The 115,343-nt window shown below is 48.0% G+C and carries 101 protein-coding genes, 1 pseudogene and 1 riboswitch (1 of these 103 only partly in view); of the genes and pseudogenes, 28 read left to right on the plus strand and 74 right to left on the minus strand.

Annotated elements, in window-relative coordinates; all coding sequences use genetic code 11:
* From SY83_RS05085 to SY83_RS05100, 4 genes are all read right to left on the minus strand, one after another.
* On the minus strand, positions 1–1,303 hold the 5' portion of the coding sequence (locus tag SY83_RS05085; protein ID WP_407944614.1) for an extracellular solute-binding protein. It extends 344 nt beyond the left edge of the window; 1,303 of the gene's 1,647 nt are visible here — the first part of the coding sequence; its start codon is at positions 1,301–1,303; its stop codon lies off the left edge, out of view.
* A gap of 87 nt (positions 1,304–1,390) precedes the next feature.
* Positions 1,391–2,287: a carbohydrate ABC transporter permease gene (locus SY83_RS05090; RefSeq protein WP_068604853.1), complete on the minus strand. Its 897-nt coding sequence runs from the start codon at positions 2,285–2,287 to the stop codon at positions 1,391–1,393.
* Between the two features lie 34 nt (positions 2,288–2,321).
* Positions 2,322–3,278: an ABC transporter permease gene (locus SY83_RS05095; RefSeq protein ID WP_068604854.1), complete on the minus strand. Its 957-nt coding sequence runs from the start codon at positions 3,276–3,278 to the stop codon at positions 2,322–2,324.
* A gap of 460 nt (positions 3,279–3,738) precedes the next feature.
* Positions 3,739–5,841: a right-handed parallel beta-helix repeat-containing protein gene (locus SY83_RS05100; RefSeq protein WP_068604856.1), complete on the minus strand. Its 2,103-nt coding sequence runs from the start codon at positions 5,839–5,841 to the stop codon at positions 3,739–3,741.
* A 288-nt stretch (positions 5,842–6,129) separates the two neighbouring features.
* Between SY83_RS05100 and SY83_RS05105 the strand changes: the two genes are divergently transcribed.
* The 3 genes from SY83_RS05105 (at position 6,130) to SY83_RS05115 (ending at position 9,705) form a co-directional block, all read left to right on the plus strand.
* The gene (locus tag SY83_RS05105) at positions 6,130–7,128 is read left to right on the plus strand and encodes an ABC transporter permease subunit (protein WP_068604858.1); all 999 of its coding nucleotides are present in this window, start codon (positions 6,130–6,132) and stop codon (positions 7,126–7,128) included.
* Between the two features lie 18 nt (positions 7,129–7,146).
* Positions 7,147–8,037 (plus strand): carbohydrate ABC transporter permease, encoded by an 891-nt coding sequence (locus SY83_RS05110; protein WP_068604861.1) that lies wholly within the window; start codon positions 7,147–7,149, stop codon positions 8,035–8,037.
* Positions 8,038–8,133: 96 nt separating this feature from the next.
* Positions 8,134–9,705 carry an ABC transporter substrate-binding protein gene (locus tag SY83_RS05115; protein ID WP_068604864.1) on the plus strand — a complete coding sequence of 524 codons (1,572 nt, stop codon included), beginning with the start codon at positions 8,134–8,136 and terminating at the stop codon, positions 9,703–9,705.
* 74 nt (positions 9,706–9,779) lie between these two features.
* Here SY83_RS05115 and SY83_RS05120 read toward each other — a convergent pair whose 3' ends face one another.
* The 9 genes from SY83_RS05120 to SY83_RS05160 all read right to left on the minus strand — a co-directional run bounded on the left by SY83_RS05120 (position 9,780) and on the right by SY83_RS05160 (position 21,559).
* Positions 9,780–12,131 carry a helix-turn-helix domain-containing protein gene (locus tag SY83_RS05120; protein WP_068604867.1) on the minus strand — a complete coding sequence of 784 codons (2,352 nt, stop codon included), beginning with the start codon at positions 12,129–12,131 and terminating at the stop codon, positions 9,780–9,782.
* 172 nt (positions 12,132–12,303) lie between these two features.
* Positions 12,304–13,104: a transglutaminase-like domain-containing protein gene (locus tag SY83_RS05125; protein ID WP_157279790.1), complete on the minus strand. Its 801-nt coding sequence runs from the start codon at positions 13,102–13,104 to the stop codon at positions 12,304–12,306.
* A 14-nt stretch (positions 13,105–13,118) separates the two neighbouring features.
* Positions 13,119–13,211: riboswitch (cyclic di-GMP riboswitch) on the minus strand.
* A gap of 57 nt (positions 13,212–13,268) precedes the next feature.
* Positions 13,269–13,955 carry a class D sortase gene (locus SY83_RS05130; RefSeq protein ID WP_157279791.1) on the minus strand — a complete coding sequence of 229 codons (687 nt, stop codon included), beginning with the start codon at positions 13,953–13,955 and terminating at the stop codon, positions 13,269–13,271.
* 66 nt (positions 13,956–14,021) lie between these two features.
* The gene (locus tag SY83_RS05135; RefSeq protein WP_068604869.1) at positions 14,022–15,761 is read right to left on the minus strand and encodes a collagen binding domain-containing protein; all 1,740 of its coding nucleotides are present in this window, start codon (positions 15,759–15,761) and stop codon (positions 14,022–14,024) included.
* A gap of 195 nt (positions 15,762–15,956) precedes the next feature.
* Complete coding sequence (gene nagZ, locus SY83_RS05140; RefSeq protein WP_068604871.1) at positions 15,957–17,249, minus strand: beta-N-acetylhexosaminidase; 1,293 nt, start codon at positions 17,247–17,249, stop codon at positions 15,957–15,959.
* A gap of 23 nt (positions 17,250–17,272) precedes the next feature.
* Entirely contained in the window at positions 17,273–18,364 is a 1,092-nt protein-coding gene (locus SY83_RS05145) for a GerAB/ArcD/ProY family transporter (RefSeq protein ID WP_082882338.1), read from the minus strand.
* A gap of 10 nt (positions 18,365–18,374) precedes the next feature.
* Positions 18,375–19,547, minus strand: coding sequence for a Ger(x)C family spore germination protein (locus SY83_RS05150; RefSeq protein ID WP_082882339.1), 1,173 nt, complete (start codon positions 19,545–19,547; stop codon positions 18,375–18,377).
* Positions 19,548–19,580: 33 nt separating this feature from the next.
* The gene (locus SY83_RS05155) at positions 19,581–21,086 is read right to left on the minus strand and encodes a spore germination protein (protein ID WP_082882340.1); all 1,506 of its coding nucleotides are present in this window, start codon (positions 21,084–21,086) and stop codon (positions 19,581–19,583) included.
* Positions 21,087–21,181: 95 nt separating this feature from the next.
* Positions 21,182–21,559, minus strand: coding sequence for a winged helix-turn-helix transcriptional regulator (locus tag SY83_RS05160; RefSeq protein ID WP_068604874.1), 378 nt, complete (start codon positions 21,557–21,559; stop codon positions 21,182–21,184).
* Between the two features lie 172 nt (positions 21,560–21,731).
* Here SY83_RS05160 and SY83_RS05165 point away from each other — a divergent pair, with 172 nt between their 5' ends.
* Both SY83_RS05165 and SY83_RS05170 read left to right on the plus strand, forming a co-directional pair.
* Positions 21,732–22,115, plus strand: coding sequence for a DoxX family protein (locus tag SY83_RS05165; RefSeq protein WP_068604875.1), 384 nt, complete (start codon positions 21,732–21,734; stop codon positions 22,113–22,115).
* A gap of 340 nt (positions 22,116–22,455) precedes the next feature.
* Complete coding sequence (locus SY83_RS05170) at positions 22,456–23,358, plus strand: manganese catalase family protein (RefSeq protein ID WP_068604876.1); 903 nt, start codon at positions 22,456–22,458, stop codon at positions 23,356–23,358.
* A 72-nt stretch (positions 23,359–23,430) separates the two neighbouring features.
* Here the strand turns inward: SY83_RS05170 and SY83_RS05175 are convergent, their stop codons facing one another.
* A complete protein-coding gene (locus tag SY83_RS05175) occupies positions 23,431–23,862 on the minus strand; it encodes a hypothetical protein (RefSeq protein ID WP_068604882.1) in 432 nt (143 codons plus the stop codon).
* Between the two features lie 109 nt (positions 23,863–23,971).
* Here SY83_RS05175 and SY83_RS05180 point away from each other — a divergent pair, with 109 nt between their 5' ends.
* Positions 23,972–26,578 carry a GH116 family glycosyl-hydrolase gene (locus tag SY83_RS05180; protein ID WP_068604883.1) on the plus strand — a complete coding sequence of 869 codons (2,607 nt, stop codon included), beginning with the start codon at positions 23,972–23,974 and terminating at the stop codon, positions 26,576–26,578.
* A gap of 239 nt (positions 26,579–26,817) precedes the next feature.
* On the opposite strand, the gene SY83_RS05185 is transcribed toward SY83_RS05180, so the two are convergent.
* The 7 genes from SY83_RS05185 to SY83_RS05215 all read right to left on the minus strand — a co-directional run bounded on the left by SY83_RS05185 (position 26,818) and on the right by SY83_RS05215 (position 32,890).
* Positions 26,818–28,731, minus strand: coding sequence for an endonuclease MutS2 (locus SY83_RS05185; protein ID WP_068604885.1), 1,914 nt, complete (start codon positions 28,729–28,731; stop codon positions 26,818–26,820).
* 398 nt (positions 28,732–29,129) lie between these two features.
* A complete protein-coding gene (locus tag SY83_RS05190) occupies positions 29,130–29,471 on the minus strand; it encodes a DUF1801 domain-containing protein (protein ID WP_068604887.1) in 342 nt (113 codons plus the stop codon).
* Between the two features lie 24 nt (positions 29,472–29,495).
* Positions 29,496–29,918, minus strand: coding sequence for a VOC family protein (locus SY83_RS05195; protein WP_068604893.1), 423 nt, complete (start codon positions 29,916–29,918; stop codon positions 29,496–29,498).
* A gap of 121 nt (positions 29,919–30,039) precedes the next feature.
* On the minus strand, positions 30,040–31,308 hold the full coding sequence (locus SY83_RS05200) for an RNA polymerase sigma factor (protein ID WP_197479980.1): 1,269 nt from the start codon (positions 31,306–31,308) through the stop codon (positions 30,040–30,042).
* Entirely contained in the window at positions 31,305–31,739 is a 435-nt protein-coding gene (locus SY83_RS05205) for a YciI family protein (RefSeq protein ID WP_068604895.1), read from the minus strand. Before SY83_RS05205 ends, SY83_RS05200 begins: the two co-directional genes overlap by 4 nt.
* A 12-nt stretch (positions 31,740–31,751) precedes the next feature.
* Positions 31,752–32,615 carry an alpha/beta fold hydrolase gene (locus SY83_RS05210; RefSeq protein WP_231891383.1) on the minus strand — a complete coding sequence of 288 codons (864 nt, stop codon included), beginning with the start codon at positions 32,613–32,615 and terminating at the stop codon, positions 31,752–31,754.
* An 89-nt stretch (positions 32,616–32,704) separates the two neighbouring features.
* Positions 32,705–32,890, minus strand: a complete 186-nt coding sequence (locus SY83_RS05215) for a hypothetical protein (protein ID WP_068604897.1) — start codon at positions 32,888–32,890, stop codon at positions 32,705–32,707.
* Positions 32,891–33,197: 307 nt separating this feature from the next.
* Between SY83_RS05215 and SY83_RS05220 the strand changes: the two genes are divergently transcribed.
* On the plus strand, positions 33,198–34,109 hold the full coding sequence (locus SY83_RS05220; RefSeq protein WP_197479981.1) for a transposase: 912 nt from the start codon (positions 33,198–33,200) through the stop codon (positions 34,107–34,109).
* A 341-nt stretch (positions 34,110–34,450) separates the two neighbouring features.
* Here the strand turns inward: SY83_RS05220 and SY83_RS05225 are convergent, their stop codons facing one another.
* On the minus strand, positions 34,451–36,136 hold the full coding sequence (locus tag SY83_RS05225; protein WP_068604901.1) for a methyl-accepting chemotaxis protein: 1,686 nt from the start codon (positions 36,134–36,136) through the stop codon (positions 34,451–34,453).
* A 189-nt stretch (positions 36,137–36,325) separates the two neighbouring features.
* Here SY83_RS05225 and SY83_RS05230 point away from each other — a divergent pair, with 189 nt between their 5' ends.
* The 5 genes from SY83_RS05230 to SY83_RS05250 all read left to right on the plus strand — a co-directional run bounded on the left by SY83_RS05230 (position 36,326) and on the right by SY83_RS05250 (position 44,441).
* Positions 36,326–38,602 carry an AraC family transcriptional regulator gene (locus SY83_RS05230; protein WP_068604902.1) on the plus strand — a complete coding sequence of 759 codons (2,277 nt, stop codon included), beginning with the start codon at positions 36,326–36,328 and terminating at the stop codon, positions 38,600–38,602.
* A 220-nt stretch (positions 38,603–38,822) separates the two neighbouring features.
* Positions 38,823–39,737, plus strand: coding sequence for an ABC transporter permease (locus SY83_RS05235; protein ID WP_068604903.1), 915 nt, complete (start codon positions 38,823–38,825; stop codon positions 39,735–39,737).
* Between the two features lie 9 nt (positions 39,738–39,746).
* Entirely contained in the window at positions 39,747–40,637 is an 891-nt protein-coding gene (locus tag SY83_RS05240) for a carbohydrate ABC transporter permease (RefSeq protein ID WP_068604904.1), read from the plus strand.
* A 76-nt stretch (positions 40,638–40,713) separates the two neighbouring features.
* Complete coding sequence (locus tag SY83_RS05245; RefSeq protein WP_068604905.1) at positions 40,714–42,297, plus strand: extracellular solute-binding protein; 1,584 nt, start codon at positions 40,714–40,716, stop codon at positions 42,295–42,297.
* A 248-nt stretch (positions 42,298–42,545) separates the two neighbouring features.
* Positions 42,546–44,441: a glycoside hydrolase family 30 beta sandwich domain-containing protein gene (locus tag SY83_RS05250; protein WP_068604906.1), complete on the plus strand. Its 1,896-nt coding sequence runs from the start codon at positions 42,546–42,548 to the stop codon at positions 44,439–44,441.
* Positions 44,442–44,540: 99 nt separating this feature from the next.
* Here the strand turns inward: SY83_RS05250 and SY83_RS05255 are convergent, their stop codons facing one another.
* Positions 44,541–44,918 carry a VOC family protein gene (locus SY83_RS05255; RefSeq protein ID WP_068604909.1) on the minus strand — a complete coding sequence of 126 codons (378 nt, stop codon included), beginning with the start codon at positions 44,916–44,918 and terminating at the stop codon, positions 44,541–44,543.
* Between the two features lie 354 nt (positions 44,919–45,272).
* On the minus strand, positions 45,273–45,905 hold the full coding sequence (locus SY83_RS05260) for a hypothetical protein (protein ID WP_068604911.1): 633 nt from the start codon (positions 45,903–45,905) through the stop codon (positions 45,273–45,275).
* A 97-nt stretch (positions 45,906–46,002) separates the two neighbouring features.
* Between SY83_RS05260 and SY83_RS05265 the strand changes: the two genes are divergently transcribed.
* A complete protein-coding gene (locus SY83_RS05265) occupies positions 46,003–46,497 on the plus strand; it encodes a cysteine hydrolase family protein (protein ID WP_068604922.1) in 495 nt (164 codons plus the stop codon).
* A gap of 73 nt (positions 46,498–46,570) precedes the next feature.
* On the opposite strand, the gene SY83_RS05270 is transcribed toward SY83_RS05265, so the two are convergent.
* The 12 genes from SY83_RS05270 to SY83_RS05325 all read right to left on the minus strand — a co-directional run bounded on the left by SY83_RS05270 (position 46,571) and on the right by SY83_RS05325 (position 61,302).
* Positions 46,571–48,559, minus strand: a complete 1,989-nt coding sequence (locus tag SY83_RS05270; RefSeq protein WP_082882343.1) for a DUF4082 domain-containing protein — start codon at positions 48,557–48,559, stop codon at positions 46,571–46,573.
* Positions 48,560–48,564: 5 nt separating this feature from the next.
* Positions 48,565–49,956, minus strand: a complete 1,392-nt coding sequence (locus tag SY83_RS05275) for a GH39 family glycosyl hydrolase (RefSeq protein WP_197479982.1) — start codon at positions 49,954–49,956, stop codon at positions 48,565–48,567.
* A gap of 21 nt (positions 49,957–49,977) precedes the next feature.
* A complete protein-coding gene (locus tag SY83_RS05280; RefSeq protein ID WP_068604925.1) occupies positions 49,978–50,814 on the minus strand; it encodes a carbohydrate ABC transporter permease in 837 nt (278 codons plus the stop codon).
* A complete protein-coding gene (locus tag SY83_RS05285) occupies positions 50,799–51,692 on the minus strand; it encodes a carbohydrate ABC transporter permease (RefSeq protein WP_068604926.1) in 894 nt (297 codons plus the stop codon). Before SY83_RS05285 ends, SY83_RS05280 begins: the two co-directional genes overlap by 16 nt.
* Positions 51,693–51,750: 58 nt before the next feature.
* Positions 51,751–53,145 carry an ABC transporter substrate-binding protein gene (locus tag SY83_RS05290; protein ID WP_068604927.1) on the minus strand — a complete coding sequence of 465 codons (1,395 nt, stop codon included), beginning with the start codon at positions 53,143–53,145 and terminating at the stop codon, positions 51,751–51,753.
* 177 nt (positions 53,146–53,322) lie between these two features.
* Positions 53,323–54,915 (minus strand): response regulator, encoded by a 1,593-nt coding sequence (locus tag SY83_RS05295; protein ID WP_068604928.1) that lies wholly within the window; start codon positions 54,913–54,915, stop codon positions 53,323–53,325.
* A 5-nt stretch (positions 54,916–54,920) separates the two neighbouring features.
* Positions 54,921–56,723: a cache domain-containing sensor histidine kinase gene (locus SY83_RS05300; RefSeq protein ID WP_068604929.1), complete on the minus strand. Its 1,803-nt coding sequence runs from the start codon at positions 56,721–56,723 to the stop codon at positions 54,921–54,923.
* A gap of 22 nt (positions 56,724–56,745) precedes the next feature.
* Positions 56,746–57,447, minus strand: a complete 702-nt coding sequence (locus SY83_RS05305) for a PIG-L deacetylase family protein (RefSeq protein WP_068604930.1) — start codon at positions 57,445–57,447, stop codon at positions 56,746–56,748.
* Positions 57,448–57,501: 54 nt separating this feature from the next.
* Positions 57,502–58,341: an amidohydrolase family protein gene (locus SY83_RS05310; RefSeq protein WP_068604935.1), complete on the minus strand. Its 840-nt coding sequence runs from the start codon at positions 58,339–58,341 to the stop codon at positions 57,502–57,504.
* A gap of 14 nt (positions 58,342–58,355) precedes the next feature.
* Complete coding sequence (locus SY83_RS05315; protein WP_068604937.1) at positions 58,356–59,513, minus strand: mandelate racemase/muconate lactonizing enzyme family protein; 1,158 nt, start codon at positions 59,511–59,513, stop codon at positions 58,356–58,358.
* Between the two features lie 67 nt (positions 59,514–59,580).
* Positions 59,581–60,606, minus strand: coding sequence for a zinc-dependent alcohol dehydrogenase (locus SY83_RS05320; protein ID WP_068604939.1), 1,026 nt, complete (start codon positions 60,604–60,606; stop codon positions 59,581–59,583).
* Between the two features lie 24 nt (positions 60,607–60,630).
* The gene (locus SY83_RS05325) at positions 60,631–61,302 is read right to left on the minus strand and encodes an RraA family protein (protein ID WP_082882346.1); all 672 of its coding nucleotides are present in this window, start codon (positions 61,300–61,302) and stop codon (positions 60,631–60,633) included.
* Between the two features lie 134 nt (positions 61,303–61,436).
* Here SY83_RS05325 and SY83_RS05330 point away from each other — a divergent pair, with 134 nt between their 5' ends.
* The gene (locus tag SY83_RS05330; protein WP_068604943.1) at positions 61,437–62,252 is read left to right on the plus strand and encodes an IclR family transcriptional regulator; all 816 of its coding nucleotides are present in this window, start codon (positions 61,437–61,439) and stop codon (positions 62,250–62,252) included.
* A gap of 13 nt (positions 62,253–62,265) precedes the next feature.
* Positions 62,266–63,147, plus strand: a complete 882-nt coding sequence (locus SY83_RS05335; RefSeq protein ID WP_068604945.1) for an SMP-30/gluconolactonase/LRE family protein — start codon at positions 62,266–62,268, stop codon at positions 63,145–63,147.
* Positions 63,148–63,202: 55 nt separating this feature from the next.
* Here the strand turns inward: SY83_RS05335 and SY83_RS05340 are convergent, their stop codons facing one another.
* The 3 genes from SY83_RS05340 to SY83_RS05350 form a co-directional block, all read right to left on the minus strand.
* Complete coding sequence (locus SY83_RS05340; protein WP_068604947.1) at positions 63,203–63,796, minus strand: YdeI/OmpD-associated family protein; 594 nt, start codon at positions 63,794–63,796, stop codon at positions 63,203–63,205.
* Positions 63,797–63,888: 92 nt separating this feature from the next.
* A complete protein-coding gene (locus tag SY83_RS05345; protein WP_068604949.1) occupies positions 63,889–64,323 on the minus strand; it encodes a VOC family protein in 435 nt (144 codons plus the stop codon).
* Between the two features lie 113 nt (positions 64,324–64,436).
* Entirely contained in the window at positions 64,437–65,465 is a 1,029-nt protein-coding gene (locus SY83_RS05350; RefSeq protein WP_068604951.1) for a LacI family DNA-binding transcriptional regulator, read from the minus strand.
* 119 nt (positions 65,466–65,584) lie between these two features.
* Here SY83_RS05350 and SY83_RS05355 point away from each other — a divergent pair, with 119 nt between their 5' ends.
* Positions 65,585–66,931, plus strand: coding sequence for an FAD-dependent oxidoreductase (locus SY83_RS05355; protein WP_068604953.1), 1,347 nt, complete (start codon positions 65,585–65,587; stop codon positions 66,929–66,931).
* Positions 66,932–66,996: 65 nt separating this feature from the next.
* Here the strand turns inward: SY83_RS05355 and SY83_RS05360 are convergent, their stop codons facing one another.
* The 10 genes from SY83_RS05360 to SY83_RS05405 form a co-directional block, all read right to left on the minus strand.
* Positions 66,997–69,318, minus strand: a complete 2,322-nt coding sequence (locus SY83_RS05360; RefSeq protein WP_157279794.1) for a laminin G domain-containing metallophosphoesterase family protein — start codon at positions 69,316–69,318, stop codon at positions 66,997–66,999.
* A 46-nt stretch (positions 69,319–69,364) separates the two neighbouring features.
* On the minus strand, positions 69,365–70,189 hold the full coding sequence (locus SY83_RS05365; protein WP_068604957.1) for a PhnE/PtxC family ABC transporter permease: 825 nt from the start codon (positions 70,187–70,189) through the stop codon (positions 69,365–69,367).
* Between the two features lies 1 nt (position 70,190).
* Positions 70,191–70,976, minus strand: a complete 786-nt coding sequence (locus SY83_RS05370; protein ID WP_068604959.1) for a PhnE/PtxC family ABC transporter permease — start codon at positions 70,974–70,976, stop codon at positions 70,191–70,193.
* Positions 70,969–71,775 carry a phosphonate ABC transporter ATP-binding protein gene (gene phnC, locus SY83_RS05375; protein WP_068604960.1) on the minus strand — a complete coding sequence of 269 codons (807 nt, stop codon included), beginning with the start codon at positions 71,773–71,775 and terminating at the stop codon, positions 70,969–70,971. Before phnC ends, SY83_RS05370 begins: the two co-directional genes overlap by 8 nt.
* Before the next feature lie 33 nt (positions 71,776–71,808).
* A complete protein-coding gene (locus SY83_RS05380; protein WP_068604961.1) occupies positions 71,809–72,864 on the minus strand; it encodes a phosphate/phosphite/phosphonate ABC transporter substrate-binding protein in 1,056 nt (351 codons plus the stop codon).
* A 31-nt stretch (positions 72,865–72,895) separates the two neighbouring features.
* Positions 72,896–74,035 carry a phosphonoacetaldehyde reductase gene (locus SY83_RS05385; protein WP_068604963.1) on the minus strand — a complete coding sequence of 380 codons (1,140 nt, stop codon included), beginning with the start codon at positions 74,033–74,035 and terminating at the stop codon, positions 72,896–72,898.
* Positions 74,032–74,844: a phosphonoacetaldehyde hydrolase gene (gene phnX, locus SY83_RS05390; protein ID WP_157279795.1), complete on the minus strand. Its 813-nt coding sequence runs from the start codon at positions 74,842–74,844 to the stop codon at positions 74,032–74,034. Before phnX ends, SY83_RS05385 begins: the two co-directional genes overlap by 4 nt.
* Positions 74,845–74,998: 154 nt before the next feature.
* Positions 74,999–75,775: a DeoR/GlpR family DNA-binding transcription regulator gene (locus SY83_RS05395; protein WP_068604965.1), complete on the minus strand. Its 777-nt coding sequence runs from the start codon at positions 75,773–75,775 to the stop codon at positions 74,999–75,001.
* A 104-nt stretch (positions 75,776–75,879) separates the two neighbouring features.
* A complete protein-coding gene (locus SY83_RS05400) occupies positions 75,880–76,326 on the minus strand; it encodes an SRPBCC family protein (protein ID WP_231891384.1) in 447 nt (148 codons plus the stop codon).
* Positions 76,327–76,347: 21 nt separating this feature from the next.
* On the minus strand, positions 76,348–76,905 hold the full coding sequence (locus SY83_RS05405) for a dihydrofolate reductase family protein (protein ID WP_068604969.1): 558 nt from the start codon (positions 76,903–76,905) through the stop codon (positions 76,348–76,350).
* 176 nt (positions 76,906–77,081) lie between these two features.
* On the opposite strand from SY83_RS05405, the gene SY83_RS05410 reads away from it, so the two are divergent.
* Positions 77,082–77,852 (plus strand): isocitrate lyase/PEP mutase family protein, encoded by a 771-nt coding sequence (locus SY83_RS05410; RefSeq protein ID WP_068604970.1) that lies wholly within the window; start codon positions 77,082–77,084, stop codon positions 77,850–77,852.
* 14 nt (positions 77,853–77,866) lie between these two features.
* Here the strand turns inward: SY83_RS05410 and SY83_RS23015 are convergent, their stop codons facing one another.
* Both SY83_RS23015 and SY83_RS23250 read right to left on the minus strand, forming a co-directional pair.
* Entirely contained in the window at positions 77,867–78,187 is a 321-nt protein-coding gene (locus SY83_RS23015; RefSeq protein ID WP_157279796.1) for a hypothetical protein, read from the minus strand.
* The gene (locus SY83_RS23250; RefSeq protein ID WP_197479983.1) at positions 78,151–78,540 is read right to left on the minus strand and encodes a hypothetical protein; all 390 of its coding nucleotides are present in this window, start codon (positions 78,538–78,540) and stop codon (positions 78,151–78,153) included. Before SY83_RS23250 ends, SY83_RS23015 begins: the two co-directional genes overlap by 37 nt.
* A gap of 284 nt (positions 78,541–78,824) precedes the next feature.
* Here SY83_RS23250 and SY83_RS05420 point away from each other — a divergent pair, with 284 nt between their 5' ends.
* Positions 78,825–79,418 carry a Uma2 family endonuclease gene (locus SY83_RS05420; protein ID WP_068604977.1) on the plus strand — a complete coding sequence of 198 codons (594 nt, stop codon included), beginning with the start codon at positions 78,825–78,827 and terminating at the stop codon, positions 79,416–79,418.
* 111 nt (positions 79,419–79,529) lie between these two features.
* On the opposite strand, the gene SY83_RS05425 is transcribed toward SY83_RS05420, so the two are convergent.
* Together SY83_RS05425 and SY83_RS05430 are read right to left on the minus strand one after the other, a co-directional pair.
* The gene (locus SY83_RS05425; RefSeq protein WP_068604979.1) at positions 79,530–80,381 is read right to left on the minus strand and encodes a phosphotransferase family protein; all 852 of its coding nucleotides are present in this window, start codon (positions 80,379–80,381) and stop codon (positions 79,530–79,532) included.
* Between the two features lie 12 nt (positions 80,382–80,393).
* A complete protein-coding gene (locus tag SY83_RS05430; protein WP_068604981.1) occupies positions 80,394–81,290 on the minus strand; it encodes a type II CAAX endopeptidase family protein in 897 nt (298 codons plus the stop codon).
* Between the two features lie 158 nt (positions 81,291–81,448).
* On the opposite strand from SY83_RS05430, the gene SY83_RS05435 reads away from it, so the two are divergent.
* Both SY83_RS05435 and SY83_RS05440 read left to right on the plus strand, forming a co-directional pair.
* A complete protein-coding gene (locus SY83_RS05435; protein ID WP_157279797.1) occupies positions 81,449–82,462 on the plus strand; it encodes an aminoglycoside phosphotransferase family protein in 1,014 nt (337 codons plus the stop codon).
* Positions 82,463–82,474: 12 nt separating this feature from the next.
* A complete protein-coding gene (locus SY83_RS05440; protein WP_068604984.1) occupies positions 82,475–83,392 on the plus strand; it encodes a phosphotransferase in 918 nt (305 codons plus the stop codon).
* Between the two features lie 15 nt (positions 83,393–83,407).
* Here SY83_RS05440 and SY83_RS05445 read toward each other — a convergent pair whose 3' ends face one another.
* Positions 83,408–84,283 (minus strand): LysR family transcriptional regulator, encoded by an 876-nt coding sequence (locus tag SY83_RS05445; RefSeq protein WP_068604993.1) that lies wholly within the window; start codon positions 84,281–84,283, stop codon positions 83,408–83,410.
* 158 nt (positions 84,284–84,441) lie between these two features.
* Here SY83_RS05445 and SY83_RS05450 point away from each other — a divergent pair, with 158 nt between their 5' ends.
* From SY83_RS05450 to SY83_RS05465, 4 genes are all read left to right on the plus strand, one after another.
* Entirely contained in the window at positions 84,442–85,020 is a 579-nt protein-coding gene (locus tag SY83_RS05450; RefSeq protein ID WP_068604995.1) for an NADPH-dependent FMN reductase, read from the plus strand.
* 294 nt (positions 85,021–85,314) lie between these two features.
* The gene (locus SY83_RS05455) at positions 85,315–85,761 is read left to right on the plus strand and encodes a hypothetical protein (RefSeq protein ID WP_068604998.1); all 447 of its coding nucleotides are present in this window, start codon (positions 85,315–85,317) and stop codon (positions 85,759–85,761) included.
* Between the two features lies 1 nt (position 85,762).
* Entirely contained in the window at positions 85,763–85,981 is a 219-nt protein-coding gene (locus tag SY83_RS05460; protein ID WP_068604999.1) for a helix-turn-helix transcriptional regulator, read from the plus strand.
* A 57-nt stretch (positions 85,982–86,038) separates the two neighbouring features.
* Complete coding sequence (locus SY83_RS05465; RefSeq protein WP_068605001.1) at positions 86,039–86,779, plus strand: DUF4386 domain-containing protein; 741 nt, start codon at positions 86,039–86,041, stop codon at positions 86,777–86,779.
* A gap of 123 nt (positions 86,780–86,902) precedes the next feature.
* Here the strand turns inward: SY83_RS05465 and SY83_RS05470 are convergent, their stop codons facing one another.
* Both SY83_RS05470 and SY83_RS05475 read right to left on the minus strand, forming a co-directional pair.
* Positions 86,903–87,571, minus strand: coding sequence for a DNA alkylation repair protein (locus SY83_RS05470; RefSeq protein ID WP_068605003.1), 669 nt, complete (start codon positions 87,569–87,571; stop codon positions 86,903–86,905).
* Positions 87,572–87,589: 18 nt separating this feature from the next.
* A complete protein-coding gene (locus tag SY83_RS05475) occupies positions 87,590–88,033 on the minus strand; it encodes a hypothetical protein (protein WP_068605005.1) in 444 nt (147 codons plus the stop codon).
* Between the two features lie 77 nt (positions 88,034–88,110).
* On the opposite strand from SY83_RS05475, the gene SY83_RS05480 reads away from it, so the two are divergent.
* Complete coding sequence (locus SY83_RS05480; protein ID WP_068605007.1) at positions 88,111–88,527, plus strand: VOC family protein; 417 nt, start codon at positions 88,111–88,113, stop codon at positions 88,525–88,527.
* On the opposite strand, the gene SY83_RS05485 is transcribed toward SY83_RS05480, so the two are convergent.
* From SY83_RS05485 to SY83_RS05495, 3 genes are all read right to left on the minus strand, one after another.
* Positions 88,524–88,757, minus strand: a complete 234-nt coding sequence (locus SY83_RS05485) for a hypothetical protein (RefSeq protein ID WP_068605009.1) — start codon at positions 88,755–88,757, stop codon at positions 88,524–88,526. The genes SY83_RS05480 and SY83_RS05485 overlap by 4 nt on opposite strands.
* 199 nt (positions 88,758–88,956) lie before the next feature.
* The gene (locus SY83_RS05490; protein WP_068605010.1) at positions 88,957–89,841 is read right to left on the minus strand and encodes a hypothetical protein; all 885 of its coding nucleotides are present in this window, start codon (positions 89,839–89,841) and stop codon (positions 88,957–88,959) included.
* A gap of 17 nt (positions 89,842–89,858) precedes the next feature.
* Positions 89,859–90,716 carry a hypothetical protein gene (locus SY83_RS05495; RefSeq protein WP_068605011.1) on the minus strand — a complete coding sequence of 286 codons (858 nt, stop codon included), beginning with the start codon at positions 90,714–90,716 and terminating at the stop codon, positions 89,859–89,861.
* Between the two features lie 217 nt (positions 90,717–90,933).
* Here SY83_RS05495 and SY83_RS05500 point away from each other — a divergent pair, with 217 nt between their 5' ends.
* Entirely contained in the window at positions 90,934–94,575 is a 3,642-nt protein-coding gene (locus SY83_RS05500; protein WP_068605013.1) for a beta-galactosidase, read from the plus strand.
* Positions 94,576–94,666: 91 nt separating this feature from the next.
* Here the strand turns inward: SY83_RS05500 and SY83_RS05505 are convergent, their stop codons facing one another.
* Positions 94,667–95,092: a hypothetical protein gene (locus SY83_RS05505; protein ID WP_082882348.1), complete on the minus strand. Its 426-nt coding sequence runs from the start codon at positions 95,090–95,092 to the stop codon at positions 94,667–94,669.
* On the minus strand, positions 95,082–95,555 hold the full coding sequence (locus SY83_RS05510) for a MerR family transcriptional regulator (protein ID WP_068605015.1): 474 nt from the start codon (positions 95,553–95,555) through the stop codon (positions 95,082–95,084). The genes SY83_RS05505 and SY83_RS05510 overlap by 11 nt, the downstream gene beginning before the upstream one ends.
* A gap of 173 nt (positions 95,556–95,728) precedes the next feature.
* Between SY83_RS05510 and SY83_RS05515 the strand changes: the two genes are divergently transcribed.
* Together SY83_RS05515 and SY83_RS05520 are read left to right on the plus strand one after the other, a co-directional pair.
* Positions 95,729–97,303 (plus strand): stalk domain-containing protein, encoded by a 1,575-nt coding sequence (locus SY83_RS05515; protein ID WP_068605016.1) that lies wholly within the window; start codon positions 95,729–95,731, stop codon positions 97,301–97,303.
* 28 nt (positions 97,304–97,331) lie between these two features.
* A complete protein-coding gene (locus SY83_RS05520) occupies positions 97,332–101,099 on the plus strand; it encodes a hypothetical protein (RefSeq protein ID WP_068605018.1) in 3,768 nt (1,255 codons plus the stop codon).
* A gap of 749 nt (positions 101,100–101,848) precedes the next feature.
* Here the strand turns inward: SY83_RS05520 and SY83_RS05525 are convergent.
* The 13 genes and pseudogenes from SY83_RS05525 to SY83_RS05570 all read right to left on the minus strand — a co-directional run bounded on the left by SY83_RS05525 (position 101,849) and on the right by SY83_RS05570 (position 115,280).
* Positions 101,849–103,696 carry a hypothetical protein gene (locus SY83_RS05525; protein WP_068605020.1) on the minus strand — a complete coding sequence of 616 codons (1,848 nt, stop codon included), beginning with the start codon at positions 103,694–103,696 and terminating at the stop codon, positions 101,849–101,851.
* Positions 103,696–104,181, minus strand: coding sequence for an ABC-three component system middle component 2 (locus SY83_RS05530; RefSeq protein ID WP_068605022.1), 486 nt, complete (start codon positions 104,179–104,181; stop codon positions 103,696–103,698). Before SY83_RS05530 ends, SY83_RS05525 begins: the two co-directional genes overlap by 1 nt.
* A 3-nt stretch (positions 104,182–104,184) precedes the next feature.
* The gene (locus tag SY83_RS05535) at positions 104,185–105,267 is read right to left on the minus strand and encodes an ABC-three component system protein (protein WP_068605024.1); all 1,083 of its coding nucleotides are present in this window, start codon (positions 105,265–105,267) and stop codon (positions 104,185–104,187) included.
* Positions 105,268–105,356: 89 nt separating this feature from the next.
* Positions 105,357–105,524 (minus strand): hypothetical protein, encoded by a 168-nt coding sequence (locus SY83_RS23020; protein ID WP_157279799.1) that lies wholly within the window; start codon positions 105,522–105,524, stop codon positions 105,357–105,359.
* Positions 105,525–105,699: 175 nt separating this feature from the next.
* A complete protein-coding gene (locus tag SY83_RS05540; RefSeq protein ID WP_068605030.1) occupies positions 105,700–107,349 on the minus strand; it encodes a TnsD family Tn7-like transposition protein in 1,650 nt (549 codons plus the stop codon).
* Positions 107,350–107,425: 76 nt separating this feature from the next.
* Positions 107,426–107,842, minus strand: coding sequence for a TnsD family Tn7-like transposition protein (locus SY83_RS23480; protein WP_231891385.1), 417 nt, complete (start codon positions 107,840–107,842; stop codon positions 107,426–107,428).
* 78 nt (positions 107,843–107,920) lie between these two features.
* Positions 107,921–108,811 (minus strand): annotated as a pseudogene (locus SY83_RS23760) (TnsD family Tn7-like transposition protein); the annotation flags it as partial.
* Between the two features lie 5 nt (positions 108,812–108,816).
* Complete coding sequence (locus SY83_RS05550; RefSeq protein ID WP_068605034.1) at positions 108,817–110,478, minus strand: ATP-binding protein; 1,662 nt, start codon at positions 110,476–110,478, stop codon at positions 108,817–108,819.
* Complete coding sequence (locus SY83_RS05555; RefSeq protein WP_068605036.1) at positions 110,475–112,679, minus strand: DDE-type integrase/transposase/recombinase; 2,205 nt, start codon at positions 112,677–112,679, stop codon at positions 110,475–110,477. The genes SY83_RS05550 and SY83_RS05555 overlap by 4 nt, the downstream gene beginning before the upstream one ends.
* Positions 112,669–113,502, minus strand: coding sequence for a heteromeric transposase endonuclease subunit TnsA (locus SY83_RS05560; RefSeq protein ID WP_068605039.1), 834 nt, complete (start codon positions 113,500–113,502; stop codon positions 112,669–112,671). Before SY83_RS05560 ends, SY83_RS05555 begins: the two co-directional genes overlap by 11 nt.
* Before the next feature lie 185 nt (positions 113,503–113,687).
* Positions 113,688–114,125 (minus strand): hypothetical protein, encoded by a 438-nt coding sequence (locus tag SY83_RS05565; RefSeq protein WP_068605045.1) that lies wholly within the window; start codon positions 114,123–114,125, stop codon positions 113,688–113,690.
* A 180-nt stretch (positions 114,126–114,305) separates the two neighbouring features.
* The gene (locus tag SY83_RS23765) at positions 114,306–114,419 is read right to left on the minus strand and encodes a sigma-70 RNA polymerase sigma factor region 4 domain-containing protein (RefSeq protein WP_082882350.1); all 114 of its coding nucleotides are present in this window, start codon (positions 114,417–114,419) and stop codon (positions 114,306–114,308) included.
* A 285-nt stretch (positions 114,420–114,704) separates the two neighbouring features.
* A complete protein-coding gene (locus SY83_RS05570) occupies positions 114,705–115,280 on the minus strand; it encodes an SMI1/KNR4 family protein (protein ID WP_082882727.1) in 576 nt (191 codons plus the stop codon).
* Positions 115,281–115,343 lie beyond the last annotated feature (63 nt).

Raw genomic sequence — 115,343 nt, forward strand, 5'->3', positions numbered from 1 at the left:
CGAAGACGGTATTGCCCAGCCAGTTCCAGTTGACTGTGGTCGATTGCAGCTTGGCGAGCTCCGAGGCTTCGCTCACATATTTATCCGTGAATTTAGGCGTGTAACCGTCCGCTTCCACTCCGTCCCAATACAATCCCGGAGGTCCCCACATGTTGACGCTCTGGCCTTCCGGACCGCTGAACCAATCCATGAACGCGAAGATGGCTTCAGGATTCTTGGCGGCTTGGGTTATGGTCATCACATTCCAGCCCAATTGCGTGTACGTACCCGGGAAGATCTTGTTCTTATCCAAGCCTTCCTTATGGATCGGCCAAATCATCATATAACCGGCCTTCGGATCTTTAGCCGACAGCTCCGTATGCGCCTGCATTGCGATGTCTATGGGGCTTGCAGCGCCATAAACCGCTACGCGTCCTGTCATTACTTTCTCTTTCACCTGGTCGAGCGTTTGGGTCATCGCATCCTGCGTAATGAGCTTCTCACGGAATAATTTCGCCGTATATTGCATCGATTCACGGAAGACCGGATCTGTAAAGATGGACGACAATTTATCGCCATCCGGCACCGCCCGAATCCCCGGAAACTTCTTGTCATTCTCACGGAAAGCGGAATATAACACATCCAGCCCTTGGCCGTCTTTAGCCAAGTGCGGCTCGTATGGGGTTACGTCCGGGTACTTGCTTTTGACCAATTTCAGATAGTTGTAGAGATCGTCCGTCGTTTCCAGCTTCGGGGAACCTAGTTCTTCGTATATTTTCTTATTCACCGCATAACCGGCATTTCCGTTAGGCTGGCTCGTGTACCAATTCGGAATCTGATAGAGCTTGCCGTCCTCGGAACGCAACATATTGATAGCGGCTTCGCCCATCCACTTCTTCAGATTAGGGTATTTGTCCAAATATTCATCCAGGGGCACCAACATGCCGGCTTGACGGAGCTTCTCCATATCGGATCCGCGGTCCAGCCAGATCGTATCCGGCAATTCGTTCGTGGCGATCATCGTATTCAGCTTCTGGGCAGCGGCGCCGCCGGAATGGATCGCCGTAACGTTTACTTTCTTGTTATCTTTGATCCACTTCGATGAAGCGTCATCGCCCCATGGCGGCATCGTGTACCAATCGTAATGACCATAGAAGCTGAATTCCAGCGTCTCTTTGCCTAACTCATACACGGAAGCGGCTTTAGGCTCATTGCCTCCTTGATTGCTGTTGCCGGCGTTGGCCGGCGTTTCCGCATTGTCGCCTCCGGTGCAGCCTGCCAGGAACGTAACCGCCGTGACTACAGATACCATTGCCGTTAACATTGATTTTCGGAACGTCATGTCTCTGATTACCCCTTTCGATTCGTGATCATTTATGTTCAAGCTTACGCTTAAAACCGAATCCGGCAACTATTCTTTCAGGGAACCCACCAATACTCCCTTTACAAAATACTTCTGCAAAAATGGATAGACCGCGATAATCGGCACGGTCGCCACAATCATAGTCGCCATGGACAACGACTTCGTGGTGACGGATCTCATCTGGGACATGCGACCCTGCGCGGCCGAATCCATCTGTGACACTTGCTCTGACATAATATTCGAATTGAGAATCTGATTGAGCATCGTCTGAATCGGGAGCAGCTTCTCATTGGAAATATAGATGCTGGGCAGAAACCAATCGTTCCAGTGATAGACCGCGGTGAACAAGGCAAGTGTCGCGATGACAGGTCCGGATAACGGAATGACGATCCGGAACAGTGTGCCCCAGTGACCGCAGCCGTCGATCTTTGCCGATTCCTCAAGCCCCGCGGGCAGCCCTTGAAAGAACGTTCGAAAGATAATCATATTCCACACCGATATTAACGACGGAATGATGAATACCCAGAACGAGTTCATCAGGTTTAACTCACGCATCAGCAGGAACGTGGGAATTAATCCGCCGCTAAAGTACATGGTAATGATGCATACGACCATATAAAATTTACGGCCCATCAATTCTCTCTTCGATAACCCGTAAGCGAACACCGCGGTAAACAGAATCGACGTCAATGTGCCGACAACCGTCCGGATGACGGAAATCAGGAATCCGTTCAGCAACCTGGCGTCATTCAATACCACGCTGTAGTTCTCCAAGGTAAACGCTCTGGGCCAAAATGTAATTCCGCCTTTCGCGGTGTCCACGCCTTCATTAAGCGAGATGACGAGCGCGTTCCAGAACGGATAAAAGGTCGTGAAGGTTAGGAGCGCAAGCATGAAATAGATTGTAACGGTCATGATGCGGTCTCCATTAGTCAGACGAATCATAGGCAGGCCGCCTCCCCGAAAGGTATTGTGAATTCTACCATAAGCTGTTACCGGATCTGCGCGCGATGTAATTGGCCATGGTGAGAAGCCCCACGCTGATGACTGCTTTGAATAACCCCACGGCTGTAGCGTAAGAATAGCGGCTGTTCTTGATCCCTACCCGGTAGACATAGGTGTCAATTACGTCCGATACATCTCTTAATACCGGGTTAACGCCCAACAGGAGAATATCGTCAAAACCTGCGTTCAACAGATTACCTATGGCCAAAATCATGAAGATTATAACGACAGGCATGATCGAGGGCAGTGTAATCAGGAACATTTGCTTAAACCGACTGGCTCCGTCCATCTGAGCCGCTTCATACAGATGAGGATCGATGCCTGCAATCGCTGCCAAATACACAATCGATCCGAAACCGATTTCTTTCCAAACCCCTGTGGTCACGATAATGGTCCAGAAATACTCCGGCAGGGACAGAAAGTTAATAGGTTCTTCGATAAGATTCAGCTTCTGGAACGCCATATTGACACTGCCGTTATCCGTGGACAGCAAGGACATGACGAATCCGGCAACAATGACCCAAGACAGAAAGTGGGGAAGATAACTGACGGTTTGGACTACCCGCTTGAATGCCATATTCCTGACTTCATTCAGCATCAAGGCAAGCAGGATCGGCGCCGGAAATCCTATTCCGAATTTCAGCAGGGAGATCACAATCGTATTACGCATCACTTCACTAAACTCCGGGGATTGAAAAAACATCTCGAAGTGTTTAAATCCCACCCACGGGCTGTTCAGGAAGCCTTTAAAGATGCTGTAATCCTGAAATGCCATCAGTACCCCGTACATGGGAATATAACTGAAGACCAGGATAAGCAGCATGGCGGGCAGCACCATGAGTTGCAGGTCCAACTGTTTCATAAAGCGCAGGACCACACTCTGGCGTATAACTTTAGGCGGCGTTTTCTTCACTGTCGATAGTTGTGCCATAGCCTTCTCCTTTGCTTACGGGATCGTTTTTATTGATTGTAAGCGATTTCTTAATGGACTGCTATCTGACAAAACAACGATAAATGATACATTTCAATTCAATTGTGCAAAGTGAAAGGTCAAGCCCGCTAACGAACTGACACATACCCTATCCCGCTATGGTATCCGGCACAGAAGGCTGGTGGAGCACAATTAGGTAACCAATTTCCTTCGTGTGCAGTCTCCGCAACACACGAGAGTAAATGGTTACTTTATAGCTGAGATTACTTTGACGGCAACCGAATCTAGCGTAATTGGGGGGCACCTCAACGAAAACTGTTACCATCACGCGCTATACTTTTCGATAAAATTTCATAGCGCGCAAAAAATGTCAGATGGGCGACCAACTGGATTATGCCGAGTACAATTCTGCAACAAAAAACGGACCGTACCCGACAAAAGTCAGCTACGGTCCGCTGCATTATACAGAAGATTCAATGGGAATCTGAGGTCCGAATAAGGTAAAATCAATATCTTCCCAGCCCAGCTTGTAGGCGGGGGAAGAAGCCTCCAGGCGGTAATCGCCGTCTTGGGAATTCACAAAGCCCGGCGCACCAAGCAAAGATCGGGCATCATATTTCCCCCCGAGAAGCTCGCGCCACGCTTGCCAGGTGTATTCGTTGCCCCAGACCGGGTTGATGCCCGCCGGTTCCGCCGGCAACTCGCCGGCAATCCGGCAGGGCTCTCCGTTGCGCCAGAATACGTTGCGATCCGCCAGCAAGAACCGGTATGCGCTCCAGTTCACGAAGCAGTACAGATGACCGGAGTCGGACACGATGTTCTTCTCTACGACGATATCCCGGGTATCCTCCCCCGCCATCTCTTGAGATCCTATGGCACACACGGCATCCGGATTGTCCACCATGAGATTATTCACGATGCGGTTTCCGATTCCCTTGGAGAAAATAGTCATCCAAAGCTTGCCGGTATTCGTGCTGTACAGATGGTCCAGCACATTGCCGCTCACTTCCACATCATCCGAGGCATCGTCCAGGTAAATGCCGAAGCCGAACGAGAAGTGAATTCCGCTATGGTGCAGACGGTTGCCTGTGATCCGGTTGCCGAGGCCGATTCCCCAGGATTCAATCATGCCCCCGTCTTGGCTGTCCGTCATCACATCCGAGATGTCGTTACAGCGCACATGGTTGTTTCGCGTGAACAGGAAATCCCAGTGATTCTCCCATGTGACCCCTTCGCCCCAGAGCGATGTTGGCATCATCCTGTACCTCAGGCCCTTCAGTGAAATGCCGTAACGGGGCATATGCGCGATGCGGTTATGGGCGATGTCGCACTCCCCGCACTGATAGAGCACGATCCCGCTGCCGTGACCGACAAGCTCGCCTCCGTGTTCTATCACGTTATGGGCGATGCTATGACCTTTGTTGACATACGGCGTCTCGGCTCCCGCGAAGTCCCCTTCGCCCGGCGCGAATCCCGATGCGTACACCGCCGTGTGCCCGACATGCCCGATATAGTTTCGGGTAATCGTGATTCGTTCCGCGCATCGATCGAGAAAGATGCCGCAGGATCCGGATGCGCGAATGATGCAGGAGTCGATTTCGACCGAAGCCGCGTTGCGGATGTAGATTAATCCGTTACGATTCTCCTCTGGCTCGGCATTATCCATCCCAGGCTCACTCCGCATCATCCGGTGATCCGCAATGAAATCGGTGCAAGCCAGGGTCAGCCCGCGGAAGGATAGCCCCGATACGAGTCGATTCTCATCCTCCCCCTGGATTTCAACCAGACGTGTCAGCAGGGGCGCAACCACGGTCTGCTCATTCGGTGAACCGCGTTCAGGCCGGTAATATACCATGCTTTCCGCTTCACTGAAATGGAATTGGCCGGGTTCACGCAGAAAGTCCAGAGAGCCTTGCAGGTAATATCTCGATCCCTCCCCGATGCCCCAAGTGGCGGGCCGTGCGAGTTCAAGGAAGCGAGCGGTGTAATCTATGCTTCGTACGGGGATGGTTTCAGAAAACCAGTTCCATTCCCCCTCCCCCGGCCATACAAACACCTGAAGACCGGAAGAATCAACGGGTGTCGGCAGATCCCCTTCCCGATAAGCTATGCCTTCGCGCTCCCTGCCCGGGGAGGCACTCGTGGTATAGTATCCGACCGCCGGCAGCCTGGCTTTCGTAATCCGCTCCCCGTTGGCGTACAGCGTCTGAATTCGCGCGGAAGAAGGCACCGGCGTACGCCAGATGCCATCCTGCCATAGCTCCCATTCCGTCAGCACCTTACCTCCAAGTAATACCGGCGCTTCGCCGGCCTCATTCCTATACTCAACCCGGCATGCTCCCCCGCCGGTGTCCTCCCGTCCGAACCGCAACGGTTCCGTAAGCTCGTAAGTTCCGCCGCGCAAGCAGACGGTAATCTGGCCGGTGTGCCCGCTGCGAATGTATCCCCGCACCGCTTCCTGTGCCGCCTGAATCGTACGGAAAGGATGCAGCCGGCTTCCCGTCCCGGCATCGTCGCCCTCTTCAACGCTTACATAAATTTTCTTATCCATCGATTCAGTCATTCAAATCAAACCCCCTTTAAGCTTATATTCCCATCGTGTCTCAGGAAAGGGGACAGCGCTACTATTCGATATAAAACTAAGTCATGTTGCTACTGTGGATTAAGCGATTTACTGTGCTGACTCCCAATATAAGCGCCCCAGTCCAGGTCATTTGATGTCAAAACATGAAACCGCATAATTCACAACGCCGTAGACAGTAATCCATGATTCCTGCTGTTTGCACCGGAGAAAGGATATGCCAAGATGATTTTATGAGCAGCAAGCAAGGCAAGAGACGGAGGAGATTGCATGAGTAAATCAGACCCCGCGTTATCGCGGAAGATCGGAGACGGACTGGAAAGGGCGCACAAACCCGCCCCCAGGCCCGCCTCCTGGTTCGGTAAAGAATTAAGACATCTTCGAAAGAACCGGGAGTTGTTACTGCTGGCGCTGCCCGGCATCCTATTCAAATTCGTGATCGCCTACATTCCGATGGTCGGGCTGATCCTCGCCTTTAAGTTCTATAGGTATGATCAAGGCATCTTCGGAAGCAAGTGGGTGGGGTTCAGCAATTTCGAGTTTCTGTTCAAGTCGCAGGATGCCGTTCGGGTCATCCGCAATACCCTGGCTTACAACTTCGTTTACATCATTCTCGGAACGGCGGTTGCCCTGTTGTTCGCCTTATTATTGAACGAGCTGAGCGGAAGGATGGTTAAGCTCTATCAGACGACAATGTTCTTGCCCTTCTTTATCTCATTCGTGCTGGTCGGTTATATCGCGAACTCCTTCCTGGACCATGAGAACGGGTTTCTCAACAGCTTACTGCACACGTTTGGAATGGAACCCCGCAATTGGTATTTCGAAACCGGACCGTGGCTGTTCATCCTGCCGCTGGTCTCCGTGTGGAAAGGCGTAGGGTTCTCGACTCTTGTCTATTATGCCGGCATCACAGGCATTAACAGCGATTATTACGAGGCCGCCAAGCTCGACGGCGCCACCCGGATTCAGATGATGCTCCGGATCACACTCCCGCTGCTCAAGCCGCTGGTCATTATTTTGTTTATTCTTGGACTCGGCAACATCTTCCGCGGTGATTTCGGCCTCCACTATTTTGTTCCGAATAATGTGGGTATGAACTACGGGACTACGGATATTATCGATACGTACATCTACCGCGCTTTAACGAAGATGGGCGATATTAATTCCGGAGCGGCGGTCGGCTTCCTTCAGTCCGTGCTGGGCTTGATTACCGTGGTTTCGGCCAACTATATCGTGCGAAGAATAGATAAAGACAACGCCTTATTCTAAACAAAGGAGATGCTTCGCATGTCGAATACCCGCTCTAACAGGCTTGCCGGCTTGTTGATCAACGGCTTCTTCACCGTAGCCTGCCTGTTCATAGCGCTGCCGTTTATCCTTCTGATTATCGTATCCGTTACGTCCGAGAACAGCCTTGTTCAGAACGGCTACCAGTTCATTCCCAGCGAATTCAGCCTGGAGGCTTACCAGATTGTATTGAGCAAACCGGAAAGTTTGCTGAGAGGCTATGGTGTTACTATTTTGATAACCGTTGTGGGTACCCTGATCTCCCTGCTCCTTACCGCCATGACCGCTTATCCGATTTCCCGCAGCGACTTCCGCTACAACCGGCCCATTACGTTCTATATCTTCTTCACCATCCTGTTTAACGGGGGCATGATTCCGTTCTATATTCTGATGACCCAGTACCTGCACCTGAAGAACACCCTTGCCGCGCTCATCATTCCGACCGTTCTCAGCCCGTTTAATATTCTGATCATGAAGGGCTTCCTGGACAAAATCTCGAAAGAGATTATAGAATCCGCGAAAGTGGACGGCTCCGGCGAATTCCGAATTTTCTTCCGCATCATTATGCCGCTGTCGACACCCGCGCTCGCAACGCTTGGGCTCTTCATCTCCTTCGGCTACTGGAACGAGTGGTTTTACGCGCTGCTGTTCGTCGATAACGATAAATATGTTCCTCTGCAGCTATTGCTTGTACGCATTCTCTCCCAGATTGAATTTCTCGCGAACTCACCGATGGCGGAGGCGGCGAGCCGCATGCAATACGCCAATTTCCCAACCCTCTCGGTACGGATGGCGATGGCCATTCTGGCCGGCGGACCTATGCTGGTTATATTTCCTTTTTTTCAAAAGTATTTTGTCAAAGGGATTACGGTGGGTTCATTGAAAGGCTAAAGTGATGTTAGATCGGCAAGTTCACTTTATGGAGGAGGTGGGGCCTTTTTTTGCAAGCGAATACATGTATGGAATACGATAACGGAGGGTTGTTCTATGAAAATGAGACAAACAAATGTAATGAAACTGTGTGTTTTCCTTCTATGCCTGGCCCTGATCGCCGCTTGCTCCAACAACGCAGGCAACAACAAGAACACGAACGGAGCCCAAACCGGGGAGAATACGAAAAGTACGACAACAAATGAACCGGTTAAAGAGGAAGAACCGACCGGAACGCCTGAGCTTCCTGAAGCGAAGCTTACGTTCTATTATCCAAGCAATCCGGCAGGAGCCGATCAGAAGACGGTGCAGGATGAGATCAATAAGTATCTCAAAGAAAAGATCAATGCCACCGTTGATTTGAAACCGCTCTCATTTGATGAATACGATACGAAGCTAAACGCGATGATGGCCGCCGGCGAAGCATTCGATCTCGCCTGGTCTTCCCGGTACTGGCTGCTTCCTTATCAGGGCAACGTCGACAAAGGGGCCTTCCTGGAGCTGACGGATGACATGATTAACCAGTATGCGCCGGAAGCGCGCAAGAACATTCCGGATAAATTCTGGCCGGATATGAAAGCCGTGGACGGCAAAGTGTACGGGTTCCCGATCTACCAGGTGGCCGCCAAGACGAAGAGCTTGATCATTCAGAAGCAGTACATTGATAAATATAAGCTGGATGTTTCCACCATTCAATCGTATAAGGATCTGGAACCTTTCCTTAAGCAGTTGAAGGACAACGAGAAAGGCGTTATTCCTTTCGGCATGGCTCAGAACTCATGGGGCATTTATGTTGACAGAAATCGTGTCGGCGCGGACGGCCTGGCCGTTACTTATCAGAAGGACGATGCGACCTTCAAGAATCTCACGGAAATCCAGATGATCGAAGATAAGAAGGAATACTATGACACGATGCACGCTTGGTACAAAGCCGGTTACATTAACAAGGACGCGCCGGTACTGAAGAACATCAATGACCTGAAAGCGAAAGGCAACGTAGCCGTCGGCATTGAGTTCACATCCAAACCGGGCGGGGAAGTTGATGAGAAGAACGTGAACGGCGGCAACGAAGTCGTGTACGTACCGATTTCAGACAGTTATTTCACAGGTATCTCCAGTGCGATGCATGTCATCAGTAAAACTTCCAAGAACCCGGAGCGCACGCTCATGTTAATTAACCTTCTCAATACGGATAAGTATCTCTACAACCTGATCTGCAACGGAATTGAAGGCAAGCATTACACGAAGAAAGACGATCTGTATATGGAGCCGATTAAAGATTCGGGCTACGCTCCCAATGTGGATTGGGTATTCGGCAACCAGTTCAACGCGTTCCTGAAACCGGGCCAATCCCAGGACGTGTGGGAACGGACAGTCCAATTGAATGACAGCGCGCTTGTGGCAGAGTCTTACGGATTCTCTGTGAATCAAGAAAGCATCAAGTCCGAGATTGCCAACGTTCAGGCGACCAAAGAGGAGTTCCAGCTCGCTTTGGAAACCGGCGCCGTAGATCCGAAGGATTTATTGCCTAAATTTATTGATAAACTCAAAGCATCCGGACAGGACAAAATCGATAAAGAAGCCACCGCGCAATGGGAAGCGTTCCTGAAAGAGAAAGGTGTTAAATAGTCACGCATAACACAGAAGAAGGCTTCGCCGAGTCACGCGGCGAAGCCTTTCTTCTTGTTCGTTGCCCCCTCCGCCTACTCCAGACTTTTCTTAAGTCTGTATTCCCGCGGCGTGACACCGAACTTCTTTTTGAACAGTTTAAAAAATGTGCTTTCGTTAAAAAATCCCACCAGCTCCATAATTTCTTTAATGCTGAAGCTCTTGGTTTCCAGATACTTCTGCGCATGCCTCAGACGCACTTCATTGAGATATTCGCCCACCGACATCAATTCGCTCTGCTTGAATTTTAAGCCCACATAAGCCGGCGTCATATGCAGAATTGATGCAATGCCCTGAAGACTTAAATTGCGGTCCTTATAATTAACCTCCATGATTTCCTTGATCGCATCGGTAAGCGCCGAGTTCTTCTCATGGTCCGACTCAAGCAGTTTGTCATGAATCTCGGTACAGGCTTGCCCTAACAATTCTCTGATCTCTTCCATCGTTTCCTTCTCGAGCACCTGCCGGCTTAATGAGCTCAGGTCGACATACAGCGACACCACCCTGTTTTTGTTCAGATCCCGGACGGTCCCTTTCAGAATATCCACCACGTGCAGCATGCCATGAATGATATGATCGTAATGGTAGCGCGACAATTGCTCCAGAATGTGATGTATCGCCTCCAGCATCCCGTTCAGATCGTTGGTCCGGATACTCTCAATCATCTTCTTCTCCAGATCCTCGGGGAAGGTGTATTCGTACTGCTCCATGTTGGATCTGACCCGCTCCGGTGTGAGAATGGCGTTGCTGCCGAACAGCATTTTGTACATTGAATATTGGATTGCCCGGCCGTACCCCTCCGAAATGTCCTCGTACTCCCCGATCAGATCGCTAACCGTCATGGACAAAGACAGCTTGTAGTATCCGTTAATCACCTCTTGAATACGTTGGAGAACAGGGATCAGCGGCGCGGTCTCTTGCCCGTTCAGGCTTTCCCCGCTTATCAGCATGACCACATGATCACTGCGCATATCCGCGATTTCGCACCGGAACGGACTCGTTCGCATCATATCTTCGGCAATATTGTTAATGGCAAAATAGTACAGCAACCGCTGATTATAACTCACATTCCGCATAAAGCTGTGATAGCCGTCGATCTTCATAATAACGAGCCGGTAAGGTCCCTTTGGTTCTATATTCAACTGGTTATGCGCGATACTTTCGGCGAATTGCCCCGGGGTGAAGGCCGGACTGCTGGCGATCAGGGTACGAAGATGATAATTCTTCACAATCGTCTTCTGCTTATCTTGTTCATTCGATACGTGATACAGCTTCTGAACCATCTGGCTGTACCTGTTGGCCGCATGCGACAGCTCATCCCGGCTGCCCGCTCTCTCTTCCCGCTCCTCGGCGGGGTCGATCCCCATCTGCGCAATCATCCTCTCGATGGGTTTATAGAGCTTATGCGCCATGAGAATGGAGACGATCACCGATAACAGGAGAAAGGCCGCGCTTAACAAGTGTGAGGTCGTTTTCATCTGTTGAATCGGTCCCAGCACATCTTCATAGGGTTGAACCGTGACCACTTTCCAAGAGGACACCTCGGTGTTCATGAACGTGATGAGGAAATCGTCTTCGCCGCCCAAGGGGTTGGTGAAATAACCGAATTGCTCGGGAACTATCGAATTGCGCTTATGCAGCACCTGCTTCAATGCATCCAGATTGGAGAGCAGATGATCTCCCTGGCCGGATAAGATAACGTTGCCTGCTTCATCGACGATAAAAATACCTGACCTTTCGGGATGGGCAAAATCGTTGATCGACCGCATATTCTCAATCAGCCACTCGGGCTTGATATTGAGGACCAGCGCGCTCTCGCGGGTGGCATTGTCAGGATAGTAGGTTTCGTATATGACGAGCGAGAAGAAGTCCACGGAACGTTCCCTACCGCTGAAATTCATAGGAAGCAGCTCCATTCTCGGCAGCTTTTCCTTCCGCTTCAGCAAGCGAACAAGCTCTTCGGACATCGCATGATCCGGCTTGGACAGTCCAAGGTCGCCGACCGCGTAGGTCTCGTTCGCGTAACCGTTGTACACCATAATGGAGTGAAGAAAGGAGGAGAGGGTGTAGCTCTGATGGAGATCATTTACCGCTTGGATGACGGTCATGGGGTCAGGCTGCCGCATCGTCATCAAGGCTACAATTCGTTTCTCGGCATAGAGGTTGACCGCGAAGTTACTAATGATTTCTTTCATATAGGAAATGTTATTGTTGACTTGAGTCATGACCTTCCGGTTGGCTTCCTGCTGCATGGTGATGGCGCTTCGCTCGGCATTGTATTGTTGTGCCAGAGAAGAGGTGAGCAGCACCGCGAACATCAGCAGCGTCAGAGACAACAGCATTCGCAGAAGATACTTCTTGGACTTATAGGCCTGCAGCATACGCATGTGATTACCTCCATTAAAGCGTTTACATAGTTCCCTGGATTTAGTATCTCACAGAAATTGGATGGTCTCCACTATGAATTTTACGTAATCCTTTGCCATATGGGTAAAAAAAAGACCATCCGTTGTCGTCGCAGCTAACAACAACAGGATGGTCCTACACATGGCGTCCGCTTTAATAAAATTTAACCGTCTTATATTGGGAAGCCGCCTTGAACAGCGTTGGTGTCTTGCCGTGTTGTACATAGGCCGCATCGTAAGTGGTGTCCACCGTCTGCCACTTGTTATCAATATATACTTCGTTCCAAGCATGGTACGTGGCAGGGGCATCGGCATGGTACCCTTTCACGACCTTGGTGGGAAGCCCCGCGCTTCGGGCCATAGCCGCGAACAAGGTCGCGAAATCGTAGCAGATCCCCTTGGAGGATTTATAAATCTCATCTACCTCCGGCGTGTATTTCGAGGAAACGGTTTTCGCTTCAAGTGTGTCATACTTTATATTTTTGGTGATATATGTGTATATGGCTTTTAGTTTAGCTTGATCGGTTTCGGCGCGTAAGGTCAATTCACGTGCTTTAATCACAGCTGACGTGCTATTCGACCAGTTGATCAAGGAGATGGATTGCAGGAATACGTCGTTACCGACCCCCTGCTTCAGTGTGAGCTCTTCTTGGGTAATAACTTTATATTTAGTATCGCTTACCGATTGCGCGATCAGCACCTTATATACCCCGTCCCCTAACTGCAGCGGATATTGGGCTCCCGGGCTCATTCTGTAGTCGTAGCTGACTTTCCCCTTCGTAACACGGATGATCGTTTCCCGATCCGGAGATTGTTCATAGTTTACCCTTAACACACCTTTAGTCAAAGCTTCGCTGTCGAATAGTGTCATGGACGACGCGGCCGCCACGGAACCGAAGGGAGCCAAAAGACCCAAAACTATAACAAACATCGATCTCCATACCCATTTAGACACAAAAAAACTCCCCCTTCGGTAACTGGCTGTCTTTTTAGTAGAATTCTACTAAGGAAGACCCTTTAGTTTTGCGTCTTTAGCTTTCGCTAAATTTGCCTTTATCGGTGAAAGCACCTTATTTATTAATCTAAATGTACTATAGGATCGACAGCTTGTATATAGACTTACGACCTATGATTTGGAATTATTTGTCCTTTCAGAATGAGTCTATGGGTCGGATTTTTCATAGGATGGCACGTAACCAGCGTAATTTCGCGTAAATTCTCCTTTCCTTTCAGCACCCCAACCTCTTCGGGAAGCACAATCTCCTTGCTTGTCAGTTTATATCGAAATTTCTCTTTTCCCGTGTCGACTTCAACTACATCACCGATCTTCATCTCGCCTAACCGGTTAAAATTCTTTCCGTATGTACGGTTACGATGACCTGCAATGGCGTAATTGCCGATTTGGCCGGCTTTACCGGTGTTGGCAATGCTGGCGACTGACCGTGACAAGTTTTGTTTCGTAGCGTTGGTCAGGATTGGCAAGTTCAGATCAATTTTGTTGATGATCAAGACGCCCTCGACGTTCTTTAACTTTACTTCAGCCGCGGGCGGTTTTTTCTGTGACGGGGCAGGCTGCGCTGTCATTGGCTTCGTTGCGGCAGAATCACTGTCGTCCGGTGGAAGATCGGCCTGCTCCACAATATCTTCTACCGTCGTCTCCAGAGCGATCTGTTGCATGTTCTGTTGCCATTGTTCCAAGATCCGATTCTGTTGATACGTCTCGTACCGGTCTTTAACAGCGGGATAGAGCAAGATCATAAATCCCGTCAGAATGATGAATGCCGCAAGTAATTTCTGTCTCAACATAATTAACTCCCTTCATACAAAATGGAAGCGAGCCTCGTAAGGTCTCGCTTCCAATGGTCATGTTCTTTAGCGCTTGACGAGAACTTTCCGTCTAAGTACTGCGAAGCCCAACAGGATCACGGCTACACCGAGAGCTTGCGTCTTCCATGGACTGGCTTCGCCGGTCTTAGGAAGCATCGGTGCAATCGTTTCATCGGGAACGGCCGTTCCCAAAGGAACGTCTACATCTGTTTCAATGATGTCTACATCCTCCGGAGGATCAACACGGACCGGTTCCGTAGGTACCTCTATGTTTCCGGTTGGCGTCACATCCGGTACCGGCGTTAATTCGATCGGCGGTACCGTCGTCGGTGGTATCGTAGTTGGTGGCACCGTCGTTGGCGGATCCGTTGGCGGATTCGTCGGCGGTGGGTTTGTCGTCGGCGGATCCGTTGGCGGCGGATTCGTCGGTGGTGGATCTGTTGGCGGCGGATTCGTCGGCGGTGGATCTGTTGGCGGCGGATTCGTCGGCGGTGGATCTGTCGGCGGTGGATCTGTCGGCGGTGGATCCGTCGGCGGCAATTTAGCATTTGTTATCGTTTTGCAATAACATGTCGTAGCGGATACATCAATAGTAAAGAGATGCTCCGTCGGATCTAACTTGTAGCCGGCCGGCGCTGTTTTCTCAATGAGTACATAGGCGCCGGTAATCAGCTTCTTAAATACAGCCTTCCCGACCGAATCCGTGGTCAGTGTATTCACCAGAGTCCGTTCCGCGTCAGATACGCGGTAAAGCTCGAAACTCGCTCCGCTGAGCAACAACGAAGGGTCGGCTTCATCGACTTTCTGGATGGTAAGCTTCCCATTCGCCCCTGACGGATCAAATGCAGCTGTGACTGTAAGCGGGGCGGACCCATTCTCATCCCAGTCTACACGGGCTTGATTCACATATTCGACGTTGCCTGGAACTACAGGCCCGCTTAACCAGTCTTCATCGAAATAGGTCGCGTAACTGACGGTATGCGGGCCCGAAATCGGAGACTGCAGAGTAAGGTCGAAACCGTCGGTTGCCGCAGGTGTAACGGATTCGCGCAGTACCAGATTATACGCTGCCGGCGCGCCTCCATCTGCAGTGACCGTCAGCGATCCCGGCACGAACTGAAGTCCGCCCTGCGTAAACGTATCCTGCAGGTAGACGTTGGACATGATCTTGCTGTCCCCGTTCAGCTTGACGGTCCAGACCACGGTTTGAGCCGCGGCATCTACAGCGCCAGCCCGTTTGCTGATAATCACCTGGTCGATCTCGCGTCCAGACACATCCTTATACGTGTTGGAATACACCGAGTTGATCACCATCGTCGTGCCGGTCACGCGTTGAACGGCGGCTGTTTTATACTCTATTTTGAAAGCTGATGTAACATCCTGATGGAATTGCACATGAAAACCAGTCTGACCTGCTGCTGTTGTGGGAGTCACGGTGTACTCGGATGAAGCCAGTACTGTACCTTTCACTTCAAATCCGCCTGAATTAAACGTAATCGGGTACACTTGAAGAGAATTTGGAACTAGCTGCTGCGTATCTGGAAATAAATCTGTCAAAATGGCATCCGCAGCAGGAACATCCTTCTGATTGTAGTTATACTTGATCGCCCAAGAAATCGTCTGCGTCGCCGCGTCATAATTCGTGGAATCCTTGCTCAGGAACTTCTGGCTACCGACTTCAGCCGCTTGCGCGCCCGACTGCCCTAGTAACCCCGTAACGTTAACCAACAGTGTCATAAACATAATCGTGACCAGCAACGCGCTTACCTTTTTACGAAGAATCATTGACGGACATCTCTCCTTCTCCCATATCAATACTTTATCCCCAGCTTTAACTAAAATGCCTGTACAATATATTAACATATTTTAGAAGATTAGAATCTAGAACTAGTTAAATCTACTATATTATTACAATAGTTCTTATATTTAGACAAAAAATGACCTCACCTATATCTCAGGTGAAGCCATTTCAACCTAATATTATGGATGCAAATCTAATACCTTCGAGATTTTGCGATTGATTTCGCTGACATTCACAGGTTCCGTCTTCTGATCAGCCAAGCCATATTTATGTTTTAATTTCAAAATACGGTACACCCGCTCGTCCACCATCCGTTCCGTGAGCACACCGGATTGCATCCCCTGCTTCAACGCCTCAAGCACCCGTTTCTGCATTGTATAGTCATGACCGATTAACACGATATCGCTCCCTGCCTGCACGGATTGCAGAGCTGCCTTGCCGATCTCATGATGCTTGACGATCCCGCCCATGGTCATATCGTCCGTGATGACGACGCCCTTAAACTTAAGCTTCTCCCTTAATAGCCCCGTAATCATCTTCTTTGACAGGGATGCAGGAGCCTTGGAATCCACCTTAGGCAGCAGTAAATGTGCCACCATCACAACATCGGCCTGATGTTGAATCGCATCCGCGAAAGGCCGGATCTCAAACGCCTCAAGCTCCTCAAGACTCTTGTTCACGACAGGCAGTTCAAGATGAGAATCCACCGACGTATCTCCATGCCCGGGGAAATGTTTGATGACGGGCACCACGCCTTTAGAGCTGATGCCTTTCATCGCCTGGCTCCCGTGACGGATCACTTTCTCTACAGTCGTACCGAAGGAGCGCTGGCCAATGACCGGATTGTCAGGGTTACTGTTAATGTCGAGCACCGGCGCGAAGTCCATATTGAAGCCAAGCGAAGCTACTTCTTCACCGATGGCTTGATGGATCGCATACGTATAGTTCGGGTCATCGTATCGGCTGATATCCGCGGCGGCGGGCGTTTCTGTGAATTCGCGCGGCATGCGGCTTACCAAACCGCCCTCCTGATCCAGGCTGAGCCATAATGGCACCCCATGATTGCGGTTCATCTGCTTGAGCTGATTCAGTAAACCCAATGTCTGCTTGGCATTGTTGATATTGTCCTTGTACAAAATAAATCCGCCCACATGATACTTGTTCATCATCTCTTCTGCATCCGATTGAGCTGTTGCTCCCTTCAAACCGACAAGCACCATCTGTCCGAGTTTTTGCTCCGTGGTCATCCCCGCGAGTTGCTCCTGAACAGGATCCTTCACCTCCGGAACCGAAGGAGCTTGCGGCGTTTGTGGATCTTCGGGCGCTTGGGGCGTCGGGGGCTTCTGCGGAATTGGCGAAGCCGGAGAAGTTGACGGCGGTTGGGGAACAGGTTCCGCTTGCTGCTGTCCGCATGAAGTGAGCACGAATGCGAGAGCTATTTGGAATACGATACATTTACATTTGGTTTCCATGTGTTGGTGAACTCCTTTCTCCATTATCCTTGTACGCGGATATTCCTCTGAACCAAAGCCGTAATCCAAAGTAACAACGGGATCCCGACCATAATAATCGGAAAAATATAAGGCACAGCCACTTTAATGGGGAAAAACACGGATACTTCGATGTAATTGCGCGGTAAGAGGGCCAGCGGCAACCCGAGTATAGTGAACACGACTGCATATGTTCTCCACTTCCCGGTTCCCGTCCACTGAGCTGTACCGTAACTAACGGCGAACAAATAGATGGATAGCTTCAGGAAGATACTCATAATCCAGATGGCCACGACGATCGCGTCCAAACTTTCGATAATCCCCGCCACTGATATGGAACGAACCAGCATTAATAAAGGGTAAGGGAAGCTTTGGGTTACATTCGGACCAAAAACCATGAGTGTCGCAACAATCGAGACCACAAATCCCGCACCGGCTAACAGAACCCCTCCGATCCCGTGCTTCATCACGAATTCTCGTTTGCTCACGAATGAAATTAACATAATGACCAAGAAACAGTCTCCCAGGAAAGGAGCGCCCATCAATGAACCTTGTAAAAGGGTAAACCCGTTATGATCCTTTAGAACAGGCAGCAGCCTCTCGGCATTTAAATTATTAAAGGATAACAAGATCGGCAAGAAAATCCCCGCTATAATAACGGGTCCCAGAAATTCACTCATACGGCCGATTACACTTAACCCGGACAAAGTAGAATACAGCACCACGGATGCCATCAGCATAATAATGATAGAAACCGGCGTCTCAGGCAAAATCGTACCAATCATGAACGTGGTAAATTGACGCAGAATTGCAACGTAGACTACGAACCAATAGAGCAGATACAACAATACCATACCTCCGCCGAGCCATGGGCCAAGCATTATTCTTACAAAATCGATAAAGGTTTTCTCCGGATACATCAAACTTAATTTGACATTAATAAATACGGTCACTATCCCTAGCAGAACGGTAATCATTGCCGATATCCAAGCGTCCTGTCCGGAAATCCGGACGGTGGCCGATGATGTAAGCAGAATCGCCATGACCACTTGCATGCTTGTGATCATCCAGAACAATTGTCTGCAGCTTATAGACATTACGTTTACGTCACTCTCTTTCCTGTTCGATCTTGTCTGTAAGTTGGTTTATATTTGAGATCCCCGGTGTATGAATTACAGTGTCGATTTCCACCGTTACAGGCATGTCCGAGAAGATCCGCTCCCAATTCCTTTTCTCTTTCTTCCATTGTTCGGGATAGGCTTTATGAAATTCCCGGGCGAATCCGAAGATGTCCGCGCTGTATTTCTTTTGACCCTCGCGAATGATTTGTGTTACTTCTTGTTGTATCTTCTTATTAAACCAAGGTTCCGCTTTCTTCAGATTGTCCTTAGTGCTCATGAAATCTAACGAATTGGAGCTTTCCGCGATATCCGCATTGACTTTAATCCGAAGGTGCATGCTCCATACTCCTTTATGAATTCGGGGAAAATAATGCAGGTAACTCCTTGTTAACTTTAAACTAGTCTGGCCCTTTTCATCTTCATACAGGACAGTCATATTTCGCTCGAATTTACGATTCTCAAACCATTCCAAGCTTTCCCAATCCTTTTTTTCCAAAAAACCTAATAGCTTTCGATTTTTTATGACCGCGCAACCTCTTACCATAATAATATTAAACTCTTGTCCTGAAACGCTGGAGGCGGTTGTTCCGGCTATAGGCAACAGAAAGGAATTCGATTCCCCCGATATCTTCTCTTCGACTTTAAAGACGGTCGAGTATTGGAGCGGTTTCTTCTGAGACAACTTAATCATGGTTTCATAGGAGTTGGGGTCGGTCAGGGATAACAACAAATCTTTAGCTTTCCCCCTGCAGACAAACAAGTTGGACTGCTCTCTGGGATCAATGTCCCGAAACAGAAAGTCCATAATATGATTCATCCCTCTCCTGGAAGCCTCTTCTCCTACGATGTAAGCTTTCGCATGTCCCCAGAAGAAGGATCTGGGCAATTCCCTCTGCAAAGATGTCAGCGCCGCAGACACATTCTCCCCTACGCGCGAAATGGAGTGGATCCTCCCTTCACCCCCGCCTCCGCCTTCTCCGGCTGTTGGGTTCGGGATGAACACTTGCACGGTGAGTTCAACTTGATCCCCTTCTTTGACGTCAATGCCCGCGGCAATAATCAACGCCATGTCATTAACTTCCCTCCTGTCCCAACAGCCGCTAAGAAGTATACTAAACAAAAGAAAAGGGAGGACACGGGAGATATACATACGCGACATCGAAATCCTTCCTTCCTTTTGAAAGTATATATATCAGTTCGATCTTCGCTTTCGGTTGGAGTTACTGTAGTATGACGGTCTCTTCTTCATCTTGTTGAAGGGAGCACGAATGAGGACATCCTTTAATTCCTGGAGTCTAAGCGGTCCGAGCGGCGCCATATACGGCACACCGAATGATTGCAATCCGCACAGATGGGTTATGATCGCTAGCAAACACAACATCATGCCGAACAGTCCAAACATCCCGGACAGAATCATGATGGGGAAACGCAATATTCGCAGAGCGAAGCTTGCCGAATATTGGGGAAGCATAAATGAAGAGATCCCCGTAATCGCCACGACCATGACCATAGGGGCGGAAACCAAACCTGCCTGGATGGCGGCTTGTCCGATAACAAGCGCTCCGACGATGCTTACGGCGGAGCCAACCTGCTTGGGCAGACGGATTCCCGCTTCTCTTAAGGCTTCGAAGGTAACCTCCATAATCAGCGCTTCAAGTAAGGCAGGGAACGGGATTTCCTCGCGGGACTGAGCAATCCTTAGCAACAACGTGGTCGGTAGCATTTCTTGATGAAAGGTAAGAATCGCCACATAGGAAGAAGGTGCCAGCAATGCGATAAAGAAAAACAGGTAACGCAACCAGCGAATAAAGGTGCCTGTCATGAAGCGCTGGTAGTAGTCCTCAGGCGATTGCATCAGAGAAACCATAGTCGTAGGAGCAATGAGCGCAATCGGTGTATTTTCTGTCAAGACCACAACCCTGCCTTCCAGCATTGACGCGACGGCAACATCCGGACGCTCCGTTGTCTGCAATTGAGGGAATGGGGAATAGTTGGTGTCTTCGATCAGCTCCTCAATCATGCCGCTTTCCACTACACCGTCGAGGACCTCGCTTTGCAGCCGTTTCTGGATCAACTCAACGATACCCGGCTTCACAATTCCTTCTATGTAGGCGATAGTCACAGTGACCTTAGAATACACGCCTACATCTACAGAGACGATTTTCAGTGCGGGCGTACGAAGTCTTCTGCGCAGCAGCGAAAGATTCACGCTTAACACTTCCGTAAACCCTTCCCTCGGTCCCCTCACGACGGACTCTGCTTGAGGCTCTTCTATGGCTCTTTTCTCGAACTGAACAAGCTGGAAGGCCCGGCCTTCGCTCAAGTTGTCCATGAACATGACCGGTTTCCCTGAAGTTAGAGCATCTATGGTTTGGATGTAGGTGCTGGTTCTGATATACGGGGCTGACGTAAGTTCCTCGAGTGCTTCCAAGTGATGTGCCGGGGTATGGATTCCCTTAAGTGGACGGATCAGTTGCGTATCCATCAGTTCTTTGTCCGCCAAGCCGTCAAAATACATGATTACGACATGATCATCATGACCGGTTTTAAATCGATAAGTCTGCAGATCTGAGCAATGTTCGAAGAATCGGTTGATATTTGTAATATTGGTTTCAAGCTCACTGTGCAGATTATTATGAAGAAGATGAACCAGCTGGGGATCAGACGTATAGCCCGTGTCATACGCTTGTTTATTCATCGCTCTCATCCCTATCTCAGTTCAGATGTGCTTAGTATGGAATGATTTAGAAAAATTATCCTGTTTTCGATGACAAAAAAAAAGATCACCTGCTGTCATTGAGGACAGTCGCCGTGATCTTCTTCATGTTTAGTATGATGTTCCGGACAATCTCCATCCGATTCCGGGAGCCAATGGACAGACCACTTGAACAGCTCCTCCAGAACCGGAGTCATGGCAATGCCTTTATCCGTCAGAGAGTATTCAATACGAACCGGACTTTCCGGGTATACATCTCTGCGTACCAGCCCTTCGTGCTCCAGTTCCCTTAATCGCTCCGACAAGACCTTGTGGCTCAGGTTAGGCAACGCTTGATCAATATTTATAAACCGCTGAGGTCCCTGTAACAGCTGGTGTATAATTAAGGCGCTCCATCGCTTGCTCAGCAGTTCAACACCCTTCTCAAATTGCGGACATCGGGGCATGAATTCCATCGTTCATCACCTCAAAATAAAACATATACTCTATTGTAACATGTTGTTGTACCATATACTTATTAAAAGTAATAAAGTTACTTGACGATACTGTGACAATGGTTTATATTGGTTACATAAAGTAACCTTCTAATCATTAGTAACTATTAAAGAAAGCAGAGGTGTCCTGTTTATGAAATGGGTAACACGTATTGTTCAAGGATTAATCGCATTGGCCTTCATCATGTCCGGATTCCTCAAATTGGCCGGTGACGCCATGCAGGTCAAGTCGTTCACCGAAGACTACAATTACGGACTCACGATGATGTACCTTGTGGGCGCTGTGGAAGTGCTGGCGGGCATCGGACTCATCATCGGATACTGGAAGCCCCGCATCGCGGTCTACTCCGCAATTGTTGTGGCAATCATCATGGCGGGAGCGGTATTCTCCATTCTGAGCGCCGGTCAAGGCTTGGGATTAGCCATGGTGCCTTTGATATTCCTGTTGCTGGCCATACTTGTAGCTGTCCGATATTCGAAAGAACCAACACGCAACGGAACGACTCTAACCCGTTAACCGAAGAACAACCTGCAAATACACTTCGAATTAGGAAGGAAATATAAATGCCTGGTTTTAACGAAATGGAGCCCCATAGTAACACTTCACAATATGAAGTGTTACTATGGGGCTTTCTCTTGCCAGATCGTTAGGCCGTCCCATTATAATAGAGGGATCCGGTTTGGAAAGGCGGCGCTGTTGTGCTGGAAATTATATTGCACGGAGTGATATTGGGGTTTGGATTTATTTTGTCATCTGGGCCGTCGCCGTGTATATGGGATTCCAAATTTTTGTTTAAAATTGCTAGTTTTAGGGTTAAATAGAGAGGAAGTGAAAACCCGAGGAGGTTGGACGATTCATGTTTACACGTATGGATGAGATTATGATCGAAATTCCGGAAGTCAACAAACCGGATCCGAATGGCGCTGCGGCGGTACAAGAACTGCTGGGCGGGAAATTCGGGGAAATGTCAACGTTAAACAATTACCTCTATCAATCTTTTAATTTCCGTTCCAAAGAGAAACTGAAACCTTTCTACGACCTGGTGATGAGCATCACGGCGGAAGAGCTGGGTCATGTGGAACTCGTGTCGCATGCCATCAACAAGTGTTTGAGAGGTTCATCTGAATATAAAGAACCGGACAAGACTCCGTTGGAGACGGTTAAGGATGCGCGTCTGTCCTATCATTATCTGGCCGGAGCGCAAGGCGCCATGCCGTTCGATTCCATGGGCAATCCTTGGACAGGGGCCAATGTATTTAACAGCGGCAACCTTGTGGAAGACTTGCTTCATAACTTCTTCCTGGAGTGCGGTGCCCGTACCCACAAGATGAAAGTATACGAGATGACGGATCATCCTGCCGCTCGTGAGGTTGTCGGCTTCCTGCTGGTACGCGGCGGCGTTCACGTTGTGGCCTATGCGAAGGCGCTGGAAATTGCCACAGGCGTCAATGTGACGAAGCTTGTGCCGATTCCTAACCTGAGCAACAAGCAATTTAACGAATCCCGCAAGTACGAGGATAAGGGCGTACATACGAAGCTCTATACTTGGAGCCAGAAGGATTTCAGCGCGATCGATCAAATCTGGAAGGGTACTCACCCGGAAGACGGTCTTGAGCTGGAAGTAATCCAAGGCGCGCCTAAAGGCTTTCCGATTCCGGAAGCGCCCCCTGTCGAAGAAGAATTCGCGCCGGGCATCTCAGCGGAAGACTTTAAGGCGATTGCGAAGCGGTTGAAGATGGCGGGTAATATTTCGGATTAAAATATTCAAGAAGAAGACGACCCCGTGATCGGGGTCGTATTTGTGGTTCCATAGATCTTTAGTGTAAACTAACTAATCCGATGAAGCTACACCCACGAAGCTTTCCGGACCTACCCGAGTAGGAATGACCGCAAGACCTCCGGGAATGCTTACAAATGCCTGATAGATAAAGAATCCCGGAGCTGGAGGAACGTCCGCTGCAACCGCAGTCATTACACTTGTTGTAAGCAATAGGGTTCCGACAGGAATCGTCTGGGTTGCGGAATAGATTAAAATCGCATCTTCATCCACATTTCTGAATATTGTAATCGTAACCGGCACCAGAACAGCTACCACTGCGCTTAATGTGACGGTAGCGGTGAGCTCCACCCGCGGATTAGCGCCTGACAATGTCATATCCAGACCCAAAGTTCCGAATAATGCAGGTGTTGTGCTCGCCGGAATAGAAATGGAACTCGCATAACTCGCATTTTGTGAAATCTGAGTGTCTAGTATAATCCCCATGTATAAATACCTCCTAACTAATCTACTATTACTATATGAAATGTGAAGTATATCGTTCTGGTTCATAGTGGAAGTTTTATAGAATAAAGGTGAAAAGAGGATTTGTGTTATGGGAAACGTTTATACTGGGAGCCAAACAAGGGAAATTTCATTCCCTCTGGGCGGCATCGGAACCGGAAGCATAGGCTTTGCCGGCAATGGTCGACTGATGGATTGGGAAATATTCAATTCGCCCAACAAGCGGAGCTTCAATGGTTATAGCCATTTCGCCGTCAAGGCGGAAGCGGCAGGACAGTTGCTAGACGCTCGCGTGCTCAACGGGGATTTTCCTTCACCGTATATGGGGCAGCCGGTGCGGGGAGGGCCTCTGCATAGCGGATACGGTTACGGTCCGGAGAATAATACGATGGCGGGAATGCCTCATTTCCGCACACACTCCTTCCAGGGCGAATTCCCGCTGGCAAGCATGGCGTTTACAGATGAACATTTTCCCGGCACGGTTCATCTGAAAGCTTTGAATCCTTTTATTCCGCTAAACGACAAGGATTCCAGCTTGCCCTGCGCTATGTTCGAGGTTGAATTTCACAACCCGCTCAATTATGAAATCACGTACACGGCAGCCTTAACAGCGTCCAATCCGAAGGCTGGCGAGCGCGTTGTAAATCGGTATTCCAAAGATCGTTCCGTGCATCTCCTCAAATTCGGTACCGCGTCTTACGAAAGCTCCGACCCTTTATTCGGGGATTTAACCATAGCTACTGACGCTAGTACTGTGAGCTACCATGAGTTCTGGTATCGAGGCGGTTGGTGTGACAACCTGGAGATGTACTGGCGGGATTTCGCGAAAGCCGGTCCGCTCACAAACCGGCATTATGATTCCGAGCTGCCTCCCCACTCCAGGCACAAGGACAACGGCACTCTGGCTGCCCATATAACGATCCCTCCAGGCGGTAAAGGACGAATTCGTTTCGTACTGGCATGGCATTTCCCTAACGTATACAACTCTTGGAATCCTGAACCGGGAGAGCGAACCGTTTGGAGAAACTATTACGCCACGCAATACGCGGATTCGGCGGCCGTAGCGATTTACACCTTCACGCATTGGGACCGGTTGCTCGGGGATACGGAGCTGTTTCGTGATGCGCTGTTCAACTCCACTTTACCGGAGGAAGTTATTGAGGCGGTGTCCGCAAATCTATCCGTGTTAAATTCGGCAACTTGCCTGCGTCTAACGGATGGGTCTTTCTACGCTTTCGAAGGGTGCATAGAGGACGTCGGCTCCTGCGAAGGTTCCTGTACGCATGTCTGGAATTATGCATATGCCTTGCCCTTCTTGTTTCCTTCCCTCGAGCGTTCCATGCGCGATCTGGATTTCCGCTATAATCGCAGAGCCGACGGAGGCATGGCATTCAGGCTCATGCTCCCTCCCGGTCGGGATTCAGAGCCATTCCGGGCTTGCGTGGACGGGCAAATGGGAGGCATCATCAAGGCTTACCGCGATTGGAAAATCTCTGGTAACGACGATTGGTTGCGCAGTAACTGGGCTGCGATCAGCAGTTCTTTGGAATTTGCCTGGAGCCCGGACAATCCGGATCTTTGGGATGCGGACCGAGACGGCGTCATTGACGGGCGCCAGCATCATACACTGGATATGGAGCTCTTTGGTCCCAACGCCTGGCTGAACGGATTCTACTTAGCCGCTTTGAAAGCCGCCTCGGCGATGGCTTCCCACCTTAACGATGCGGCCAAAGCGGCCGATTACGGCGAACTGTTTCGGAGAGGAAAAACCTGGACGGATCAACATCTGTTCAACGGCCGCTACTACGGGCAAAAAATAAATTTAAACGATCGCCGTTGGTTGGAACGTTATGACAAAGGCGATTCGTTATTTGGAGAGGACGCGACGGCCGCCTACTGGAATGAAGAAGTCGGTGAAATCAAATATCAAATCGGTGAAGGCTGCGGCATCGATCAAGTCGTCGCCCAATGGCATGCGAATCTCTGCGGATTAGGCGAAATCTTTGACCGGGACCAGACGAGAAGCGCGCTGAAACAGCTCTATCTCCATAATTTTAAAGCGAATATGCGCGAGGAAGCGAATGCCTGGCGATTGTTCTCGCTTAACGATGAAGGCGGTCTGGTTATCTGCTCATGGCCGGAGGGCAGCGTTCGTCCCGCTGTTCCGCTGACGTATGCTTCGGAGACAATGACGGGATTTGAATATCAGGCGGCCAGCCATATGATTCAGGAAGGGATGCTGGAGGAAGGCCTCCGGATCGTTCGTGCCGTTCGCGAGCGCTATGACGGGGAGAAGCGTAATCCATGGAACGAGATGGAGTGCGGCAGCAACTATGCCCGCGCGATGGCCAGTTATGCTTTATTGCTTGCCTATAGCGGATTTTCATTCGATATGACAAAAGGCGAAATCGGCTTCCGTCCGGTCATTCAACCCTCAGAAGGATTTCGGACATTCTGGTCGGTCGACGGCGCATGGGGAACGTTCGAGCTATCGGAATCCTCGGGTGCGTTAAAGGTAGCCGCAGGAAGTCTTACATTAACGAAGCTAGGTTTGCCAGAATCATGGACCGGCCCGAAATTGGCGGCTTCCCTGGAAGGGCATACCCTACACCTGATCCGTAAAGAAGAAGGTGGTATACGTTTTGCTGGACCCATTACTATATGTACAGATCAAGCGCTGATGTGGACGCAAGATTGAGCGAAGGCTACCCTATTTTATTGATTAGGCAAAAGAAGACTTCGTTGTTCGAGAATTTTTAACGAATCCTGCGAGCGCTTAGAGCTATAAATGAGCTCATATGGAATTCTAACGAACCCGGCTGACGCTTAGGCGACGCAAAGACCTATAAATCAGGACCATATGCCGGCTAAGCGTATTTACGGTTCGTTAGATTGTTAAAGCAGTTATTTCGCGCGGCTAAGAGTTACCAGGATTCGTTAGAAGTCCCGTTGTTTCCGCATCTCCTTCTGCACTTGCCGCAACGCCTTCTTCGACCCGCGCTCCATATCGTGCTGGAATTTCCGGTCCTTATAGCTCGTGAACAGCGTGTTCAGGTCATAGCCTGCCGGGTACAACTCGCTTGCCCGCAGTTCCAGGCGAATCCGCTTGGCATGCACCTCCACGAGCTGCCCTTCATGCAGCACCGTCAGGTGGTTGAAGCTGTCTCGGCCCTTGTAGACAATCGCGGTTTCGTCCAGCTCCAACAATCGTACCCGGTCGCCCATCCCGTACTCCTCCAGCACAGCTTCCGATTCATTCTGCAGCGCCTCTGTCGGCTTCTTCACCACTTTGCTGTCATGCAGACGCTCCAGCCGATAATCCTTGCTCTCCATATACAACTTCGCCCGCTCTAAAACCGCCTCCTTCAACTCCATCCGCTTCGAAATCCACAGCGCGTTGCTCTCGCCCGATTGCCCGATCAACAGCTTATATTGCGGCTCCAACGTCTCGTTATCGAAGGCCATGGCCGCGTTCATGAAGTCCGGATGCCGTTCCGAGAATTCCTTAATCTCGCCGTAATGCGTGGTCGCAACCGTCATACAGCCCATATGGTAAAACTCTTCCAGAATCGCGATAGCCAACGCCGCGCCCTCATTGGGTTCCGTTCCGCTGCCGATTTCATCGAACAACAGCAACGTATTCCGATTTGCTTGGCGCATAATCTCAGCTATATTCTTCATATGGGACGAAAAGGTGCTAAGCGCATTCTCCAAACTCTGATTATCTCCGATATCTACGAATATACGATCAAACACAGCTACTTTGGTGGACGCATCCCCCGCGATGTGGAATCCGGACATCACCGCGAGCGCGATTAGCCCAATCGTCTTCAACACCACCGTCTTGCCCCCTGCGTTCGGACCGGTAATGACCAGACTGCGATAACTCTCCCCAATGGCAAAATCCAGCGGAACCGCGCTTCCAGACAGCAACGGATGTCTGCAACGGACCAGCTTCGTTACGCCATGGTCGTTCACATTCGGCGCGATCCCGTCCATGCTTTTACTAAACTTCCCTTTGGCAAAAATCATATCGTACAAGCTGATCAGATCAATATTAACCGTCATCGGCTGGGCCTGGTTCGCGACTAAATCCGACAGCGCCGACAGAATCTGAAGCTCCTCCATCCCTTCCTCCGCCTTGAGACCGGACAGCTCGGCATTATATTTGGCCACGGATAGCGGCTCAATAAACACGGTCGATCCCTTGGAAGACATTTCGACAATCGTTCCGGCCACTTGATGCTTATAGGCGGCTTTGATGGGGATGGTGAAACGATCATTTTTTCGGCTGACAAAAAACTCCTGAATAACCTCCTTGTTCGCGCTGTTCTTCATAAATTTCTGCAGCTGCTCCTCAATCTTCGCCTCGGTGATATCGATATGCTTGCGAATCCGCTTCAGCTCTTTGCTGGCCCCAGAATCCACCCGATTTCCTTTAATGGCATGGTGAATGGCATCTTCAATGTCCGGAAAATCAGCCATAGAATAGGCATAAGCACTCAACTTTGGAGCGTAAAATTCCTTCTCAGTCATGAACTTCTTCACTTTACGGCATCCCCGCAGGAAATCCGCAATGGCGATCAGTTCGGACGGATCCAGCACCATCCCTTTGTCCAGCTTCTCCATCATGGATTCGATGTTCGAGATGCCCAGCAGCGGCACATGCCCCTCGGTATCCAGAATCGCGCGGGCCTCCGATGTTTCATGGAGACGTTGCTTCACCACTTTGAGATTGGAGCTCGGTTCCAGCTGATCGATCAACCTTTTGCCCAGACTGCTTACGCAATAGCTTTGGACAAGCGCCTTCAGTTCGTTATATTGTAATTTGTCCTTTGTACTTGGATTCATCTATGCATTCTCCTCTTTTATGACCAAAATAAACGCAAAAAAAGCTGCAGGAAACCCGCAGCTCATTACACTCCATTTACATGACGGTATAGATAGAGAAAGCCAGCCGCCGACGGTGGACAAAGGTCCTTCGCCTCGGTATACTTCCTCTGTTTGAGTCATGTTTTATGATGTATTTCGCAGGGTTCTTCATGGGTAACTTAAATAAATCTACGATATAGGCTTTTTTTGCATACGTAAATAAAATCCGCTTCGCCTATAGTCTAGAATTATTATTTCTTAAGTTATACCTGTTGAAAACCTGCTACACTCATAAAACACCTCGTAGGGAATGTGTCTTGCATTGAAATCTGATGATGTAAGTTAGGATAACCCATCCCGCGCGGGAAGTAAAGTGTCTACAGAACGCTGGCCGCCTCTCCGACCCAAGTAACCAGCTGCGCGGAATCGAATCTGTCCCCCTTACGCAACTTTAGCGTCTTCCGTTCCGGAGGACCGTCGAACATGCTTTCCGGCAACTCCAGTCCGGTTGCATTAAAGATGGTAAAGCTGACCGCATCCTTGGATGTCGAGATGACGGCGGCGTATTTACCATTTTTCAGAAAATGCGGCTTCTTATACTGAATGCGTTCCTGCACATCCGGTATGGCCCGGTGGACCAGCTCGCGTAAACTCGTTGACAGTTCCAGTTGCCAAGGTTCCTTTAGTGCTTCAATAAATTCGGTTACTTCGTTACTCATATTTAATACGCTCCTTTTACTCCGTTAGTTGGTTTGATTGGGATTGCCTGTACTCGGCTGGGCAGTGATCATCCAAGATACGCCGTATTGATCCGAAAGCTCTCCATAGAGCATTCCCCAAGGCTGCAGTTCTAGAGGGTATTTCACATTGCCGCCAACCGCCAGCTTCGTGAAGGCTTCATTGGCTTCAGAATCTGTTTCGTACGTTACACTTAGTGAAATGCCGCGTCCTTGCGTAAACGGTTCAAATGAATCAGCCATGAGTAGTGAATTTCCTCCGGCAACAACCAGGCTCAAATGCATAACTTTGTCCTTAAACTCATGTTGTGCTCCCATTTGTTCGTGTGTCATGACGGACAGAATCTCTCCTCCGAGTGATTCTATGTAGAACTTGGCTTGCGCTCTTGCATCCTCTGACATAAGATAAGGGTTTACTTGTGCTCCCATATTTCTCAACAACCTTTCCATTATGTTTTGTCCTACTAATAAATACGACGAATGACTACTGGTGAAATCGACAGAGGGCATAATATAAATCTATATTTTTTTTCAAAATATTCTTAAAGCTTTAATTCAATTGTGCAAATTCACACTCAGCAGCCCGGTTCCATAAAAGCGCCCGTTCACGCTCATTCCGCGTCAACGCCGCGGCGCGTTCAAATTCAACGCGCGCTTCATCGTACCTCCCCAGCTTGACCAACAAATCACCACGCACGCTCGGCAGCAAATGATATTCCTTCAACGAGGGCACCGCATAGAGCTCGTCGATGATTTGCAGACCGAAGGCCGGTCCGAAAGCCATGGATATCGCGACCGCCCGGTTTAACTCCACGATCGGGGACGGACTCACTGTGGATAGCGCCTCATACAGAGCCGCAATCTTGATCCAATCCGTCTCCGCGACACTCGCCGCCTGCGCATGGCAAGCCGAGATGGAGGCTTGCAGCGCGTAGGGACCCAGCGGCTGGCCAAGTTTGCGGCATCGCTCCAATGCGCTTAATCCGCGGCGGATAAGGAGTTGATCCCATTTGGCCCTATTTTGATCCATGAGGAGAACAGGTTCTCCCTTAGCGTTAACACGCGTCTTCATCCGGGAAGATTGAATTTCCATGAGGGCGACCAGCCCGTGGATTTCCGGCACCCGTGGAGCGATCTCCGCCAGCACCCTTCCCAATCGCAGCGCCTCCTGGCACAACAGCGGACGGGTCCAATGTTCACCGGAAGTTGCCGAGTAGCCTTCGTTAAACATCAGGTAAATCACCTCGAATACAGCGGACAAGCGATCCCGCAGCAGCTCCTTTCCCACCGGCACTTCAAAAGGAACCTTTGCGGCACTGAGCGTTCTCTTCGCCCGGACAATGCGCTGAGCAATGGTCGTTTCGGCCGCCAGGAACGAACGAGCGATTTCATCGGTCGTCAACCCGCATAAGAGGCGCAACGTCAAGGCAACGCGGGCATCCTGGGATAACACCGGATGGCAGGTCATGAAGATCAGGCGAAGGAGATCGTCGCCAATCTCCCCGTCCAATGCCGAATCGATGTCATCTTCGGTATATAAATCCGCACCATGCCCAATCTCCGCGTATTTCTGGTCACGCAGCTTGTTCCTGCGGATCCCGTCGATGGCGCGCCGCTTCGCCGTCGTCATCAACCATGCCGCCGGGTTGTCCGGGATGCCCGTCTCCGGCCATCGATCCAGAGCGATCACCAACGCATCCTGCGCAAGATCCTCGGCTACACCCACATCCCGGACTATACGCGTTAATGCGGCGATCAGTTTAGCTGATTCCATTCGCCATATGGCATCAATGGTACGATGTGTTTGGTGCAGACTCACGCTTTTCTCTGCGCCTCCAACTGTTCACGAAGGGCTGCATCTTTCGCCAACGTCTCGGGATTGTCCACCAAGTCCTCCATCTCATATACCTGTCTGAGCTCAATCTCGCCTTGCCCGAAGCCGTGCGGGTCCGGCATACGCATCGCCCATTCAACGGCTTCCTCCCTGGACTTGACCTCAATTAACGTATAGCCCGCGATCATTTCTTTAGCCTCCGTAAAGGGGCCGTCCATGATCTTCGGTTTGCCTCCCGGTTCCGGATAGGAAATCCGGATGCCGCCGGAGCTTGGCATCAATCCGTCCGCAGCGAGCAGCACGCCGGCTTTGACCAGTTCTTCGTTATACTTTTGCATCGCGTCGATCAGCTCTTGGCTTGGCGGTTGGCCCGCCTCTGAATCCGTTGTCGCTTTCACAATCATCATAAATCTCATGTCTGTTCCTCCTTATTTAGTTAACTTATTATCCGTGGTGAAAAAAGCGGTAAGCTCAACCGAAATCATCTTGGCATGGATCTTCTTGGTGTGGCCTAATCCTTTTTTACTCACTAACTGCGCGTTCGGGAGTGTGTTGGCAAGCGCCTGAGCAGCATGCCGCAAGGATGCCGGGCTTTCCGTGCCTTCCATGACTAACGTGGGCATGGTAACCGTTCGCCACAACGCCGCAGGCAAAGCTTTGCCCTCCATAAAGCCATCCAGTAAGGTTGCGTCATACGGCAGCGTATGGGCGACGGCCATTAGATTCGCCCACACGCCCGGCATCATACGCATCATAGTGACAATGAAGGCTGGCGCTCCCATGCCCTGGGTCATGAAATATTTAATGGCGTCCGCCCGGCGATCGTTTGCGATGAGCTCTGTTACCTGGGCCCGGAAGTCGTCCGGCGGTTTGCGATCCGAAGGATTCACCACGAACGGAGGCTCATGCAAGGCCAGTTGCGTGATGTGGAGTCCCTTCGCGGCGGCTTGCAGGGCAAGGGCCGCGCCGGAGGATAAGCCCCATACCTTCGCCGAGCCGCCCGCTTCTTCGATGAGGGCACCCAAATCTTCAATTTCGCGCTCGACCGCATAAGGTTGAGTGTCTCCGCTATCCCCGCGTCCGCGGCGGTCGTAGGTGTAGACCGTAAACTGCTCTTTCAACTGTTCCGCTAATTGGACAAGCCCCGGGAAAAGCCGGTAACTGAATGCGCCTGCGACCAGGATGAGGGCCGGTCCTTGACCTATCCGGTCATAAGCAATGCGGGTTCCGTCTTTGGATATGACGGTGTACGTGGTTTGTTTCGCTTGTTTATCCATTTGGTGTGCCGGCATGTCGATTCCTTCTTTCTTACTGTTTTTTTGCTTTCTATATCCACGACGAACGGGATGTGACAACATCGACAAGTTTCCCAAAATATAATTTAATTTTTTTTCAACATTTCCCTATGATCTTTGAGATCCGCTTCCAAGGCTAGGATTCTTGGATCTTGCTGCAGATTCTCCGACTCCGTGTTTTGAACCGGTTCAACCTCGTCCTCCCTAACTATTGCCTCCACCTCTGTTTCCACATCCACCGGCTTGAATCCTGCAATGCAGTCTTTGCGCATAATCGATTTCCTCCCTCACTCGTATGAGACGTGTTCCCGCTTTAGGTTCTGTCTCTAATTAAACTACGAACGGGATCCAACGAAATCGACAAACGGACACCTACTTCTGTTTCTTCATTAATGAGTTGCTTGCTCAACTGCTAAGTACTAAATGTGTTTCAGCTCCGATGCTGGGTTATCCCGAAGAATCAGGCGAAAATAATTTCCGTTCTTTTCAAAAAATCACTTGTAATAAGAACATTTGTTTGGTATTATATGACATATACAGAACGTTTGTTCCTATATTGCGTAAGGGGGGGTGAGGATTGTGTCTACTCATGTAGTAACTTTCGATCAATTTAAGCGCAAATATCATGATGAAGCTTCATGTGTTCCCATCCTGATCTCAACCAAATGGCCCAACGGTTACCGCTGTCCACGTTGTGATTGCGTTGATGCCTATGTTATCACTACACGTCGGCTACCTCTGTATGAATGCCGCAACTGCAAGTATCAAGCTTCTCTTCTCGTGGGGACGATTATGCAAGGAAGCCGCACCTTACTTCATAAATGGTTTCAAGCTTTATTTCTCATCGCTAACCCCTCAGGTTCAATTAACGCGGTGCAACTATCAACCATCATTCAAGTCACGTATAAGACGGCCTGGTTAATCCTACACAAACTTCGCCATGCCATTCAGCAAGGAGATGCGCAGCAGCTACTCACAGGGCTTGTCGAAGTCATCTCTGCTGAATACAATCCGTGCAATTTTCATATTAAAGGTTTTAAGACGATCCGGAACGAGCAGCCATTTGTTGGGGGAGCTTCTCTTAACTTTTATGGTGAGGTTTCCTATGTCAAGCTGAAGCATGTTTTTATGCCGAAACATCATCCGAACAAAGAGCTTAGCTATTGGGATTATTCCAACTTCATTGAGACTCATGTAAGTAGTTCTGTCCGAGTTCCTTTTATTCATTACGGTTCCAAAAAATATAACGCATGCGACACCTTAAATATCATTTGTGATTCTGTTCCTGTTAGAATAAACGAGCGATATTACGGAGTAAGCGACAAGCATTTACAATCGTATCTGGATGAAGTATCCTATCGCATTAATTATTCACTGAAACCAAACCGTGCGGTGTCGAAATTATTTCGGCTGTTCATTGATACTCCTGCTGTTACTTATAAACAACTCATTTCACGCAAACCGATGTGCTTACATTTACAGGTTGCCTAACTCACGGACAAACATTTTTTACAATTCATCTTTCCTTCTCTAAACATCTTTACTTCTATTAACACATTAACTCTCATTTTCCAGTTATCACTTCATTGCTTTCTTCTATCACATCACATCACATCATCACATCACATCACATCATAAAAGCATAAAGCAAATCACATTACACCACATCACACCACACCACTGAGCGTTCGGGATAACCCAGCATTCCAGTTCAAATAGGTAAACGAACACCCCACCTAAAGAAATGTAAACCCTAGTGAATCACCCAAATTTTATATACTTTCTATCACAAAAAAAAGCCCAACACACGATCATGTCGGGTCTTTCCAGCTCTACACTTTAAATTCAGCAAGCAGTTGCTTCAATTGGGCGGCCATCGCCGTCATGTTCTTCGCTGCGCTCGAAATTTCATCGATAGAGGCATACTGCTGCTCCGTGGCTGCGGCCGTTTCCTGAGTAATTTCCGCGCCTTTCATCGCCGCGGCAACGCCAATAGCGGTCATGCCGGCAATTCGGTGGCTGCTATCCGAAGTTTGTTCCATGGAATTCGAGATGTAAGCCACCTGCTGCGCAATCTGTTGCAGCGATTCATCAATAGCCTCGAATGCTGAAGTAACCTGCTTGACCTGCGTCAATCCGAGTTCAACGGTTTGCAGGCCTGCTTCCATCCCCTCGCGCACTTGCCCCGTCTCTTCTTGCACCTGTTTCACAAGGTGCTCGATCTCGGCGGCGGAAAGGGCTGATCTTTCAGCAAGCTTGCGAACCTCGCTGGCGACAACGGCAAACCCTCTTCCCATATCGCCTGCTCGGGCAGCTTCAATCGAAGCGTTCAGCGCCAACAAATTGGTCTGCCCCGCAATCTCGTTGATGACACTCACAATCGAGCCAATCTCCTGTGATCGCTCATTGAGACCTTGAATGGCGGTAACCGTATCCTGGACTGTTGTATAGACTTGTCCCATCTGAAGCAGGACATTACGAGATAGTTCCACGCCTGTTCCGGAGGTCAAGACAGTTTGATCGGACAGAACCGCAACTTCCCCGCTGTGATGTCCAATCGATTTCACCGATTCCGAAATTTCATCCATAGCGGAAGAAATATCCGACATCTGGGTCAGTTGGGTCTCCGCGGAAGAAGCCAGTTCTTGCGTGGCTTCGGCGATCTGCACCGTCGCGGCGGACATTTCGGATGCGTTCATGGACAGGGCTTGGGACGAAGTCGCTACATACGCTGCTGTTTGTTGAGCATCCGTCACAATGGATCTCAAGTTCCGCATCATCTGGTTGAATGAGGATGCAAGCTCGCTTACTTCATCCTTCCCCTTGACTGTGATCTCGGAAGTCAGATCGGCTCCGCCTTCGGCAATTCGGCTTAACTGCCGTCCTACAAGTTGTAATGGTTTCATCGCTCTGTAAAGCAGATAACCAATCAGAACGGCGAAACTAATCACACCGGCGGCCACAATCTGCATCATCAGATGAACGACATCACTGGATTGTTGGATCGCTGCGCTCTTCTCGCTTAACCCTGCTTCTTTCTTCTTCAAATAATCCGAGAGGATCGGATCCAGCTCCTTGCGCGCCGACCGTTCTTCGCCAAAGTGCGTGGAGCGCGCCAAAGCTGCATCCTTCTTGTCGTAGGCCTCGAGCACCTTTCCGCTGGCTTCGAGAAATGTATTGTAATTGCCCTGAATCTTGGCAAGGACGGTTTTGTCCATATCGGGTAAATCCATGGCGTTCAACGTCTTCAACATCCCTTCAACGTCTGCGCGTTTATCGGCAATGCCTTCCTTGTAGGAGGATTCTCCCACCAATAAATACGCCCGTTCGTCGTTGGACCATCCGGCTAACCTGAATTGAATGGATTTGACCAGAAACCGAACCTGTTCCTCATCGGCTATTAAATTCTCATAACGTTTCTCGGTTTTATTGCTCTGATTCATCGAGACAAAGACGTAAATCACCAGAACAAGAGCGAGCAGGGAGATGGAAACAATCATTTTCGTAATAATTTTCATAGGTTGGCCTCCAAAAGCAGGATGGGGAATATATCAATATATATCTATATATTTCGACATTTTTCGAGCAAGAATGTATAGCAGTCCGTTAATAGTGAGCTTTATCGGAAAAGTAATGATGCTTTTTCCCGGGATATCTGATATCTTTTCTAGCAGGTATATGTATTTAAGGAAGGATGACCAGGTTTGATGAAATGGAACTCGAAGAAAGATAAATCATTTTACACCAGCCTGTTTACCCTGCTCACCGTTACCATCGTCGCCACCATTATTATCCTTTCGACGATTCTATATTTGAATTTTGAAGGAATCGTCGCGAAACAGACCTATGAGCATACGCTCCGGAACTTGGAGCAAACGTCGCAGGATGCTTCCGTCATGGCGGTAACCGCGTCTTCTTTTGCCAAACAAATTTACAACGATGTGCAAGTCACCCGGCTTCTGAACAATATCGCCGCCGATCCCGTCGACCTGTTCAATCTCATCAGCCAGTTGAATGCCTACCGGGCGACCTCTCCGTTCATTGATTCCATCTATATATATAACGCGAAGTTGAAGACGTTCTATATCAGCTCCGACTTGTCTACCGCGCTGGGAGAAAGCACGGAGGAGGAAGTGGTGGACAGGGAAGTCGTGGATATGGTTCATCACTTGGACCGCTACCAGCCGCTCATGCCCATTCCGCGCCAAATGCGGATCGATAACAAAGCGAACCCGATGGAGAAGAAGCGCGACATGTACACGTTTCTGCTCTTCGACACGCTTACGAATAAACCCAGGCAGAATACGGTCATTGTGAATGTGTCAGAGACGCAACTGCATAAGAAGATTGACGGGATGCTGACGCAATCAGAAAGCAATACGTTCATCATCGACGGCAGCGGACACCTGATGTCCAATAGCTGGAAGTATCCTATTTTGTCTGACATCTCCAACAAACCTTTCGTAAACACCATCATACGGCAGCCCTCCTCTTCCGGTTATGTAAGGGAAAAGGTGGACGGCGTAGATTCGTTCATCTCGTTTACACAGCCCGACAGCCTGGGATGGCGCTATATCCGGATCATGCCCTATCACGAGGTGATGGAACGGATTGAGAGCATGCGCTGGAAGACGATCACGATTGCCGCCTCCATCCTGCTTCTGGGGTTGCTGATCTCTTATCTGTTATCGCGCAGGCTGTTTCACAAAGTCGATCGAAAGTTAGCGCAGCTGAGCGAGCTGGAGAAGGAGCGACGGGACAGTCTCCATATGTTGCGGCAGGAATATATGAGAAATGTGCTTCTTGGCTGGGAGAAATGCCTGCCGGAACGGAGCGGGGAGCAGTTTGCACGCTATAACATCCCTCTTCGGACAGACAGGCCCGTGGCGATGGCGCTACTGAAAATCGACCATTATCATGACTTTACGGAACGTTATAACAACGAAGACCGCAAGCTTTATAAGTTTGCGATCATGAATATAGCGCAGGAAGTATTGTCAGGTGACACGGACGTCTTCGCGGTAGACATAGGTGAAGACCGAATCGCCGTTATACTGGGCGGAGCCGCCCTGCATGCGGATGATGCTGCGCAAAGACTGATGGGGGACGTAAAGAAGCTGCAGTTCTCTGTGAAAGATTGGCTCAAAATGTCGGTTTCCGTCGTTTGCAGCGGACCTGCGGAGAAGCTGGAGAGTCTTCACTCTTTATACAACCAGGTGTTGTCGGCTTCATATCACAGGCTGTTCTATGGTCATGAATGCATCATTGACGCCGAAAAGGTGGAGAGCTACAAGAGCAAGAAATATGTCTATCCGCAAGCCAGAGAGAAACAGCTGATCGACGAGCTCATGCTCGGCCGCATGGAGGAAGTGAAACGGCAATTCAGGGCAATCATGGAAGAAACCGCGGACTATTCTTTCGTCTCGTTCCAGCTGGCTTTCTCCCAATTGTCTCTTGCAGTGAACAATACGATTTCCACGATCAGTCAATACTCGTTTCCATCCGAAGAACTGGAATTGCAGCCGATTCATACGGTTGTGAACGACCAGGTAGAGACGCTTGAAGAGATTGTTAAGCGCTTCTATGAGCTGTTTGATACACTGGCTGCGAAACTCGAAGAGAAGCGAAAGTCCAAGCATGATGACTTGGTACAGGGCATCACGCAGATCGTCGACTCCCGATACAGAGATCCCGACTTATCTTTGGACAAAATTGCGGAAGAATTAGGGTTATCCGCCACCTATCTAGGCCGAATTTATAAGCAGCACACCATGAAGACCATTCTTGGTTACATCAGTGAAGTACGGATGAGCCAAGCGAGGGAGCTGCTTCTTCTCACAGATGATTCGGTTGGCGATATTGCGGAACAGATCGGGTTTGCGAACGGGCCGTATTTCTTTAAGGCCTTTAAGAAAGCCAATGGAATTACACCCGCGGAATACCGCAAACATGTCAGACAGCAACAAGATTCGTCAGAAGCGTAGAGGATCAAGGTAAGGCTTTAGCCCGGTATGAGCGGGTTAAAGCCTTTTTTTGCATGCATAACGGCGGGAAAAGTGAATGAGTTCGCAAAAGTGCAGTCCCCGGATGTCGCATTATTATAGCTACATCGGGGATGAGAAGTTGTGGGTGCGGTCCGCCGGATTTATATTGAGAATGCAACAGAAACGCTGTCTGAAACACGTACCAAGGAGGCCATCATGCATGCATACTTTTCTATTTGAGCTTAGACGCAACAAAGTTTTATTCTTCATGCTGCTTCCGACCCTGGTGTTTTTTCTGATTTTCAGTTACTTCCCCATGGTCGGCATTTATTACGCATTCACCCAATACAGCTTCGAGGGGGGCTTGTTCGGAAGCAAATTTGTAGGGATGAAAAATTTTGAGTTTCTCTATAAATCCGGCGTGCTTTGGAATTTAACGAAAAATACGGTGTTATACAATTTGGCCTTTATTATTCTGGGCAACATCTTGCAGTTGATCAGCGCGATTTTTCTGGCGCAGATTCCGGGGAAATTGTTCAAGAAAACAACGCAGTCTCTTATCTTTCTCCCTTATTTTATTTCATGGGTACTGGTAGGGGCGTTCGTGTACAACCTGTTCAATATTGATACCGGTGTGATTAACTCGCTTCTGGCACAGCTGCATTTGCCCGCTTACGATTTCTACATGAGTACGGCGCCTTGGAAATACATCATCGTCGGGTTTAATCTCTGGAAGGGGATCGGCTACGGCATGATCATCTATCTGGCCGCGATTATGAGTATAAGCGAGGAGTATTACGAGGCGGCCAAGATCGACGGCGCCAACATTTTTACACAGACCCGACATATCACGTTACCGCTGCTGATGCCTACTTTTGTAATGCTGATCCTGTTCAGCCTTGGCGGCATTTTGAAAGGACAATTCGATCTGTTTTATCAGATTATAGGCAACAACGGTTTGCTGTTCGAAGCGACGGATATTATCGATACCTACGTATTCCGGTCATTGGCGGTCAACTTCAATATCGGTATGGGAACGGCGGCCGGGCTTTATCAATCCCTGTTCGGCTTCGTGCTCATCCTAACCGTGAATTACATTATCAAAAAAACCCGCGAAGACTACGCGTTGTTCTAAGGAGGAGCTATGAGAACTTTCAAAACCGAACCGTCAACCATCGTCTTTAATCTCATAGGATACGTCCTGCTGACGCTTCTCGCGCTGTTCTGCATCACCCCGTTCTGGCTTATGGTCAGCGGTTCCTTTTCGGACGAAATGGACATTGTGAGCAGAGGGTTCCAGATCATACCGGACAACTTTTCCTGGGAAGCCTATAAATCGGTGTTTCAGACGCCCGAACAGATTTACCGCGCTTATGGCGTCACCGTTGGGCTCACTGTGGTCGGATCGCTATTGGGTCTGTTCCTAACGTCAATGGCCGGGTTCGTCCTTTCGCGACAGGAGTTCAAATATCGGAATTCCTTCTCGTTCTTCATCTATTTCACCACACTGTTCAGCGGAGGCCTGATTCCATGGTACATCCTGATGGTGAATCAACTGCATTTAAAGGACAGCTATCTCGCTTTGCTGTTACCGCCGTTGTTAAGCGCGTGGAACATTATTTTGATGAAAAATTTCATGAAATCCATTCCCGATTCCATTGTGGAATCCGCCAAAATCGACGGGGCGGGCGAGTTCTACATTTATTGGAAGCTGATTCTTCCGCTCTCCACACCGGGGCTCGCCACCATCGGCCTGTTCCTGGCGCTAAGCTACTGGAATGACTGGTTTCTGGCGAACATTTTCATCACCTCTCCGGAGAAGTACCCGCTGCAGTTTCTGTTATACAAGATTCTCGCCAGCGCGGCTGTCCTTCAAACGAACGCAGCGAACTACGTGTCCGCTAATGTGACGCCGCCTACAGAAACACTGAAGATGGCTGTAGCCGTTGTGGCAACGGGCCCCATCGTATTGCTGTACCCTTTTGTACAGAGATATTTCGTAAAAGGACTTACGATCGGCGCCGTGAAGGGCTGATGTTCACTGTTGGTTAGATTCGGCTATTGCCGGCTGACATAGTTTTGCGCTTAAATGAAAAAAGGAGGAGTCAACGATGAAAAGAAACAGGGGAACGTGGCTGAAACTCTCCATGGTGCTCACACTGGCGGTAACATTGCTAGCCGGATGCAGCGGATCCAATGAGGGAGCTCAAGGCAACAACGCGAATGCAGGAAACGGATCGACAACTGCGAATCAGCAGGATCCAAGCAAACCGGACACATCAGAGAAAGTCGAGCTGGTCTGGTACCTGGTAGGGGACGCTCATAAAGATCAGGAGCAGATCGTGGCCGAATGGAACAAGATGCTCGAGAAAGACTTGAACACGACGGTTAAGCTTAACTTTACAACTTGGAACGACTGGGCTACGAAGTACAACCTTCTCCTCACTTCCGGCGAGAAAGTGGATATGATGTTTGCTTCGCAGTGGGCCGACTTCTACCGCTTGGCGAAACAGGGCGCGTTCCTGGACGTGAAGGACATGTTGCCGAAATACGCTCCGGATACGTGGAATCAAATTCCCAAAGAGAACTGGGCTGACGTAACCATTGACGGCAAAATTCTTGCGATCCCAAGCACATACAATGAGTATGCTCCGGACGGCTGGGTTTACCGCGAAGACTGGCGCAAAGAGCTGGGCACGCCTGAAATCAAGGATTTGGCTTCCATTGAAGCTTATCTGGATGCGGTGAAAACGAAGAAGAATGTAACGCCGATTAACGGGATTGCATTTGATAACGTATTTAAATTGTTCCGATTCAGCCACGATTACCAGCCTTACATTAACGAGTTCAGCCCTATTGCATCAACTTCATATGACAATCCGCGCGACATTATCAATTATGTGGAAACACCTGAATACGAAGCATGGGTCAAGAAAATGAAAGACTGGCAACAAAAAGGATACTGGACCAGCAACTCGCTTTCCTCAAAGCAAGAAGCAGGCGATCTCATAAAAACAGGCCAAGGCGCCGTTTATTGGAGAAATCCATCCGCTGCCGGCGGGTTCATTAACGAAATTAAGGCTAAGAAGCTGAACATGGAAATCGGTTACTTCCCGTTCACACGTTTCCACAACTATGCGGTTCCCACTTTGTCGATTACAAACGGGATGGCTATTCCTAAAAATGCGGCAAATCCGGAGCGCGCTTTAATGGTGCTGGATAAATTAAGAAATGATCCGAAATACTTTAACCTGATGACTTATGGTATTGAAGGACGTCACTGGGCTAAAGGCAAGGATGAGAAGCACATTGTAGTTCCTGCGCCAGGTGTGGATTTGAACGAAGTGCCGCGCTATGACATTGCAAGCTGGGGCTGGCGTTTTGAGCCCAACATGAAGAAAGAGGACGGCGGCTGGGAAGGCCTGGACAAGCTGAACGAAGAGTTCAAGGCAATCAGCAGACCGAACACGCTGAGTTCCATCACGCTGGATTTCGAACCGGTAAGCGCGGAATTAGCCGCCGTAAATCAGCTGGTTGAACAATATGGACGGCCGTTGATGCTCGGTTTGGTTAAAGATGTGGATCAGAAGCTGAAAGAGTACCGCGAGAAACTGAAAGCGGCTGGTATTGATAAGCTTAAGGAATATGTAAAAACAGAGGTAGATAAACAGTTAACCGCTAAAGGTGTTCAATAAATTAATACGATCCGGGCAATACGGAAGATTGGTAAGGCAAGGCAACCCTGGCGGCTGTGTTCTTCGGAGCGCGGCTGCCGGGGTTTTCTTTCGTATGATCAACAGCTCTTAAGCAGGCATATCGCAAAAGTAGAGGGCGGCCAGTTTGAAAAAGTGGAGCAAAGTCAGGAATGGACAGTTGATCGGAAGCGGATCGGCGGGCTAATGTCTAAGTGCAAGACAACACACTTTTGAAGGAGGAATTGTTAATGAGGAAGAAGGCGTTCAAGTGTCTGGCGGTGGCTTTATGCATGGGGTTGTTACAGCAGCCGATGATGGTGCCGAAGGCGTCTGCCGCGGGTGAAAGTGTAAGCGTTTACCTGACAACGGCGGATAAAAGCAATCTGCTGACGGCCAAGCCGTCCATGAACTTTCAGGCGGACAGCGGCTCCAATGCCACAACGATTGACGTGAACCCGAGTGTAACGTATCAGTCGTTTGACGGGGCCGGGGCTGCCATGACCGGTTCATCCGCCTATTTGGTGCAACAGAAGATGAACGCCACGCAGAGAGAAACATTAATGAACGACTTGTTTGGGTCCAGCGGCATCGGCATCAGTCTCCTCCGCCACACGATCGGGGCCTCCGACTTTAACCCTGACGGCAGTTGGACATATAATGACGCGCCGGTCGGCGAAATGGATTATAACCTGACCCGCTTCTCCATTGCCAAAGATGCGGATGTCATTGCCGCTATGAAAGGCGCCATGGCTAAGAACAGCGCGCTTAAAGTCATGGGAAGCCCCTGGTCGGCTCCTGCCTGGATGAAAGTGAACGACCAGCTGCACGGTTCCTATCTGAAATATTGGGACAATGGGGTGTATACATCCTATGCGAATTATTTCGTTAAATACCTGCAGGCCTATCAAGCGCAAGGCGTTCCCGTATATGCCATCACGGTTCAGAACGAGCCGGATTACGCCACTACCGGGTATCCCTCGATGAGCATGGGCCCGTCCGAGCAAGGTAATTTTATTAAGAACTATTTAGCGCCGGCTTTGAACAACAATCAGTTAAATACGAAGATCATCGGCTTCGACCACAACTGGGATAAATCCTGGTACCCGGACCAGCTGTTGGCTGATGCGGACGTGCGCAACGTGATCGACGGAACCGCATGGCACTGCTATGGAGGCGACACCAGCGCTCAATCGACGATTCATGATAAATACCCGACCGAAAATATTTACTTCACGGAGTGCTCCGGCGGAGGATGGGCGACAAACTTCGGCGATAATATGCAATGGTTCATGACGAACATCATAATCGGAACGGCCCGGAACTGGGCAAAGACAACGCAAACCTGGAATCTGGCGCTGGATCAGAACGACGGTCCGATTAACGGCGGATGCCCCAACTGCCGCGGAGTCGTCACCATCGATTCGAACACAGGAAATTATACGCGAAATGAGGAGTATTACGCGCTTGGTCACCTGACGAAATTCGTGAAACCGGGTGCGGTGCGTATTCAGACCAATAATTTCAGCGGAGGCATTGAGAACGTGGCGTTCCGCAATCCGGACGGCACCATCGCCTTGCTGGCTGTCAACAACAGCGGGTCCCAGAATACGTTCAAGGTGCGCTGGAACGGCCAAAAGATCGAGTACACCTTGCCGGCCAAAGGCTCCGTTACGCTTCAATGGCCAGGAGGCACAGGCAGCAGCTTCAGCAACCCGGTTCTGAATGCGGGCTTCGAGACAGGCAGCCTGTCGAACTGGAGCGAGTGGCATCCGGCGGGTCAGCCGCTGGCGCACAACGTAGACTCGGGAGGCCAGCATAACGGCACGTATAAGCTGGTGCACTACCAAGGAGGAGCTTACAAGCAACTCACCTCCCAGCAAGTGAATTTGCCTAACGGAACATACAAGGTTTCCGCCTGGGCGCGGTCCGGCGGCGGACAGAACACGATGCACTTGTATGCCAACGGATACGGCGGCAATGAGGTTACAGCCTCCATCGGAGGCTCGGCTGTAAGCAGCTGGACCAAGTACGAGACGCCATCCTTCACAGTCACCAACGGAACCGTAAATATCGGGGTGTGGACGGATGCGAACGGCGGTAATTGGTCGGTGTTTGACGATTTTGAACTGATTAAAGTTAATTAGACTCCGTAATAGAAAACAGCGTCAATCCAGGAAGAGTAACATACTCCTGAATTGACGCTGCATTGTTAAGCTAAACAACTGTAACCGTAGTTTTGCAGTTTATTTGGTCTCCATAACCGCGAAGTAATTTCCTTCATTGTCCGCAAAATTGAATACTCTGCCCGTAGGCATGTTTACAATCTCACCGACCGTAATACTTTTCTCTACCAGATTTTGATACAGGCTGTCCAGATCCTCCGAGAAGAACAATAACGAAGGGGTACCCAGGTTCAGCTCAGGCTGCATCTTGCTGATCAGTTCCTTATTGTGGAGCACGATACTCGTTTGCGCTTCACCCGTTGGAGCAATAACATACCATTTCATGTCGCCCATCGAATGCTCATTAACCAAGGTGAATCCTACTTGCTCGGTCCAAAATTTCATACAAGCTTCCTGATCGTTAACATATAACATAACCTGACCGACTTTGTTAATCATCCTCAAGCCTCCATTATTTATGAAGTTATTATACTCCGAATTTATTAAACTATTTGTTGCCAATTATACTATATTAGAATCTACAGTTAAGTACAATGATTTGTTTTATGTATTTAGTGGTCGTATATTTCTTACACCATTCAACAAATGGGAAAGAACGGACATCGCTCCCTCCATCGACTGACCGTCATCAGAACGTTGTGCGATCCACAAGGCGGATTCATTCAGAGCAAGTGGGTCATCGCATCCAAAGGTAACGGCTTCAAATCCCCTTGCTGCTGCATGATTTGTAATTGTTCGCGCAAGTGGCGCATGGAATTCTCCTCATCCATTTGGTAAGCGATTCACGCATGCTTACTTGGACCGCAAAGTAAAAATCACAGCCCATTCCAGCCTGTTCATCGCTTCCGGGGAAAAGTCGCCCGTGATCATATGATCTTTGCTCGTCGCTTGCACCCCCCACACATGCACGGTTTCATCGGCGCTGAATGTGACAGGGTTATAATTCTGCATGAGACCCCGCATCTTTAACTTAGCATCCCGGGGAACGCTGTAGGTCATGAGTGCCGACCCGGAATCGCGGTACGTACCGATCTTGATTCGCTCTTCATCTTCCTTGCCGATGACCGTCTCCATAGAAATGATGACCTCTACCTCCCGGACAGCCTGCTCGTTTGAGCTGAAAAATACATCGCCCACCGAACCCGCACCCCGGAGCTTCTTCCCATTTTGCCAGATATCGATGTCGAGTTGAAGATTTGGTTTGGCGCCTTCGTAACTTAACTTAAATGCTCCGGACATCGCGCCCAGAAAAGGCTGAAATTTCGCGGACTCCCCTTTAAATAACTCAACCGGTGTTAAAGTAATGGTTGTAGAATCTGTGCGAATATCATCCGGATCAGGAACAGGTTTCTGATTCTGCCTTTCGCCCCCAAAGCAACCGGAGAAAACCAGCATGATTAACAACACGCCTATGTATCTCATCATCCAAAACACCCCTTATCTCGCAAAAATTCACTGTTCATATCACTACAGATAGATTACTATATAAGTTAAATATTGGATATAGGAAGAGGGATAGAGGATGAAATTAGCACTGTTAATTATTGATATGCAAAAAGGTCTTCTGCAGGACCATGCCGACCCGGCGCAGATTCACAAAGCATGCGTGCATATCAATCATGTCGCGAGCCTTCTGCGGTCGAAAAACCAACCTGTTATTCATGTACAGGATGTGGAAGGCTCCGCGGATCTGAACGACGAATCTCTCGCTATCATCAATGAAATTCAAGTGGAACCGGGAGATCTGAACATTAAGAAAGAGGCTTCCAACTCTTTTTGGAATACCGAACTGGAGCAGTTGTTGAACAAGCATGAGGTGGGATTGGTAATCGTGGCGGGCTTTGCGGCTGAGCATTGTGTGCTGTTTACTTATAACGGAGCGAGGGAACGCGGTTTCAAAACGGTAATTCTGCATAACGGAATCGTAGCTGAACAACGTGAAACCATAGGCGCCATGTATCGGGATCGGAATTTGGTGTCTTATCCGGCGGTAGAGTTTATGGTGGGGGAGAAGTGAAAAATAAACGGCAGCCATTAATCGGGCTGCCGTTTGTTCATTGTGTTTCTACGTGAAGTCTGGCCGCATATCATTACTGGCTAAATTGCAGTTCGTAAGCCAAATCCGCCGTGCTTGTGCCGCCTTCATAATAACCTTGGCTTGCGGAATCGGCGGCGCTCTGTTGTGCTCTACCGGTTGTGCCGCCGGACATCTGCGCTCTGAGGTAGTACGTTGACCCCGACGTGACACTAACTGGCGTGTTAAAATCCGCCGTTACTTTACCTGTCGAACGCGTCGTTAATATGGCGGTGCCAATGACCGGCCCCTGGATGGATCCGCTCCGGAGCTGCACCGTGATATCGGCATCATTGGCTTCCTGCATCCATAACGATACTTGATTTAAAGTACTCCCTGAAGCAACGAACGATTCTCCCGCCCATTTACCTCCGAACAGCGGGTTATACTCGGACCCGATGCCCGGTCTGGACAATGTCTCTCCCGCGGCAACAAACACGACGTCCCGGTAATAATTGCTGTTCAGATAGGATTGTGCAGGCATACTTCCGGTCGTAGCGGTGAATACCCCGCTACCCGTATTCGTAATCAGATTACCTTGCGTTACCGAACTGACAAACACGTTGTTTCTAGCGGCATACCAGCCATCAGAGCTGGTAGATACGGCAACAATATAGTTCTTATATGCCGTGGTGCTTACAGGTTCGGGCAGCGAAAACGATTTCCAACCCGCTGTGCCTGCGGTTATGTTCCAATTGTAAGGGCCTGCCACCACGCTGCCCGTATCGGCGTCCCAGATTCGGACAGTGTGATTACCGCCTTCCGATGCGGTCGTATATACTCGAACCTTCGTTATCAATCCCGGGACATTCGTCTGAAATTTCGTACCTAATTCATATGGCCCGTCATCGCTGAACACGTTAGGCGTCTGGGTACCGAGAATGGTCTGCTCTCCCGGTTGAGGAACAGGCGCATCACTGAACGTCACATCCTTGGCAAGTACGGAAGTACCATATCCCGCGACGAACAGTCGAGCAGTCTGCCCCGTTATCCATTGAGTATCCTTGCCGTTAGAATCAGCTCCGATTCCCATGAGCCCTTTATACGGTCTCCAGCCCTCGCTGCCATAAGAATAGAATGTCTCGGGCACCGACCAATTCATCGTCGATAAATCCGAAGTATACGCAATATCATACTTGCAGCCGCTTAAATCCGAATGTCCTGAAGCCACCCAAGTGCTTACATTATTGAAGATGATAATATATTTATTGAGATACGTATTCCATGAAATCGACGGCGCGGCATATAACGTATTTGATTCATTCCCTAGAATCGGACTCTGCAGACCTCCGATGCCCGGCTGACTCCAGCTTCCGTTGTACCACTTCTGCCACTTTCCCGGACCGTAGTCATTCACCGGAGCGCGGGCCGCGTACAAGCCCGACCAGTTATCAAAGCTCTGATGATAGAACATATAATAGTAGTCGCCGTCCTGAATCAGTCCGGCATCCATACAACCATCATTGCTTAAAGAGGCGTCAACTGTGCATAGATCACCCTCGTAGGTCCAGTTTCTAAGGGTCGGATCCGTCGTACTGGCTAACCCCATTTTGACCAGATGATGGTGACCGGGATGAGCCCCGTAGTCATATTCAATATGAACGATCGCCACAAATTTATTGTCACTATCGCGTCTAAAGATGTGGTAAAGCCAATATTGTGCGTCTCCGCCTGGAAATCCATTATAGGACAAGGTCTGATTGCCCGTTAAGGCCATCGTCTCCGGCGTAGTGCCCGAGAATACGCGATTGTTGTTATTGTTATTCTCAATACGCCAGTACTTGCCGGTCTGTTCGTCCCAGTAATACCCTATATTTCCGTCGACATATCCGAGTTGAGAAGAATAATCGACGGCGGCAGGCGACGTGGTCCACCCGAAATCCGGATTGGCGGCTGCCGGAGCTGTAGGTACACAAAGCAACAATAAGCTGACTGTAATAAAACAAACGAACCTGGACATCCATCGGGTACTGAACATGAACTCATCTCCGTTCCTTGGATTCATTTCGCTTACTTCTGTTGCCTCGTGATCCGGATGGAATATACGCCGAATGGCTCGGCCGTGAGCCTAAAAATCGCATCTTCTCCCGCCATGCCGCAAGCCAGCAAATCAGGCGCAACCCATCCATCCTTCTTTATCACCTCCTTAACCGTAGTTGCATCCAAACGTGTCATGGCAACCTGGCCGCCTTTCATCCAATCCTTCTTTATTGCAACTTCAACATCATGGGGACGGGGATCGTCGAAGTTATAATTCCAGACAAGGATAACGTAAGCCTCTTCCTGTTCCACCGCCAGCATCCCCACATCGCCGGTATCCTCCGCGGTTCCCGCCCCCTGCACAGGCAGTTGCTCTCCTAGCATTTCTTGAAACATGGTGTAAGCATAATAATGCGGCCTGGCTTCGTTAGCTGCGCTGAAGAGTGCCCAATTATGTGACATCCGGTTCCAGTGATCATCCATGAAGGCAATCCCCTTATCACTCATCCAGCCCGAAAATTGCGAAACATCGCAACCGGTATCCTTGAGATGATAGAAGTTGGAACGATCCACGCCCATATCCAGAAACACTTGCAGAGTGGCTATTAGATGCGCGCAGCGGAGTGTAGGATAATCCGCCAGCATCCGCTCCGTCCGCTCCCCTTCCTCCCCCCAATGGCGCATGTTCCACTCGTTCACGATCGTCTCCACATGCAGTTGGGGGTATTTCTCGATTTCGTTCAACGCTGTCCGAATCTGATGCCTCATCTCGTCCGGATAGGCCGTATAATAATGCCACGATACAAAATCCACCCGAACACCCTCATCCACACAATATTTTAGCCAGACCGCCAGAATGGGATCCTGACTGTAAGCCAGTGCGGGGCCGCCCACCCTGACCGTAGGATCAGCCGACAGAATCGCTTCCACCGTCTTGGCGTAATACATGCAGTAATCCTCAGGTGTGAACAATCCCGGGCAGCCCCCTTCTTCACCTAAATCCGGTTCGTTGAATATTTCCCAATACCTAATCGTCCAGCCCAACTCCTGATTGTAATGTTGCACCATCTTGCGAATGAGCGTCTGCCAAGCCATATAATCATTCGGATGGACAATACGCTGATCAACCACCGGGTAAAGAACATGCGGCTTCATACAAAGCGCCAGCATCGGTTCGGCTCCCGCCGCGCGGATGGAAGCAATTACGTCGTCCAGCGCCTGCCAGTCGTATACATGATCGGGGTACACTCGGAAGTATTCCTGCACGAACAACCGGATAACCGTAGGCTCTTCTTGTCGAAACCTTGCTTCAATCCCCCCCAGTACGGGCTCCCGACGAATGCCGCCCATCCCCACACCATGCTTGCGTACAGGCAACGGACCTTGTCCGCGTGTCCCAATCCGAAAACTGAGTTTATCCAACCCTCCCATCCCCTTCCATCCTCATCCTTTAATCCCGGTCATTGCAATTCCTTGTACAAAATATTTTTGCATCACCGCGAAGAGAATGACCGGCAAGAGAATGATTAAACAAGAGCCTGCCATCTGCATTGCATAGTCCTGACCTGCCTGTTGCTGGAAATACTCCAATCCGACCGTCACCAGTTGCTTATCCATATCATTGATGAAAATGAACGGATTGACGAAATCATTCCAATTCCAGATGTACGTGAATAATACCATGGTCAACAACGCCGGTTTCGCCAAGGGGAGAATAATATGGGTGTAGATTCGATAATGACCGCAACCGTCAATGATCGCGGCTTCGGACAGATCATCCGGGATGGCCATGAAGAATTGGCGTAACAGGAAGATAAAGAAAACATCGAATGCCGCCGGGAGAATAATGACCCATGATGTATCAATCAGGTGCAGGTATTTATATAAGAGATAACGCGCCACAATGGTCGTATCCGGAGGGATCATCATTGTCGCGACGAGTACCAGCATCAGAGCATTCCTTCCCGGAAATTTCAGCTTGGCGAAAGCGTAGGCGGCCGCCGTTACAAGGACGAACCTGAATACCACCAAGATAACAACGGTCACAATCGAATTCCAATACCACTTGAAGTAGTAAGGATGTTGAAACAGCCGATCATAATTTCCCCAGTAAACAGGTTGAGGAATTAGCTGAAGCGGCTCCGAAAACACATAGGCGGAAGGTTTGAAAGAAGCGGAGATCATGAAGATAAAAGGTACAATCATTGCGATCCCCAGCATGAACATGAAAATCGAGAAAGCGATTTTACCCCAGTCCCGATGTACTAGTAATGAACCCATTTCTTCTGCCCCTTCCATAATAATATGGTTAACACGAGAATGAATCCGAACAACACCATGGCCTGGGCGGCGGCGTAGCTGTAATGGTTGTAGCTGAACGCTTCTTCATAAATGTTGAGCGCGATCACCCGGGACGATGTTCCTGGACCCCCATCCGTCAGCATGCGGACGGATGCGTAGTTTTGGAATGAATTAATCAGACTAGTGATAACCAAAAAGAAGGTTGTAGGCGATACCCATGGAATGGTGATGTCGAAGATTTTACGCAGTCGTCCCGCTCCGTCCATCTCGGCTGCTTCGTACAATTCCGCAGGCACGCCTTGCACGGCAGCGAGAAATACGATGGTCTGGAAAGCAAGCGACTGCCATACATTAATCAACCCGATCGTTGAAAGCGAGGTTGACGAGCTGCCCATCCACATTGGGGGATTGATTCCCGCCGCGGTCAACAGCTTGTTCACCGGACCGTCAAACGGGTCCAGCAAGATCGACCAGACAATGGCTACCGCGACGACATTGGCCACATAAGGGACCAGAATCATCGTTCGGCTGAAGCCTCGGCCAAAGAAAGATTTATTCAACCATAACGCGAGAATAAAGGAAGAGACCATAATGCCGGGCACATATACAAGCGCATACATAAAACTTCTGAGAAAAGATTTCCATACAATCGGGTCCCGAAGCATATGCGCATAATTGCCAAATCCATAGAATTGTACATCGGCAAAACGTTTGAGCACATTGTAATCCATAAAGCTGATAACTAGCGCATAGATCATCGGTACAATGCTGAACAGAACGAATCCGAACAGAAATGGGAGGATAAATACCGCCGCGACCCGAGATTCTTGCTTCCACATTTGTTTTCCCGCTTTCATGATGCCGCTCCTTTCTACAACAAGCGGGACTATATCGCATAGTCCCGCCCCGGGTTCCTTAATTATTGTTGGCCGCTTCGGTTATGGCCTGATCGGCGCGTTTCTTAATGGTCGCGATTGTGTCGTCTAACGATTTCTCGCCTACCAGGTATAACTCCGCCTCTTGAACAATGATTTTGCTGTACTCATCGGCCGCAGGCCCTATAATCTTTTCTTGAACGTAGTTTAACTTGTTATCGAACAACGCCTTATTTAATTGTTCCGGTGTAATGTCGCCGCCGATGCCTTCGGAAATACCTTGGAACATCGAGTTCAGATCATCCTTTGTCAGATCTACGCGAGCCGGAAGCACATTCATATACTTGTAGTAATTTTCCGCTGCAAATTGCACAAATTGAAGGGCTTCCTTCGGATGCTCCGAATTTTTGTTAATGCCGTTGCCGTCCGTTACTCCGAAGTTATTACCTTCGCCCGCTTTCATCGTAGGCACTTGAACCATGCCGGCTTTCCAATCGCGAGGATAATTCGTCTTGTTGCTTAGCAGTCCCATATACCAAGTACCGATGAACTGCATGCCATACTTGCCGGACATGAAGCCGTCCCATGCCAACTTCTTGGTCTTGAACTCCAGCCAACTTGGCTGAATCTTGTGTTTGTTGCCGAGATCTCCAAAGAATTGAAGCGATTGCTTAAATACAGGGTCATCATAATTGGAAGTGCCGTCTTCCTTGTAACCGCGCACTCCGTCTCCTTGCTGCGTCGCCTGGAAATACATATAATTATCGTAGTCCAACATGTATGACCCATAGATTCCCTTTTCTTTATTCGTCAGTTTCTTGGCGGTTTCGATATATTCATCCCAGGTCCATGCCTCGCCTGTCGGATACGGCACCCCCGCGTCGTCAAAGATCTTCTTGTTATAGACGACCATCCACTTGGTTGCACTTGTCGGAAGCATGTAAAGTTTATCTTCGATCTTCGTTAAATATTTACCATAAATCTTCTCGGCATCGTACGATGCTTCCGACATAAGGTCATTCAGCGGCAACAGCCAGCCGTTCTCTGAGTACTTCTGCGCCAGCAACGGATTGTCCAGCACAACGATATCCGTCGTATCGCCGGTTGTCAGCGCGACGTCAATCTTCTTATAAACATCCATTCCGTCGCCCGGAACAATGTTAGGCTCTACCGTGATTCCCGTTTCCGTCTTGAAATCCTCCAACATCTTCAGAAACTTGGGATCCTGCGCGTTCTTGGCGTCTTTGAAGATCTTTAACGTTACCGGTTCCTTCGTCGCCGTGTTCGTATCTTCCGCACTGGTGTTATTGGTGGCCTTGGACATATTCCCCGCATTGCCAGATTCATTATTCGCATTGCCGCAACCCGCCATCATGATGGTCAAACTCAGAAAAGCCGTCAGCATCGTTACCATACCGCGCCGTTGTGTTGTCAAATAAACCCCTCCAACATTCTGTATTCTTCTTGATAGGTTTATTATAAAGAGCTCCCGCACTCCCCCGGAATGCATTAACTCCCGCTGTTTGTTCCATTATTCCTTCACTTTCTTGTTTAAACAAAAAGACCCCCAAGGGCCTCTGCGTTACCTTCTCTTATTTACCTAAAAGTTGCACTATTCCCCTTGATGATGTTCATTCATGCCATGTCTGTATTGATTAGGAGACAGTCCTGTTATTTTTTTGAACACACGGCTGAAATATTGCTCATTGTCATAACCCACCCTCTGACCAACTTCATACACTCTATACTCACCGCCGCGTAACAAGATCTTGGCGTATTTAATTCGGATGTCGGTTATGTAATCGACGTAGTTGCTTCCCGTTTCTTTCTTGAACAAAATACTTAAATACTTGGCGGAAATCCCTAACTTATCCGCGACCGTTTCCAGCGAGAGCTCCTCTCGATAGGAGGTATTAATCAGTTGTTTGGCTTGCATAATTAATCTCTTTCGTTCGCCAAAACCTGCAATTAAACTTACAACCGCGAGTTTCATCTGTTCCAGCCACTCGATGTATTCTTCAATGAATGAGAGGGATTGAACACTTAAGACAGAATTGAAATCAAACATTTCCCTGGATTCGAAGTTGGACCTCAGGCGGGAATGCACCGCGAACCACACGGCGTTACAGACAATTAGCGCTTCATCCTTCTTCAACTGGGGGTTATCCCTGATTTGAGCTATGATGAAATTCAATGAAGCTGTCACGTTCGGTGCATCATAGAGTTCAACGCCTTTCTCGAGCTTGCGAATCTCACCCGTCAAGTCCGTGAACATCTCTTTGTCTCCAATGGATTGCATTGGCGGTTTGAATACGATAATGCTTCCTTTGCGATGCAGGAATTTAGTATTCATGGCAGCCTCGGCTTGACGGTATGCATCTCCGATGCCGTCATAACTGTCATGGCAGTCGCTGATACCGATAGTTACCGCCATATTCATATATTCTCGGATCGCATCTCTCAGACGCCCGGCCATCGCAGAAGCGGACCCAGCTGAACGCGCGACCAGGATCACAATCTCACCTTGTTGTAAGGGAATAGCGTAGCTGAAGGGAATCGGCTCCAGCATCTCCTCGACAATGTTCATCATGGTACGATGTCGTACGGATCCATTCGAGGAAGGAACACCTTCATGCTCCGCATGCAAAAGCATACAGGTCAACTCTTCTTCAGGCAATTGAATATCCAGCCTTGCAAGTGCTTCCGTTATTTCCTCCCGGTCATACACCAAGCCGCTGACGATATTCTGGAGAATACGCTGTCTGGCGGCTCCGATGTTATCATGGATTACGCTGTCCGCCACGGAACTTCTCGCCGCGTTCGCGTTTTCCTCCAGAATTCGTTCACGCAGCCGGTTCATCAGCTCCATTAGCGATTCGGATTGAAGTTCAAGCTTGATTAGGTAGTCAGCGGCGCCTTGGCGCATTGCATCTTTCACATAGGATAAATCTCCGTAAGAGCTGATGACAACGAACTTCGCTCTTAACTTCGCTTCTTGGGCAGCGCGGATGAGTTCAATGCCGTCCAGCACAGGCATTCGAATATCCGTCAGCACAATATCCGGATCCAGCTCCCGCATCATAGCGAGGGCATGCTGTCCGTTGTCCGCTTCGCCTACAACCTGAAAACCGTGCTCCCCCCAAGGAACTATAGACTTTATACCGACGCGCGCCAGGACTTCATCATCTACGATCATGACTTTCATGTTGGTCAGCCCCCTTGTTCATCGTCATCTAACGTCATCTTGGGGAAACGGGCCTCCACCCGGGTTCCGTTTCCGAGCTCACTCACAACATGCAGCCCGTACAGGTGTCCATACATCATAATCAACCGTTCGTTGACATTACTGACTCCAATACCGTTCGGGCGGCCGCTTGTCCGCCGGGTCTCTTGCGCTTTTACCAACAATAACGATTCCAAGGTTTCCTTCGGAATACCAATCCCGTCATCTTCGACAACCATTATCAATTGATCCTTGCGCGCCTTTACCTCAATTCGCAGCACTCCCCTTCCCTCTTTAGGTTCAATGCCATGGAAGATGGCGTTCTCCACAAGAGGCTGCAGAATGAACTTCATAGTAGCGCAATCCAATGCGGACGCATCCACATCATAGACCACTTCAAACTTGTCTTTATATCTGATCTTCTGGATATATAAATAGTCTTCCAGATTAGATAACTCCTGTTTAACGGAGATCAGGGCGTTGGGGTGATAGACCGCATTTTTGAACAGATTCCCGAGTGCTTCCACCATCTTCTTGATATTGTCCGCGTTCTGGATAATGGCCATCCATCGAATAGTATTGAGGGTATTGTACAGAAAGTGGGGATTAATCTGCGATTGAAGCGCCGCAAGCTGCGCACTCTGCTTCTGTTCCTGCTCTCGGAGCACGGATTGAAACAGTCCATAGATTCGGTCAATCATATAATTGAAATTGGCGCTTAACAGACCGACTTCGTCAGGTGTAGTAATCTCAGTCTTCACCAGCAGATTATTTCCTTTCACCTGCTTCATAACTTGGGTCAACTTCTTAATCGGTTTAACAATGGATGAAGAGATGAAGAACCAGAGTAAAGCCGAGAACAGGAAAGATAAGACAAAGGCGATTCCGGTAATGGTGAAAATACTCTTGCTGTCCCGAACAAGCTCGTCCACAGGGGAAGTTTCCATAACACGCCATCCGTATTTTGGAATGACACGGGAGGCAACCAGATATTCTCTGCCTTCCTCAGTCCGCATTGTATATGGCTCCGAATCAGAGCGCGCCAGCAAGGTCTGGTCGGTCTCCGTTAATGGTCCGTCACCGCCGACATGATAGACCAATGCCCCATGATTGTCGATAATGAAAATTTCTCTGTTGCCCATAGAGCCATGTTGGTCCTCGAACATTTCGTCGAAGAATCTGTAATCAAAGCTGATATAGGCGACACCTATATTTTTCTTGAAATTCTCACTTTTGATGGAACGCGCCAAGGCTACCGTCTTAAAGTCCTCATTTACAAGGTAAGAGGATTTCGCTGTGTTGAGGGGTAACCATTGAACATGGTCATTGGCCGCGGCCTGTCTGAACCAAGCCTCATCTCTCATTGGACTTATATCAAGAGCCCCCACATGTTTGCCATACAGCAAGTTCTTCCCGTTGTCGCCGAATAGAATAATGGAAGATATGTAAGAGAAGAAAGAAGAATATAAATTGAACTCATCCAGTTGTCTGTCTACGATTCTCGCATCTTTAAAGAAATCCAATTCTGACACGTAGGAAGTCGTTAATACCTTTTTGATATCTTTATTGATATATATAAATTCCGAAATTTCGATCATCTGCGAGAAGTTCCGTTCCAGATCGCTGCTGATATACAGGATGTTGTCCATAAAGGACCGGCTTAATTTGTCTTTCAAAATATGAACGGACTGATAGTAAGCGCACACCGATATAATGACGGAGGGGACAATTAATACGATTAAAAAGGAAAAGAACATCTTCGCTTGAATGCTTCTGCGGATCCATCTCATAGGCTCACTCTCTCACTGGAACTTACGGCAAAATTCGCTCGGTGGTTCCCCTGTACCAGGCATCCAGACGCTTGAAGCCTTCGGCATACGGAACACCGGCATGGTACCCTCTAAACTTACCTACGGTATCAATAACTTCGACAAAGTCGAAGCCCGACGTCTCTTGCATCCAACCGGTCTGACTTTGATGACACAGGAACATCTTCTTCTTCAGCTCGATCGTCTCGGTAATATCGACGAACTCCTGCGGGATAAACCCGATTCCGCCGATGTTGTCCATGTGGTAGATGAGCGGTTGTTTAGCCAGCTCCGGCAGCTCCCGGCGAATATTGCGAACACATGCGAGCGGTGCCGCCTCGAAGACGAGCTGACCTGCGTTGCGATGATCCACGTGATAGTCATCCGGACCATGCGTCAAGATGACATCCGGTTTCGCGTACCTCATGACGTCGACCATCTGCAGACGGGCTTCGACATGAATCTCTGACATTTCATCGTCCACATCCATCCAGATCACTTCCGCTCCGATGAGCGCTGCGGATGCATGGAATTCATCCTTGCGAATGGCTGCCATGTCCGGCGGGTCGACGTCGGGATGGCCCATATTTCCATTCGTGAAGGAGACCATGAATACCTTGTCTCCCCTGAGCGCATATTTGGCAAGCGTTCCGCCGCATAGAATTTCAAGATCGTCCGGATGGGCTCCTACCGCCAATACGTTCATTACTGTTCCTCGCTTTCTTTCTTATGGTTTTAGATAAAGGTGCACATGGTAATGTCAGGCTTTCAGTTCAAGAACTTCCCTGGCATCGCGTTTAAGGATGGATTCGATTGCCTCTTGCGGGATACGCGGCAACGCTGTTCCTTCGGTCAACCCGTTGATGGCGCGGAGCGACTCCGCCGTCTGCGCGGCGGTGAAGAACGGGTAATCCGAACCGAAGAGCACCTTGTGCGGAACGCCGTATTCGATCACATTCATCATGGCGTTATAGAATTGCCACGGCCGTGAGACCAGCGCGGACAGATCAGCGTACACGTTGGGATGCTTGCGGATCAGCGCGACACATTCCCCATGCCATGGATGGCCCAAGTGGGCGATGACCATCTTCAGGTTTGGGAAAGCGCGGGCAATGGGGTCCAGCGCAGCCGGGCGGGACGCATCCAGGAAGCCTTGCGAGACGAACGACGTTCCCTGATGCCAGAGGATCGGAATTCCCAGTTCCTCCGCTTTGCCGTAAATCGGCCAGTACATCAACTGTTCCGGATAGAAATTCTGATAGATGGGGGCCAGCTTCAGCCCGACGAGCCCGAGCTCCTTTACGCTGTATTCCAGCTTGCGTACGGCTTCGGGATCGTGAGGATCCACGCTTGCGAAGCCATAGAGCTTGCCGGGATGAGCGGCAACATACTCGGCCACGTAGGCATCCGGCACGATGACGCCTGTCGCCGGACAATTAAACGCCAGAACGATGGCACCGTCCGAATGCTTGTAGTCGTTCCAATGCTCTTCAGGTGTGCGTAACAGCTCGTAACCTTCGCCCCAAGCCCGCTTGGCGTCGCTCAGAAAGCTGCCGCCAACGTGGTTCGGACCGAAGATATGGGTGTGGCAATCGAACATCTGGACTCATCCTCCTATGCTGTAATCAAGACGTAATCCGTGGTGTACTTGCGAACAGCTTCTTCGTTTAATTCAACGCCAAGCCCCGGACCGCCCGGAACCTGCAGAGTGCCGTCCGCCTCCAGACGCAGGGGGTTCAGCACCAGATCGCGGCTTAGAGGGGTATCATTCGTGCAAAACTCCTGAAATACCGGATTCAGCTGATACGCATTGAGATGCAGGGAAGCGGCGGTGAGGATATCCGACGTCCATGCGTGCGGGATAAGCAGCTTGCCGGCTTGCTCAACCATCGTAACAAGCTTGCGTGTTTCGGTGAGTCCGCCTGCTCTCGTAATGTCGGGCTGGATGACGTCCACGTCGCCTTCCGTGATAAGCTGCCTGTACTCGTACAGACCGCCGAGCTGCTCGCCGCAAGCGATTCGCGCATTTACAGCATTCGACAGCTTGCGATAGCCTTCCAGGTTATCCGATTTCAACGGTTCTTCCACGAAGAAGACATTGTACCGCTCAAGCTCCTTCACGATCTGGATTGCGAGCTTCACATCCGAGGTCCACATGCCGTCAATCATGATGTCCATCTCTTGCCCGGCTTCTTCCCGGGCGGCCTCTACGAGCTTAACGGCTTTCCTCGGGTCCTCCGTCACGACGCCCCACCCGAACTTCATCGCCTTGAAACCAAGGTCGCGATATTTCCGCACCGCTTCTTTCATGCCTTCCGGCGTCGGGCGGAACAGGGTACTGGCATAAGCCGTAATCCGCTCATGATTACGGGCGCCCAACATAACGCTTACAGGCTGCCTCGCTGCTTTTCCGATAATGTCCCACAAGCAGACGTCAATGGCGCTCATCGCGTGAATGGCCGCGCCGCGGCGACCGTGGTAGAAGGAAGCTCGGTACATATCACTCCAGATCTTGTCGTATTCCCAAGGGTTCTTGCCAATTACCGCGTGCTTCAATCCCTCGCAGAAACCCGCGATGTAGGTAGGCGCATCAATTAACGTCTTCATAATATGGGGATGCGAGTCGCAGTCGGCAATACCGGATATGCCTTCATCCGTATTCACTTTAACGATCAATGCGTATTTGGGTCCTCTGGAATCTGTTGCTTCATCAGCCATCCCATAAGCGTAAGGACTTTCAAGCACGGATAATTCAATCGATGTAATTTTCACATTCGTTCCTCCGATTATGATTTCGGTTCATGGTCTAGTTTCTGCAAAATACTCCATATCAGTTGATCTATGCTTGATCTGGATATCGAATCATCGCTTTCGTGACAACTCGCTTTCCCTCAATAATCTCATTCACAGGCTCCTCGGCTTCCTCGAATAGATAGGTATCGGTAATAAGATCACGGACGTTCACCTTGCCGGCCAGAACCAGCCGAATCCCCTTCTCCCACAAGAGCGGAGCGGAAATACAGGTGACAACCGTCAGATCCTTCCTCACAATCTGATCGGTCTGCAGGTTCGGTTCCCCCGAACCGCTTAGCCCGTACAACACCACCGTGCCGCTGCTCTCCACGTATCGGAAGCAGTCGCGCGCGGCTTCGGGGCTCCCGGAGGCTTCGATCACGATGCCGAACTCGAGCCCTGTCAGTTGCTCCGATAGCGGCCCTTCGCTCAGGAGCACGGTTTCATCGGCCCCAAGCCGCTTGCCCAGGTCCAGCCGATCACGGCTGGTCCCGACGAGCGTTACGCGCAGGGCGCCGTACGCTTTAGCCAGCTGGACGAACAGCAGGCCGGCTGGCCCCGGTCCGAACACGAGAACATCGTGGCCGACGACGTTCGGAACACGTTCCATGGCGCCGAGCGTACAGTTCAACGGCTCCATCATGGCCCCTTCCGCGAAGCTGAGCTCCTCCGGAAGACGATATAAATTCCCCGGTTTCACAGCGACAAACTCTCCGTACCCGCCGCTTCCCCGGGTCGTACCCAGTTCCCCGCCGTTGGGACATAAGTACTTTTTGCCGGTTAAACAGTGTTTACAACTTCCACAGGCAACGACAGGATCTACAATTACGCGGTCACCGACTTGCCACCCTGTTACTTCGGATCCGATCTCGTCAACAATACCTGCTATTTCATGCCCCAACACCCAAGGCGGCTTTGCAAAGTCCAATGCGCCCCGAACCATATGCACATCCGTCATGCATACGCCTTCCGCTTGCACGCGTACCAATATTTCTTGCGTTGAAATTTTCAGCTGCGGGTAATCCCGCTCCAGATGAACCTTGCCGTCTACCTTCCATACGAGCGCTCGCATTGAATTCCCTCCATCATCTACAGGTTACAGAACACCGTACTTGTCATACACCTCGCGCAACAACTTTCCTTCAAACAACTCTCTGCGCGTGTTATTCTCTCCGCTTACTTTCGCCAACGCTTTCTCAATTACCTCTTCCAGCACCGCATTCGGAATCACGACGATGCCGTCTCGGTCCGCGAATACGATATCTCCCGGAGATACCAGCACGCCGCCGGCTTCTACCGGACAATCGTAATCGATAACTATGCCCCGGCCTTTAGAGTCAACAGGCTTAAAGCCGGTACAGTATACGGGGAAATCCAACTCTGTTATCTTGGCTGTATCGCGAATGAGCCCGTCTACAATCGCGCCTCGCGCTCCACGCATCTTGGATGCCGTCGAGAGCAACTCCCCCCACATGCCGTTGCGAACGGATTGGTTTGTCGCCGCGACCACAATTTCACCCGGTTTGATACTGTCGATGGATTGGATCTCCATGTCGTAAGGATTTTCCTGAATATGATATACATCGACGGAAAGGATCGTCTTGGCTCGGCCTACCAGGATCTCGCTGCCGATAACCAGCGGACGAATGTTCTCACGCATGGCCTGATTACGGTATCCCAGATCATCCAGACTGTCACTGATCACCGCCGCGTATAGCTGTGCCTGCATAAGCTCAAATAATTGTTCATCGTTGTGGAACAAGGTCATATTCATTCCTCCATTTATTATAAACATCGTTTTGTATATTAACTATAAAATGAATTTTCAGAGAATTCAAGCTTTTATTCCTACGAAAAATAAGATATTATGAACTAAACACTGTTTATTAATAAGGAGTACCTATGGATAAAACCTCAACAGATAAAGCCTCAACGAAATATAATGTACCCGCTCTTAATAAAGCTTTGCTTATTATTGAGACGCTTGCCGAGCAAGCCGACCCCATGGGTGTAAGCGATTTGTGCAAATTGCTGGAGATTCCCAAGACCAGCGCCTTCTTTATTTTGAACACGTTGGAAAGCCAATCTTATATACGGAAGACAGAGGACGGAAAGTATGCGCTTGGAACGAAGTTTTTGACGATCAGCGCCTCTATTTTGAACAAGATGGATATACGGGAACTGGCTCGACCCTTCATGCGGGAGCTTAGAGATAGCAGCCACTATACCGTACACCTTGCTGTCCTTGATCATGGCGAGGCGTTGTACATCGAGAAACAGGAGAATGAAGGATTTGTGAAGTTTTCCACCTACATCGGTCAACGCCAATTACTGCATATCTCCGGTGTCGGCAAGGCATTGGCGGCTTATTTACCTCTCCCGCTTCTGGATTCCATCCTTGACGAGAAAGGCTTGCCCCGCCGAACGGATCATACGATTACGAACCCGGACGAGTTTAAGAAAGCTCTGGTGACAATCCGCTCCCAAGGCTACGCGATTGAGGACGAAGAAGGGGAGCTCGGTGTGCGCTGCCTGGCTGCGCCCATCTTCGATGCCCAGCAACAGCTTCGGGCGGCCATCAGCATTACCGCGCTCCGGAATGACTTGGGCGTACAACAGATTCCGATGATCGGAGAACTCGTAAGAAAGACGGCATTGCAGATTTCGCAAGCTTTGGGTTATACCGACACAGAGTTTCCAATCAACATACCCGAATAAGGAGGCGAAGAAGATGGTGGAGTATCAAGCAGATTTGTTATACAACGGTAGGAATGAGCTTGGTGAAGGTCCGTTATGGGACGAGCGTACCGGGCAAATCTATTGGATTGATATCAAGCGGCATGAGATCTGGTCTTATCATCTTGAAGAAGGAACTGCGAGGAATTACGATGTGGGACAGAGCATCGGTTCGTTCGGGATTCGAGAGGACGGAACGTTTGTCTGCGCCCTTCGGCAAGGTTTCTTTACTATGGATCCGGCTGACGGCCGGCTTGAACTGATTGCGGAGCTTGATTCCCCTCAGCCCGAGCATCGGTTCAATGACGGCAAGTGCGACCCGACAGGCCGCTTCTGGGCGGGCACGATGCCGCTCCAGGATTCCAAGCCCACGGGCACGTTGTACCGATTGCGTGAAGACGGCGCCATTGAGCCTCGCCGAGACGGACTTGTCTGTTCGAACGGTCTGTGCTGGTCGGAAGACGGCGCAACGATGTATTTCATCGACTCCCCGACGCGAGTCGTGTCCGCCTTCCGCTTCGATCCGTCTAGCGGGAATCTGTCCGACGAACGGGTTGTGGTCCGCTTGCCGGAGGGCGAGGGCGTTCCCGACGGCATGACCATCGACCGGGAAGGAATGCTGTGGGTCGCTCAGTGGGACGGCTGGAAGGTATCCCGGTGGGACCCGCAGACCGGAGAACGTCTTGCTGTCGTGCATGTGCCCGCTGCCCGCGTCACTTCGTGTATCTTCGGCAGCCCCGAATTCGACGAACTGTTCATCACCACCGCGGGAATCAGCCAGGAAGATTCGGAACGCGCAGCAGAACAGCCGCTTGCGGGCGGGCTCTTCCGCGCCAAAGTGAACGCGCAGGGCCGGCCCATTGATCGAATCCGCTAACGATAAGAACCGCAACACGTAATGTGTCCGCGGTTCTTCTTGCATTTCCATAAACCTAATCGTTCAATCCCTTACCGTCCAGAATCTGCTGCGTATATTTCTCAACCCTCGCCGCACGCGTTTTGGATTGTTTAGCATCTGAAATATTAAGGATATAAGCTCTCTGCCTCCCCGGCGTCAACGCTTCAAAAGCTTCCTTCAACGCAGGCATCTCCTCAAATTTCGTCTGAAGTTCCTCAGGAATCTTGAAGTCCTTGCTTTCTTTGTACTCCACTTCCACGCCTGACTTTTCAATCTCAATAGCCTCAAGAATATAAGCTGTTATGATCGGTTCCTTCTCAATAATCTCTTGAACATTCGTGAACCGCAGCTGGCGCGCCGCTTGTACATTCTCCGTTTGTTGGATCAGCAGCCCGTGAGGATCCTTCAACAGAGCACCTTTGTGAAACAGAAGAGCGCAATAGTCCTTAAAACCATGAATCAAAACGATGTTCTTATTGTCTAACGTATAACAAGGATGCATCCATTTGATGTCTTCGGTCAGTTCACATGCCAGAGCAATCTCTCTTAACTCCTCAAATTCCGCCTTCCACTGCTTTGCCTTATTCATGAATCCATCCACTTTACGACTCTTGATACTTTTTACCATGAAGGAAAACACTCCTCTATCCTAATTGCTTATCATTTCAAAAGAAAAACCGAGCGAAGCAGCATAACCTCCCGCATGGCCCGGTCTCTATGTTATTGGTTCAACTCGCCAGGCACATTGATTTGGAACGTAATGCCGAACTTGTCCTTCACGATGCCGTACAGCGGACTCCAGTCCGTCTTCTGCAACGGCATGACCACCTGTCCGCCGTCGCCTAGTGCCGCGAAGATGTCTATTGCTCTGTTCTCGTCCGTAGGGTGAAGCGCAATCTGAACGGAGTCGCCGCCCGCCTGATGGGGCATGCCCGGGAACGTATCGGAGAACATGAGGTCCCCGTCTCCTACCTTCAAGTGTGCGTGCATTACAAGTTGTTTCATCTCATCTGTTAAGGGATAGTCCGGGTTCTCGGGTTGCTCACCGAACGTCTGAAGCACTACAATTTTGGCGCCCAGCGCTTTCTCATAGAAGTAAACCGCTTCTTTCGTGTTTCCTTCAAAGTTCAGATACGGATTCAAGCTGATTGACATGTGAACAGCTCCTCTAACAGCATAATTTGGACAAGCATTACCATTATACACCATACATGAGAACACTGTATTCATCTTTAACAAAAGTCAACATTTTCAATCAAGACCGCTGATTACACTTGCTTCTGTACTGTACTGCCCGCGATAAAAGATCCTTGGAGCCTCACATGTTCATACGGCAGATGCGGGTTCGCGATTCGCCAAAGCATACGGTCCGCGGCGCGATATCCGGTCTCCCGAATCAGCAGCTGCGGTCGCGAGCATAGCGGCAGGGTATCCCTCTGCTCGTTCAACAACGCCATGAACGAACACTGCTGTGGCACGGATACACCCATGCGAAGCAGTGCATGATAGACCAATTCCGCCTCATCGTCTAACCCGCACACAACAGCCGTCGGACGGTACGTACGAAACACCGTCTCGAATCGGGACAGCCATTCCTGATCGTCATCCCGGTGAATGCCGTGTTCTTCAGACCGGACAGACATTCCGGCATCCCGCATCGCTTCATGAAAAGCTTGCCACCGCAGGACAAATCCACGCTGATTATATATATCCCCGACATACATAATTCGAGTATGTCCCAGCCTGAGCAGCGTTCTTACCGCTTGATGGATTGCTTCGTAGGCATCCCAGATGACACTGTCGACCTTCGCTTCGGGCGGCGGGAAATTGAGCAAAATTCGAGGAAGAGGCAGGTTCAGCAATTGCCGCTCCATCTCATCATCGCTCATCCGGGGCGCTATGAATAAGCCTTCTGCAAGAAGTACCCCCTGTTCTTCAGCCCAGCGGCCGAATTGGGACACTTTCAATTGCGGCGGAATAACCAAGGGCTGCACCGTGTGGCCGAATTCCATGAAACGTTCATGCAGCCCTTGCAGCAACAGTCGGTTGAAGTTGAGGGATTGCTTGTTCTGAACAAGCAGGAAGCGGCGCTGAATGAGCGGATAAGGAGACACCCGCTCCAGTTGCAGCGTCTGCCGCTGGTCCTTGGTTAAGTAACCCAGCTCCCGAGCCAGCTTAAACACCTCGCTGCGGGTTTGCTCCGACATGCCCGGCTTCCCGCCCAGTGCTTTGGAAACGGTCTGAATGGATAATCCAAGCTCATGCGCCAAATCATGCAGTGTGATCCGTTTTTTCATACCTCTTCAATTCCTTCGTTGAACGATTTATATCCAATTTTAAACTAAAGTTAAACTAAAAGTAAGGTTAAATTTAAACTATACTGAGTTCAAATCCACAAGTTGAAGGAGAATATCAGATGACATCTACAAGCATCATTGAAGCGGATATTGTTGTAGTCGGGGGAGGTCCTGCCGGAGTGAATGCCGCCATCAGCGCGGGCCGCAGCGGGGCACGAACCGTACTTATAGAGAAATACGGATTCATCGGGGGCATGTCGACCGCAGCGCTCGTCTACCCTTGGATGACGTTCCATACCGTTAACGGAAAGCAAGTCATTAAAGGGCTGGCGCAAGAGATCATTGACCGCCTTGCGGCGATGAACGCATCCCCGGGCCATGTGCGAGATACGGTCGGATTCGTGAACACCATTACGCCTTATCACCCGGAAGTGTACAAAGTATTGGCTGTCGATATGCTGAAAGAAGCAGGCGTCAAGCTGTTATTCCACAGCTTTGTTGATTCGGTAACGACATCGGACAACCGGATTGAGTCGGTGCAGCTGACCTCCAAATCCGGACGCATCGATGTGAAAGGTAAAGTGTTCATTGATACCACCGGGGACGCCGACTTGGCTTATTTATCAGGCGCACCGGTGTTGCAAGGCCGCGAAGGCGATAAGCTGACGCAGCCGATGACGATGAAATTCCGCTTGCGCGGCGTGAACCTGGATGCTGTAAAGCAATATATGATGGATCATCCGGATGAATTTTATCACAAAACCCCTTTCTCCGAATTGAAGGAACTGCCGTTGTCCGGTGTCATGGGATATTTTAAACATTGGAAAGAAGCCGATCTCCCGATCAACCGCGATCAAGTGCTGTTCTTCATCGGACCCGAGGCGGATGAGGTGCTGGTGAATACAACGCGTGTTCAGGGACTTGACGGAACGAACGTGGAGGATTTGACCGAGGCGGAAGAGCAAGGACGGAAGCAAGTGCTTCAGGTTGCCGCGTTTATGAAGACGCTGCCCGGTTTTGAGAAATCATCGATATCCGCAGTAGGCGCACAGATCGGGATTCGGGAGACGCGCAGAATTCAGGGGCAATACACGTTACAAGCGGAGGATGTTGTTCAAGGACGATCATTTGAAGATGTGATTGCGCGCAGCGGGTATCCGATGGATGTTCATGATCCGAAGGAGAAAGATGTGAAAGTGGCCTGGGTTGAAGGGGACGGCGCATATGATATCCCTTACCGCTGCTTGCTGCCGCAGAATATCGAGAATTTGCTCGCTGCCGGACGGTGCATTTCAACCTCGCATGAAGCGCTGGGCACCACGCGTCTGACGCCGAGTTGCATGGCAACAGGCCAGGCCGCAGGCGCAGCCGCTGGATTATCAGTCAAGCACGGCGTGAACCCTGCCCTAGTGAACATTCAAGAGCTGCAAGAGGTGCTGACGGCCGGCGGCGCGTTACTGAACTAGAAAGGGTTGAGTGTCTCTAAAAAAAGCCTGGACTCGTCGGTTCCCCGACTTGTCCAGGCTTTATATTATGGTTGTACGACATTCAGATCCAAGCTGAATTGGTTACGTTCCCGGAACAGCTTGTTCTTCTCCGTGGAGTACCAGTTAACGTCCACTTTATTGCTATCCTTGTGGAAGGTTAACATCATTAACATACCCAATCCCCCGTTCAGGTCCATGCCCTGGGCATCCGCCAGCATCTGATGAACCCGGTTGCCGTGCACCCCTGTATCTACTCGCTTCGCAATATCCGGGTAGCCAATATGGCCGGATACGACAAGAACGACATTCTTATGACGACTGGCCACGTCATTCCAGATTTCATCGGCATTTTTCGCATCGCTGATATATTTGGATGAGGTCGCGGGCGTGTTCGCATTCGACTGCTCACCGTTCCAGTACAAGTACGAATGTGTAGTGATAATGACATTCTTGTCCGGATTCGCGGCAATCTTCTCATTCATCCATCGCAAGATGTCGGCCGTCGGTGCGAACGCGATACTGAATATCATATACTTCTTCGAGCCTGCAGTAACGTAGTAGTAAACGTTGTCCATATATCCCATTTTATAGGCGCCGCCGAAATAGGAAAGCTGCGAAAACTTGTCATACGGGAAATACTTATTATAGTTAATGGTTTCTCTGGTTAAGGACATGCGCATATCATGATTGCCCGGCATCATCATGTAGGGGACAACGCCGTCCAGAGTGTTCATGGCGTTCTGGGCAACCTGCCACTGCGTTGTACTGGTGTGTGTATCTACAATGTCCCCCAGACTCATAACTGCCTGAATGTTATATTCCTGCTTGTTCGCTTTAATCCAATTCGTCAGGTTGTAGAACGCGTTTGGATATGTCGATGCAAGGAATTGGGTATCCGGCAGGAAAACCAGACTGTGATCCCCCTTGGCTATGTTCGGTTCAATCCAATCCGCGAAGGCAGTTATGTCATTGCTATGGGACGACTTGTCCGCATAAATGCCGTTCACTGGCGCATCGAATTTCCAGCTGCCAAGGAGTCCAGCCGGGTTTACAGGTTCCGTCTGCAGGTGTGCCGCAATTTCATCCTTGCTCCGGACGGTGGACCAGACACGCACATCCGCAATGCCGCCCTTGAAGTATTGCGTATTGTTCGCACGATAATCGCCGCCGATCTTCAACGCTTGGGCAGGAATTTCCGGCTGAAAATCCGCATTCATCCGAACAGACATCAGCTCCCCGTCCAGATAACAACGAATTTCATTGGCCGCATCATCAAACGCGAGAGCTACATGCATCCATCGATCTTGCCGCAGATCCACGCCGGTGAAGACCATATCCTGAACGACACCCGACTTCTTCCAGTACAACCTTGGTTCCCCATTCGCTGTTACCTCGAAATTCACAAAGGCCATATCATAGTTGTAATAACCCATGTCCATGAAGTTGCCCGCAATAACGCCGCCGCGATTCCCTTGCAGATCCTTCGGTAGTTTCACGCGGGCTTCGAACGTTCTTGGCGTCGACGATAACCTGTTCTTCGCGGCATATTGCACCGAGCTGTTTGCGAAGCTCGCACCGGACGGCGGATACGGATACGTAAGGAAGCCCTCCGCTGTCAAGTTCACAGGATTCGTTCTTGCCATGTCCATGAACGTCGTTGTCGGGTATATGCCCGCGGCATCCGATAACCGCCACGCATGGGACAACCCCGATTCACTTCCTGTAATGTCCGCCGCAGCATACTGGGCAATCTCCGCTGGCGTACGCAGATCGTCCCATGTACGAATTTCGGCGATTTGTCCGTTCAGCCACATGGACTTCCGATAATCGGTTCCCACGAGCATCGGAAGCGTGGAAGGCGTCTGTTCAGGAGCAATGGTTGTATATCCCGTGCGTTCAAACACCTTGACACCGTTCTTGTAGAAGAGGATGGCCTTATTCGTAACATCGCGCACAACCGACAGCAGCATCCATTCGTTGGTGGCGACATCCACACCGGTGACGTACAGATTCGGCATATTACGCTTCACACCTTGGGCGTCAACATACTCTTCCCAGTAACGTAACCGGTTATCGGAGGTCAGTTCAAGCGACCAGCTGTTCTGAGTGCCGTCCTTATAGTTACCGATAATGATCTGCCGTGTGTTTACAGCCGGCTTGAGCTTTACCCATGCTTCCACTGTCGTTGGAATCTTCTCTATGGCCTTATTCATGACAGCATAGCGCGTAGGCTGGAAGGTGACACTTTGACGCTCGGCAGCCGCATCCGGTGCCCCCATACTGAACGTTGTGGCCATCATTCCAATCCCCATCACCATTACCATCATCCATACCGTAAATCTGCTTAGCCTTTTATAAACCAACATCTTTCCCTCCTCTTCAAAATAGAACAACAACTACCCGCTTCCTAACTCACTCGTGAGCTCTCATCTTCTTCTTAATTCGTCCAGCCAGCAGCTCAAGCAGAATTGCAAAAGCCAAAATGAGATACGTAATGGCGCCAATCTCCCTCACATCGTAGTAGTAGGCGCTTGCCATGAACAGGTCGTAACCGATGCCTCCCGCCCCTGCCGCAGCGCCCATCGCTAAGGCAACGGCGAAGTTGATTTCGAACCGCATGAAGGTCCATGATATTAAATACGTAATTGATGAAGGCAGCACCGCTTGAAACACAATCTGGAGCCAATTTGCTCCGCTCGCCTTCAGCGGTTCAATTCCGTCCTGCCCCAGTTCTTCGAAGGCTTCGGAATAAGCCTTGACGAGATAGCTGATGGAGTGGAACGTCATGCCGATGACGGCGGCTACACTTCCGAGCCCGGCAGCAATCGCGAAGATCAACACCCACAACACCGTAGGTACGGCCCGAATGAATGCGACGACCGCCTTCACCGCGACAGACACCTTGGCATTCGACAAGTTGCTCGCAGCCAACAGCCCAAGGATCAGGGCGAACAGAGCGCCGAGCATCGTAGTTAAGAACGCAAGCCCCGCCGTAATCATCAATTGTCCTAAGGCGTCCGTGAACGTAAGGTGGCTGAATCGAGGCTGGAGGAACATCGTCTTCAGGATATCCGCGGTCTTCACAACGGCAGGAATCACTTCAATATCCTTATAATTGAATGTTGCAAAAGCCAACACCGTTAACCCAGCCCAAGCCAGTAATGTGAGCCGGATGATCATCGCTTGCTTGTTATACGGCGGCTTCAAGGTTTCTAACCCGCGATCTTGAAGTTTCATATTACATGATCACCTTTCGGATGTAGTTAGAAACCGTTTCAAATACCGCAATGGTGAGGACAAGGGCGATGACGATCAATGAGGCAGAATGAAAATCCAGACTTTTGTAATACAAGCTGAATAGAAATCCAATCCCCGTACCTGTGAGAATACCGATTAATGTCGCTTGACGGATATTGGTTTCCATCATAAACAGCACCCAACTGATGAGCTGCGGAATACAGGATGGGATGACCGATTGAGCCATGATGGTGAGATAGCCGGCTCCCGTTGATTTCAATGCTTCAACTGAGCTGTTACTCATTTCATCGATCGTCTCGATAAACGCGCGGGTGAGGAACCCGAAGGACCCGAAGAATAGCGCCAGGTACCCCGTCAACACGTTCTGACCGAATGAAATCAGCAGAATCATGGACCACGCAGCGACATCAATGTTCCGGAAGACGGTTGCAACGGATCGGCTGATCACACTGAAGATCCCGCCACGTCCTGTCGTAATGGAGCCAGCCATCGCGAAGATCAGGGCGAATAAAGCTGCAACGGTTGTGGCTGCGACGGATACGAGAATAGTCTCGATCAAGCTGTCGATAATGTCTGGGAGCCGCTTCATCGCCTTGGCATCGGGGTAGAAATGGTCGAACACCCAGATCGCCGCTTGAGGAATAGATGTAAACCCTGTGACCACATCGAATTCTGTAATGACAATAGCAGCCGCCGTCATGACAAGCAGCAAGAGACAATAGAACAGCGTCCTCATCCGTTTACGTGCAAAATAATGATCAGACATGAACAACCTCCCGCTCCCGCTTCGACTCAAGCTCTTCCTGGAGCTGATTCCACGCCGACCCGTAGATTGCGGACAATTGCGCCGGATCCTGAATCCCTTGAGGCGGACCGTCATACACGATACTGCCCTTATTCACACCGAGAATCCGGTCTGAATACTTCAACGCCACATCCACCTGGTGCAAGTTGACGATAACGGTAATGCCCATCGTCGTACTAATATGGCGCAGATGTTCCATAATAACCCTGGAGGCGTTCGGGTCCAAGGAAGCAATCGGTTCATCGCACAGCAGTATTCTCGGATTCTGTACAAGCGCGCGAGCAATGCCAACCCGCTGTTTCTGTCCGCCGCTCAGTTGATCACAACGCTTAAAGACCTGATCTTCCAGTCCAAGTCTCTTTAACGTATCGAAGGCTTGATGCTTCTCTTCGCTCGTATACAGCCCCAGAACCCCTTGCAGGGTCGACTTGTAACCAAGGCGTCCATGCAGAACATTATCGATCACCGTTAACCGGTCAACCAGGTTATAATGCTGGAATACCATACCCATCTGTGTTCGCAGGTGCTTTAACTCGCGTTTATTGAATTTCAGGATGTTCGTGCCGTTAAATATAATCTCGCCGCTGCTCGCATCAATCATCCGATTGATACAACGAAGCAGTGTTGACTTACCGGCCCCGGAGGGACCGATAATCGACACAAACTCTCCTTCATGAACTTGAAACTCAATATCGGTTAATGCTCTTGGGTCCTTGCCATACTGCTTGGACACCTGTCTGAATTCCAATAACGTTGTCATAATTGCTCCCTTGTAGTGATATCCATATGCCGGTTATTCCGATAGCTCCCGAATGGGATTAAAGAAACTGTCTTCCACAGTCAGGAATTGTTCGTTGCCGCTCTTCTGCTTGAACAGGCCTTTCTCTTCCGAGTCTTTCGCCAGGAAAATCTTCGAATTGTTCTTGACCTCATCCGATGTGAACGAATCCTTCAGCTTCTGAATATCCTCTTGATTTACGGTCCCTGCATTAATGACGAAGGGCTGGTTCAATACCGGTGTAGCCGAAATAACGGTAAACTCCTTGCCTTCCAAAGTGTTGAAAGGTTCAGCGGCTCCCTGTTTCACCTTATACACCGCCCCTGCCGTGTTCTCTTCCCCTGCGCTTAATTCCACATAGTTCGTGACACATGTATCGCAGAATGCCGCTATATCCGCCTTATCATTTAGCAGATTGACAGCAGAACCTTGGTGGGAACCTCCGTACAGCACATCGCTGAAGAATTTATCCTCGCCGCCAATCGTAAGATCATCCACTGTCAGGGACTTGTACTTGTCCATCTGGGAGAAATGCTTGATGATTGCTGCTGAAGGCACTTTAAATCCGGACGTCGAGGAATTTGTGACGAAGGAGAACTTTTGGCCAACAATGGAATCGATGGAATAGCCGTCCCCGCTCTTGTAACTCTCTTCCTCGCCCTTGCGCACGCTTAACCAGCTGTAATAGGCCGCATCGTCAACGGTCCCTGATTCCCCGCTTGCTATAACCAGAGGCTGCACATCCTTATTCTTGGCTCTCGCTTCGACATACCCTTGCGCTCCCATGTAAGCGATATCCGCGCTCCCGTTCGCAATCGCTTCAATCGCGATGGTGTAATCCGTCGTTGTCTTGTGTTCCACTTTCTTGCCTGTTGCCGCGGCAATCACTTTCCCGATCTCTTCACGGGCACCTTCCATCTCCGCACCGGATTCATTCGGGTACCAGGCCACGGTTATCGTATCTTTCGTCTGCACTTCTGCGGATGCCTTCTCCGTATTATTGGCTTGTTTGCCGCAACCCGCTGTTACTACCATGAGTGATAATGCGATAAGTCCAACCATTTTGTTCATATTCAAAAAAGCCCCCTAAGTTTTATTGTCATTACATCAACGAAACTAACATTTGTTCGAGCTGTTCAGCTGTAATTTCAACAGGATTATTGTCCATTCTTCCCTTGGTGTACGAGAGCGACACCACCTTGCGAATTCCTTCATCCGTAACCCCGTAGGAGCCTAACTGACCTGGTAACCCGTATGTTTCATATATTCTTTTGACCCAAAGACCGACCTCATCCACATCCGCAGCGCCATACGCGCTTAGCAGCTTGTCCGGTTCTATTAACGCGTCATAGTTATGTCTCATCACCGAAGCCAACGTCATGCTGGCGGCAATGCCGTGATCGATACCGTACAGCATCGTGAGCGGATACGAAATGGAATGACAAGCGGTCGTTCTCGTATTGCTGAAAGCTAACCCCGCCAGCACACTAGCTAAGGACAATTGCTCTCGTAACGCGAGCTGATCCGGCTGCTCCAGTAGTAAGGGGAGCGTGATCCGAATTCTCTCGATGGCTTGCAACGCGTATACACGGGTAATCGGGTTCGTATGGATGGACCAGTACGCCTCGGTCGCATGGCACATGGCATCCAGCGCTGTAGCAATACTTAATCGCAGCGGCATCGTAACGGTCAGTTCCGGCAGAATCAACGCATCGCTTGCGTACAATCTTGCATCAGAGACCGAATATTTGCTGTTGCATTCCTCATCCCACACCGTTGCCCAGCAGGTGACCTCAGAGCCCGTACCCGATGTCGTGGGGATACCGATCCACGGTGTATATGGATACTCTTCCCGATATCGTTCACTTGCGATGGCCTCCCTGACCTCAGCAACCGAATGAACCTTCATCCGTTGCAGCGCCGACAGAACTTTGGCTACATCCATTACGCTGCCGCCGCCTATGGCCACGATGAGTTGGTAGTCGAACGATGCGACCTGTCCCTTCAAGTTGTAGATATCGGCAACATTGGGATTGTAGAGAGTAACTTCCAGCTGTAAAATTTCTTTGTGACCCAGCATGTCCAGCACGGGCTGCAAGATGCCGTTCTTTTCCACTTCACCGCCTCGCGTAAGTATCAATACACGACTTACATGGGCATAACTTTTCTGCAGCTTCTCTGCAAAACTTGCCGCGGAGGCTGCCCCGAAGGAGATGGCTACCGGATTATGGTATTGGTTCATGAAGTTGTACGCTCCAGTTTCGTTCGTTCAATCTCATCAATAACCGAGGGAAGCAAATGGATGGAGCCAATCACATAGTCTGCTCCCGCTTCCTCGAATGTTCTTCTGGCTTGATTCAGGCGTACCGCAAGTTCATCCTCAGGCAGGCTATACACCTCCTCCTCGGTTAGACCCAGCTCGCTGCTTCCACGAATTACCGCCACCGTCCATACGCCCGCATTCTTTCCTTCAAGAACATCGGACACTGTATCTCCCACCTTAATGACCGCACTCGGCGGGAAGATACCCAGTTCGTTCAAGTTCTGAAATATCATGTAGGGGTACGGACGGCCCGCTTTGACTTGATCCGAGGCAATCCAGTAATCGGGTGAATAGCCTTTCCGCTTAGCTTCAGGGACAATGGTCTCCATCATGCCGGACGTATAACCGGTTGTAGAACCTATTGCGATTCCTGCTTCTCGCAGTTGATTCACCGTCTCCAAAGCGCCGGGGATCGGGTCCGTGTACGTTTGAAGGGATTCCATGAGGATGGTCTCGAATCGGACATAGAGACGATCCACATCTTCCTTTACCGCTTCCTTGCCATACCTGTCTGCCCAGGCAACCTTGATTCTTTCCATCTGAAGAATCGCTTCAATGTGATCCCATTTCAGCATGCCCATGGGAATTCTCGCTTCCCGAGTTGTGATTCGTACACCCGCCTCCTCGAATACTTGAATAAATGCATGCATAGGTGCAAAACAACCGTAATCAATAACGGTTCCTGCCCAATCCAAAATTACCGCCTTAATACGCTCTTGTTGCGTCATCAGGATTCCTACTTTCTTGTTGGCTTTAATAGTTCCGATTATAGAACGGAAATAGTGGTTGATCAATGCTTTTTGCGTTATTTTACTTATTCTTAATAATAATATACTGTTATATGCTTTTATTTACATCCAGAAAACATAAAAAAAACGCAAGCTACATTCGGCTTGCGTTAATAATGGAGATATTCTGTTGTTCGTAGAGGACTTGCAGCTCCTCATCCATGTAGGAGTCCGTTATAACCGCATCGATCTGATTCAATCCGCAAATGTTCAGGTACGATACCGTTTCGAATTTACTTGAATCCGCAACGACGATCTTCTGTTTAGCGCTCTTCAGCATCGCGTTGATGACTCCCGCTTCCCCCTGGCGGAAATCCGTTAGCCCCTTCTCGAGCGATATGGCATTAATACTGATAAAAGTAAGGTCACTGTTGAAGCTCATGATTTCTTCCTCAATCGAGCGTCCATACAGAGAGAATTCCTCATGATTGAGGTAGCCTCCCGGAATAATGACGGTGAAGCCTGGTTTACTGGTCAGAATATCGGCGATACGCAGAGAATTCGTAATCACGGTAAGCTTATCGAAGCGAGCCGCAAGGTGCTTGGCAACCTCGATATTCGTCGTACCGGCATTGAGGGATACCGCTTGATACTCTTGCACGAGCTCCACAGCATACTTCGCCAGTTCCTGCTTCTTCTCGTTCTGCGTGAGCTTGCGTTTGAAGAATGCCTGATTCGTCGAAATCTCCTCACTCTTGGTAATAGCCCCACCGTGAACACGCTGCAGCTTGTCCTCACGTTCCAGCCGTTCCAGATCCCTGCGGACCGTGTCCAGCGATACTTGGAGTAATGATTTTAATTCCACAACCGTAACTTGCCTCTTCGATTCCAATTCAAGCAGTATTAATCGATGCCTCTCCTGTGCAAGCATTACCGTTCTCCTCCGTGTTTTTGCGTGAATGTGCATGCTTTATTTGCTTATCGTATCAAAAAAGCATGATTCAGTAAACAACAGATGGTTTGTTGGATGGGGACCTACTTTTTGGACAAGAGCTCCTCAAGGCGTTCCATCGTCTGTTCCCCACCCGGGACGGCGTAGATCTTCACCTTCTCAAACACTTCGGCACTCTCATCAAAAACACAGCTATACGTAAGCTTCGTCTTCCCCTCCACATCCTCCAAACGGGCCGTCGCCACAAAATGAGGAAATACCGCATGCTCAATAACAATCCGCTCCGGTTTCACAAACTCAACAAAGATGTTGGTGTTTGGATAATCCACACCGTCCGGACCATGCATGATAAATTGCCAAATCCCCCCTGGGCTCAGGTCAAACTTCTCCGTAGTCGTCGTGAATCCTTGCGGTCCCCACCACTGCGATAGTTGCTCTTCTTTCGTCCAGGCATCATACACAACCTCACGCGATGCATCCAGTACACGGGTAATCACGATCTCGCGATCTCCTACTTGCGTTGAGTTCATGTTGTTTCCTCCATCCATAGATTATTGTTTACGATAGATTAATTGCACAACACCTGAAGAGTAAGGTTTGGTCTCCACCAGCTGTAACTCCACCCTCATTTTGATATCCGAAAATAACGGTTTACCTTCTCCAAGAATCACAGGGTGAACGGACAATCTGAATTCATCGATAAGCCCTAAGTCCATGAAGGTAGTGATCAAACTTGCTCCGCCATACAGCCAGATGTCTTTCCCAGGCTCACTCTTGAGTTTAGCTACTTCTTCGGCAATATGATCGTTAATGTATGTGGCATTGGGGTTGGTTTTATGCTGTGTTTTGGAGAAGACATACTTGTCTTTGTTATGCACCTGTTTCCAAAATTCCGCATCCGCATCATTCGTCTCCGGTGTATATTGGCCCCATAGGTCGTAGCTTTTTCTTCCGTACAAAATCGTATCAATGGAACCCAGAAATTCGTCGAATCCCATCTCCGGGTCCAAGATGCACCAATCGATCTCCCCGTTCTTGCCTTCAATAAAGCCATCTAATGTCACTGCTAGATCCAGGATAATTCTTCTTTGTTCCTGATTGTTTGGCATGGTAGTTCCTCCTTGTCCGATTCGTGTTACATGTAGTTTAACATAAACAGAATCGTTTCTCTCGAGCTTAGAATGTCGTATTGTTGCGCAACCAGTGTGAATCGCTTTCGTGATTCTGGAACGTGGTTTATACTAGGCCGAATACAACAATTCGCTATTTAGGGGAGCATGAATCGATGAATAAATATGAACATTTCAAAGCGTTACATCAAGGTGAAGAGGCATTGTTCTTAGGAGGGGCTTGGGATTTGGATTCGGCCATCGCGCTGGAACAGGCGGGTTTCGCGGCCATTGGGACGACGAGTTGGGGCATGGCCGCAACCTTAGGTTTGGCGGACGGAGAGCAGATGAGCTTAGAACATAACCTAGCTACGGTAATGTTAATTGTGAAGCACGTGAACATCCCGGTTTCGGCTGATATGGAGGCGGGTTATGCCGAAGATCCGAAGACCATTATAACCAACGTTCTTCGAATGGCGGAAACCGGCGTTGCGGGAATTAATCTGGAAGATTCGCTGAAAGGTCAGGGTGGTATGCGTGATGTGGCGAAGCATAGTCAATTGCTTACGGACATTCGAACAGCACTGGACGCGAACGGTTTTGGGGGATTGTTTTTGAATGCACGTACTGATACGTATTTCATGAGCGAGCAGCCGTTGCATGATACAATCTCCAGAGGTAAAGCTTATGCCGACAGCGGGGCAGACGGGTTGTTCGTTCCAGGCATTCAGGAGATGGAGGAGATCCGTGCAGTGGCTTCCGCAATCGGGATTCCGCTAAACGTCCTGTCTTTACCGCATGTTACCGATGTTCGCAAGCTACAAGAATGCGGGGTACGACGTTTCAGCTTTGGCAACGCGCTCTATGATGACCGTAGAGCAGCTCTGATGGCGCGCGCCAAGGAGCTTGCTGGGATGAGGAATACGGCGATGTTGTATTCCAAATAAATGAAGTTATAGATTTATGGAATAGTCCGTTCAAACTTTCCATTATCGTACACATAAATCGTTTCTGTAGAAGCGTTCGACTGGGAATCTACAACGGTAGCTATCTTCAATTGTTGGGTTTGTCGGTCTAGAGTCACACTGTTCCACGATTTGTTGGATATACCGAGCGCATTCCGAATGGTTTCACTACGCTCTAGTTTAGCCCCATTCCATCGGTAAAGGGAGACATCTGGTCCGCTCGTATGCAATCCTTCAAAGTGAATAATTAACTCCTCATAGCCATCGTCATCCAGATGCGCTACCTGAGGGGTGCCCCAATCCTCAAACCGAACCATCTATCTTGCGTACCATCATAAACATAATAGACCTTCCGCCCCGGCCCATTGGCAGCCAACTCAGCAGCACCGTGCACCAGTTGTTGGTTGTGGTGATCATTCGGCTGATAATTCAGGATGAAACTAGTTCCTTGCCCGTCATCATCCATACTGTATGAGAAGCAGTCTTGGTATCGATAAGCCTGGTTCTTATACGTCAGAAGCCCGACGCGTTCATGTTCAATTCCGCATAAATCTTCTTTAGGTACCTTGTATACATCCAGACTTACCACATTCCCACCGATTGATCCAAAAGGTACGCTTCGCGTCTGCTTCCAGTCCTGCTCCGGTTTTGCCTTAATTAGCGCTGTCATATTTACAGGTTTGAAAGAAAGATTTATAGATTCAGGGAATACGATTGCATGCTCTTCCTGTTTCTGCCTCTTCTATGGTATTGTATCCATTGTTCGAACAACCCGAGAAAATTAGCAATAATGCGGCCAACATAAGAAATTTTCTAGCTTTATTCAAAATACCCCTCCTTCTGCGGCAAAATATAAAACACCTTGGCACTTCTGCTTATCCATTATAAACCATTCTTTCAGACGTTGTTTATGGTAAAATTATTACTTAAACAGGGAGATGGAGGTAATGCCTGATGTCAACGAACAATAACAAACCAACCAATGATCGCACACGTGAACAGCATGCAGACTATGAGGTTTACGCCTCTATGGAGGACGGTAATCGCTATGAGTTAGTGGACGGTATGTTGGAGTTAATGAGTCCCGGACCGAACCTGTTACATCAAGTCATTAGCTTCCAGATTCAGAAGCGGATAGCCGATACCTGCGAGCAAGAATATATCATCCTCGATGCGCCCTTCGACTTGATTCTATCTCCCACGGAAGTGCGTCAACCAGACTTGGCTATCATCCATCGCAGCCGCTTTCATATTCTCAGTAAGCGGGGTGTCGAGGGCCCGCCGGATGTGGTGGTAGAGATTCTCTCCCCTTCCACACTTAAGCGCGACAAGATTCATAAAAGCAGAACTTATGCCGCTTTTGGCATAGCCGAATACTGGATTGTCGATCCCCTGTCAGGGTCATTGGAACAATATGAACTGAAGGATGGTTTGTATCAGTTGAACAATGTATTCATAGGCGATGAACCGGTACAGTCGACAAGCATGCCTTGTCTTTCGTTTACAATGGCGGCCGTGATGAAATATGTTGAAGAGTTGCCGTTATAAGTTTACGTGATTTGGTGCAACGTTCCAAAGAGGATTAAAGTTTTCAGCATTTGCACTGATTACGTTTACGAGACACAGCACTAATTTCATTGGGCAAATCGCCGTGAATAATCACTTGTTCCGCATTCTTTTTCTTATTTCATCCACTAGTAATACTCTTTCCGATTCTGAAGTGGCATCCGCTGACAACTTTCGTGCTGCAACAGGAGCGATCCAAGGCTCAATCTCTGCGTACCCGATGCCAGATAACTCTTCGTATTCCTCTAAGAATATCTGGATGGTCGATTCTCTGATTGTGTCTAAATAGGCTTTTAGTTCAGCAGGCAGGTACGGGGGGATGACCGCATATTGAATCAATATAATGTATTCTGCCAAGTCCGCTTCTGGGTTCCCAGTGGAAGCATCATTCCAATCGATGATGAGGGCTTCATGATCTCGTAATAAGATGTTCCCGGGGTTCGGATCTCCATGACACAGTTGCTCCTTAACGGGTAGTTGGTCCAAATGGGCGATCAGAGTTTCTATCTCTAGTTTAGTCAGTATTGTTGCTCGGCCAATATCATTTCTAAATTTCGCCCGCTGACTCGATAAATTCACGGATTTTGTATGTATTTGATACAAAAGCCGAGCCGTGATCCGGGCGCCTAAATAATCTTCTACCAATACCGATCTGTCCTCTTGTTTACTCGGCCCTATCGTTTTGTTTATAAAACGACTTAAAATGGACTCTCCATAAATCCGCTCAAAAACAATGCCCTGTCTCCCTTCTACAGTTACTAGGCCGAACGTCTCGGGCACAGGCAGTCCACACTCCCAAGCACTTCGACAATGATTCCATTCTCTTTCTAATTCAGCAGCGTTTATATTAGGCTTTGCCAACTTGACTATTTTGCTGCCGTCTTCCCATTCGAATACTTCCGCACATGCGCCTTCTCCGAGCTTTCGTCCCACCGCATTCGTCATGAAAGTCCCCCCTTAATTTTTCACTACAAAAACAATGATTGCAATCACTACTGGAAGCATCCATTGCATCCCAAGTTCATTGTTATCCGGACCAGCTGCGGGTTTAGTCTGTTCCCCAGTAATTCTCTCTAACAGCCTCCAACAAATAAAAATAGCTGCCACTGATAGCATTCCCGTACCTATAATCGTCCATGGTTTCGTGCCTCCGGGCTGACTAAGGTTGGTTACGAGATCTCCGCCTTGCAGGTAGGACCCTATAACATACGAGCAGTTCGTCATGATATGCACAGCAATTGCCGGTAGTAAAGAACCTGAGTATTTGACTATCAATGCAGAACACAACGCGGCAAAGAACAATTCACCAATTCGATAAGGATTATCGTGGAACAAGGCAAACAAGAATGCACTCATTGCACATGCGCCCCACAGTCCCAATGAGCTATAGCCGCTCAGAAGCGCCCCTCTAAATAACAATTCCTCGCACAATGGCGGGATGATGCCAATAAAGATCAATAACAGGAAGAAGGATGACAGATCTGTGGCAATAGGATAAACGGACACTTCGTACTGGTATCCCACAAAATGTGCAATCGTTTCTGTAATCTGGTGTATGAATAACAGTGGAATTTGGCTGATCACATAGAAGAGAACGCAATACACCCAGGTCTTGGCACTGACGGATCTGAGCTTGAACGTCGTATGAATCGCATATCCCCGAACGTTGGACCAAATGAGCGCTGGGAGCGCATTAAGTACGATCTGTCCGATGGCCGCATAGCATAAGAAATAAAATAATGAACTTCCCGACTTATACCCCTCAGGGTACATAAAGAAGGTCAGCACAATACCTAAAACATACGATGTAACGAAAATCCAACCCGCCTCAACCGCCCGCAGCCTTACTTCCATCCGCAATCACCTCTTTGTCATACAATAACGTCTTTCTGTTCAAAATTTTCTTTCGTTTCCGAACCTCTTTAGGAAGATTATAACAGTTTTCTACCAATTGATTCATTCATAAATGTGCTATGCTGATTGCGAATATTGAAGCACGGAGGTTGAATAAAGTGAAAACTAAAATCGAAACACTAATTCATGCTTTAAGCCAACTGTTCAAGTTAAATATCATTTCGGCCGACTACCAAGCCATTCCGTTACAAGGTGGAACTGTGGGAAATGTTCAGCTGGTAATGGGCACCGCCGAAACGGTCGATGGCAAAAAATTGCCATACCGTATTGTGCTGAAAATTCAGAAGAAATGGGAGCGTTACGGCGATCTGGGTTCATGGCGCCGGGAATATGATCTTTATTCGTCTGACTTGGGATCGACATTCTCGGATGGATTCCGTTGGCCAACATGTTATCACGCAGAGATGAATGCCGAAGAGAATGAATTCCAGCTGTGGCTGGAATATATCAATGGCATAACCGGTTTAGATTTGACCGGTGATATGTATGTACAGGCTGCGATGGAGTTAGGAAGTTTTCAAGGCAAATTGTATGCGGAGCAGCCTGCTTTGTTGCAGAGCCTGACCAATCTGAGCCAAGCGAATTTCATGAAGAATGCGTATAAGCATTACCGATCATGGCCTGTCGTCTACGATTATATACGCTCAGAGGACTGCGAAATTCCGCAGCACGTGCGGCAAATGCTCATCGACATTGATGAACACGCAGACGAGATACTCGCCCGCATCGAACAATTACCCCTCGTGCTATGCCACCGTGACTTCTGGGTGACCAACCTCATCTATACCGACGGGAAAATCGCGCTCATCGACTGGGATACATCGGGATGGGGCTACCTGGGCGAGGATCTAGCAAGCCTGATCGCAGATGAAGCGGATATTGATTACATGGTCGAGAACTACCAGAGATGTGTCCCCGCGTATTACCAAGGTTTCTCGGAATACGCGGATGTATCTCCTATCGCCGATCATTGCGTTTACGAGATGATTCTTCTAGTTTTCGGGTATAGGCTTGTGGATGGGTATCTCCACACAGAGGATGATGACAAGAAAATGAAACATGTCCTTACGCTTCAAAAAATATATGAAATGAAGTCCAACCCTACTAGTTGAGGAGCTGTTTTAGTGGCGGACAAAGATAAACTTATTTCCGAAGTATTAGCTATAGCAAAACAAGCTGGATTGGATGAAGTAATACCTGTGGAGCTTAGCTCTGCAGGGAATCTTATCATTCACTTGGCCCCGCATCCTATTGTTTCCCGAATAGCCTGTGACGTAACGAAAGAAGGTACAGATTACGTATACAAGACACTTAATCGGGAGCTAAAAATAGCGCTACACCTTCATGCCAAGGGCGTACCCGTATTATTACCATCGGAACTAGCAAATACAAGACCATACGCTGTCGGTGAGACATGGATGACATTTTGGAAATATGCTCCCCCTACACAATTACAACCTCCTTCGCCAAGTGAAGCCGTTGAACTAATAAACACACTTTCCCTTGGTATGAAAGACTTCTCCGACGAGGTTCCCCTACTTGGTGTCTGGGAGCGGACATGTCAATCTGCTAATAGACTAATAAATCATCCCGATCAACGCGTACAAGAACTATTATGTGTTTTCAAAACAGTGGATAGACAGTTACGTCTTAAACCAACTTTATTAATACCTTGTCATGGAGATGCGCACTCAAGAAACTTATTGCCAGGTCCGGAGGGTTGGATCTGGACAGATTTTGAAGATTTTTCACTAATGCCTAAATACTGGGACCTGGCTTCATTCGTAAGTAATCTTGCACTATTCAACGGAGTTCAGGAGCCAACTTTCACATATATATTGAGACAATTAGATAATGGACCCGATTTAGAAGCTTTTGGAATTGCTATAACCGCTCGTATCCTCATGTCCACATTAGGTAATCTAGATTTTGCCCTTGCTGGTATGGGAGATTTGGAGTTTGCAACTAAGCAGCTTAAACTTGCAGAAGATTTTATTCATCAAGTAGATTTAATTATTAAGCTACGTGTACGAGACCTGTAATAAATTTTGCAGCGTTCATCCTGGGCAAGCTTCGATAAAACGATCCACAAGCGCAAGAGAATGGTTCCGCCTCCAGTAAACGGCGAATTCGAAATCGAAACCCGGGTCTATCAGAGGCAGATACACGACTTGGTTCTCGTAAAGCTTGTTCAGGCACCCGAAGACAAGGGATATGCCCATCCCGGCTGCAACTAATCCGATAGCTGACTGATCGTTAGCGGCCTCTTGGAAGATCCGGGGCGAAAACCCGGCTTCCCGGCAAACATAATGAAAGCAATTTTGCATGAGTGCATTCCCATTGATTAAAATAAATAATTCGTCCGACAGATCGGTTAATTTCACCCCTTCCTCACCCGCTAGCCGGTGTGATTTAGGAACGGCAACAGTCATCCGCTCGATGGATAAGGTCTTCCATTCATATGCTGGCAACCCGTTTTGGCCCAAAGCCTTAACGTTAAGCGCAACATCCACTTCTCCAGCGAGTAATTTCTGCTCGAGTTCGGAAGGTGTCGACTCGATCAGCACAACCTTAACATCGGGATGCATATCGCGGAATCGCTTAACGACGTCAGGCAAAATGTTATAAGACATGGTATGAACGAATCCCACAACAAGTCGGCCGCGCTCACCGCGATCCGCACGGCGCACCTCTTCAACTGCCCGATCCAAATGGGCGAATATTTGCGCCACTTCCTCGAGCAATGCTTCTCCTGCCATCGTCAGCGTCACTTTGCGGGTTGTACGATGAAACAATTGAACCCCAAGTTCCTTCTCGAGCTGTTTGACTTGAAAGCTGATCGCTTGCTGTGCCATATGCATCTTTTCCGCAGCACGAACAAAATGAAGCTCAGAGGCGACGGCCGCGAAACAACGTAGTTGCTGCAATTCCATGGGCTATATCCTCCCCCGTACAATTGATTAACTTAAATAATTATATGTATATTCATTGTAAGTGTACACAATTTATGTGTTGGTAGTACACCGCACCCGACCTCTATACTGAATATGAAAAAGCAATTCGAATTTCTATTCTGAGAGGAGTAATAACAATGACAAAGATCGCCATCATTTTAGGAAGTACGCGGCCCGGACGCAACGGAGAAACCATTGCCAGCTGGGTTTACGAAACCGCTCTTAAACGGACGGATGCCGAATTTGAGCTTGTGGACATTGCTGCATTTGATCTGCCGCTTCTGGATGAGCCAGTGCCAGCGATTATGGGCCAGTACACGAAACCACATACCTTGGCCTGGTCTTCAAAGATTGCTTCATTCGATGGTTATGTGTTTGTATCGCCAGAGTATAATCACTCGATGTCGGGTGCATTAAAGAACGCAATTGACTATTTGTACCACGAATGGGGCAATAAAGCCGCCGGTTTTGTAGGCTATGGTGGTGGCGGAGGTACACGCGGGGTGGAGCAGTTGAGGCTCGTTATGGCTGAACTTGGAATTGCCGATGTACGCGAGCAGGTCGATCTTTCACTCATGGCTGATTTTCAGGATTACCATATTTTCAAGCCTAGGGCCAACCAAGACCAGGCCATTAACGCCATGCTGGATCAGGTTATTAGTTGGAGTAATGCATTGAAACCATTGCGTGAGCGCAGTGAAATTGGAGTTCAATAAAGTACACAAGAATTTTTCTGGTCATAAATCCAAGCTACACACATAGGAAGCCGAAACCCACTAAAGGTTTCGGCTTCCACTGTTCAGTATACATTTCTACAGGTGCCTCCCCAATACCCTCGAAAAAACTCCATCCCGATCCAGTCCATTTTCACCGAGGAATCTACCAATTTTGATATGCACCCCATTGTCCCTAAAATATGTATAGTTTAGTTGACATTATGTTTATATTTGGTAATATAATGTATAGAATACTTTACTTTATGTATGAATTATATTACAGGAGGCTATGTCGTGACCTATCAAGAAAAGAAAAGCATCGTATCGTTGATCAGCACTATACTCATTTTCGGATTTTATTGTTTGTACATGTATCCGCAGTTCCCCGAATGGAAGGTGGAGTCGACGGAAACCTTTCGCTTCTGGGGTTCCTTCGTCCTCATACTCATGCTGATTTCCATAGTCGCGCATATTATAATCAGCATTATTTTTAACATCGTCTACCGTATAACGACCAGAGAAATAGAACCCAAATTCGCGGATGAGCTGGATAAGCTCATTGAATTAAAAGCATATCGAATCTCCTTTTTCGTGTTTATTGTCGGCTTTCTTCTTGCCATGGGTTCACTGGTCATCGATCGCCCGTCGCAAGCGATGTTCATCATTCTAATCGCCTCCGGGTTTCTCTCCGATTTGACAGGCTCCGTTACGAAACTTTATCACTATAGGAAAGGAGTCTAATATGGGAAGTACTCTCGTCAGCAACCACATACGCAAATTGCGATTCAATCATGATGAAATGACACAGCAGCAGCTAGCTGACAGGGTGGGTGTAACCAGACAAACAATTGTCGCTCTGGAGAAGGGCAACTACTCTCCATCTCTGGAACTGGCCTTTCGTATTGCGCGCGCCTTCAATTTGCCTCTAGAAGAGGTATTCTTTTATGGAGAGAACACTTAGGAGTGAAAATTAGCATTACTTATTTACTTATTATGAATGGAGAAGGAGATAAACCAGATGAGGTCATACAACAATAACGCCAAAATTGTGGGAGCACTGTTCATCCTTGCAGCGGTTTCATCGATAATAGCTGCTTTTAATTTGTACAGACCTATCCTAGATGACCCCGACTACCTAATTCAAGGTGCTAAACATGCCAACCAGGTCATATTGGGAGCGCTCATGGAGTTAATACTGGTTGTTTCGGCGGTTGGAACTGCGGCTACCATGTTTCCTTTGTTACGAAAGTATAATGAAACGATAGCTCTGTGGCATCTGTGCTTCCGATTTCTTGAAGCGGTTATTATTACTATTGGTGTAATCAGCGTACTGTCCCTGGTGACGCTAAGCCGGGAGTTTGTATCAACAGGCGCCTCCGATCCTGCCACCTTTCAAGTTTCAGGTACTTTACTTATAGCCATACATGACTGGACATTTATGCTTGGCCCCCTTTTCATGCTTGGTATTAATACCATAATGTACAGTTATATATTTTATAAATCCAAGCTCGTACCGAGGTTTATATCTATCTTGGGTATAACAGGGGCGGCTCTTGTTTTTATATATGGCTTGTTGGTCATGTTCGGTGTAATTGAACAAGTATCCGCTTGGGGAGCCATTCTGGCGCTGCCTGTAGCAACCACTGAAATGATCCTCGCGGTATGGCTCATCGTGAAAGGATTCAACCAGTCAGTAGTAGCTTCCATGTCTGCAAATAACATTCCGACTGGATCACCGGTTCCCGTAACAGGCCAATAAATTATGCGCAGAGGAACTCTGTGAACTATAAACCCAAAGAGCAACACGCCCATCACAGCGTGTTGCTCTTCTATAATTAATTCTTTTTTAGGATTTATAGTTGTTAAAATACTTTTTTGATCTCTAATTATTTTGCCTTTTGTTAACTTCAATTGTAATAAACTCCGGTAAATAGCTGGGAGTACATCCTCTTGCTACGATTTCATCTTTGTATAGACCCGTTTTCTCACCAAGTTTAATACAACGTGCACGATTCTTTTCATCATAAACGCCGATCCAACCTGCGGTGAAATTCATAGCCCATTGAACTTCCGGTTCTTCCTTCGAAATATTAGCTTCTATTTTAGATAGCAAGTCTGAGGTGTTATCAGGCGGTGTTTGTCCAGTCCATCTCAGTCGTGCTTGGTAATACCAGAAAGTTCGCTTCTGAAGAGCAAAAAGGCTATTTTCCCATGACTCCATCAATGCAATGGTCTTCTTGTCTTTGGTGAGCTGATTCGCCAGTAACCAATCCATTAAATTATTTTGCTCATCAAAAGTGTGAATCTGCATATCCTGATCAAGCTTATTTAACACTTCTTGTGAAAGAAGTTTATTATTCATAATTAAAATTGCTAATAGTCTGGGCAAAAACTCTCCGGTTGACCAAAGGTCCATAGCTAGTTCGTGATCTTTTTTAATGTCCTTTGCGATTTTCCGTAAGTCGCCTAGCTTCGTTTTACTATGGATCTGAGGTAGAATGTCTTCTGCTTTTGAAGAACGTTTTAATTCTGTACCTGTATTTTCATTCATTTTATACAACTCCTAAACTTATATCCACGTCTGAAAAGATTTATTGACCATCTGTACATTGTTTAGTTTGGCCCAACTCTTTAAATCCGAGATACCTCGATCCTTATCCTTTGAGTACCTAAATGCCATATCCAACGGGACGATCTTCCTCTTGTATGGTAATATCCCAATAACAGGTTTAAAGTACCCCCTGGTCATGATCACTTTAATATCTTTTGAATTGATTATTTTCCTATTTAAAATGATTTGCTCATGGCATAGGCATAACTCCGTTGGTTTCTTAAAAATTGTTCTGTACAATGCGAGTACCAGTACAACTAAACACATAAGAATCACTATTAATGAAGGGTAAAATAACCCCCTATGATCCCATAATCTGAATACAAGAATAGTTATAAGTGCTATCATGCCTATAAAGGTTCCAATCCTTGATGGGTTCTTAACTGAATGCTTTATTTCCATCAACATTACCTCCTTTTTATACCAATAGTAACATTTTAAATGAGCAAAAACTAAATTGACGAAGAGGTGTTTTGAAAATGGCATTAACGTCCTCATTCACGAGCTTCAACCTGCCTGTAACAAATGTAGAACAATCGAAAGTATTCTTCACCGGACTCGGATTCGCGCTCAACCCGCAATTTCCCGATAACGAGAATTCGGTAGCCATCGTGATCGGCGACAACCTGCAGGTCATGCTAATCAATCAAGCATTCTTTAATACGCTCACGGAGAAGGAATCCGTCGATACGAGCAAGTATGCGCAGATGACGATCGCAATGGCCTTCGAGAGCCGGGAAAAGGTCAATGAAATCGTGAATACCGCGGTCTCCTTAGGCGGGAGATTGCACGCTGAACCTGAAGATCATGGGCCCATGTATCATTGGGGCTTCGTGGATTTGGACGGCCATCTGTGGGCCATTAACTACATGAACATGGATGCGGCACAAGGTTAAGAATATCGGTTCAAAAAGAAAGACGCCGGGGCATCTTTAACGGCGTCTTCTTCGAATCTCGAAAATAATGGCGTATGAATGAAGTCGTGGAACAACGCGACGAGCGCAGCAATATCGAATTGCTCGAAGGCCTCCACATTCGGGACAGCAGCTGTTGATACGAAGTTAAGCCCGGCTTCAAGCATTACAAATTGTGGTTCGTCAAATGCGGTCTCGTTCATCGCGGCCACCCTTAACGATCTCCCCGAAGGGTGGTACCTTCATAATATGCAATGAAGCGGACCGCCTCAATTCGAATTGATAGGCAGGATTTAGTTAGCACAATCGTACTAATAAATCAATAACCAATAAATTAACCCTTGTCTATACTTTAGAAATAACTCGCAATACCTCTCTATTTTTAACGATCGTTATTCGTTAGAGATACTCTTATATAATCCCGTATGATTTTAATGTTCTTAGCCTTTCTACCGTAATCCAACCCCGCCATTCTAACTCCGTACCGATAGAAAGTGCTGGCCAGTTAATCGGCCACCCTCCGTCCTCTTGTTGCTGTTCAATAAGAACTTGTATATGGTTGTTGATCTCTACATCAGGAATAAACTTCCTCGAGTAGCTTGTAGAGACAGGACACCAATCAAGTACTTTATGGACATAACCTTCCGCGAGCGGGTTACGTTCGATTGTTCCAGTTCGACTCAGCCAATCGTCAACAAATGGCCAATACTTGTCTGCCTTGTTGGTATCAGGTATATTCTCCAAGAAAGTAATCAGTTGAATTCCATCATGGTAACCTGTTGGGTTCCCGTTATCTAAATAGTCCCAAATAAATTGTTCATTTTTTAAAAACCACTCTTCTTGGTAACAATCCGTATACACCTTCTGTTTGTATAAATACCCAAGAATTTTTCCAGTTGGATTAATTGAAGGTCGGCATTCTTCTTCTGATTTCCACCACGGCGCATGAGGATAAAGGCTGGCACTTTTAAAAACAAATGGTATTCCGCCATCTTTTAAAGTAATTTTTTGAAGGTATTTAGCTATTCCTTTGATGATATACGGATTAAAATAGCCAACTTCTTCCATAATAGTCAATGCCAATTCGGTTGGAACTGGTTGGCTTTGGGGGCAGCGGATGTCAGGTTCAAGTGCATTCCCGAAACCGCCGTCCTGATTTTGATACGCTTTAAGAACATCGACAACCTCAACATTCGACCCGCCTTCCAAATGATACTCGTAGCGTTTACGATCCAACAAACGCGCGTTGTTGTATATAAAATCCTTAGCTCGACTAAGTACCTGTGCCTTGCCCATGCTCATAACCTCCAATTTTACTGATCAATCATATTGTAATTGCGCAGCGCCTTCAGTACGTCAATTGTTAAGATACTTTTCCAATTCCATAAGTTTTCTTCGGTGTCATTCCAATGGGGTGGGAAAAACCCTTCATCCGTTTGATTTTGTATTTCATACTCTAAATTTCTGATTACGTCTTGATTGATGATATCTGCAACAGGACTGGTCGACGAAATAGCAAACCAATATGGTTTTGTGCACCATTTGGACCACTTTGCAGGGTCAGTTTCAATCACTTTTGGAACATCTTCTTGTAATCTCTGTATTATCAACTCTTTTAAGCCATCCGGCGCAAACTTCACTAATCTCATGTAACATAAAAGCACAAAGGTATCCATAGGCCGTTTAACAAGCAACATGTTCCTTGCCGTGATATTGAGTAATTTATCCAAGAAGGTATTTGAAACTATTTCCTTGTAATGGTTTAAATATCCAACTAACTCTGCGCTTGGATTACCCCAACTTTGGACGAGATTTACTTCTTCATGAAGCCAATTAAAGGCAGGTTGCCATAATCCTAGGTCATGGTCGAACGTTTCAACGATATATTTTAGGCCATTCTGGACCATTGGATCATTTACGGGAACATCCAAATCGGTTAGTAGCTGGAACGCAACACTTGTGCCGATTGGGGAAGAAAAATTTCGCGGCCCCTCACCCATATCTTGAAATCCACCATCTAGATTTTGGTGTGTTCTTAATACATTCAATACATTTTCTTTAGATCCGTGATGTAAGTAGTAATCTAAACGTGATTGATCAAGTGTTCTGCCGTGTTCCTTTATGTATGATTTGGCCTTTTCAAATCTTTCATTAGACAATTTCGTAATCATTTCATACCTCCAAAGAGCGAATATTCTCATTAACTATTTCGTTGGACAGTCATCCTTTCCTTTTGATACACATCCGCAAAATTAAACCCAAAGCACAAAGAATTACTATTGTATGCGTTTACATAGAATTTTACAATTAACTTGCCCGCCGGGCACATCCGGCCATACTTATTCTACGGGAGTTGATTTCGTGAGATTCAGCAGAACACGGTCAAGCATGGCATTACTCTTGGCGGTCTTGATGGCAATAGTTATTCCGCCGCCAAAATTAGGAGCGATAAGCTATCAAGGATTCTCAGCGGTTCCGGTCGAAAGCCTGCAAGATCACGGTTTCGTGAATATGGCCCGCCAAACGTACACCTATGAATCGACAGCAGGGGTTCTTCGTCCCGATATATCGACCGTCGAAGTTGCCGCGCATTGGGATATGATTGAACATGTGGAAGGCGTCTACAACTGGGCGCTATTCGATGAAGGCATACGCAATTGGTCCAGTCAGGGTAAGAAAGTGACGTTGGCCCTTGCCACGGCTGACAATTTAGCTGACGTAACGCCGGAATGGCTGTTCGAGAAGTATAATGTCCGCCGCATTATCGACGGCCAATGGGATGATTTCGAGCAGGGCCGTAATCGGTATACACCGTCTTCCCCAGCCCGCCTTACAGATGATCCGTCCCGGGTTCTTGCGGGCACCAGGTCGCTTGCCGTGGAATCGGATGAGGGAGGTCATCCCGGGTTTCTATCTTCAGTCTATTCAATTACGCCGCCCCTATCGTATTCCGTTCAATTTGACGTCAGGGCACTTGCCGACTCTACACTATGGGTAAAGGCCGTACCGGTCGATCCGGCTGCCGAGGCAATCGCTTATTCGTGGACGCTCGCTGCGGGCGACACCGGCACGAAGACGGCCACCTTCCATCTTCAAGGTAAGAGCGGTGAATATAAGATTGTCTGGGGCATGGACGGCCCTGGTTCGCTCGTGCTCGACCATATCAATGCCGTTCCGCTTGCCTCGCCCAAAGTACTGCGGATTCCCGGCTTCCCTAACTATTTCGATCCCTTATTCCGGGAGAAATATGAGAAGTTGGTCAGTGCGATGGCGGAGCGTTATGCGAACCATCCCGGCGTCAACCGCATCATCGTAGGGGGTGTCGGCCGTTGGGAAGAAGTGATGCTCGACAATGATGTGAAGGGCGCGCTCGATCCGCAGTGGCTATCACTTGGTTATAACAAGGACATGTATCTTGAACATATCCGCTGGTGCATGGAATTGTACAAGAAGTATTTTCCGGAGAAACAGCTTTTGATCCAAATGGCCTACGGCCTGCATGAGCAGACCAACCGCAACTTCATATACCGCCGCGTGGCTCAACTGGCCGTCGAACGCGGCATCGGTATCAAGCAGAACGGCATGAGCCAGCTCTACGATACGTGGGACGCTTATACGGATGCATCCTATATGATGAACCGCATGCGCCACAAACCCGGTATACCGACAATTTATGAAGCAGGCTCGTCGATTGGACAGAATACGAACGAATTCTTCGGGCATCCGATTTCGTTCATCAATCGCGCCATGCTGGACGGTGTGGACGGTCTGTATATGTTCCCTTACGACGTTGTCTCCAAAGAGGTAAACCCCTATTACCACTATGCGCATGAGCAGATGGGACGGGCGGTCTTTACCAAATTGTACTCCAGACTTGGCGACTTCTCCGGCGAGCAGGCGCGGATGACCCGGTTGGTCAAGATCCGCAACATCTGGCAAGGTCTGCGCCAGTATGACGCTCCGGGCGCCACGCCGGTGTTTACCACGCTAAACGGCGAGAAGACGGTCATGACGACATCGGGCAATTCACGCATCCTGTTTGATGTGGACGACCGCCAGCAGTATAACACGATGTACGGCACAACGATCAGCGTCGATTATTACGATCAGGGGAATGACCGATTCAGCCTATCGCTGTATCATAACAGTGACGGCAGCTGGCAGACGCTCGGTTCCGTGAAGAAAACCGGCACCGGCCAGTGGAAGACGGCCGTCTTCCATGATACCGACTGGGCCGATTCACCGCGCAACAGCGGCAAGGATGTTCAGAACGATCTGATTATCGACGATCTGGGGGACGGCACAGAAGCGATTCGCTATGCCGAGATCAACTTCGTGCCTGCCGGGGAGTGGCGGGAGGAAGAAGCGGCTTCCAGACTGCCCGGCAGCGAAGCCGAAGTGCTCACGGACAGCCTCAGCACGGAGTTTACCGTTGCGCCGGGAACAGCCGTAAGCTCGGTGGAAATTCCGGTGTGGACAGCGAATAACGAGCCCAATAGTCTGACCGGGACAATCTATAAGAAGATCGGCGCAACGTTCAAGGCCGTGACCTCCAAGGAATACTTCTATCCAGCAGACAAGGACTGGTTCCGTATCCCGGTACCCGGCACGCTGGAGACCGATACCTACCGGATCGTGCTAGATCGGTCAGTAGGTTCTGTCGGCTGGTACAAGGCGGCCGACGGCAATCTGGCGTACCGAGTTAATCGGTACGCCACAGAGCAGGCCGCCCGCTCCGAACGCACCGGCAAAGTGACGGTCGAACGCACCGACTCCCTGACTGCCGAATTCGAAAGTCTGCGGCCTTTTAACGGCGTGGACGTCGAGATCGAGGGCGTAAAGCCAGGTACGGCTTTCAACTTCAGGCTGTACAAGAAGCTCGGCACAGATCAGTGGTCGGCTGCCGGCGAAGAGCAGACCTTTACTTCCGTTCCAGGTAAGTTGGCCGGACGGATTCATTTCATGCCGCAAACCGAAGGGGTATACCGAATGGAGCTGGAAGCTCCAGCCGGCGACAAGGTGCAGGTGCGCACGATTAACGGTCAGCCGATCGTCTCTCCGCTTGCTCTTGTCCGTAAGCAAGCGGTGAAGATGGCAACACATCCGACGCCTGAGACAACCGTTCATGGGTGGACGTTCAGTGAACGGGCGGACAGCGGTTTGCAAGGCTGGACGATGCAAAGCGGCTTCAAGCAGGCTAACATTACGGAGGGCCGGCTGTATGCGGAGCTGCAATTCGGCATCAAGTCGCTGACCTCGCCGGACCAACTTCGGCTATCCGCCTCAAAGGCGCAGCTGATTTCCTTCCGCCTGAAGAACGGCACCGGCTCGCCGATGGCGAAAGTATCCTGGAAGTCGGCAGGCGTCTGGAAGCCCGAACAGTCCGTGCTGGTGCCGGTTGTGGCCAATGATGCCGAATACCGCACCTATGCTTTTCCGATCGGACGCCATGCGAACTGGCAAGGAGAGATCGACCAGCTCGTCATCGAGCCGGTTACCGGACACGGCTACAGCGGGGCGATCGAAATCGGCGATATTGCCGTCACAGAGGCCAAGACGCTCGCTTCCTGGCAGTTCGATTATACCTACGACGCTTTCTATAATCCGGCAAAACCCGGTCTATTCCCGATCGCCGGCGGCGTGATGGAAGCCCGCTTCGAGACGGGGCTCCCGCGCATCATGTCCCAGAGCTGGTCCGCCTACTTCTTCGCGGAGCCCGGCCAGAAGATCGAGCTTAAAGTGAGGAACGACACGAATATCACCGACTGGCTGCTGCGTTTCCGCTACAAGTCGAACGTACGGGAAGGCGCCGTCAATCTTTATGATCAGGCACCCTTCTCCGATGCGTTTACCGGTACAGTGCCATTCACGATGACGGCCCGTGACGGCGGGTTTACGACCTACACGATCGACCCGGCCATTAATCCGCTGTGGAAAGGCGAGCTTCTGACCATCTATGTGGAAGCGGCGCATCCGATCGCTAAGCCGGGCAGCTTATATGTGGACTCCATTCGTATCTATCGCGATTGAATAAGGCGGCGCATGACGTCGAGTGACACGATATCGTTTACTGTAGTTTCTTGAGTGAACTAAAGGCTGCCGTTCTTCCGGCAGCCTTTGTTTATGCGCTTCCTCTAAGCCCCGAACTCTTTCTCTTCGTATATATGCCGAATATGATGAGAATAACGTAAATAACGATGGCTATCGAATCGATTAATGTCCCCGTAAGTGCCGAAATGTCATAATATGCAGTTATCCCCACAACAGTCAGGAGCCGAACCATCAGAAGCCACACGAATATCCAAGCTGCAAACCGAATGTTCGATTGCATGCTTTGCAAAGACATCATGATAAACATGATGCCAAAGACCAGATTTTCCGCGGTGATGATGTGCCAAACATAAATGAATACGATTCGCGTATCCATCATGATCCCGTGATTCTGGAGCGACGGTAGGACAGCGGATTGCCCGTTCCAAGCGTGCGTGACGGCAAACAGCAACGCAAGAATGCCAGCAATGAAATAATAAATATTTCTAACCTTCATCTTCACCACACTCCTCTTCTGATCGTTTCGGATTTTGCTTTTGAACAGACGGATACATCGCTCTAACATACTCTTTCAGCCGCTGGTCGCTTTCATGATTAAAGTTCCGGAGCGTTTCGACTGCTATGTCGAGCAACTGACTTACCTTCTCCAGATGGGCAATTTTCTTGCTGATTTCAGCATTTTTGGCTTCTATGAATACGGCAATCTCCTGACAAACTACAGGGTCTATATTCTCCTTCCTGTGAGTCCCGAAATTCCCCTTAATCTCATCAAGAGTAAAATCGGCATCTTGCATAATCTGAATATTCATCAAATTGATAAGGTCGTTCTTCGTATATCTGCGATACCGGTTGTCGTCCCGGGCTGGCGATACGATTCCAATTCGGTCATAGTACCGGAGCGTATCTTTAGAAATCCCGAGAATTTGAGAAACCTCTTGTATAGAATAGTATATTTTCATGAATCCAAAATAACATTGGAGCGAACTTCAATGTCAAGTCCTTTTTTATTGTTTAACTGGCAAAATCGTGCTGGAAGGTAAAAATACTACTCTACGAAAAGAACCCGTACCCCGCTAAACTATTTATGTAATCGTTTGCAATTATCATAATATGAGGAGTGTGGTATTCATTCATGCACGGAAAACTGGGAATCTCCCGCAAAACAAGGGCAGGCGGCTTTCGGATCACGTATTTGACGTTGGTTCTAGTCCTGCTGGTAACCGCGAGTCTGACGGGGATCGGCTCAGCCTCGCCCCCTGTGAGAATTGAAATTAATGATACCGCGATTAATTTCCTATCATCTCCGATTCGGGAAGGAAAAGAGTTGTACGTACCGATGAATGAGTATCTTAACGCCCTGCAGGCCGTCTATGTACACAATGAATATACGTCCACCATCAAGATCAGAAAGAACGGCAGAACCGCGCAGTTCACGCTCGGCAGAACAACCGCACTGAAGAACGGCGTGCCCCATTATCTTCCCGCTCCCGTAACGGAAACCGGGGGCAAGATTATGATTCCGTTCCAGTTCGTTACCGAAGCGCTGGGCGGGACAGTAACGGCTGACGCAGGCAAATCCGTATTCCGGGTGTCCATCGAGCATCTTCCGGACGTGCCCCCGGTTGATCCGAATGACGAGCCATACGGCGGCGGCACCGACCCGGTCTATGATTCGATCTTTACGCCGAAGATCGGAAACTGGAAGATTGAAGATGAAGTGTACACAACAGACGGAACGACCAACGGCTCCACGGTGACGCGCGAAGAAGGCGTCCTTGCCGACTTCTCCTTCGAAGTCACGGTTCGCATGCTGAACGACAACGGCGACCCGAACAATTGGGCGGGCCTCAATTTCCGCAAAATGAACGGATCCGGTTATCCGTGGGACGACGGATATTTGCTGTATATTTCGGCAACAGGCAATGTCGTCGTGTTCAAAGCCGGTGAAGGACCGATTGCAAGCAAACCGCTGGGTAGAAACATTACCGAACAAGATTTACGCTTAAAAATTTCTATGATCGGTCCTGATTTGAATATTTACACAGACGGCGGAACTGAGCCTTTCCTGTCCCTATCGGACAGCAGCTTCACCGAAGGCTATATCGGACTCGGCTCCACACAGGCCGTCGTCCAGTTCAAAGATATTGTGATCACCGAGAACCCAGAAGGCCCGGGACCTGCGCATGTCTTCACACCGAAGATCGGCGAATGGAGCATAGAGAACGAAGTCTACACGACGGACGGAGTGACGAACGGTTCCGTGGCTACGCGCGAGGAAAGCTTGCTCGGCGACTTCGCCATCGAGGCTACAATTCGCATGACCGATGCGAAGGGAGATCTGAACAACTGGGCTGGCTTTAATTTACGCAAAGCGAACGCATCCGCCTTACCGTGGGATGACGGCTATCTCGTCATCGCAACGGGAACCGGTAATCTCCTCGTGCTGAAGCCCGGCTCCGGCGTTCTTGCCGGCAAGGAGCTTGGCACAAGCATCACAGAGCAGGATCTTCATCTGAAGGTTGCGATGGTCGGTTCCGATATGAACATTTATGTGAACGGCGGGGCCGAGCCTTTCCTTACCTTATCCGACAGCAGCTTCACGGAAGGCTATGTCGGACTCGCATCCACGCAAGCCACGGTTCAATTCAAGGACATTGCGGTAAGCAACGACCCGAACGGCGGCAATGTTGAGCCCGCAGCGCCATAATGAGGAACTTTATATCAAGGAGGCAAACATGAAAGAGATCAGGCCCGCATCCCGCTATCTTACAAGAATAATCAGCCTATTGACGATTCTGGCATTGCTCGCCGCCATCGTCCCAACCGTTACCCTCCATGCAGCGAAGGGTTCCATGAAGGTCAGCGTCGACGGTACCTTGCTTGAAGACGAAGCCGTTAAAGAAGTAAACGGTCTGACTCATGCCGATGTGTCCGTATATGCGCGCAGCCTGAACATACCGTTTACGTATGACGCGCTAATGAACCAGGTCAGTATCGGCGACGCGCAGATATTTGCCGAGCATATCGGCGGTAAATATTATGCGCCGGTCAACCAGCTTGCGGAGGCAACCCATGCTCTTGAAGTGAAGACCGATGCCAAGAAGGATCTGGTCAGCGTCATCTATGCGCCGTCGAACAAGACGATCTCGGCAGGCAACATCCTGTTCGATGCGCTGACCGAACCTTTCGAGCGCTATGGCTCCGATAATATGGTTAATATCGTTCCCGCTGTTCCATCAAGCGGCGTCTTCCGTGACGGCCTGTTCATTCACCCGCCGATTCCTCCCGCCGCGCAGGATCCGGAGGATGAAGCGCCGTTGCCTTATCATGCTGCCGTCTACCAGGTGGATCTGACTGCATATAGCGAGAACGATCCGCTTGTTCTCGATTTCTATACCGGCATCATCGACAATGCGAAGCCTCAGGGCATCCGCTTCTTCGTAAAAGTGAACGATACGGAAATCTTCACGATCACGAGGAAGGAAACGTCTTGGATTCATCATATTCTGGACGTTTCGGCCTTCGCCGGGCAGAGCGTCAAGCTAGAATTCGCTACAGCTCCGGACCCGGTCTCGGATTACGGCTGGGCCATCTTCGCGGAACCCCGGATTGTTCTCGCCGGAACGAATGCAGCCCCGGCTGACTGGAGCGGTCCTCCAGCAGACTGGCAGACATCCGGTGCGATTCAGACCGGTTCGGGCAAGTGGAATCTGAAGGCCGGTGAAAGTCGCGTCATCTCCGCTCCGCTTGAAGTGCTGAATGGCTATGTCGAGTTGAAAGGCACGACCGGCTCGGCTACGCCCGCACTGAAAGCATCGGGCACTCTGATCGCCGACGGCCAGGATAAATCGACACAATCATTCGACGTCGTTGCCATACCAGCGGAAGCGGGTACTTTCCGCTATATGATTCCTTTCAACTTCGACGACGTATCCACCGGAACGACCCCATCGAGGGTGAAATTTACGCTGACCTTCACTGCGGGTTCAACCGCTGAGGTTACCAATTTTGCCATTCTGAGGAATATGGGCATTCTGAACCTGAAGGCCGCCGCACCGTCCGGCAAACGTCTGTATGCCGACCGCGCCTGGAGTTACAAGGCCGTATTTACCAATAACGGTCTGGGCCGCATTGATTCCAACGACAAGCTGGCCGTTGAACTCGTGCAGAACGGCCGGAGTGAGATCAAGCCCATTTCTCTGCTGAACCCCGATAAAGAAATCTCTCTTAAGTGGGATCTGCCGCCTGCAAGCCCCGGCGATCAGGAGCTGGTACTCAATGTCATGAGAAATGGCGTTCGTACCGAGCTCAAGCGTACGAGGGTCTCGATTCTGCCATCCTATAACGTGAACGAGCGGAATCCGTCCCGAATTGATACGATTGCTAATGACAAGCTGACGGTTGCCATTTACAAGAAGGACGGCAAAGCGGTGGAAGGACATTTGTACAAGAAAACGACAGGCGGACAGAAGCTGCTTGGCACGCTTCCTTTCGGCAGATTGTGGCTGGAGGGATCGGCTCAGACGCCGATCGAGGGGCTAAGCACTACGGCCAAGACCGACTCTTCCGTAACGATGAAGCTTAAGGACAAGCGCGGCGATGTTGAAGTCGTCTGGTCCGTCGTAAACGACCGCGTCCTGATGTCGCAGCGTTTCACAGCAGCAGACGACGCCAAGCTGAAAGTATTCGACGGCCCTTCCTTCCTGGCCGGTGACGGTTCCTTCGGCGGCGCCAAAGACAGCGCCATCTTCCCGGGCGTCGACTATCTTGATCAGGAGAAATCGTCGAATACGATCGCGGTGCTGCCTCCTTTCCATGAAAGATCGGTGCCGCATCCTTACAAGATTACGATTCCTGCTGCTACGATCGAGAACGACAACGATATCATGACGTTCATCTGGAATCCCATGCTCGAATGGACCCGTGGACAACTGCACCCTTCCGTCCTGTTCGACTCACCGAATCGGGAAGGCTATGAGCATTCGATCGTCGGCATGTTCGCGCCATCCATACCTTATTGGGTGAATGAGAACAAGACCCACGCGATCAACGCATTCCCGTTGACCAAAGGCGCCGAGATTAAGCTCGATGCCGAGCTTCGCGTCTCGAGGGGCGATCATGCGCTCGAGGGTGTGACGGATTATGTGAAAGAGAAAGGCTTGCCTGACATTCCGGAGCCTGCTCCGCGCTCGAACGAAGAGCAATTCAAGCTTACGCTTAACGGTCTGGAGAAGGAGAAACGCGGCAAGGACGGATGGATTTCATTCATCGGCTTCTCGCAAGCGAAATCCGTCGAACTTGGTCTGCTTCAGAATCTGCAGACGATGCGCAGCGTGCTGGATGAATCCGATGCGGCGCGGGCCCAAAAAATTCTGGATAACATCAACAAGCCCGCACCAAATATCGAGTGGAGCTATACCGACTCCTACTGGCTGCGTCAGGACCGCGACGTGATCGACGATTTATATAAAATCTCAGAACGTCGAACGCAGGATTTAAAAAACAGCCAGCAGCCGAACGGCAACTGGAATTTCGTGCCCAACCGCACGACGGCGCCATTCGGTAAGGAAGGCGATCAGACGATGGGCACGACAGCGCCTTTCGTGCTGCAGGCTATTAAATCGGCTAAGATGACAGGCAGCGAAGAAGCCTGGCAGGTAGCCTCCAAAGGGCTTGATGCCATCGCCGCCTTTACCAAACCGACCGGTGCCGGCCCCTGGGAGCTTCCGTTGTTCGGCGCCGAATCTTTCGCAAGCGGTCTGGCTTTGCTGGCCGCCGTGGAAGCCTATGAGTACAAGAAAGATCCGAAGCATCTCGAGTTGGTCGTTCATCTTGCTGAAACCGGGCTGCCTTTCATCTACCTGTGGCAGATTCCCGACCGGAAGCACTCCCTCTACGGCTCCGTTGCTTCTTTCTCGGCAACAAACTGGAGAGACGGCTGGTGGGGCCGCCATGTACAGTGGAACGGGCTCGTCATCTCTGACGGCTTGAAGCAGCTTGCGAAATATGATCAGTCCATTGACTGGAACAAGCTGGCCGACGGCATCATCTGGGAGGGAACACGCCAGGCGGCAACGACGAAGCGTGAAGGACGGTTTCCCGACAATGTCGACGTCGCGCTCGACAAGCCGGTGATTCAGAACATCTGGCCTGAATGGCTGCTCGCCAATATGCAGTATGATACTGCCGCCATCTCGCCGCACTGGGCGGCAAAGGAATTCGGCGACATCCGAGTCGTATCCGGCGTTCAGATCGACTCGGTCGAGAAGACCGATACCGGGCTGAAGGTCGGCATCACGGGCCTCCGCCGCGGCGTCAGCTATACCGCTGTTCAGACCGATACGTCATTTACTTCCTACAAAATCAACGGACAGACATTCACCCTCCATCAGGGTCTCTTGAGCGGGGAAGTGCAAGGCGTGCGCGCGGGGCGCAATATGACCGGCTACATATTTAAAGTCGCGCATTCCGCTCCGGAAGCCACACTGGAATTGCTGAAGTAATTCGGAGAACCGAGTAGGCTGTCCTATAAGTGATATGCTCCTCATACGATAATCAGGCGAATAATTAACCTGGTTACCGTAGGGGAGTTTTTATTTCGAATATCTCAATGAAACAAAATCCTAGTGCATCCGAAATACGTAAACTAGGCTCTTGTACAATCCGATAATTCAACATTTCCATTAAATAAAAAATAGAGGAGGTCAGTTCATATAATGAACTAACCATCCTCTATTTACGTTAATAGAAACTGATTCATTACAATAAAGTATTGTTCCCGATATCCTTGATATCACTAACTTTTTTGACTTCCCTTTATCACCAAAATTACAAAAAAGTGTTGTTCTAATTGAAATTAAATAGCCGGATTGCTGAATGTTCAATTACAATAAAGTTTTGTTTTCGAAGATGTTGGTTTCACTGGCTTTTTCAACTAAATTATTCCACATCCAACATTTTTCACTAGTAATGATTATTACGGTCGCTGCGTTATCAATTCTACTGCAAGGGAATAGAAACCTCGTCTGCCACTGCTTTCGACTTGATTTCAAAAAATTCACGACATGTAACGTTATTGTTTTATGTGCGTACTGAACTAACTCATAATCAAAATCGATCCAACTCCGATTATTAATACTCTAGGCCCGTATCAGAAACGTAGGTATCCACAGTCTGATCGCCTTTTTCAAAGTGTCCAATCTATGGATACCCGTTTATGTTGCGGTACTTCTTTAACAATTCTCTCCTAGTCTCAATCACTAACTGGGAAAAAACCATACCTGCCTGCCCGTTCTCCCTTAGTAAAAGCTATATGGTTACAATTTGTTAGTCCAGTAGGTAATTCTTTATTTTCAATAATAATCACTTGTTTTTCACTACTACACTTAGATAGCGATTCAAACATCTTGTCCTGCATGGATACATCAATGATATCACCTTCATCAAAGTTTCCAGACTTTATTTCATTTTCTTTAAGAGTTGTAACAGGTGAATCTAAAATAATAACCTTACTAAACGGTGCATTCTTACTAATCAAATAGTCCATTAACGATACTGAAAATGCCGCATAAAAAAATGCCCTGTAACCCTTACCATTACTCTTTCTTGGTTGGCCGTTAATAACTATGTCCTGTTCTTTTTCATCAAACAATACCTCTATATTTTCTTTATCGCTATATCCCCAACTTACAAGTGTTTTTTCAATGGTTTTCATAAGTTCTTTGATTATTTCGCTAGAAATCTTTGTATCATAATTCAATTTCCCTTGCTTCTGAGCTAATTTTTGTTCATAACTCTCTAGATCATTGAGTTTATGTACAATTCTCGCATTAATGCTTTCTATCTTATTAGTTATATCTAAATAATTCATGTAATCATTCATTAGGCTCTTCAAAGGGACGAGCTCTGAAGAATTGATTCCTTCAAGCACACAAATTTCTTTATCTATAGTTTCCTGCAAACCACCCATTTTAATATTAATATCCATAAGCTGTTCGTTGGTGTCACTAATGGTCGATTCAAGACCTTCAATATAAGAAGACAGTTTCCTTCTTTCCGTCATTGATGCTGCGAACAAATCAGAAATATCATCTTTTGGGATTTCATCAACCATTTCGTTATTACATACTGGACATGCGTTAACTGTTAACTGATCTAGAAAATCACCGCCAGCATGTATGAACTCCAGTCTTTCCAGATCATTAGTATATTGTTCTTTTAAAACCGAGAATCTCTCCAATAAAAGGGAAAAGCGGTTTTTTTGATTATTCAACTCATTTTGTTCTTTTCTACATTGAGTAATGATGGATTTTTTTGTATTTATTCTATTTTCGACCTCAGCTAACTCTGCACCATAAATCTCCATTCTTATTGAAGCGTCACTCTTCTCCAAAAGTTCAGTCTGCTGAATAAGTGATACTTTTAGCTCACTAATTTCCTGTTCAATATATTCTATTTTTGATTCCAAGCGCGCCTTTCTAATCTCTTTTTTTTCGATTTCCTCACACTTAGCATCGTCAACTTGTGTCAATAAGTATCTAAACAGTGACTTACAATAAGATTCGTCAGTCTTAACTTTATTAAATATGGGTGACTCTTCATCACTAATAATTTTGGTTTCGTTAATTAGTGATAAGTTTGCAATTCCCCTAAAGCCCAATCCTTTCTTCTTTCCTGATTGGTTTGTAAGCAATTGCTTATTCTCAGACAAACCAATCTGCTTCAATAAAAACCTTGAAATATTATTTTCATTCTTTGCATCATGATCCGCCAATAACTTATTGTCTTTTCTAATAACAAATCCAGAAATATCCGTGTCACTGTAATAAATGCGATTCGCGTTACTAATGCTTCTATAGATTGTTTTTGGTCTGTCGCTAACGTTATCTCTTATCTCTAAAAATACATCGTCATAGGATTCACTTAATTTAAATGTTTTAAGTTTAGATGCTCCAAAAATATAGTCAATACAGTTAAAAATATATGATTTTCCTGTATTTGACGGCCCATTAATGACATTTAAACCTTTTTCAAATATAACAGATGCATCCTGAACACCAATACCGGTGACCCTTAACTCTTTAATGTAGAAACCTGCCATTATAGAATCGCCTCTTCATTATAGGGAAAAATGTTAGCGAACTCGTTCCCCCATGATTTATAGTGTTTATCTATATATTCCTTAATTTGTTCGTCACTAAATTCTTTATAATACTCAATAATTTTCTCGACCGAGTTTGATAATTGAATTGCATAATTATTATTAATAGTAGTTAAGAACCATACTGTATTAATGTTTCCACTGTACAGAAACCCTTTATCATTATACTCGATACCAATAAGACCTTTTGTAGCCATTAAAGATAACCCTTGCTGTAATACAGTGCGCCGTGTAAAGAGCTCAATAACACGCAATGGATAATCCGGATGAAGACTCTTCAGGTCTAACTCGGAATCACTACTGTAGGTTGTAAGATAATCTAAATAAACCAACCTATCTAAACTATAACTACTATCACGAGCAGCTCGTAATATAAATAGTGCCCTTAATCCAAGCTCTAATGGAGTGTTGTAAATTCTGCCCATTCCTCAGACCACCCAATTCATTTTTTCATCATTTACAAGGTGATGACATAGCCCCTTTTTATCTTGATTAGTTACAAAGTTCAATTCTCTATCAACAGGACTCACCGAAAGATTAACTTTTGTCGACTCATGCATTGTCTTTATGAGTCTATCGTATCCATCAACAAAACTTGTTTTTATAAAATCGCAAATTCCAGTATGCATTTCGCTTTTTAATAAGTTAAAATGATCCTCATCGTTGAAAATTTCTCTTATAGTTCTCCTTAGCGACTCTGCACTATAAAAGTTACGACGATTATCCCTAAAGTCCTCATAAAAGGTAGGTTCATCACTTAAGTTACCCATTGTGATATTTGACTTCTTATTATCTGAATAAGCATTTAATAGCTGATTAATATACAACAGCTCATTTGCTTCTGGATCTTCAGGAGGACTAATTAATGAGCCTCGTTTTGGTTTCATATAGCCACCAAATCGAAAGTAAAAATAGTCAGTTTGTCTGTGCTCTTCAATAATCTTCTGCATTGAATGAGTTCCGATAATTTTAAAATCAAGATCATTGATATGTTCTAATAATTCAGGAGTTAGACCTATGTTCTGGCCCTCAATTAATTTCGTTTTGCATTTATTATCCCATTCTTTGAGCAAACTCTTTTTCATCAAATCTTTATTCCCCATTAACTTCACCAATGATGGGCCTAAATCATGGACTGCAACAATATAGTAATTTTTAGGCACAGGAATGTCTTTATTGTAAGTGTAGTAACATAATTTACCTAGTTCAATCCAAAACATACTTGGCATAAGTTTCTTTCCATATCTTTTACACTGGTAATAGTCAATAGTTCCATCATCATACTCCCCAATAACATCTCTCCCATTATCTCCGGAGCCACCGATTCTATAAACATCTCTATACTTTGGTCTAGCACATGATATTGCCCATTCATTAATGAAATCTTCATAGCTTTCCGGGGAAAAAGATTCAACTCTCTGTAGTGGAGGGATGTTGAACTCCTTTACGGAGGGATTAAATTCTGGAGACTTTTTGCTAATTCTCTCAATTGGTAAACTCGAAGTGATCATACACTTCCCCCATTATGTAACATTTTTTCATTTCTGGGTTATCCATTATTCTACAAGATAAGGCCATCTTTTATAGCGATGGTTGGTCATCAAATGGAGTCTTCCTTCATTTTCGCTTCCTCCTCAAATCGAACTAACTGGCTTAAGACAAAAGTGATTGGACGAACCATAAGTTCAGTGATTTTTTGACCATCAATTTTTTGCCCAATAGATGTTTCAAGTTCGGCAATGCCCTTTTCCATCAATCCATGAAGCATACCTTCTTCAGTGGTTTCTAATATGACGCGGTCTCCTTTTATCCAATCCCTATAAGAATCTCAACAAAACACATAGGCAATGGAAATGATTACAATTATTCTACCACCTCTATTAAAATTCACACAAGAATAAGAACACAAAAAGCCAAGCAAAAAGGAATCTTTGCTCGGCAATTCATTCTAAGTGCCTTAGTCTTTTGCCTGAACGTCTAGAAGGTGGTAAATGATTTTGTAACCAGTCATAATCGTTTCTCCAAAGCCAACGATAGACCACATCATTTATTTCTGATAATTCAGTTCTAGTGGCTTTAGGATTTTTTCTAGTTATTTCTAAAAACAATTTCCTCTTCTTAAGAACAAGTTCATTATTGGTTAGTATTTGTTCTAACCACTCTCTATCGTAGTTTCGTAACCACCAATAGTCGCGTCTGTTAATTTGAGCCAGTTCCGTTCGGGAAGTTGACTTATGATCTCTTAAGAATATCGTGAAACGTTCGCGAACCACCTCCTGGGCTTTTGTAAAGTCTTCATGACCCCCGAGAAGATGCGTTAAATTGTTATCTCTCAGTTTTTTTAGAATGTACGTCCCTGACACCTTTAGTTCGCGAATTAAGTGCTTAACACCTTTTGCGATCTTGATGATTTCTTCCCACTTTTTATCCCATAAATCTCCGGTCTTTAAAATATGATGGATTTTATAAATATCATCTCTTTTTTTATCAGGACCAACTCTAGAATATGTAAAGCCGCAATATGGACACTCAAAGACCCCAAGAGGTTTTACGTTACCTTCTCTCTTTTCTTGGATAACTCGATTAATAACTTTTTCTCGATAAAAGTTACATGCAACATTTAAACACGGCCATCTACCTGCATTAAAATCTTTCTCGATACTGATATTTAAAAATGATGCGATCGTGTTACTCAGAAAAACCATCATTAACAAGTGGTATATCGGGTGCATATTTTTGGTATATTGATTTCTGAGTATTTTTCTAAACCATGATTGTTTGTTATCGGATTGAGGAATATCTACATGTATCACTCTTAAAAACTCCGGACTAAAACGTTCAAAAAACTGTTCCATTAAAAAATGGTGATCTATTACTGAGGTTCTGAGCTTATTTATATGTCCTTTATTCCTTAAAGCTTGTAAATATTTTTGTTGAATTATTGTGTTATCACTGATAATACCTCTTAAAAGAGTGTAACTCTCAACCGCAACTATAAATAAGTTTTCATCATGGTTTTGGACTGTGAGAGTTAAATTATGTCCCGACGCACAAAAAGCCGGTGTTATACAGATTTCATTGATGGTAGTAAATCCAATAGCGCTTTTACAGGTGGGACAACAAGAATGCAACATTACATTATGTTTATAACAAACTAATACCCCAGGCAATTGATGAGCACGATGCCAATAGGGTTCACCCACTGAGTTGATATCTTCTTTCATACAAAGAGGGCATAAAAAAAGTTGAGTGTTTGATCTAATTAAAGATCTAGTAAGCCCTGCATATTGATTTGGGGATCTTCCAGTACCAGCTCCTTTGATCATGGAACGCGTTAGATTTTCCCGTTGTTTATCTGTCAAAAAGCTATAATAATACGGATACAAAGTATGGTTATAAAGCAATTCATCGACTTCTAGATTAGTTGCGTGAGATAAGTCTTCTAGTCTAGACGGTAAATCGTATTTATTTTGTACGTGGGGGCTACCAAACATACTATGAAGCGTACGTTTATAACCCTTCTTACCAAGATAGTGAACTTTTCTTGCGATGAGGCTGCAAACTAACTCATCAGGATACAATTTATCATTCATGTTGATCACCCCCATAGATAGCCGTAAGCCTAGCTATCTAAGGTATTATTTCAATAACCTGTACTTGAAAATGGTTTCATGAAGCAATTGATGCTTGCTCTATGTTTAGCTTCAATTTTTGTTGTAAATAGCTTACTACATCAGTTGAAGCGTATTTTCTCATGGCCGCCTCCCGAAGTATTCTCCACTCCGATAATACATTCCCCGATAAAATAAGAGAATCAAAAGCCCAATCAATCTTATTCTTTTGATGTTGGACTACCGTTTCCAAGTTCCTGTGCAGCAACGCTCGGCAAATTGGCAACTTGTCTAAATGTCTCTCTAATAAAGCCAACTGCCCGATGTGTCGCCCAATTCTACAGATTGTTAACCGACGAGGTTTACCTGGAGCAGAGCGTATCTCAAGGATGGCTTCATTAATGCAATGAGCAACTTGTTTGTCTCGCTTTATCCAGTCAACTCGAGGTTTGTTATTTATATTAGGACTTTTCATTCTGGTGCCCTTCCTATAGCCTGTTGTCTCATAGTTCCCGACGTTTTTATAGTCCACAAAAAAACTCTTAACATCGTCCCATAAGCAAAGTATCACCAACATATGCAGTAGGGGATGAAACGACCGCCGCGGCGCACGAAGGACACATGCTAGCCATGAATCAAGCCCAGAAGGTGCGGGTACACCTATAGAATTCAGCAGGTTCGACGAATAGCACCTCCTAAACAGTTGAGAAACTTTAGCCTGCTCCACTCTTCCCTTCGAGGAGCACAGCCCTAGTTGTTTAAGACGCTGCTGATATACCTGGTGAAATTTCCGGTGGTTTAAGGCGCCAGTTCTTCCGAGTTCATATAACCGCGTAATACCACACGATAATATATGGACTTTATCATCGTGAACCTTTTCGACCTGTGCTGCAAGATCATGTCCATTCCGACAGTGAGACGGGCACAATGGCAGACTGGATTCCGTAATCACTGTAAGTTCTTCTCCGCAAGTACTACAATTCGAAATAAGCCTGTGAAGATGCTTGGGACATACCAGCATTCCCGGCAGTTGATGATTTAAGTGCCAAAACGGTTCACCATAGACTGTATAATCGTCACGTAAACAGCCTGGACATAACTTTAAGCTCTGTTTGTGTCGGACCACACTAGCCATAATCCCTGCTGTAAGATGAACAGCACTTCCGCGATCATCGATCATAGCGATAAAAACCTTTGTCGCTTGAGCATCAGTTATAAAAAGATGAAACAAAGGATACAACGTGTGATCTTGGATAAGCTGTTCATTCGACATGGTAAAAACCTTGTTCGCGGTAAGCATCCCAATGGAAGATGGCAAATCCACAGAGGCCTTCTTATGGCCAAACCCAAACAGTCGTTTAATCGATGGCTTTATTCTTTTGTCTCCTGTATTCGCTCTTCTCGCGAGGGCACTAACCAAAATCTCATCCGGGTATATTTCCATGATCACTATAGCCCCAATCTACTTCTTACATCCTGAACATATCCAGCTTGCTTAATCAGCAGATAAAATGAAGTGTTTTTTGATTTTGCCTTACGGTCAATTACAGTCATCAACCCGGTGGTTTTTTTGTTACTGGAGTTGTTAGACTTCTTTCCTTTAGATTTCTCAGGATTAGACCGCTTTGAAGAGATGCTGGCTTGATCATTATCGTATTTGTTCATTGCTTTTGTGTACGCTGCCTTTTTCCATACGGATATATCGTCTGCACGTGTTTCTAAGGCAACCTCTTTTGCCTGATCCCCTGTGTACCCCATGTCCATTATCCAATATACGACTTCGGTAAAGGATTGCTCGTCCTTCTGCTCAATAAGTGCCTCATCTAATTCAATACCGTACTCTTTTGAGAATAACTCCCTATCTTCGTTATTGATCATTTTCTCAGGCTCGAAGCTCATGAAAATATCCAAGTACTTTTGCATCTCCGCTTTCTTTCCGCTTCGTAGTGCATCAAGAGCCGGCTGCAGAAGCCTAAACTGGTCCTGTGCAACCGAATGAATAATTTCCTCTGTTAGCCGCTCATCATCTGATCCAATTGCTCTTTTCTGCGCTTCTTTGAATACCTTAATGACCAAATCCGGAATACCCTGCGACTCATAATATAGTGCTTTTTCTATGGCAGTCGTGCATTCTACATATTTTTTAGTCCATTGATATTTCCAGATATACTTGATAAGTGTACGCCAATCGTTACTCTCTTGCTGAAGACGGTCCCAATCCACGCTTCCTTGATCCGTAATTCTCTTAATATTCCGGAACTCTTTGGTAAACAAATGACGAGCCTTTGGCGTCCCGATCAGGACAATCGGGACGCCAATTGTATTGGTGAGTGTATTAAAGAAATTAAGCATCAATGCAGCCCCGCCGGATCTAACCTCGTAAAGGTATTGAATTTCGTCGATTACAAGAACACCCAAGTGATGTTTAAGTGCGAGTGAGGACATGATCCGGATCAACTCATCCGTTTTATAACCCATAAATGTATTGTATTCCACTTCTCCAACCAGCTCGGAGATCTCATGTATAAAGTTCAAACAAAGCTGCTTTATAGTTCCGGATACCGGACAATCAATTTTAAGCCATACTAGTTGTTTTACCTTATATTCAGTGTGCACGATCACTTGAGGGTAAAGGTTCAGTATCCTCGATATACCTGTAGACTTTCCAGCCCCGGATATACCGATGATACCTAGTCCCGAAGCGGTTGGTAACGGAATGTTATACTTCTCTTTCTCAAGATCAGCAATATCAGGACGCTCGAATCTCATCATGCAATTACGCACTCGTCTCGTGTGATCGCCGTTAGCAATATTTCTGGAGAGGTACCCTTTCCTAATTAAGATTGACAACTTCTCTTCGACCTCTAGATGTTTATTTAACGGGATGATAAAGGAAGATAGTCGCTCTACACAGTGCTTCCGTTTACCGGGGGATAGTTCACGTTCTCCGGAATCAAATTTTTTAACCAGCTTAATTTTCTTGGCTGTCTCTTGTAAGTCCAGTATCTCAGGCAAAGCTTCGATCAAGGGGTGGTCATCATACTCCTGAATCCCGGTTTTTTTGTAAGCAGCGAACTCAATTCTGCCCCGGAGAGGTTTCCGAACATTCATTCATCATCATCCTCTTCCATTGCTCTGAGTATTGAATCTGTATGGTCAACTCGCGGCACATACTTATCTGACTTTTTGTCAGCCAGATACACAACCATATCACTTTTGTTTAGCTCTGACGTTTCATCCTTCTCGAGTCTCCACGCTCTCTCCTCGCGTTCTTCCTGTTTACTAATTGCTCGGTGTTCACGGACATCCTCTGGCCGGGTCCGCCTTGACTTATCTTGAGTTTCAGCCGCCGTTTTCTTCTTCGCTTGTTCAATTGTTTTATTGTTTTTATTAATCAATCTCAGTTTTTCTTCCGTGTTCTTCGACCTTCCCTTTCTCGCCTGTCGAGCTTCATATGCAACGACATCAAGATCCTCTTCCCATCGAAAATCCCTGTTACTAGGGATATACTTACTATGCTGCTCCTCAAGCTTAAAGCATTCTTCAAATTGACCATCAGAATGTCTTAAGAAAAGATGCGATGTATCCCGAGGGTCAAAACTATACTCCACATTAAACTTTTCACCATTACGGGCGCGAAAACGCCAACTCTCTTCTTCGGCCGTAACACACGTATAGAGATCTTTGTTGAACCTGATCCCCCCGGCTGTAAATCGCGCTCTCCTGGAGGGAAGCAAATTCATGCGGAGTTGGTCCTTACTTACATAACTCAATGTGCCGAGACTATTCTTCCTGCCCCAGTGCCATAAATCCACAGGTGTTGGGGTTACGTCGTCTTCAATCATGGCATCATTTCTACGATAACTTTGCATATAGTGCTTGTTATGGTATCTGACACACCCGATTAATATGGTCTCGAACTCATGAATATCTAGTGCACGTTTGTCCCTTGTATCCAAATCGCCACGCTCCTTCATTCGTTCTAGAATGCCGCCTGGCGTCCATTTGACGTACAAATCATCACTCAGATCGAACGCCTTCTCGACAAAAGGTTTCCAATCTGCCCGAAAAGGTGGGAGATGCTCAACTTTTACGTTGAGTGTCTTAATAAGATGTGCGGGCTTATTGCCGACATACTCACCGCGGTCAGTCGTTAATTGCTCTGGTAAACCGAAGGAGGGCCATTCTTCTTTCGTAATATCGATGCCAAAACGTTTGCAATACTCAACCTTATCTGAGGCGGCATTCTCGAGCGCGAGTGCAGCTCCTATCCAGCTTGGTCCCTCCAAACCAACGTATAAGCCTACAATAAGTCTGCTGAATACATCGATAACAAAGTAAATGACAGGCCGTCCGATTAGCCAATCACGATTTTTTCGATTGACCAGATAGATATTCCCGATAGTGGCATCGATTTGATAAATAGAGCCTGGACCAAAGGAAGCTTTATCAAAATTACCATCGATTGCGCGATGTTTCAGATTCACCCTCCGCGTTCCCAATCGTTTAGATAATTCTTCAACTAGGTTTCTCTCTTTGCTGTACCAATAATAAAACTGACGAAATGTAGGCCTTTCATGCTCGGGTAACAATGTAATACCATCTTCTTCGTCTATGTGCGCTTTATAAAATTTTCCTAACATGAGTTCATACACATCAAAAAGACTACGCTTCTCCCGTTTTTTGTACCAAAGTTCAATTGCCTTTCGAAAGTTCTTTCTTATTTCTTCCGTAACATTTATTCCGATGAGTTCGTGGTCATCTTTACTTTCATTATTGGGACATCCGAGTTTCTTTCCTAATCCAGACCGCTCCTGCCCTTTATTTCCGCAATTCGGATAGTCAGGAAGCAATGCATTAATGACCATCCCCCTCTGCCAATACTTACGAAGGTTGTTTCGTATTAATGTTTTTGATACCTTAAACCGCTCGTGAATCTCCTCGATAATAATGCCTCTTAGCCGCTTTTTGTAGATATCTGGAACATGTTTTCCCGTAACAGCCGGCTCCAGGTAGGCCCATGTCTTATCTCTTATATGGATCTCTTTCTTGTTCAGACTATGATCAGGTAGAGATAGTCGAGGAATGAAATATGACGTGACTTGTATATCCAGAGATTCAACCTGGTTTTCTATCTCCGCTCGATCAATAAATTCAGGTTGAGCAGTTTTGTCATGGATATCAATCGTGACCACAAGATGACGATTTAACCATAGTACGCGGTGTAATTTTGGCTGCACGTCTTCCTCACTGTAATCCTTATCTGTTGGCCAAACCTCAAGAATACTGTTCACATAGAGTTCAGTTTGCAACTTGACTTACCCCCCCCTTCTCATTGGGCACAGAGATCCCTAACAGAGCAAGTGGTTGATTGGTCTCGATTAACTCCTCCATATTGATCTTCCACTGTTTACTGACAATGCAGTATCTGGCGATCGTAAGACTTTCTCCAGGCTGTAACCCCAATCGATCATCACAGAAATTTGTGATGTCGGTTAATTTTTTCTCTCCTTTAAGAAAAAGCGGTTCCATTATCCGCTTTGCTTTCTCAACAATGGCAGGAGAAATATGATAATCATCAAAATAATAAGTGGAGTGAACGTATTCAATATTCTTTACATACACAAGTGGGATGTCCTTCTCTGTTACAAGTTCCCACTTTAATCCTCTTCGTGCCCAATACATTCGCTCAATCTCCATTTTTTCCACTTCTCTAGTAGTGATTGAGTCGCTTTTCTTAAAGGAAACCGCTAATTGCTGTTTGTGCAAATCTATGAGGAAGTCCGTGGTCATAACCTTCAGCTCATTTCCTGGCGGATCGATCGGATGTTCCACGCCAAGCTCTTCTGCAATTGAAACTGTTTCTGTAATATCAAGACCTAATTCATCCAGCAGCGGGAATTGCTCACGAATATCAACGACTAATCGAGACCAATCTACGAGAAGAAAGTAAAAATACTCCCAGTCAGATAAAAACAAATGCTCCCGTGCTGTCTTGATGCCTTTTGGCCTGTGAGTCTTTCCTCTCGAAGGTACACTTTTTGCTGTCAACCAAGGCTTATATCCTTCGCCTGTTCCCTTCCCCCGCCCCTCTTTAACCCAGCGTGCTATTCGTTTATCAAGCGAAGCTCTCATTTTTATCCTCCTAACAGAAAGGACGACTCGTCATATTGTGTCGAGTCGCCCTTGATAGTATGTATTCAATTAGGAAATGTTGAGTTCAATTATTTAAATAATTTACCCAAACTGAATATAATTCAATCAGTATAGAGCCTTTTCACTCTCGTACTGCTCAATTCTCCATTCTAGTTGTTTTATATTTAACAATCTGGAATTGAGTGTGTTCCTTTGTGATTTATGATGTTTTTCTGTACTTCCTCGATAAGTTCACGCATTCGCAGAGACTGTTTGCCGCGACGCTGCTGTCTTGCTCTGGAGGTCTTCCGTCTGGGTCGGGTAAGACGTTCCTTCTGTAACAGTTGAATGCTTTGAAAGTATCTCTCCAGCTTTTCTCCATACTCACTTTGCGGATTGATAGAATCGCACTTAATAAGCGATTGGTCCCTCTCGTTTACGATGAAAATTGAGACCAGATTCCCTGGATTATAAACCACAATTACCGGCCATCCCCCGATCCAACCAGCATGTTCGAACCATCTACCTTTAATTGCTTCTGCCGTCGAATAATAATGGCCCTTAAAAAAAATCCCATTTCCCGTTACTTTAGCATGCCCCAAAGATACCGCTTCGTTGTTCATAAAATCTCTTCCTTTCTGTTTAATAGTATTAGTATTATCCGTTTTCGGATATTTAATTCAGTATGAAAGAATTAAAAAAGTACCCGAGTGGGTGCCTCTTTACCGGTTGTAGCTGTGCATAACCTTGTCGTTTTATGATACATTGTCACGTAATCATCGCGCCGCTTCCGTTCTGCCCGGTTAATGATCGTTCCACGCGTTCTTTGCAATCCGAAACAGATATGACCAGCTAATCGGCCGCTCAGGCGAGCGCATAATTGCATGCAGCACCTTGGCTATTACATCTTGAACCAGATCCTCTGTGTCCCAATCGGTGCCGGCAAGTGAACGGCATTAAAGCCTCAATGCAGGTAAATAAGGCTCTATTTTTGCTATTACATCCATATCTACCAGCTCCTGTCGGATAGATCTTGATACATATAGTGTGCATCAACCTTTTTTAATGGTTGGACCATAACTAGGCTAAATCCATTTTATTGCAATTGGGTCTTCCACGCTATCCTTGTCTTAGCTAAACATTGAACAGGCTGCCGATGTTCTCGGCAGCCTGCTATCATTGCGCTCTCGTTCCCAGTTAGCTTAGTCTTTGTTAGCATTAAACTCAAAATCGCCGCTTTCAAAAACATATTCGGAATCATTTGCTTCGAAGGTTTGAACAAGATGGGCAAACCATTCCTTATAACTCTTGCCTAATATTTCTCTTTCTTCAGAATCATGCCACATACTAATGATTTGACCTTTATTAGCTTCGTTGGTTGGTGCTAAATCAAGACAGTGATGATCCCCGCATCCGTTATATGTTATTGGTATCCATGCAGGTTGCCACCACACGTTAGCGATCCCTACTTGGGGCTCTGGTCTCCATTCTTCAAATGACTTTTTATCATAAAGTTCTTTCCAAACAGTCCATTCGTCTAAAATTCTATGAGTAGAAAGTAATTCCCAGCCTGCAACAAGCCACTGGGATTCCCCTGATTGTCCGTTATGAATACGCAAAGAGTCTTTGAAAGACTCTGGTAATTTGATACCTAATGCAACTTCTAATTCCAATATTTCAGACTCAGTTGCCCCTGGGTTTAAATCTTCTAATACTTCTGGTGCATATTTTTTAAGCCAGTTCTCCATTCTTCCCCACAATAATTTCACTGTTTTCATCCCCTGTATTTTGGTTTTCATTAAAAGCGCATTCGGTCCTGTGATCTACTGCAGTTTTATTAA

Source organism: Paenibacillus swuensis (assembly GCF_001644605.1).
GTDB classification, from domain to species: Bacteria; Bacillota; Bacilli; order Paenibacillales; family DY6; genus Paenibacillus_N; species Paenibacillus_N swuensis.

Excerpts from the sequence above, each read along its gene's own strand:
- SY83_RS05300 (WP_068604929.1), bottom strand. The coding sequence starts at position 56,723 with ATGAGATGGATCCGCAGAAGCATTCAAGCGAAGATGTTCTTTTCCTTT.
- SY83_RS05400 (WP_231891384.1), bottom strand. The coding sequence starts at position 76,326 with ATGAACTCAACGCAAGTAGGAGATCGCGAGATCGTGATTACCCGTGTA.
- SY83_RS05540 (WP_068605030.1), bottom strand. The coding sequence starts at position 107,349 with ATGAATGATAAATTGTATCCTGATGAGTTAGTTTGCAGCCTCATCGCA.
- SY83_RS05460 (WP_068604999.1), top strand. The coding sequence starts at position 85,763 with ATGGGAAGTACTCTCGTCAGCAACCACATACGCAAATTGCGATTCAAT.
- SY83_RS05210 (WP_231891383.1), bottom strand. The coding sequence starts at position 32,615 with ATGCCGGCACACCAAATGGATAAACAAGCGAAACAAACCACGTACACC.
- SY83_RS05155 (WP_082882340.1), bottom strand. The coding sequence starts at position 21,086 with ATGAATAAACAAGCGTATGACACGGGCTATACGTCTGATCCCCAGCTG.
- SY83_RS05565 (WP_068605045.1), bottom strand. The coding sequence starts at position 114,125 with ATGAACAACGAAGCGGTATCTTTGGGGCATGCTAAAGTAACGGGAAAT.
- SY83_RS23015 (WP_157279796.1), bottom strand. The coding sequence starts at position 78,187 with ATGGTTCGGTTTGAGGATTGGGGCACCCCTCAGGTAGCGCATCTGGAT.
- SY83_RS23020 (WP_157279799.1), bottom strand. The coding sequence starts at position 105,524 with ATGCTTCATGGATTGATGGAAAAGGGCATTGCCGAACTTGAAACATCT.
- SY83_RS05365 (WP_068604957.1), bottom strand. The coding sequence starts at position 70,189 with ATGAAACTTCAAGATCGCGGGTTAGAAACCTTGAAGCCGCCGTATAAC.
- SY83_RS05145 (WP_082882338.1), bottom strand. The coding sequence starts at position 18,364 with ATGTCTATAAGCTGCAGACAATTGTTCTGGATGATCACAAGCATGCAA.
- SY83_RS05265 (WP_068604922.1), top strand. The coding sequence starts at position 46,003 with ATGAAATTAGCACTGTTAATTATTGATATGCAAAAAGGTCTTCTGCAG.
- SY83_RS05420 (WP_068604977.1), top strand. The coding sequence starts at position 78,825 with ATGTCAACGAACAATAACAAACCAACCAATGATCGCACACGTGAACAG.
- SY83_RS05340 (WP_068604947.1), bottom strand. The coding sequence starts at position 63,796 with ATGGTAAAAAGTATCAAGAGTCGTAAAGTGGATGGATTCATGAATAAG.
- SY83_RS05100 (WP_068604856.1), bottom strand. The coding sequence starts at position 5,841 with ATGACTGAATCGATGGATAAGAAAATTTATGTAAGCGTTGAAGAGGGC.
- SY83_RS05345 (WP_068604949.1), bottom strand. The coding sequence starts at position 64,323 with ATGTCAATCAGCTTGAATCCGTATCTGAACTTTGAAGGAAACACGAAA.
- SY83_RS05525 (WP_068605020.1), bottom strand. The coding sequence starts at position 103,696 with ATGGCAGGTTTCTACATTAAAGAGTTAAGGGTCACCGGTATTGGTGTT.
- SY83_RS05260 (WP_068604911.1), bottom strand. The coding sequence starts at position 45,905 with ATGATGAGATACATAGGCGTGTTGTTAATCATGCTGGTTTTCTCCGGT.
- SY83_RS05295 (WP_068604928.1), bottom strand. The coding sequence starts at position 54,915 with ATGAAAGTCATGATCGTAGATGATGAAGTCCTGGCGCGCGTCGGTATA.
- SY83_RS05090 (WP_068604853.1), bottom strand. The coding sequence starts at position 2,287 with ATGATTCGTCTGACTAATGGAGACCGCATCATGACCGTTACAATCTAT.
- SY83_RS05115 (WP_068604864.1), top strand. The coding sequence starts at position 8,134 with ATGAAAATGAGACAAACAAATGTAATGAAACTGTGTGTTTTCCTTCTA.
- SY83_RS05350 (WP_068604951.1), bottom strand. The coding sequence starts at position 65,465 with ATGAAAAAACGGATCACACTGCATGATTTGGCGCATGAGCTTGGATTA.
- SY83_RS05285 (WP_068604926.1), bottom strand. The coding sequence starts at position 51,692 with ATGAAAGCGGGAAAACAAATGTGGAAGCAAGAATCTCGGGTCGCGGCG.
- SY83_RS05270 (WP_082882343.1), bottom strand. The coding sequence starts at position 48,559 with ATGAATCCAAGGAACGGAGATGAGTTCATGTTCAGTACCCGATGGATG.
- SY83_RS05255 (WP_068604909.1), bottom strand. The coding sequence starts at position 44,918 with ATGATTAACAAAGTCGGTCAGGTTATGTTATATGTTAACGATCAGGAA.
- SY83_RS05495 (WP_068605011.1), bottom strand. The coding sequence starts at position 90,716 with ATGATTACGAAATTGTCTAATGAAAGATTTGAAAAGGCCAAATCATAC.
- SY83_RS05370 (WP_068604959.1), bottom strand. The coding sequence starts at position 70,976 with ATGTCTGATCATTATTTTGCACGTAAACGGATGAGGACGCTGTTCTAT.
- SY83_RS05190 (WP_068604887.1), bottom strand. The coding sequence starts at position 29,471 with ATGAGTAACGAAGTAACCGAATTTATTGAAGCACTAAAGGAACCTTGG.
- SY83_RS05170 (WP_068604876.1), top strand. The coding sequence starts at position 22,456 with ATGTTTACACGTATGGATGAGATTATGATCGAAATTCCGGAAGTCAAC.
- SY83_RS05425 (WP_068604979.1), bottom strand. The coding sequence starts at position 80,381 with ATGACGAATGCGGTGGGACGAAAGCTCGGAGAAGGCGCATGTGCGGAA.
- phnC (WP_068604960.1), bottom strand. The coding sequence starts at position 71,775 with ATGACAACGTTATTGGAATTCAGACAGGTGTCCAAGCAGTATGGCAAG.
- SY83_RS05280 (WP_068604925.1), bottom strand. The coding sequence starts at position 50,814 with ATGGGTTCATTACTAGTACATCGGGACTGGGGTAAAATCGCTTTCTCG.
- SY83_RS05230 (WP_068604902.1), top strand. The coding sequence starts at position 36,326 with ATGAAATGGAACTCGAAGAAAGATAAATCATTTTACACCAGCCTGTTT.
- SY83_RS05120 (WP_068604867.1), bottom strand. The coding sequence starts at position 12,131 with ATGCGTATGCTGCAGGCCTATAAGTCCAAGAAGTATCTTCTGCGAATG.
- SY83_RS05095 (WP_068604854.1), bottom strand. The coding sequence starts at position 3,278 with ATGGCACAACTATCGACAGTGAAGAAAACGCCGCCTAAAGTTATACGC.
- SY83_RS05465 (WP_068605001.1), top strand. The coding sequence starts at position 86,039 with ATGAGGTCATACAACAATAACGCCAAAATTGTGGGAGCACTGTTCATC.
- SY83_RS05215 (WP_068604897.1), bottom strand. The coding sequence starts at position 32,890 with ATGCGCAAAGACTGCATTGCAGGATTCAAGCCGGTGGATGTGGAAACA.
- SY83_RS05225 (WP_068604901.1), bottom strand. The coding sequence starts at position 36,136 with ATGAAAATTATTACGAAAATGATTGTTTCCATCTCCCTGCTCGCTCTT.
- SY83_RS05395 (WP_068604965.1), bottom strand. The coding sequence starts at position 75,775 with ATGCTTGCACAGGAGAGGCATCGATTAATACTGCTTGAATTGGAATCG.
- SY83_RS05305 (WP_068604930.1), bottom strand. The coding sequence starts at position 57,447 with ATGAACGTATTGGCGGTAGGAGCCCATCCGGACGATCTTGAAATTCTA.
- SY83_RS05520 (WP_068605018.1), top strand. The coding sequence starts at position 97,332 with ATGAAAGAGATCAGGCCCGCATCCCGCTATCTTACAAGAATAATCAGC.
- SY83_RS05570 (WP_082882727.1), bottom strand. The coding sequence starts at position 115,280 with ATGAAAACAGTGAAATTATTGTGGGGAAGAATGGAGAACTGGCTTAAA.
- SY83_RS05405 (WP_068604969.1), bottom strand. The coding sequence starts at position 76,905 with ATGCCAAACAATCAGGAACAAAGAAGAATTATCCTGGATCTAGCAGTG.
- SY83_RS05430 (WP_068604981.1), bottom strand. The coding sequence starts at position 81,290 with ATGGAAGTAAGGCTGCGGGCGGTTGAGGCGGGTTGGATTTTCGTTACA.
- SY83_RS05530 (WP_068605022.1), bottom strand. The coding sequence starts at position 104,181 with ATGGGCAGAATTTACAACACTCCATTAGAGCTTGGATTAAGGGCACTA.
- SY83_RS05160 (WP_068604874.1), bottom strand. The coding sequence starts at position 21,559 with ATGGAATTCATGCCCCGATGTCCGCAATTTGAGAAGGGTGTTGAACTG.
- SY83_RS05470 (WP_068605003.1), bottom strand. The coding sequence starts at position 87,571 with ATGAATGAAAATACAGGTACAGAATTAAAACGTTCTTCAAAAGCAGAA.
- SY83_RS05515 (WP_068605016.1), top strand. The coding sequence starts at position 95,729 with ATGCACGGAAAACTGGGAATCTCCCGCAAAACAAGGGCAGGCGGCTTT.
- SY83_RS23250 (WP_197479983.1), bottom strand. The coding sequence starts at position 78,540 with ATGACAGCGCTAATTAAGGCAAAACCGGAGCAGGACTGGAAGCAGACG.
- SY83_RS05535 (WP_068605024.1), bottom strand. The coding sequence starts at position 105,267 with ATGATCACTTCGAGTTTACCAATTGAGAGAATTAGCAAAAAGTCTCCA.
- SY83_RS05410 (WP_068604970.1), top strand. The coding sequence starts at position 77,082 with ATGAATAAATATGAACATTTCAAAGCGTTACATCAAGGTGAAGAGGCA.
- SY83_RS05180 (WP_068604883.1), top strand. The coding sequence starts at position 23,972 with ATGGGAAACGTTTATACTGGGAGCCAAACAAGGGAAATTTCATTCCCT.
- SY83_RS05165 (WP_068604875.1), top strand. The coding sequence starts at position 21,732 with ATGAAATGGGTAACACGTATTGTTCAAGGATTAATCGCATTGGCCTTC.
- SY83_RS05445 (WP_068604993.1), bottom strand. The coding sequence starts at position 84,283 with ATGGAATTGCAGCAACTACGTTGTTTCGCGGCCGTCGCCTCTGAGCTT.
- SY83_RS05335 (WP_068604945.1), top strand. The coding sequence starts at position 62,266 with ATGGTGGAGTATCAAGCAGATTTGTTATACAACGGTAGGAATGAGCTT.
- SY83_RS05490 (WP_068605010.1), bottom strand. The coding sequence starts at position 89,841 with ATGGGCAAGGCACAGGTACTTAGTCGAGCTAAGGATTTTATATACAAC.
- SY83_RS05175 (WP_068604882.1), bottom strand. The coding sequence starts at position 23,862 with ATGGGGATTATACTAGACACTCAGATTTCACAAAATGCGAGTTATGCG.
- SY83_RS05130 (WP_157279791.1), bottom strand. The coding sequence starts at position 13,955 with ATGTTGAGACAGAAATTACTTGCGGCATTCATCATTCTGACGGGATTT.
- SY83_RS05105 (WP_068604858.1), top strand. The coding sequence starts at position 6,130 with ATGAGTAAATCAGACCCCGCGTTATCGCGGAAGATCGGAGACGGACTG.
- SY83_RS05195 (WP_068604893.1), bottom strand. The coding sequence starts at position 29,918 with ATGGGAGCACAAGTAAACCCTTATCTTATGTCAGAGGATGCAAGAGCG.
- SY83_RS05505 (WP_082882348.1), bottom strand. The coding sequence starts at position 95,092 with ATGAAGGTTAGAAATATTTATTATTTCATTGCTGGCATTCTTGCGTTG.
- SY83_RS05110 (WP_068604861.1), top strand. The coding sequence starts at position 7,147 with ATGTCGAATACCCGCTCTAACAGGCTTGCCGGCTTGTTGATCAACGGC.
- SY83_RS05150 (WP_082882339.1), bottom strand. The coding sequence starts at position 19,547 with ATGTCGCGTATGTATATCTCCCGTGTCCTCCCTTTTCTTTTGTTTAGT.
- SY83_RS05245 (WP_068604905.1), top strand. The coding sequence starts at position 40,714 with ATGAAAAGAAACAGGGGAACGTGGCTGAAACTCTCCATGGTGCTCACA.
- SY83_RS05560 (WP_068605039.1), bottom strand. The coding sequence starts at position 113,502 with ATGAGAGCTTCGCTTGATAAACGAATAGCACGCTGGGTTAAAGAGGGG.
- SY83_RS05330 (WP_068604943.1), top strand. The coding sequence starts at position 61,437 with ATGGATAAAACCTCAACAGATAAAGCCTCAACGAAATATAATGTACCC.
- SY83_RS05325 (WP_082882346.1), bottom strand. The coding sequence starts at position 61,302 with ATGACCTTGTTCCACAACGATGAACAATTATTTGAGCTTATGCAGGCA.
- SY83_RS05135 (WP_068604869.1), bottom strand. The coding sequence starts at position 15,761 with ATGATTCTTCGTAAAAAGGTAAGCGCGTTGCTGGTCACGATTATGTTT.
- SY83_RS05205 (WP_068604895.1), bottom strand. The coding sequence starts at position 31,739 with ATGAGATTTATGATGATTGTGAAAGCGACAACGGATTCAGAGGCGGGC.
- SY83_RS05235 (WP_068604903.1), top strand. The coding sequence starts at position 38,823 with ATGCATACTTTTCTATTTGAGCTTAGACGCAACAAAGTTTTATTCTTC.
- SY83_RS05250 (WP_068604906.1), top strand. The coding sequence starts at position 42,546 with ATGAGGAAGAAGGCGTTCAAGTGTCTGGCGGTGGCTTTATGCATGGGG.
- SY83_RS05475 (WP_068605005.1), bottom strand. The coding sequence starts at position 88,033 with ATGGAAATAAAGCATTCAGTTAAGAACCCATCAAGGATTGGAACCTTT.
- SY83_RS05510 (WP_068605015.1), bottom strand. The coding sequence starts at position 95,555 with ATGAAAATATACTATTCTATACAAGAGGTTTCTCAAATTCTCGGGATT.
- SY83_RS05550 (WP_068605034.1), bottom strand. The coding sequence starts at position 110,478 with ATGAATGTTCGGAAACCTCTCCGGGGCAGAATTGAGTTCGCTGCTTAC.
- nagZ (WP_068604871.1), bottom strand. The coding sequence starts at position 17,249 with ATGGAAACCAAATGTAAATGTATCGTATTCCAAATAGCTCTCGCATTC.
- SY83_RS05360 (WP_157279794.1), bottom strand. The coding sequence starts at position 69,318 with ATGTTGGTTTATAAAAGGCTAAGCAGATTTACGGTATGGATGATGGTA.
- SY83_RS05240 (WP_068604904.1), top strand. The coding sequence starts at position 39,747 with ATGAGAACTTTCAAAACCGAACCGTCAACCATCGTCTTTAATCTCATA.
- SY83_RS05380 (WP_068604961.1), bottom strand. The coding sequence starts at position 72,864 with ATGAACAAAATGGTTGGACTTATCGCATTATCACTCATGGTAGTAACA.
- SY83_RS05385 (WP_068604963.1), bottom strand. The coding sequence starts at position 74,035 with ATGAACCAATACCATAATCCGGTAGCCATCTCCTTCGGGGCAGCCTCC.
- phnX (WP_157279795.1), bottom strand. The coding sequence starts at position 74,844 with ATGACGCAACAAGAGCGTATTAAGGCGGTAATTTTGGATTGGGCAGGA.
- SY83_RS05320 (WP_068604939.1), bottom strand. The coding sequence starts at position 60,606 with ATGCGAGCGCTCGTATGGAAGGTAGACGGCAAGGTTCATCTGGAGCGG.
- SY83_RS05450 (WP_068604995.1), top strand. The coding sequence starts at position 84,442 with ATGACAAAGATCGCCATCATTTTAGGAAGTACGCGGCCCGGACGCAAC.
- SY83_RS05500 (WP_068605013.1), top strand. The coding sequence starts at position 90,934 with ATGGCATTACTCTTGGCGGTCTTGATGGCAATAGTTATTCCGCCGCCA.
- SY83_RS05185 (WP_068604885.1), bottom strand. The coding sequence starts at position 28,731 with ATGAATCCAAGTACAAAGGACAAATTACAATATAACGAACTGAAGGCG.
- SY83_RS05355 (WP_068604953.1), top strand. The coding sequence starts at position 65,585 with ATGACATCTACAAGCATCATTGAAGCGGATATTGTTGTAGTCGGGGGA.
- SY83_RS05310 (WP_068604935.1), bottom strand. The coding sequence starts at position 58,341 with ATGTTCGATTGCCACACCCATATCTTCGGTCCGAACCACGTTGGCGGC.
- SY83_RS05480 (WP_068605007.1), top strand. The coding sequence starts at position 88,111 with ATGGCATTAACGTCCTCATTCACGAGCTTCAACCTGCCTGTAACAAAT.
- SY83_RS23480 (WP_231891385.1), bottom strand. The coding sequence starts at position 107,842 with ATGAAAAGTCCTAATATAAATAACAAACCTCGAGTTGACTGGATAAAG.